Raw genomic sequence first — 102,428 nt, forward strand, 5'->3', positions numbered from 1 at the left:
GGGGGAGGGGGCGAGGGGGCGAGGGGGCGAGGGGGCGAGGGGGCGAGGGGGCGAGGGGGCGAGGGAGCGGATGAGCGAGTGAGCGGGCGGCGGGCAGTGGGCGGGGCGAGCGGGCAGCGGGCGGGCGACCCGGGGAAGTGAGACGGCCAGGGAGTGGGCGGGCGACCAGTGGAGGGGGCTGGTGACCAGGGAGTGGGCGGGCGACCAGTGGAGCGGGCAGGCGACCAGAGAGCGGCCAGACGACCAGGCGAATGGTCGGGCGGCCAGGGGGTGGGTGGCGACCAGGAGAGTGGGACGACCCGGCGAGCGGGGCAATCAGGGGAGTGGGCGGGCGCGGGCGAGCGGTAATCAGGCGAGCGGTAATCAGGCGAGCGGTAATCAGGCGGGTGAGTGAGCGGGGTGGGTAAGTGGGCGGAAAGGTGAAAAAGGTCGTGTGGTTCGCGCCCGCGCCAGGGCATTCCGCCGAACAGCCACCCCGACCTCCGGCGCGCTGCTCCTGCGGGGCCTGCCACCGTTCGTGACAACCACCGAGTCCGGCTCGTTCGCGGTTGGGGTGGGCGCCCGACCCGGGATCCGACCCGGGCATCCCCTCGTGTCGCGGCTGGTAGGCGGCCGGGACGTCCTCAGCGATCCCGTCGGGCCGCGGTGGCCTCGCCGCGGTAGGCGTGCAGGTCGTGACGCGCTCGGTGGCGGCTGCGGCGGCGGTCCGCTCGGCGGAGGTGGTACCACTCCCGGGCGCCGTTGTCGGTTCTGAGGCAGTTGAAGGTGGCGGTGGGACCCCAGTGGCAGCCGCCTGGGCGGGGCTCCGGCGGGGTGATCCGGTCGGGCAGGGTGCACAGCCCGGACCGGTGGTCGTGCACCGGCACGCAGGTCGTCATCGGTGTGTCGGCCAGCCTGACCCAGCGGGGACGGGTGCTGTCGGTCCTGCTCATACGGTCGCCTCTCGGCTCCGTGACGCCCCGGGGTGGGGCCGTCATGAGACCGGGTGCACCGTGACCACCTCCCGAGCCGGAGAGCCGAACGAACTCAGGCCGACGTTACCGGCGGGCGGCAAGAAACGCGGCGGGGCCGTTAATGCGTTGAGGCCGCCGCCGGTGATCTCTACCGTGGGAACCAACACCGCACGATGTGACCGGCCGAAGGGGGCCCGACGATGTTCCGCACGATGAACGGTAAGCGGATGACGCGCCCCGGAACGGGCCGGCGACGCGGCTGAACGCCGCGATCAGTGCGCCGCCCCCGGGGGATTCCGGAGGGCGGTTTTTTCATGCCCGGCAACACCAGTGCCGCTAGCTCAACAGGCAGAGCATCCGTCTCTTAAACGGAGGGTTCGGGGTTCGATTCCCCGGCGGCGCACCGCAGGCGGAGCGTTGGCTGCTCATCCGCCCCTCATAAGGGCGGCCGGCCCGGTTCGACACCGGGGCCTGCGACCAACGGCCGGCCCGCGTCACGTCGTGGTGCGCAGCCAGCCGCCGTCGATGTAGTACGTCGAGCCGACCGCGTAACTCGCCCGGGGTGAGCACAGGAAGACGAACAGGTCGGCGATCTCGGCCGGGTCCGCGAACCGCCCGATCGGGGCGTTGTCGTGCGCGACCTGCGTCAGGTGCTCCTGCCACGACCGGTCCGTGCCCGCGGTCAGCGCCCGCGCGGTCTTCTCCCAGTCCGGGGTCATGACCAGGCCCGGGTTCACCGCGTTGACCCGGATGTTGTCGCCGATCAGCTCGTTGGCCAGGCACTTGGAGAACATCACCAGCGCCGCCTTGGTCACGTTGTAGATCGGCTCGTAGCCCAGCGGCTGGGTCGCGCAGATCGACGCGTTGTGCAGGATCACCCCGCCGCCGCGGGCCTTCATCTGCGGGGCGAACCGGCGGGCCAGCCGGACCGCGGCCATCACGTGCAGCTCCCAGTACGCCTGCCAGCGCTCGTCGCTCGCCTCGAGGATGGTTTCCTCGCTGCCCGTGCCGGCGTTGTTGATCAGGATGTCGGCGCCGCCGAACTCGTCGATGACCGCCCGCTCCAGCCGGACCGGGCCATCGGGTCCTCCGATGTCGGCGGCCACCCCGATGACGCGTACCGGATGTTGTTCTCGGAGCTGGTCCACGACGGCCCGCAGGCGGGTCTCGTCGCGGGCGCACAACGCCAGGTGAACGCCCTCGGCCGCGAGGCCGCGGGCGATCGCCAGGCCGATGCCGACCGTGCCGCCGGTGATGACCGCAACCTTGCCGGTGAGCTGGAGGTCCATGCCCCCACGCTCTCACACCGCGGCGGGCTGCTTCTTGGTCTCGCGCAGCGGGGCGCCCACCTCGTGCAGGTAACGCAGCGCCTGCCGGTACGACTCGATCAGGCTGGTCGACTCGTAGGAGACGCCGATCTCGGCGCAGTACGCCTCGACGATCGGCTGCACCTTGCGCAGGTTGGGCGTCGGCATGGCCGGGAAGAGGTGGTGCTCGATCTGGTAGTTCAGGCCGCCCATGGCCGCGTCGGTCAGCCAGTTGCCGGTCACGTTGCGGGAGGTCAGCACCTGCTTGCGCAGGTAGTCCTCGGTGCCGTCGGGGTGCGGCATGCCCTTGTGGTTCGGGGCGAACGTCATGCCCAGGTAGACGCCGAACAGCGCCTGGTGCACGACGAGGAAGGCGATGGCCTGCAGCGGCGACAGGACGATGAACAGCGCGCTCAGGTAGCAGATCGCGTGGATGATCAGCAGCCCGGCCTCGAGGTTGCGGCTCTTCATGTCGCCGCGGATCAGCGCCTTGACGCTGGAGATCTTCAGGTCGATGCCGAGCAGGGTGAGCAGCGGGAACAGCAGCCCCGCCTGGTGCCGGGTGATGAAGCCCTTCAGCCCGCGCCGGCCCCAGGCCGCCTCGGTGGCCCAGATGATCACCTCGGGGGCGACGTCGGGGTCGAGGTCGTCGTGGTTCGGGTTGTTGTGGTGGCGGGTGTGCTTGTCCATCCACCAGCCGTAGCTCATGCCGACCCCGAGGTTGCCGGCGATCCGGCCGGTGATCTCACCGGGGCGCTTGGTGCGGAAGACCTGCCGGTGGGCGAGGTCGTGCGCCACCAGCGCCACCTGGGTGAAGGCCACGGCCAGGAACGCGGCCGTGACCAGGTTCCACCACGACGCGCCGATCAGGAAGAACGCGGCCCAGCCGCCGATGAGCATCAGGCTGACCACGGTCAGCCGTACGGCGTAGTACGCCGGCTTGCGCTCGAGCAGGCCCGCGCGAGTGACTCGGCGGTTCAGTTCGGCGAAGTCACTTCCGGCCGCGCGCGGCCGCTCCGTCGTTGTCGTCATTCCTTCAGGTTCCTCCCCGGGGGCCGAACGGTCAGGAGTGTCAGATCCCCGGCGATGGTGGTGCTAGCACCCCCGTTAAACGTGGGGGATTGTGCACATGGTGGAGCCGGGTTCCCCGATGCGGTCGGGACCGCCGAGGAGAATGAGGCCATGGAGACGGCAACCTGGGTACGCGACGGCCTGCGGGCCATCGCCGGCGGCGTCTTCGCGGCCGGCCTCGCCGTCACCAACCTGCCGCTGCTGGTCATGTCCGTGGTCGCGCTGGCGCTCACCCCCGTGCCGTTCCTGGGCCTGGCCCTGCTGCCCTGGGCCACCAACCTGGTCCGGATGCGCGCGAACCTGGAACGCCGGCTGGCCGCCCGGGCCGGGATCGCCATCGCCCGGCCGTACGAGCCGCCGCCGCCCCGGGCGCTGCCTGGCGGGTGGAAACGCTTCCGGTGGATCGCCACCGACCCGGCGACCTGGCGCGATCTGGCCTGGCTGCTCCCCGGCGCGATCGTCGGCCTGGCCCTCGGGCTGCTCGCGGTGGCCATCCCCCTCTACGGGATGGAGGGCATCTCGCTGCTGCCGCTCTGGCTGTACCTGAGCATCGACTCGTACGGCTACGGCGTCTTCTGGCCGATCGCCAACTTCAGCGAGGCGATGCTCTCGATGCCGCAGGGCGTGCTCTTCCTGGCCCTCGGGCTGGGCGCGGCGCCCTGGCTGCTGGAGGTCAACGCCCAGTTCGCCAAGCTCTTCCTCGCCCCGACCAAGGCCGCCGAGCTGCGCCTGCGCGTCGCCCAGCTGACCGTCACCCGGGCCGACACCGTCGACGCGCAGGCCGCCGAGCTGCGCCGGATCGAGCGCGACCTGCACGACGGCGCGCAGGCCCGGCTGGTGTCGCTGGGCATGACCATCGGCCTGGCCGAGGAGATGATCGAGCGCGATCCGGCCCGGGCCCGCAAGCTGCTCACCGAGGCCCGCGAGGCCAGCGGTACGGCGCTGCTGGAACTGCGCAACCTGGTCCGGGGCATCCACCCGCCGGTGCTGGCCGAGCGCGGCCTCGACGGCGCGGTACGGGCCCTCGCGCTGAGCCTGCCGCTGCGGGTGACCGTCGAGATGGACCTGCCGGGGCGGCCGGAGACGCCGGTGGAGTCCGCCGCGTACTTCGCCACCGCCGAGGCGCTGGCCAACGTGGTGCGGCACAGCCGGGCCCGCCACGTCCAGATCTACGTCCAGCACGTCGACGACCTGCTGCTGCTGACCGTCAGCGACGACGGCGTCGGCGGCGCCGACGCGGCTCGCGGCACCGGCTTGCGCGGCATCGCCCGCCGCCTGGCCGCCTTCGATGGCACCATGTCGGTGTCCTCCCCGCCGGGCGGGCCGACAGTCGTATCCATGGAGCTGCCGTGCGTGTTGTCCTCGCCGAAGACCTCGCCCTCCTCCGGGACGGGCTGACCCGCCTGCTCGAGGCGTTCGACTTCCAGGTGGTCGCGGCCGTGGACAACGGTCCGGCCCTGCTGCCGGCGCTGATCGAGCACCGGCCGGACGTGGCCGTGGTCGACGTGCGGCTGCCGCCCACCTTCACCGACGAGGGGCTGCAGGCGGCGATCGCGGCCCGCGCCGAGATCCCCGGCCTGCCGGTGCTGGTGCTCTCCCAGCACGTCGAGCCGCTGTATGCCCGGGAGCTGCTGAGCGACCGCAAGGGCGGCGTGGGCTACCTGCTCAAGGACCGGATCTCGAACGTGGCGCAGTTCGTCGACGCGGTGCGCCGGGTCGCCGACGGGGGCACCGCGATGGACCCCGAGGTGGTCTCCCAGCTGCTCGCCCGCCGGGGACCGCTGGCCGTGCTGACCGCCCGCGAGCGCGAGGTGCTGGGGGAGATGGCCGAGGGCCGGTCGAACGCGGCGATCGCGGCGAAGCTCTTCGTCACCGAGAAGGCGGTCAGCAAGCACATCAACAACATCTTCACCAAGCTCGGGATGCCGCCGTCGGACGACGACAACCGGCGGGTGCTGGCTGTGCTCACCTACCTCAACGGTTAGCTCGTCCGCGCCCAGGTCCAGCAGCCGCACGACCCGGATCGCCCGGACCGCGGCCCGTTCGAGGCCGTGCTGGCGCAACCGCTCGATGAGTGTCCACGGTGGAATGACGCCGCGCTCGTGGGCGGCGCGCAGCGCGGGAAGGTCGAGCCGGTGCGAGTCGGCGCCCACCGGGCGAGGCGGGCCAGCTCCCCGGCCGACCGTCGCTCCCGCCGGCGCCGCCGCCACGCCCGGGTCGCGGCCCAGGCCACGACCGCCGCGGCCAGCACCGCCCAGCCGGCCCCGCCGGCCGCCTCGCTCAGCGCGACCAGCGCGACCCGCAGCAGCACGATCGCGGCCACGAAACCCGCGGTCGAACCGCCGGGGTCAGTGCGGCCAGGCCAGCCGGGCCACCCGGCCCTGCTCGCCCGACGCCCAGCACCCGCCCGGCACGCAGCGCACCGCGTCGAAGCTGCCGGCGTCGAACTCCGTCCAGGTGCGGCCGCCGTCACGGCTGATGTCGCTGCCGCTCGGCCCCACCGCGAGCGCCGTGCGACCGCGCAGCCAGGCCGCGCCCGACCTGTACTCACCCGGCTCCGCCGGCGCCGGCTGCCACGTGCGGCCGCCGTCGCGGGTGGTCGCGGCCGCATCCGGGGCGGTCTCGGGCGTCGCGTAGTCGCCGCCGACCGCGATGCCGTGCCACGGGTCGCGGAAGGCCAGGCTGTAGACGCCGGCGCTCGGGCCGCTGGGCAACGTGCTGTCGGTGACCCGCCAGGACAGGCCGCCGTCGACGGTCGCGAAGACCCGGGCGCGCTCGCCGCCGCCGGTGGCGAACCAGGCCCGGCCGGCGCCGAAGTGGTCGGCCGAGACCAGGCAGGTGCCGCTCGCGGCGAACGCGAACTCGCCGGGCAGCGCGTCCGGCATGCCGGCGGTGGGCTGGACCCGCCAGGACCGGCCGCCGTCCGCGGTGGCCAGGATGCGGAACTTGCCGCCGACCGGGTCGGAGAGCGCCAGGCCGTGCCGGCGGTCCAGGAAGGTCACGCAGTCGTAGAACGCCGCCGGGTCGTCGTTGCGGAACGTCTCCCGCCAGGTGCGGCCGCCGTCGGCCGTCGCGTAGAGCCGAGACTGCTCGCCCTCGCCGATGGTCAGCGCGACCGCGTGCTCGGCGTCGAACGCCTCGATGTCGCGGAACTGCAGCTCGGCGGCGCCCGGCGGGTCGACCCGCTGCCAGGACCGCGCGCCGTCGACCGTCCGCAGGACCGTGCCCGCGGAACCGGCCACCCAGGCCACCCGGCCGCTGACCGGCGCCAGGCCCCGGAAGCGGGCGGTGACCCCGGTCTCGGACAGCCGCCAGGACGGGGCGGGGCGCCCGGAGGTGAAGCCCGAGGTGGCGGCGAGCGTGACGAGAGCGAGCACAACCATCGATGTCTTTCGCAGCGTCATGGATCCGGAACTTACTCCGGGGGTCCGACATCGGCAGCGGTAGGTTGGCCCGATGGGGAATCCGACGATCACCGCCTGGCGTGCCGCCGGCGAGAACGGCGACGCCGCGGCCGCCGCGGCCTGTCTCGCGCCCGCGGTCGAGATGATCTCACCGCTCACCGCGCAGTTCCGCTTCCACGGCCCGGACCAGGTGGCCCAGGTGCTGGCGAGCGCCTTCGAGGTGATCCGCGACATCCGCTACCACACCGAGGTGGGCGCGGACGACACGTGGGCGCTGTTCTACCACGGCATGGCCCGGCGGGAGCCGGTCGAGGAGGCGCAGCTGCTGCGGCTCGACGCGGACGGCCTGATCCGGGAGATCACCTTCTTCGGGCGCCCGCTGCCGGCGCTGACCGAGGTGATGGCCGGCATCGGGCCGCGGCTGCTGCGCCGGCAGCACCAGCCCGGCCTGGCCCGGCTGGTCGGCCTGGCGACGGCGCCGCTGAACGCGATGACCCGGCTCGGTGAGCGCACGATCCTGCCCCGGGCCGACCCCGCGCGCAGCCGCCGCCCCCGGCCGTGACCGTGTGCCGAGAGTCACGGCCCGTGCTTCATCACAGCTCGGCGGGGCCGTTCGCCGCCCAGCCGTGACACCGGGCATGAATCATCGGTGTCATGGAGACCGCAACACCGCCGCTCGCCGTGACCGTCGCGATCACCCGCCGGGCCGATCCGTCGCGCAACGCCGAGATGCTCGCGTGGGTCCGGGCCGGGGCCGCCCTGGCCGAGGACTTCCCGGGCTTCCTCGGGGTGGGCTGGGTGCGGCCGGTGCTCGGCTCGACCGAGTGGCACATGCTCTACCGCTTCGCCGACGCCGACGCGCTGCACGCCTGGGAGGAGTCCCCGCAGCGGCAGTGGTGGCTGTCCTCGGCACAGGGCATGGTCGAGCACACCCGGATGGAGCGCCGTACCGGCATCGAGGGCTGGTTCGACCCGCCGCAGGAGCAGCAGGTCGACGACCTGACCGGGCCGCCGGGGCCGCCGCCGCGGTGGAAGCAGGCGGTGATCATCTGGCTGGGCTTCTTCCCGGTCAGCCTGCTCGCGGCGGTGACCCTCGGGCGCCTGCTGGCCGGGCAGCACGTGATGGTCCGCACGCTGGTGACCACGGTGTGCCTGACGCCGCTGATGACGTACCTGGTGCTGCCGCGGGTGACCGGGGCGCTGCAGTGGTGGCTGCACGGCTCGCCGCCGCCGTGGCGTCGCTGAGGGCTTGACCCTCGAGCAGGTCGAGCCGTCAGGCTGCCGTCCGTGCGCCGATACGGAATCTGGCTGACCGCCGCGACGGTGTCCCTGCTGGGCACCCAGGTGCTGGGCTTCGCGATGGCCTGGGTCGCGGCCGGGCGCGGCGGTGCGTTCGCCGGCCTGGTGCTGACCGCGATCAACCTCCCGCGGGCCGCGCTGCTGCTCGCCGGCGGGGCGGTGGCCGACCGGCTCGGCGCCTGGCGGGTGATGGTCGTCGCCGACGCGCTGATGGCGGTTCTCATGCTCGGCCTCGCCGCCGCGGTCCTGCTCCGCGGTGAGCAGCCGTGGCTGCTGCTGGGCGCGGCCCTGGCCGTCGGCGTCGTGGACGCCTTCTACCTGCCCAGCTCCGGGGCCGTGCCCCGGTTGCTGGTGGGCGGCGCGGGCCTGGCCCGGGCGCTGTCGGCCCGGCAGCTCGCCGGGCAGCTGGTGGCGTCGGCCGGGCCGCCGCTGGGTGCGCTGGTGGTGGCCGCCGCCGGGATCGCCGCGGCGGCGCTCGGCAATGCGGCGACGTTCGCCCTGATGGCCGTGGTGCTGCTGGCTCTGCGGCGGGGTGGGACCGGCCCGCTGCCGGCCCCGGCGGTACGAGGCGAGGGCCTGTGGCGGCGGGTGGTCGACGGCGTGCGGCTGGCTGCCGGGGACGGGATCGTCCGGCCGGCGCTGGCGTTGACCGCGGCGGCGGCCGCCTTCTGGCTGCCGGTGACGGGGTTGCTGGTGCCGCTGCTGGCCCGCCAGCGGCAGTGGCCGGCGGCGGCGGGCGGCGCGATCGTGGGGGCCGTCGCGCTCGGCACGGCGGCCGTGGCGCTCACCGTGCTGGCGCGGGGTGCGTTCCGGCGGCCCGGCGCGGCCGCGCTGGCCGGCCTCGGGGTCGCCGCGGGCGCGACCGTCGCCCTCGCGGTGGCGCCCGGCGTGCCGGCGGCCGTCGCGGCCGCCCTGGTGGCCGGGGTGGGCAACGGGCTGTTCGCCGCGCACATCGCGCCGCTGGTGCTGGGCGCGGCGCCGGCCACCCACCTGGCCCGGATCCAGGCGGTGCTGGTGCTCGTGCAGAGCGTGCCGTTGCTGGTCACCAACAACGCGCTGGGCGGGCTGGCCGACGCGGGCTCGCCCGCGGTGGTGCTGATCGCCTGCGGGGTCGCGCTGGGCGCCGCGACGATCCTGACCGCCGTCCGCAGCGAGCTGCCGGCCGCCGCCGGGTAGCTGCTAGGAGGCGCTGTGCCAGCGGGCGCCGATCTCGGCGGGGGTGGGGGCCGCGGCGGGGAGCGCGCTGGCGGCGGCCGCGGTGGCGCGCAGGCCGGCGAGGTGGATGTCGAGGTAGCGGCGGCGCAGGTCGCGGACCCGGCCCGGGTCGCCGAGCCGGATCGCGGCGAGCTGCTCGTAGATCATCGGCAGGTCCGTGCCGGTGACGTCGCCGCGGACCGCACCCGCCCGCTGGGCCCGCTCCAGGATGCCGTCCGCCAGCGTGCCGGCCCGGCGGGCCAGCTCGCGGTGCTCCGGGGTGGGGGTGAACCGCCCGGCCAGGTAGACGGTGAGCGAGTGCACGTCGGCCTCGACGATCCCGCGCAGGAACGCGACGAAGGCCTCCCACGGGTCCTCGCTCTCGGCGGCCGAGCCGGCGACCGCGACGAACTGCCGCAGCCCGTCCAGGCAGAGCGTCGCCAGCAGCGCTTCCTTGCTGGGGTAGCGGCGGTACAGGGCGCTGATGCCGACGCCGGCGGCCCGGGCGACCGCGCCGACGGGGGCGTCCGGGTCAATAACGGAACGGTTCATTCCGTTCCGCACATGCCGAACCGGGAGAGATCATGACTGCGACCACCACCTGGACGATTCTGGACGGCGCCCACGCCGCGCTGCGGGCCACCGCCGCGGGGCTCACCACCGCCGACCTGGATCGCCCGACGCCGTGCACCCGGTGGACCGTCGCCCAGGTGCTCCAGCACGCGGCGGGCGACCAGCTCGCCTACGCCGCCGCGATCACCGGCCGGGGCGGTCCCGCCGAGGATCCGTTCGCCCCCTCCGGCGTCCTGGCCGGCCGCCCGGCCGAACTGGTGGAGCCCGCCCTGGCCGCCTCGGCCGCCGCCTTCGCCACGGTCGGTGCCTCCGGCACGGCGCCGACCCCGCTGCCGCAGGGCACCCTGCCGGCCGCCACGGCCGCGGGCGCTGCCGCCCTCGACGCGGCCGTCCACGCCTGGGACATCGCGGTCGCGACCGGCCGGCCGGCGCCGCTCGACGACGACCTCGCCGCCCACCTGCTGCCCTCGGCCCGGGCGATCGTGGAGCCGCTGCGGCAGTACGGCGCCTACGCGCCCGCGCTCGAGCCGGATGGGCACGACGGCGCCGCTGCGGAGCTGCTGCGCTACCTCGGCCGCGACCCGCACTGGACCGCGGCGAGCTGACCACCGGGAACTCCCCGGCCGTTTCGTTCAGCTCGGCCCCTCCGCGCCCGATCCTTTCCGGCGAGGAGGCAATCAGATGCGGTTGCGCAGCTGGATCGCCGTGGTCGTCAGCGTGCTGCTGCTGATGGCCGTCGGCATCGTGGGCGTCGTGGTGAACCGGTCGGCGCTGCGCGCCGCAGACACCGTGCACCACTCTGACTCGCGGGCGCTCGCCGTCAACAACGCCACCCTCGCCGGACAGGTCATCCAGCTCTCCATCCGGGAACTCAAGGCGTTCGCGGACAGCCACCCGTTCGCCTTCGGCGCCGGCAACGCCGGTGACCGTCGGGCTCTGGACGGCTACGTCGCGAAGTCCGCCTCGTTCCCCTACGGCGCCGCCATCACCACGCTCGACGGCACCGTGCTGAACGCCTCCAGCACCAACCCCCTGCCGCCGCCCACTGACGCCGGATACGGGCCCATGCGCGCCCTGCTGCTCGCCGGCAAGTTCGGCGCCTCCGCCGTCATGCAGGTGAAGGATGCCGACGGCACGCTCGTCTGGGTGCTGGCCTTCGCGGTGCCGATCAAGAGCAAGGGCGTCACCGCGGCGCTGCTGATCGGCTACAACAAGGTCGCCGACACGACACTGCAGGCCTACATCGCGCGGATCAAGTCCGCCGCGCACCTCACCGAGATCATCGACAGCACCGGGCGGATCGGTTTCACCAGCGAGAACCAGCGGATCGGCCTGCGGGTCCACGAGCGGGTGATCGCCGCCGCGGCGAAGCTCACCGACGGGTCCGCGTTCGTCCGGTACCGCTCCGGCGACACGCCGATGGTGGCCATCGTCGTCCGGAACGACTCGCTGCCCGGCGGCTGGACCTACGTCCGCACCCAGACACAGGCGTCGTTCGACGGCGCCGTGCACAGCCGCAGCCAGACGATCAACCTGACGCTGCTGGCGATGCTCCTGATCGGCGCGGTCGGCATCTCCGCCCTGGGCTACCGCACCCAGGTCCAGCGGCGCCGCGCCGACGAACGGTTCCAGGCGCTGTTCCTGCACGCCCCGGACATGGTGGCGGTGCTCGACGCGGACGGCCGGGTCGCGTACTCCAGCCCCAGCGCGGCGTCCGTGCTGCACTTCGCGGCCGGCTCGCTGCGGGGTTCGAGCGTCTTCGAGCTGGTGCACCCCGACGACCGCCCGCGGATGCGCGAGGCCTTCGCCACGCTGCTCAGCGAGCGCGACGCGGTGCTGCGGTTGCAGACCCGGATCCTCAACCGGGCCGGCAAGGCCACCTGGTTCGAGTTCACCGCGTCCAACCAGATGCAGAACCCGGCGCTGACCGGCATCGTCATCAACGCCCGGGACATCTCCGAGAACCGCGCGTTCCAGGAGCGGCTGCACCACGAGGCCACCCACGACGCGCTGACCGGGCTGCCGAACCGCCGCCGCATGCAGGACGCGCTGGGCACCTCGCTGCGCGACGAGCCGGTGGCCGTGCTCTTCGTCGACCTGGACGGGTTCAAGCCGGTCAACGACGCGCACGGGCACGAGGCCGGCGATGAGCTGCTGCGCCAGGTGGCCGAGCGGCTCAGCGCCTGCGTCCGCGCGGACGACGTGCTGGCCCGCGTCGGTGGCGACGAGTTCGTGGTGCTGATGCCCGGGGTCACCGCGCAGGCCGACGCCGACGCGATGAGCAACCGGGTCCGCATCGCGGTGGAGCGCCCGTTCCAGGTGCTCGGCGCCGAGATCGTCATCGGGGCGAGCGTGGGCGTGCACCTGGCCACCCCCGCGGACGACCCGGACCAGGCCCTGCGCGCCGCCGACCACGCCATGTACGCGGTCAAGCACCTGGGCGGCGGCCGGCGCGCGAACGCGGTCGGCGTGCCGGAGCAGCGCGAACCGGCCCGCGTGGGCCGCCACCGGGCCGAATAACCGGCCCCCAAGAGCATCCTCCGGAGCCCGGAGGTCGACTAGGTTGGCTGCATGGCCACCAAGGCGCCCGCGGTCGAGGTCGACGCCGGCGAGCACACCGTGCGGATCTCCAACCCCGGCCGGGTCTACTTCCCGGAGCTCGGGCTGACCAAGATCGACCTGGTCAACTACTACCTCAGCGTCGGTGACGGCATCGTCCGGGCGCTGCGCGAGCGGCCGTGCATGCTGCACCGCTTCCCGGACGGGCTGGCGGGGGAGAAGGTGCACCAGAAACGGGTGCCGAACGGCGCCCCGCCCTGGCTGCAGACCGTGCGCGTCACGTTCCCCCGCTACCACCGGCACGCCGACGAGCTGTGCGTGACCGGGCTCGGCGAGGTGATCTGGGCGGTGCAGATGTCCACCGTCGAGTTCCACCCGTGGAACTCGCGGCGCGCGGACACCGAGAAGCCCGACGAGTGGCGCATCGACCTCGACCCGATGCCCGAGTGCGGCTTCGACACCGTACGCCGGGTCGCCCACGTGGCCCACGAGGTCCTCGACGAGCTGGGCGTCACCGGCTACCCGAAGACCTCCGGCGGCCGGGGCCTGCACATCTACGTGCGGATCGCCCCGGAGCACGGCTTCGGCGACGTACGCCGGGCGGCGCTGGCCTTCGCCCGCGAGGTGGAGCGGCGCTCGCCGGAGGTGACCACCACGTGGTGGCGCAAGGACCGCGACCCGGAGAAGCTGTTCGTCGACTACAACCAGAACGCCCGCGACCACACCATCGCCAGCGCGTACTCGGTGCGCGGCAACCAGCGCGGGACGGTCTCCACGCCGATCCGCTGGGACGAGATCGACAGCGTCGAGCCCGACGACTTCACCCTGCTGACCGTGCCGGCCCGCTTCGCCGAGCTCGGTGACCTGCACGCGGGCATCGACGACACGGCGTTCGACCTGGCCCCGCTGCTGCAGTGGGCCGAACGCGACGAGCGGGCCGGCCTGGAGGGTCCCGCCGACGCCGACTGAACCAGCCGAACGGATCCCGCCCGACCGGCCCCGAGCCGGGTAGATTGCCTGCTCATGAGGTTTCGTGCCGAGTTGCGGGCAACGGGTGGGGCCACGACGGGGATCCCGGTCGACGACGAGGTGGTGGCCGCGCTCGGCGGTGGCGGCCGGCCCAAGGTGGTCGTGACGGTCAACGGCTTCGAGTGGCGCGGCTCGATCGCGAAGATGGGCGGCGCCTACTGGCTCGGCGTCAGCGCGGAGCGCCGGGCCGCCGCGGGGATCGCGGCCGGTGAGGTGCTGGACGTGGAGGTCGTGCTGGACACGGCCGCGCGTGAGGTGGAGGTGCCGGCCGACCTCGCGGCGGCGCTCGACGCCGAGCCGGCCGCGCGGGCCTGCTGGGACGGCCTGTCGTTCAGCAACCGGAGCTGGCACGTCCTGCAGGTCACCGGCGCGAAGACGGCGGAGACGCGGGCGCGGCGGATCGCCCGGTCGGTGGCCACGCTGGCCGAGGGCCGTGCGCGCTGAGGCTACTGCCCGCCGATGCGGTTCAGGGTCGTGCCGACCAGCTTCTGCCAGTCGGCCGAGAACTGCGGGTTGGCGCTCGCGTCGGACTTGCCCAGGCGGTAGATCGCGTACTGGTCGACGAGCACCACGTTGCCCCGGGCGACGGCGGCCACGGCCACGTCGGCGGTCGCGGCGTGCTCCTTGTCGTACTGCTTGTTGCGGGTGGTGACGAAGCCGATCCAGCCGCCCTCCTCGAGCGGGGCCGTACGGGCGGTCTCGGTGTACGCCGGCTCCTCCCGGTCGCCGGTCTTCGCCGGCTGGGACACGCTCGGCGGGCACGCGTCCGCGACCGTACGCAGCGCGGCGAGCGCGGTCGCCGCCGACACGGTGTCCTCGTAGACCAGGCCGATCTGGGTGAGGCTCTGCACACCCTCCGTGCCCTCGTCCGACAGCGGCGCGGAGACCAGCTGCGGATTGCCCGGCACGGCGGCGGGGGCGGTGTCCGCGCCGCAGATGCTGACGAGCCGGCCGGGGGCCGCGGACTCCGCCGGCGTCTTCCAGGTCGGGCCCACGTCGGCCGCCTTGAGCAGGGCGTTGCGCACGGTGTCGACGCTGATGGTGGTGCCGTCGGGCTCGGGGGTGTCGTCCGACGAACACCCGGCGAAAGCGGCGACGGCACACGCGGCGACGACGGCCCGGAGAACCCTACCGATCACAACCATCCGGCCATGATGGCAGACGCCCGGCGGTCACCTGGGCGGGGTGAGCCGCCGCCCGCCCGGACGGGGGCGGGCGGCGAGGACGCGTCCCCCTCGGCCGCATCCGACGAGGCAGAGCCCGGGCGCGGCCGCGCTGATACCTCCGGAGCCCGGTGTCGGGCAGCCGACGCGGGCGGCCGTACGGCTCAGTGCGCGCGCAGCGCGGTGAGGAACCAGCCGAGCACCGGGGCGAGCGGCTCGGCGGCGGACCAGCCGTTGACCACCGAGAGCAGTTGCCGGTACCGCTCATGGCGGGGGTCGCGGGCCGCCTCGAGCTGGGCCGCCAGCCGTTCGCGGACCGGAAACCGGCCCAGCACGGCGGCGACCACCCGCCCGGCCCCGGCCGAGGCCGGGTCGATCCCCGCCGCCTCGGCCGGCCCGGCCTCGTGGAGGACCAGCGCGACCGGGTCCCGGCGCAGCGCGGTGGGGTCGCGGTCGGCGGCGTGCCGCTCGGCCAGCGAGCGCATGACCGCGCGGAACGCCGGATCCCGGGTCAGCCCGGCCAGCTCGATCCAGGCCTCGGCCTGGGCCGGCGTGGGATCGTCGGGCGGCTCCGGTGTCAGCGAGCGGGCGATGCCGGCGAAGCCGTCCAGGCCGCGGAAGACCGCGCCGAGGAAGTCGTCGATCAGGTCGCGGCGTTCCCGCGCCGAGAGCCGGGCCAGGTCGCGCAGGTGCCGCACCTCCGACGGGTCCGATCCGGACCGCGCCGCCGCCGACAGCACGGCCCGGCGCAGCCGCAGGGCCCGGATCTGGACGTCCAGCGCCTCCAGGTGGGTGCCGGCAACCTCCGCGAGGGTCACCTCACGATCGGCCACCCGGCGGATCGTGGCCAGATCGAGCCCCAGCTCGCGCAGCGTGCGGACCAGCTCCAGCCGGGCCACGGCGGCGGGCTCGTAGCGGCGGTACCCGCCCGGGCCGCGGCTGGCCGGCGGCACGATCCCGCGGTCGGCGTAGAACCGCACGGTCTTGACGGTCAGGCCGGTACGGCGGGCCAGTTCCCCGATCGAGAGCAGTTCCATGGGCACCACTGTGCGGTCTCCCCCGGCGGGAGACTCAAGCGGTCGGCGGCGGGCCGGCCTCGACCCGGTTGCGGCCGCGGTGCTTGGCCTCGTAGAGGCGCTGGTCGGCCAGGGCCATCGCGGCGCCCAGGTCGCCGCCGCCGGGCACGACCGCCACGCCCAGGCTGATCGTCACGGCCAGCCCGGGGTGGAGCAGCTCCCACGGGTAGCCGGCCACCTGCGCCCGCAGCAGCTCGCAACGGGCCCGCGCGTCCGGCAGGTCCAGCCCGCCGAAGGCGATCAGGAACTCCTCCCCACCGAAGCGGGCCACCAGGTCACCCTCGGGGACGTGGTCGCGCAGCAGGGCGGCGATCTGCCGGAGCACCTCGTCGCCGGCGAAGTGCCCGAAGCGGTCGTTGACCCCCTTGAACAGGTCCACGTCGGCGATCGCCACGCACAGCGGCCCGGCCGACGCGACCAGCTCCGGCAGCCGCAGCTCCACCGAGCGGCGGTTCGGCAGGCCGGTCAGCGCGTCCTCGGACGCCTGCCGCTGCCAGCTCAGGTTGGCCGCCTCCAGCTCGGCGCTGCGTACCCGGTGCAGCTCCGCCTCCAGCCGGGCGTTGTCGGTCTCCAGCCGGGCGTTGTCCAGTTCGAAGTGATGCACCGCCATCCGGGCCCGGGCCGCGGCGACGTGGTTGTGCGCCTCGCGTTCGAGCGCGTGGTACGCGCGGTAGTGCCCCAGCGCGGCGGCGAAGTCGCCGACCTGCTCGTACGCCTCCGACAGCTCCCGCAGGATCTCCATGGCCATCGGCTTCTCGCCGGCCTCCCGGGCCCGGTCCAGCGCGTCCAGCAGGCCCTCGATCGCGGCGGCGGGCTGACCGCGCATGAGCCGCACGTGCGCCTGGTGCTGGAGCGCGGCCGACTCCAGCGACCGGTAGCCGTGGATCCCGGCGATCGCCCCGGAGTTCTCGATCATCCGGGCCGCCGCGGTGAAGTCGCCGGCGAGGGCCAGCAGCATCCCGTAGTTGTCCAGGCAGATCGACTCGCGGAACGGGTTGCCGGCCGCCCGGGCCAGCCCCAGCGCCTCGTCGACGTGGCCCAGCGCGCGGCGCAGGGTCTCCTCGGCGCCGTCCGCGTCGCCCTCGGCGCGCAGCCGGCTCACCTCGTGGACGGCGTTGTCGCCGACGTTGTTGAGGATGCAGAACCGGGCCTCGGCGTCCATGCCGTCGGCCATGGTGAGGGCCCGCATCAGGTACGTGGTGCTCAGGCCGCGGTCGCCCATGCTGCCGTGCACGACGCCGGTGCGGTTGTGCACCCAGTAGAGCAGGTCGCGGTCGCCGAGCCGCTGGGCGATGTCGCGGGCCCGGGCCAGCGCGTCGAGCGCCTCCTCGTGCATGCCGAGCTCGTTGAGCGGCAGGGCCTGCAGCGTCAGCACCTCGCACACCCCGGCGTCGTCGCCGGCCGCCTCCAGCACGGCTACGGCCTCACGGCAGGCGGTGACCGCGTCCTCCTGCTCGCCCAGGCGCAGCAACTGGTTGGCCAGCGACCGCAGTCCGCGGGCCTGGCCGGTGGCGTCGCCGGCGGCCCGGGCGAGCTCCGCGGCCTGACGGGCGACGCCGGAGCCGGCGCGGTAGTCGCCGGCCAGCCGGTACTCCTCGGCCAGCTCGAGCAGGACGCCGACCTGCACGACGGCGGGGTCGGCCGGGCGGCGCCCCGCGAGGCTGGTGCCGGTCATGCGCGCCTCCTCCCGCGTCCGGGGCCGCGCGGCCACCGTCGGGGGACCTCATCGCCGTACGCCGTCCCGGCCTGAGCGATTCCGCGGCACGTTTCCGGGATTACTGCCGATCACAGCTCTCCTACTGTCAGTGGCAGGCCCGGGTTGCGGGCGACCGAGAGGCCAGGAGGCCGAGCATGAAGATCCACCCGACCGTCCTTGTAGTGGCCGCCGCCGCCGTCATGACCGGGCTGACCGGTTGCGGCGCGATCGACGGCACGGCTGCCCCCGCCGCCAGCAGCGTCCCCGCCGGCATGGGCTCGCCCGACCAGGCCACCGACGGCGACGCGGCCCAGGGCGACGCGGCCCAGGGTGACGCGGCCGAGGGCGGCAGCGCGCCGGCCGGCACCGCCAAGAAGAAGGCGCCGAAGCACAACAGCACCCCCACGCACGAGAGCACCCCGTCGCACGCGCCGCAGCCCCAGGGCCCGCGGGTCGTCTCCTTCAAGGTGGTCCAGAAGCCGAAGTGCCCGGAGGGCACCGCGGTCTTCCGGTCCGAGAACGTTCCGCTGATCATCAAGTGGAAGATCACCGGCGCCGACTCCGCGGCGCTGTCGGTCGACGACCCGACCGGCACGCCCGGCACGTACGGCCCGGTCGAGCTGCAGGGCACGCAGGAGTTCACGTTCTCCTGCGGCGGCCCGGTCGGCTCGACCGAGACCCACCGGTACGACATCTACACCGTCGGCGGCGGCGCCCAGAAGCACAAGACCCTCAAGGTCTCGGCCAAGGTGCTGGACCAGGGCAAGGACGTCGGGTCCGCTAACGGTTGACGTACGGCTCGAAGGCCCCGCTCAGCGCCTGGCGCAGCTGGGACTTCGGCCGCGCCCCGACGATGGTGTGCACCACCACGCCGCCCCGGAAGAACAGCAGCGTCGGCATGGACAGCACCCGGTAGGTCCGCATCGTGACGGGGTTCTCGTCCGCGTTGAGCTGCATGATCGCCACGCCGGGGAACTCGCCGGCCAGCTCGGCCAGGGTGCGCGCGACCGGCCCGCACGGCGGGCACCACTCGGCCCAGAAGTCCACCACCACCGGCAGCGGGTTGCCGAGCACCAGCGCGGCGAAGGTGTCGTCGGTGACCTCGGTCAGCGGATCCGCAAGCATCGTCTCTCCCGTTCCTCGATGGCCTGGCTCAGCTGCCCGCGCAACCGGTCACGGACGCCGGCGAGCTGGTCCAGGCAGGTCTCGACCTCGGCGAGCTTGCGGCGCAGCACCGCGACGGAGTCGGGGCAGACGTGCCCGGTCGCGTTGCCGGCCCGCAGGCAGGCCACGAACGGCCGGATGTCGTCGAGGCCGAACCCCACCGCCAGCAGCGCCCGGATCTCGTGCACCACCCGCAGCTCGGCCTCGTCGTACCGGCGGTAGCCGTTGGCGTCGCGCTGCGGCTCGACCAGCCCGTGCTGCTCGTAGTAGCGCAGCGTGCGGGCGCTCGTCCCGGCCCGTTCGGCCAGCTCCCCGATCAGCATCCGGCTCACCTCGTTCGTTGGTCCGCGTCGCACGCTAGGCCTTGCCACCGGCGTCAAGGCAAGTGTTTGCGCATCCGGACCAGCGGTACAGCGACGCCGCCCGAGTTCTCCGTCACGTGCTCGACGACGGTGAAGCCGGCGGCCTCGTACAGCGGCCGGCCGGCCAGGGTGCCCGTCAGCTCCAGCGCGCGGAATCCCTCGGCGGCGGCCGCGGCCTCGCAGCGGTCGAGGATCAGCCGCCCGACGCCACGGCGGGCGAAGCCGGGACGGGTGTACATCGCGCGTACCTTGGCCGGCTCCCGGCTGGGATCCAGCAGCGCCGGGTCCCGTCCGCCGGAGTGGTCGCCGCCGTAGAGCGTGGCCCGCCGGCTCCAGCCGCCGCAGCCGGCGAGCTGCCCGTCGACCTCCACCACGAAGTACGTGCCGTCGTCGATCAGCTGGGTGTCCAGGCCCATGATCGCGTGGCTGGCGGCGATCTGCGCCGGGTCGAGGAATTCCCGCTGCAACTGCTCGATGGCGGCGTCGATCAGGGGCCGCAACCGCGGCAGATCGGCCGGCGCCGCCAGCCGGCTGCGCAAGGTCATGCGGACCGGTCGGCCGGGCGACGGGCGTGCGCCGGCTGCCCGGCGACGGCCACCCAGAACGCGTCGGCGTAGGGCTCGGGCACCGGCGCGGTCATCTCGCGCTGGGTGAGCAGCACGTTGACCCGGCCGCCGGCCAGGTCGGTGTAGAGGGCCGTGCCCAGCCCGCCGGTCCAGCCGTAGCTGCCGGCGGCCGGGCCCGGCGCCTCCCGGCCGGTGGCCACCGCGCCGCCGAAGCCCCAGCCCCAGCGGTCGAAGAAGCCGGGAAGCCAGAGCGCCCCGGCCTTCTCCGCGCCGGTGAGCTGGTCGGTGGTGAGCCGGGCGACGGACCCGGGGCCGAGCACCCCGGCGCCGCCGGCGAGCAGCATCCGACCGAAGGCGACACAGTCGTCCACGGTGGACACCAGGCCGGTGGCGCCGGAGACGCGCAACGGCGGCGACCAGCGGCCGGCCGGCTCCGCTCGTGCCGCCAGCCGGCCGGGCCCCGCCGGCCGGTACGTCTGGGCCAGCCGGGCCGGGTCGGTCACGCCGTACGAGGTGTCGGTCATGCCGAGCGGACCGAACAGCCGGGCCTGGAGCAGCGCCTCGAGATCCTTGCCGGTGGCGCGTTGCAGCAGCGCCCCCAGGATCTCGCCGCCGCCGTGATAACTCCATCCCGCACCGGGCTGGTGCAGCATCGGCAGCGTGCCGAGCCGGGCCAGCCACTCGTCGCGGGAGAACGGCTCCGGGTCCGGGCCGGGCCCCAGCGCCAGCTCGTCGATCCGCTCCTGGATCGGGTACGTGCCCGGCGGTGCCATGACCACGCCGTAGCCGTGGGTGTACGTCAGCAAGTCCCGCACGGTGATCGGCCGGGCCTGCGGCACGACGTCGTGCAGGGGCGCGCCGATCGTCCGCAGCACCGGCCGGCCGGCCAGCTCGGGCAGCCACCGGTCCACCGGCTCGTCGAGGGCGAACGTGCCGTCCTCGACCAGCGCCAGGGCCACGACCGCGACCATCGGCTTGGTCAGCGACGCGATCCGGAACAGCGTGTCGCGGCTCATCGCCACGCCCGTCGTCAGGTCACGCACCCCGACGCAGGCCACCTCGGCGTCGGCCGGGCCGGCGCTGACGGCGACCGCGCCGGCCAGGTCGCCGCTGTCCACGTACGGCCGCAGCGCCGCTTCGATCGGTTCCGGGCTCATTGCCCCTTTCTAGCCGCGGATCTCGATGCTGTCGACCCGGTCCGGGTAGAACGCGACGTGGTCCTTGATCTCCTTGACCGCGTCGTGCGGGTGCTCGTAGACCCAGATCGCGTCGGTCGAGCGGTCCCCGCCGGCGGTGACGGAGTAGTAGCTCGCCTCACCCTTGTACGGGCAGTAGGTGCTGGTGGCGGTGCGCTCCAGCAGCGACCGGTCGACGTCCTCGATCGGGACGTACTGCACGGCCGGGTAGGTGGCTTCCTGCAGGGTCAGGGCCCGGGTGGTGTCGGCGACGACCCGGCCGGCCACGGTGACGACGACCCGCGCGGGGTTCGGCGTGACCGTGATGGGGTGACTCGGACCGGGCTGCAGCACGGGCTTGGCCATGGTGGTGCCTTCTCTCTGTCGCGGGACTCGCCTTTCTTCAAGTTCCTCCCGGCCGGAATATTCCGGACGCGCCCGCGAGGTCACGGCCGGGCTCCCTTCCGGGTCGACCGTCGCGCCGATCGGCCCGATGTCCGATGCGGAGCCTGGTGGCGTGTCATCGGCGCTGCTACGACGAAGGCATGACCGGGACCGATGCTCGGCGGAGCCGCTGGGCCGAGCGCGAGAACGACCGCCGCCGCCGCACCTTCGCCGCGGAGATGAACGAGTGGCGCCTGCGTGACGAGACCCTGCGGGCCATGCGAGACGCCGCCGCGGGCTACACCGGACGTCCCGACGACGGCACGCTGCCGGTGGCGTTGCGCCGGGACGAGCGGATCTATCTGACACTTCCGGGGGTGTACTCCGTCGAGGCGCCCGGCGCGCACGGGCTGCCCCGGGTGGCGCCTGACGACGTACCCGTCACCCCGGCGGCGGGCCCGGTGCCCGCCGGGATCCGGGTCGGCGCCGGCGGGACCGCGGTCGTGACGAGTCGCCGGCTGTTGTTCCTGGGGCCGCAGCGCAACCGTGAGTGGGCCTACCAGCACCTGACGGGGATGGTCCACGACGCGGTCGTGCCGATGACGCTGCTGGAGGTCGGCAACCGCAAGTCCGTCTCCGGTCTGCTGGTCCACGTGTCGGCGGCGGCCGCCTTCCGGTTCCAGGTGCAACTCGCGCTCGCCGAGGCGGCGGGGATGCGGGATGCGCTCGTGGCGCGGCTGGATCTGCTCCTGGCCGAGTCGGGGCGGCGCCGGCCGCCCCCGCCGCCGCTCGCCGAGCCGGGTCAGGCGCCGGCGGGTGCCGCCTGGTCCCCGGTCGGCGTGGTCGCCGCCGCGGTGGCGGTGCTGGTGCTGCTCGTCTGCGGGATCGGCGCCCTGCTGCCGGACACCGCGGTCCGGGACGCCGCCGACGAGGCCGCCCCGGTGCGGGTGACGACGACCGCCGCGGCGCCGACCGCTCCCGCGCTCGCGATCAAGCCGGCCGTCCCGTCCCCGGCGGTGACCAGCCCCGCTCCCGCGCCCACCCGGTCGGCCTCGCCCGCGCCTTCGCGGTCCCCCTCGCCCGCGCCGAGGAGGACCACCGCGAAACCGAAGCCCAGGCCGAAGCCGCTCGCGTTGTGCGGTGCCCCGCGGAACACCGAGGGCTTCACCTTCTGCGGCGGCTCGCTGATCCGGCGGCCGGACTTCGCCGCCTGCCAGTACTTCGACTGCATCCCGGCCTTCCCCGACGGCCGGGGCTACATGATCCAGTGCGCGGACGGCATGCTCAGCATGTCCGGTGGCCGCCCGGGGTCCTGTTCCCATCACGGCGGCAACCGCCGTCCGGTCTACCGCCGCCGCTGAGTCCCCTCATTCCGGGTGGCTGACGTGGGCGGTCACGATCCGCCAGCCGGGCGGCAGCCGGACCCAGGTCTGCGACTGTCGGCCGGCCACCTCCGACCCGGGGTACCCGAACAGGGTGGTCACGACGGCCACGTCCGTGCCGTACGTGGCGATGGTCGTGTCCTTGAGCCACCGTCCCGGGGGCAGCGGCGGCTGCGCGCGCCGCCAGGCCGTCTGTTCCTCGACTCCCACCTGGTGGTCGGCGATGCCGAAGCGGACCGCTTCCGGGGCGAAGCAGCCCACGATGCGGTCCACGTCGCCGGCCACGAGGGCGTCCTCGTAGTCCGCGAACGCCGCGGTGACCTCGGCGACGACATCCGGGCGGTTGAGCTGCATGACACCTCCTGGTCGGGGTGCGGCGGCCCGGCGGGAGACGCCGGGCCGCCGGTCGTTCGTGGGCTCAGGAGACCGCGCTGGTCTCCGGCCGGGGTGTGGGCACGCCGCCCTCCGGCGCCTCGGTGAACTCGTTGCCGCCCTGGTGCCGGCGTTCGAGCGCCAGCTCCTCGGCATCCGGCACCCGGGGCGCCGGCTTGGTCAGGGCGAACAGCACGCAGATCACGGTCAGCAGCAGGTAGCCGAGGCTGACCTGACCGTCGGCGTTCCACTGCACCTTCTCCGCGTGGATCAGGCCGATGAAGGTCAGCACCGCGCCCGTACCGGAGAAGACCGCCGCGTGCCAGAAGCGCTTGTCGATGATGAACGCGACGATCGCGCCCAGCACCAGCCCGGCCAGGATCGCCCCGGAGCCCAGCGTCTTGAGGCCGTCGTAGACCACCCCGGCGCCGGCCAGGGCGCCGATGCCGACCTCGGTGGCGCTGGTCCCGGCCGCCGCGAGGGCGTTGTCCATCTGCCCGGTGGCCCAGCTGGCGATGTTCGGGATCAGGGCGGCGACCACGGCCGCGGCGTGTGCCCGCGGCGTGGCCTGGAAGGCCTGGGCGCCGATCAGCAGGCCGATGTAGAGCAGGATCGGCACGATCGCGGCGGTCGGGAAGATGGTGCCGAGCAGGCCGAACATCCCGAAGAAGCAGAGCAGCGCGATGACCACGCCGGTCGCCATCGAGTAGCCGGTGCGGCCGCCGGCCGCCTTCCAGCCGGGGTGTCCGACGTAGACGGCCGGGGGGAACGGCGAGCCCAGCAGGGAGCCGACGACCGCGCCGCCGCCGTCGGCGAGCAGCACGCTGCGCAGGTTGTAGCGGTCCCCGGCGGTGGCCGCGCTCTCCACGTTGGTCATCGCCTCGGTGAAGTTGTAGACGCCCAGCGGGATCGCCGTGGCCAGCAGCGGGGCCATGTCGCGCAGGCCGTCGACGAGCAGCCCGGCCTTCAGGTGCGGGAAGGCGAACGCGATGTCCTGGGCGGCGGCGGTCACGTCCGGCACCGACATGGCGCCGCCGAGCCAGCCGATGGCGCTGCCGAGCAGCAGCGCGACCAGCCCGATGGGCAGGTTGAAGGGCAGCCGGACATCGGTGAGCAGACCGATCAGCAGCAGGCCGAGGACCGGCAGGGCGATCCACGCGGCCTTCCACATCTGTCCGGCCGGGTTCATCGAGATGAAGGTGATGGAGATGCCGGCCAGGGTGCCCAGCAGGGCGGCGCGGGGCGCGTACCGGCGGATGTACGGGCCGACGAAGGCTCCGATCAGCACGATCACCCCGATGATGAACGCCCACGCGACGCCGGCCGTCCACGCCTGGACCGGGTCCTTGGTGCGCAGGTAGATCGGCAGCATGATGACGAAGATGACGATGAACATGTGCGGCACGCTGGGGCCGTACGGCATCGCGGTGACGTCGGCGCGGTTCTCCTGCACGGCGAGCCGGCGGGCCAGGTACGTGTAGTACATGTTGCCCAGCACCAGGGCGATGCCCAGCGCCGGCAGGATGACCCCGAAGACGTCACCGGGGTCCATCCCGATCACGCCGATGCACAGGCCGGTCAGCGTGAGCACGTTGACCAGGACGTTGACGCCGAAGCCGAAGAACGCGTTGGTGTCGCCGCGTACCCAGTAGGGAAGTTTCATGGCTGCTCCTTCAGGGTGACCGAGGTGGAGTCCGCGACCCAGCCGAAGATGCCGCCCTGGGCGGCGATCATCTGCAGGCCGACGCGCTGGAATTCGGGGAAGTAGGAGCCGACGCAGTCGGCCAGCACGAGGCACTCGTAGCCGCGGTCGTTGGCCTCGCGGACCGTCGTGTGCACGCACACCTCGGTCGTCACGCCCGTCACCAGCAGGCTGCGGATGCCGCCCTTCTCGAGCAGCTCCTGCAGCTCGGTGGCGTAGAAGGCGCCCTTGCCGGGCTTGTCGACGACCGCCTCGCCGGGCCGGGGCCGGAGTTCGTCGATGATGTCGTGGCCGTACTCGCCGCGGATGAGGATCCGGCCGTTGGGTCCGGGCCGGCCGATCAGGCCGCGGGCGAGTTTGGCCGGCGGGCAGTCGGACAGGTCCGGCCGGTGGCCCTCCCGGGTGTGGATGACCGGCAGGCCGGCGGCCCGCCAGGTGGCCAGGAACGCGGCCAGCGGGGCGATGGTGCGGCGCAGCTGCGAGACGTCGTTGCCGAGGCTCTCGCCGAAGCCGCCCGGCTCGAGGAAGTCCCGCTGCATGTCGATGACCAGCAGCGCCGTGCTCTCCGGGGCGAAGGTGAAGGGTGCCGGCAGCGCTTCGACGGTCGGCACGGCTCAGCCCTCCGTCGCGGCGATGAGGTCGTCCGCGGTGGCCACGCAGCCGAAGACGCCGCCCTGCATGGTGACCATGTGCAGCGCCGCCGCGTGGTTGCCGGGGTCCGTGGCGCCGGTGCAGTCGGAGAGGATCAGGCATTCGTAGCCGCGGTCGTTGGCCTCCCGCATGGTCGTGTGCACGCAGACGTCGGTGGTGATCCCGGTCAGGATCAGGTGCGAGATGCCCCGGGTCCGCAGCACCAGGTCGAGGTTGGTGGCGTAGAAGGCGCCCTTGCCGGGCTTGTCGACGACGACCTCACCGGCGACCGGGGCCACCTCGGGCACGATCTGCCAGCCCGGCTCGCCCTTGATCAGGATCCGGCCGGCCGGTCCCGGCCCGCCGATCTCCGCGCCGATCTGCGCCGACCGCCAGCGCTTGTTGGCGGGCAGGTCGGACAGGTCGGGGTCGTGGCCCTCGCGGGTGTGCACGACGAGCATGCCCAGCTCGCGGGCGTGCGCCAGCAGCCGCGCGGTGGCCGGCAGCCCGGCCCGGGTCAGCGCGATGTCGTACCCCATCGCCTCGACGTAGCCGCCGGGGCCGCAGAAGTCGGTCTGCCAGTCGATGCAGAGCAGCGCGGTGCGCTCGACCGGCACCGAGCCGTCGTAGGGCCAGAGATAGGGGGAGGCCTTGACCGGTCCGATGATCGCCGTCATGTGTCCTGCCTTTCCGATGCGCAACGGTGGGCCCGCCAGCCGCCGCCGGCGGTGATGTCCTGGGCTGCGCCGACCGCGTAGGCCTCGCAGAGGAAGCCGGTCGCCTCGGTCCCGTCGGCCAGCGCGATCCGGCCGAGCGACAGGGGAGCGGCGATGCCGGCCAGCAGGCCGCCGACCGCCGCGGCGGGCAGCTGCCAGAGTTCGACGTCGATCGGGCCGCCGGTGTCGTCCCGGACCAGGCCCGGTACGCCGGAAGGCAGGCGGTAGAGCCGGTAGCAGGGTGCGGTGGTGGCCGCGCCGAGCAGGGTCGCGCCCCGCTCGGTCAGCTCGTGGTTGCGCGGTTCGCCGCTCAGGTGCAGCCCGACCACGGCGACCGTCATCAGCTCGGGGCCGGCGGCCAGGGCGATCAGCGTCTCCTCGCTGAAGGCGGGCCCGAACAGGGTCAGGCTCGCCGGGCGGCCGTCGGCGGTGAGGCCGTTCGGGACGGTGATCGCGGCCAGGTCGAGCAGGTTCGCGAACTGGGTGTAGCGGCCCAGCTCGAGGTTCCGGCCGATCGGGTCGGCGGCGATCTCGTCCCGCGTGTAGGTGGTGCCGATGGTCGGCAGCACCAGCACGTCGACGGTGTCCCAGAGCCGGTCCGTCCAGGCCCGCAACTCCCGCAGCCGGTGCAGCCCGCGCCAGGCGTCGACCGCGCTGAACTGCCGCCCGGTCTCCAGCACCCGGCGGGTCACCGGGAGCACGGAGTCGGGATGCCCGGCCAGGAAAGCGTCGAGGTCGGCCAGCCGCTCGGCCACCCACGGCCCGCGGTAGAGCAGGTCGCCCGCTTCCAGCAGGGGAGCGATGTCGATCTCGCGCGGGCGGCCCGGGAAGCGGCCCAGCCCGGCCGCGAAGGCCTTCTCCTGCCCGGCGTCGCCGAAGAAGTCCAGGGACCGGGCGGTGGCCAGGCGCAGGCCGGCCGGGCCGGCGGCCGGCCTCGATCCGGTACGCCCCCAGGGGTCCCCGTCCGCGGGTCCCCGGGCGGCCCGCAGCACCGCGGCGGCCCGCTCGACGGTCGGGGCGAAGATCGACACGCAGTCCAGCGACCGGCAGGCCGGCACCACGCCGAGCGTGCTGAGCAGACCCCGGGTCGGCTTGAGGCCGACGATGCCGTTGAGCGCCGCGGGCACCCGGCCGGAGCCGGCGGTGTCGGTGCCGAGCGCGAAGTCGACGAGCCCGGCCGCCACCGCGACGGCCGAGCCGGAGCTCGACCCGCCGGAGATCAGGCCCCCGCCGAAGACGCTCTCGGGGGTGCCGTACGGCGACCGCGTGCCGGTCAGCCCGGTGGCGAACTGGTCCAGGTTGGTCTTGCCGACCAGCAGGGCCCCGGCGTCGAGCAGCCGCTGCACGACCGGGGCGGTGGTGGCGGGCCGGTAGGCGAAGTCGGGGCAGGCGGCCGTGGTGGGCAGCCCGGCGACGTCGATGTTGTCCTTGACCGCGAAGGTCAGGCCGGACAGGGGCAGGCCGGCCGGGACGGCGGCGGCCCGGGCCGCCAGGTCCGCCTCGGCGACGGTGCTGATCCAGACACCGTCGTCGCCGCGGGCCCGGATGCGCCGGAAGACATCCTTCATTCTGTCGATTGTCGACAGTTTCGTTTCGGCCGAATCCCTGTCCGGTAACGGGCAGATTTCTAGCTCAGGTAGGTGCGGGCGCCGTGGGCGCCCAGCGCCGCCATGATCGCCGCCGGGTCGCCCCGGCGCACGGCGGCCAGCAACCGTTCGTGCCGGTGCACGCCGTCCGAGGGCTCCGCGATCTCGGCCTCCCGGCGCAGGTTGACCGCCATGTAGAGCTGGAGGCGGACGAGCACCGACTCGTACAGGACGCCGAGCTGGCGGTTGCCCCCGAGGGTGACCACCTCGACGTGGAAGCGGCGGTGCGCGTCGGCGACGGCGAGGCGGTCCCCGGCCCCGGTCGCCTTGCGCATCGACTCGAGGGCGCTCTCCAGGCCGGAGAGGTCCGCGCCGGGCCGGATGCCAGCCACCGCGTGCCGCTCCAGGACGTCGCGGACCTCGTACAGCTCGCGGACGTCGTCGTCGGACAGGGTGGCGACCCGGACGCCGCGCCGCGGGATGTGCTCCACCAGGCCCCGCTGGGCCAGCAGCCGCAGCGCCTCCCGCAGCGGCGCCCGGCTGATGCCGAGCCGGCGGGTCAGCTGCTCCTCGACGAGGCGCTCGCCGGGATCGGTGCGGCCGCTGAGGATCTCCCGGCTGAGCCGATCGAGGGCGAGGTCGACGAGGCTGTGACTCTCCAGCTCCCCGTTGCCCACCCGTCGAGTGTGCCAGTACCGCACCGGCCCGGGCGCGCCGCCCGCCGCCGGGTCAGGGCAGCAGGTCGTCCAGCACGGGCGGCTTGGCGAAGATGCCGTCCGCCCGGCCCAGCGTGGCCAGCCGCTCCAGCGAGGCCCGGTTGATGTCGTTGGGCCAGCTGGGCAGGATCATCGCGGTCCGGACCACGTCGTTGATCTTCGTGTACGTGCCCACGGTCGCCCGGACCTCCTCCGGGTGGCCGGAGGCGTACCGCAGCGACTCGTTGATCGCCTCGGTGAAGTGCTTCACCAGCTCCGGGTCCTTCTCGATCATCGCGGTGCCGGTGAAGTACAGGGCCACGGTCAGGTCCGGCGCCGTGTCGACGAGGTTGGACGCGATGACCTGGCCGCCCTGGGTCAGCACCTCGGAGAGCTGCGGCTCGACCACCCAGGCGGCGTCGAGCTTCTGGTCCTGGAGCGCGGACGGCATCTCCGGGAACGGCATCGCCTGGAACTGGATGGTCGCCGGGTCGCCCTTGGCCAGCCGCACCGACTGCCGCACGGTGGTGTCGCCCAGGTTCTTCAGGGTGTTGACGCCGACCCGCTTGCCGGCCAGATCCTTGGCCGACCGGATCGGGCTGCCGTCGGCCACCACGATCGCCGAGAAGTCGCGCCCCGGGCGCCCGGTGGAGGCGACGCCGTTGGCCACCGCCTTGAGCGGGGCCCCGTCAGTCTTGGCCGCCATCAGCGAGGTCGCGTTGCTGAAGCCGAACTGGTACTTGCCGGCCAGCACGCCCTTGACGATCGGGGCGCCACCCTGCTCGGGCACCAGCGTCAGATCGATGCCCCGGCTGCTGAAGAAGCCCTTCTGCTTGCCCAGGTAGATCGGCGCCACGTCGACGATCGGGATCACGCCGACGCTGATCTTGGTGCCGACGCCGGCCTGGTCGTCGTTCCCATCGTCGTCCGAGCTGCAGGCCGCCGCGGCGAGCAGGGTCGCCGTGAGGGCGACAGCGGCGAGGATCCGGCGCATCTTGACTCTCCTGTGGTGTGCGGACGCGAATGGGCCCGGGAGACCGTACCTCGCCCCGCCCCCGCGCGGGTCGGCCGGAACGGTCAAAGGTCAACACCGACCCGGCCGATGGCCGGAACCGGCGGTCAGCAGAACCGGGAGAGATGGTGGGCGAACTGCGCGCGCCAGGACGGCCAGTCGTGCGGCACGTCGGGACCCCACAGGTCGAGCTCGTGCCGCAGCCCCCGCGCGCCGAGCAGCTGCGCCATCCGGCGGGTCGAGGCCAGCGCGCCGGTGGTGTCCTCCCACTGGCCCTGACCGCAGACCAGCAGGGCCGAGACCCGCGAGCGCAGCCACTCCAGGTGTTCGCCGTGCAGGTTGGCCACGTAGTCCACCGGGCTGTTGAAGTAGACGGCGTCGCCCCGCTCGCCCCAGCTGCGCCAGGCGGCCGGCTCGTAGTTGCCGGAGAAGCACAGGGCCAGCGGGAACAGGTCGGCCCGCTTCAGCGCGAAGTTCAGGGCGTGGAACGCGCCCATCGAGCACCCGGCGGTGGCGATCTCGGCGGCCTCCCCGGAGTCGGCCCGCACGTGCGGCACCACGGCGTCGACGATCCACGACTCGTACGAGGCGTGCCGGCGGGCCCGCTCCTCCAGCGGCAGGTAGTCGGCCGACCAGGTGGCCGCGTCGAACGAGTCGGCGCAGTACAGCTTCACCCGACCGGCCTCGATCAGGTCCTCGACCGCGGCGACCATCCCGTGCTCGGCGAACTCCCAGGCCTGCCCCAGCTCGGTCGGGAAGACCAGGACGGGCCGGCCGTAGTGGCCGTAGACGGCGACCGTGCCGGAGGCGTTGCTCGTCGGGGAGTCGAGTTTCACGGAGTAGTGGCGCACCGCGTCGATGTTCCCGGCCCGGGGCGTGGCCACACCCCCGGGTGCCCCGCTCGTGTCGGCTGTCACGGCCGCGGTGCTCAGCCTAGGGTGATCACCTTCGGCGCGACCGGCGCCTCGGCCGCCCGTACCCGCCGGCTCCGGACGATGATCAGCAGGGCCAGCCCGGCCAGGGCCAGGTTGCCGACGACCGTCACCGCGAACAGCGCCCACGCCGCGGTGGTGAGCTCGACGACGGGCCAGCCGGCGGCGAGCACGAGCGGCGCGAGGTAGGCCAGCGCGTCGAGGATGAAGAGCGCGGCGAGCAGGCGTACGGGCAGCCGGTAGCGGGCCGGCTCGGTCTGCAGCCCCAGCCCGCCCAGCACGGCGGCCAGCACGGCCAGCACGGTGACCGTGGCCTGGACGAACAGCGTCTCGCGGCGGTCGCTCCACCCGCCGGCGAGGGTGTCCATCACGCCCAGCAGCGGCCCGACGGTGAGCCCGCTGAGCACCCAGGTCGTCCCGCGCAGCAGCACCCCGGCCACCGCGCCGGCGTAGAGCATCGCGGCGGTACCGGGCTCGGAGCCGTCACGTTGACCACTGTCCATGCGGGCAAGCTAACAACCGCTGTCATCATCGGTCGGTCGTGCGGTAGCTGCCCGTCGCCGGGGGCCCCGCCGGTTCGTAGACGTGGATCGCGAGCCCGGCGGGCGTCGACTCGTGACGCCGCAGCCGCAGGCCGGCCGGCGTGCTGCCGGCCGGGAACATCCGGCGGCCCGCGCCCACCACCACCGGGGCGATGACCAGCCGCAGCTCGTCGACCAGGCCCGCGGCCAGCATCGACTGGGCCAGCCGGACGCTGCCGTGGATCTGCAGCTCCCGGCCGGGCCGGCGCTTGAGCTCGGCCACCGCGGCCGCCACGTCGCCGGCCAGCACGGTGGTGGGCGCCCAACCGCCGGCGCGCAGGGTGCGGGAGGCGACGTACTTGGGCCGGCCGTTGAGCTGCCGGGCCACCTCGTCGCCCGGGTCGGTCGCCTGCGGCCAGTCCCGGGCGAACGCCTCGTACGTCCGCCGGCCCAGCAGGAAGCCGTCGGCCTCATTGGTCCAGCCGGTGACCAGCCGCAGGAACGTGTCGTCCACGTACGGCGCGAACCAGCCGCCCCGGGTGAACCCGTCGCTGGTGTCCTCGTCGGGCGCCCCGGGACCCTGCGTCACGCCGTCCAGGGACATGAACTGCTGCGAGATGAGCCTCATGGTAATGTACTACCACATGGTTGTAGATGAGCTGGACGACGTGTTCCACGCCCTCGCCGACGGGACGCGGCGCGACATCGTGGTGCGGACCCTGCAGAACGAGTACTCCGTGTCGGCGCTGTCCCGGCTCTACCCGATGACCTTCGCGGCCGTGCAGAAGCACGTCGCCGTGCTGGAACGGGCCGCGCTGGTCACCAAGCGCCGCAGCGGGCGCGAGCAGCTCGTCACCGGCAACGTCGCCACCGTGCGCCGGGCCGCGCGGCTGCTCGACCAGCTCGAGCTGATCTGGCGGGCCCGGATGGACCGCTTCGGCGAGATCCTGGCCGAGGACCCGCGCCCGGGAGACCCCGCATGACCGTCACCGGCGTCCACAAGGATCCGCGGGCCCGCACGATGACCCTCACCGCGGAGTTCGCCGCCACCGCCGCGGGCGTCTGGCAGCTCTGGGCCGACCCGCGCCGGCTCGAACGCTGGTGGGGGCCGCCGACGCACCCCGCCACCGTGGTGGAGCACGACCTGCGGCCCGGCGGCGCCGTCTCCTACTTCGTGACCGGCCCGGACGGCGCCCGGTCGCCCGGCTGGTGGCGGGTGCTGGCCGTGTCCCCGCCGTACGGGCTGGAGTTCGAGCTGGGTGATCCGGGCATCCCGCCCCTGCTGGTGCGCGTGCGCATCGAGGAGCACCCGGGCCGCGCCCGCATGGTCGTGGTGACGACGTTCCCCTCCGCCGACGCGATGGACCAGCTCATCGTGATGGGTTTCGAGCAGGGGCTGACCGCCGCGGTCGGCCAGATCGACGAGGTGCTGGGCGCCGGGCCCGGCCGCTGACGGTCAGGCCTCCGGGCGGCCGCGGCGGGTGCGCAGCCACGGCCCCAGACCGAGCCCGTCCTCGGTGGCGATGAACGCGCTGCGGGCGTTGATCAGGGCCTCGTCGGTGTGGCCCAGGCAGCCCCACACGGTGTCGCCCCACGAGTCGGCCAGCTTGACCTCGGCCGGCTCATCGCACGTGCTGCCGTCGGCGTGGCCGACCTGGCAGCCGGCCGGCGCGCCGCCGCGCCGCCCGATGGCCTCGGCGGCCTCGCGCAGCAGGGAACTGCGGGCCGCCTCGCCGGAGTGCTCCCGGTGGTGCTCCGGGGTGCCGGTGCGCTGGCCGAAGACCACCACGTTGCCGTCCGGGTCCCGCGTGCGGGCCTCCCCGCCGGGCGCGTGGGCGGGGTAGCCGGCCGGCTCCACGGCGTGCCCGGCGGCCTCGAAGCGCTCCCGGACCGCGGCCAGGTCGTCGACGTACAGGTAGATGAGCAGCGGCAGCTCGGCCTGGATCAGCGGCGGCTGCACGCAGGCCAGCAGCAGGGTGTGGCCGGCGCTCTGCAGATACGACCAGAGCCCGCCGTCCTGCTCGCCGCTCTGCCGTTCGTTGTAGCCGAACATCGCGTAAAAGTCCCGCGCCTGGTCGATGTTCCGCACGTAACAGACCGGGACCGCCGCCGACACCACACCGTTCATACCGGGCAAGATACCCAGAGCGGGATCGCCCGGCGCGGCGGAGCCCGACACGATCGGCGTCGGCCCCGCGGACCGACCGCGGTTCGTCCCCCGGTGGGGGCTTCGCCCGGGTTACCGGGCATCGATCCGCGACGCCCGGCCGGGTCACGGTCCCGCTCGGCGAGGCGACCCGGGCCCACCCGGCGGGCACCACTGCCGGGCGGCGCCGTAACGATCCGCTCCGTCCGCCGCCGCGATCCGCGCTCGGTTCGCGGCGGTTGGGTATAACCGGGCCATGGACGTTGAGGAACTCGCGCGGTTGGTCGGTACGGTGCCCGGCACCGAGGTCTCGATCGAGTCCGGCTCGCTGGTCGCGCGGGTGCCGGCGATCGGGGACACGGTGCGGCTGGCGGCGGCGGACGTGCTCGGCCACGACCCGGTCGAGGCGCCCACCGGCCAACCGGCCGTGGAGCTCAGCGTCCGGCGCGGGCACGAGCAGCTGCCGCTGATCATCACCGTGGACGACGTCGTCTTCATGCCCGCGTACGCCGCCGACATGGTCGAGGACACGGAGTTCGCCGTCCCGGCGACACCCGGGCTGGTGGCGTACTCGGAGATGCACCGCGACGTACGGGCGCTCGGCCGGGCCGTCGACGACCCGGAGCTGGAGCTGGACCCGGAGCTGCTCGGCGCCACCCTGCTGGTGCACCGGTGCTTCCTCGCCGGGGCGGTCCGCGTCGGGCTGTGGCCGGTACGGGTCGCGGCCTGGTGGGAGTACACCTGGGCCCGGGTCGGCGCGGGCCTGCCGGTCGGCCCGTTCCGGGCGGACCCGCGCTGGGACCGGCTGATGGCCGACGTGACCGAGGCCCGCCGCCGGACGGCCGCGGCACAGGACGCCGGGGCCCCCGTCCGGCCCTGACCGCGGTCAGGGCAGCGGCGATCCGGCCGGTGGCGCGATGAGCTCCCAGTGGGGGTACTTCGGGTCGCGGTTGTCACCCGACGAACGCCCGCGCACCCGGCGCTGGATCCACGGCAGGACGTGCTCCCGGTAGTACCGGGCGTTCTCCACCAGCCGGCGCCGGCCCGCGGCCCCGCTCGCGGCCGGCTCGGGCGGCCCCGCGAAGCCCAGCGCGTGCAGGACCAGGCCGGCGACCCGCCGGTGGCCGGCGCTGTTGAGGTGCAGCCGGTCCGACGACCAGTACCGGTGGTCGCGGATCTCCTCGTCGCCGAAGGCGTTCACGAAGGTGATGTCGTGCCGGGCGCAGAGCTCGGCGGTCGCCGCGGTGAGGTAGTCGCCGCGGCGGCGGATGGTGCGCCCGAACGGGAGCTGCGCGGTCGGGTCGGCGCCGCTGAGCACCACCGGGCGCACGCCGGCCTCGAGGCACCGCCGGACCGCCTGCTCGATCTGCGCGACCAACTCGGCCAGGTCCACGCCCGGGCGCATCATGTCGTTGCCGCCACCGTTGAAGGTGAGCAGGTCGGCGGCCGGGCGCAGGGCGAGCGCGGCGTCGAGCTGGGTGGTGACGATGGGCCGCAGCAGCCGGCCGCGGATGGCCAGGTTCGCGTACTCCAGGGTCTCGCCGCGCGGGGCCAGGCCGGCGCTCAGGCCGGCGGCGACGAGGTCCGTCCAGCCCCGCACGGTGCCGTCGGGCAGCTCGTCGCCCATGCCCTCGCTGAAGCTGTCCCCGATCGCCACGTACCGCATGACACCCGCCCTCGCGCTCGTCCCCCGAAAAGGCTAGTCCGGCCCGGCCGCGGCGAGATCATCGGCCACCGCGGCTCCCCCGATCGGCCTATCGCAACAAATGGCGGGGCCGCGCCGGAAAAGCGGGCCGGCGGGGTGGATCATGCCGAATGGCCATTGTTGATTTGCCGCCGGCCGATCGGCCTGATATCTCGCGCTCGAGGGGCAGGTCGCCGCGAACGGTTCCGGGGCGCGCGCCCCGGCGGTTCCCCGGTTACCGGCCGGTGCTCATTCCTACGAGGTAGTCCGAGTAGGGCGATCTGCTGGATCCACGCATCGCAAGCGTGGCCCTTCATCTGATCATCCGCATATTCCGCGATTCGGTTTCCCTGGTGACGGTCTCGACCCGGACGAAACGGGCGGCGCGCCGGTCGCCCCGGTGCTCGCGCCGGCGGTTTTCCCCAGCGGAAAGGAAGTCCTCGGCATGCCCAAGAACACCCGGAGCCCGCTGTCCGGCGGCGCTCGCCGGCCGGCGTCCGGCCGCAGGATGTTCTGGCTCTCCGCGGCCACCACCGTCACGGTGCTGGGCGGCGGTTACGCCGCCGGCGCCGCGTGGGCGCCGGCGGCGGACGCCGGGAGCATGGTGCTGAACACCGTCTTCCTGCCGACCGGCCACCGGCCGGTCGCGGTCGCCGGCGACGCCGGCGTCACCGTCGCGTGGCGGGCCAGCGAGGGCGCCGAGGACCTGCCGGCCCTGACGTACGTCGTCATGCGGCACGGCGACGGCGGCGCCACCGAGGCGTGCGTGGTCACCACCACGACGTGCCCCGACCTCGGCGTTCCCGCCGGCACCTGGCGGTACACCGTGCGCCCGGATCTGGGCCGGTGGCAGGGGCGCGACGGTCCACCCGGGATCCCGGTGACCGTGCCGGCCCCCGCCGTGCAGGTCATCGGTGAGCGGCCGGGGCTCCTCGAGCGCGCACCGGCCGGGCGGTCCGCCGGTGACCCGCGGTCCGGGGATCGCGTACCCGGCGCCGGCTGACCCGCCGTCGCCGGCCGGTACGGGAGCTCGTGCACGACGACAAAGATCCGCCCGATGAGCCTGTCGTCACGAACCCCGACAGGGAACGGCTCGCGGACCGCCGTCATGGAGGCGGAGCCACGGCCGGCCGGTCCTCGGTGGCCAGAACCACCGAGGGCCGGCGCCGACCAGGCGAGCGGCGCCAGGTCGCCCAGACCACCGTCCGGCGCTTCCCTCACCGCCCCCCGGAGGGGAGCGCCGGACGGTCCGGGGTCCGTCGTCACGCGGGCGGCGGACGGGGGTTCCCGTCATCCCGCTCAGTGGCGGGAACCCCGCCGGTTTCCGCCGGCGCGATGCGCGCGACGGCTACGTCCTTCGGGCTCAGCCGAAAAGCTCACAGCGTCACCGTTTCTCCCTCGTAAGCCCGAGCGGTCATCTGAGTACAACAGTGCCTGCGGTCCGGGAATGTGGTTTTCGTAGCCGGCTGGCCCGCTGCCGGCGCCGGGCGCCCGATCCCGCGCCACCGCACCGGCCCGAGGATCCGGAGGCGCGCCCCGTGTTGGCAGGAGGACCAGACAGATGCGGACATCAGACACACAGGTCAGGGCCGTCGCCGGACCGCCGCCCGGCCGTCCGTCCCGGGCGTCGTGATGGAGACGCTGGGCTGGTCGGACTGCGTCGGCATCGCACCCGCCCGGCGGGTGGGCCGGGTACGGCGCTCGCCCCGTCTCGACCGCCGGGGCCGCCTCGTCCTGGCCGTGGCCGCCACCGTCGCGGTGCTGGTCAACTCGGGTGCCGCCTGGGCGTACTGGCGGCTCGACGCGGCAGCCGCGGCGCCCGCGCCGGGCGGCCCGGTCGAACTGACGCTGCAGGCCAGGTCGGACGACGGTGCGGCGTTGTCGCCGGGTGCCGCCGTCGGCCTGACCGTGACCGTGACCAACCGGTACGCCTTCCCGGTGCGGGTGGTCGCGGTCCGTGCCGGGTCCGGCGCGGTGACCGCCGACCCGGCGCATCACGATGCCGGTTGCCGCGGCACGGGACTGGCCGTCGCCGCGGATTCCCGGCCGGTGTCGTGGGAGGTGCCGCGGAACACCATCGGCGTCTTCATCATGCCGGGCGCCCTGCGGATGACCGGCGCCGCCGACCCCGCCTGCCGGGGCGCGGTGTTCACCGTCCCGGTGCGGGCGACCGGCGTCGGCGCGTCGTCGTGAGGCCGTCGGCGGCGGTCCGCGGCGGGTTTCGCGAGGGGCCGGCGAGACCGTTTCGTGATAGCGATCCGCGCCGGTGAAGAAACGCCGGTCCGACCGGTTCTGATTGCCACCGGAAATGGTGGAACAAATGGACTCGGGGCCGGGCCGACGGGGCCGGAGGCTGGTGTACTTATCGTGATAGAGGAAATATTATCTCACCATGACGGAAATCGGATCTCCCACTGTCCAGATCGCGCTCGCGGTGATCTTGGTGATCGTGACCGCGTACGCGGCGGGACGGGTGCACCAGTGGTACCGCCACGCCTTCGAGCGGGACGTGGCCTACCGCGAGGGCTACAACCAGGCCTCCCGGACCCTGTTTCCGCTGGCCGTGCGCGGTATGCCGGGCAAGACCGGCCCGGGCGCCGCGCCCGCTGACCTCCCCGCCGACACCGCCCCGATCCGGGCGGTCGTCCCCTTCCATCCACTCGGCCAGCACCACCCGGTCGCCGACCGGCACTAGCGTGCCGCGGCGCCGGGGCGTGCCGACCTCCAGAAAGGCAGATCTTGCATGGTCGCCCCCGGTAACGCTCTGATCCAGGTGGTCTTCGCGATCGCCTTCATCGTCGCCAGCGGTTACGCGCTGGGCCGCATCCACCAGTGGTATCGCGACGGCACGGAGCGTGACGAGGCCTACCGCTCCGGCTACGACCGGGCGTCGGACTCCATGTTCGGCATGGCGCTGCGCCGACAGGCCGAGGAGGCCGCCGCCGCGCCGCCGTTGCTGACCGGCCCGCCGCCGGCGGCCGAAGGGCCGTACGGCCGGCCGGTCGTCGGGCACGCCCGCCGCCGTATCGTCGCCACGCGGCTCAGCTGCGCCGCGCCCGGTGGCGCCGCGCACTGAGGCGCCACCCGCACCCGCACCCGGCACCCTTGATCTCGGCCGGTGTCACCGCTGTCTCACGCCTCTTTGTCCCATCGGTCGTCCTCCCCGATGCATGCGGCAGAGGCGAAGCGGCTCCCGCCGCTCCCGTGGGGCCGGCCGGTCGATCGCCGCGGCGTCCCGCCGCGCCGACGGCGGGCACCCACGATGCAGCATCGCCCCACCTCCTCACCGGCGGCGCCGGTCGTCGCTGTGCGCGGTGGCCGGGGTCATCCCGCCCGGACGTCGCGCCGCGGTCCCGACCGGCGCCCGGCGATCACCGGCGACCGCCGTTCCTGCCCGCTCGCCTCGACGAACCCGTTGGTGATCATGGATAACTGGGATCCGGCCGGCCTGACGGTCGTCCTCGCCGTACTGATCGCGGCGCTGGCCGCCTATGTCACCGGCTGCGTCCACCAGTGGTCCCGCCAGGGGCTCGAGCGCCGGGCCGCCTTCTGCCGGGGTTACGACCATGCCGCGGGCGCCCTGATCACAGTGGCCGGCCCGCGCCGGGGAGGTGATCACCAGCCGAACCGCACCGCCGCGTCCCCCCACAGCCCCATCGCGACCCACCTACCCAAAGACAGGTGACGGCACCGCCATGACCGCGCCAGCAGACCAGCTTCTCCAACTGATCTTCTCCCTGTTCCTCGTCGTGCCCAGCAGCTACGCCGTCGGGCGCGTCCACCAGTGGTACACCCACAGCCTCCGGCAGGATCTCGCGTTCCGCGCGGGGTACGACCACGCCTCGTACTCGATGTTCGACCTGGCGGTGCGGCACCGCACCGCCGCGGCTCCGCGCGCCGCCGAACGCCCGCGCGCGGTCGACCGCCCGCGTACCGCCGACCATCCGCGCACCCGCACGATCCCGCGCTCGGAACCCGCCGGCCGCCGGGGCCGCCGTCGCGATCGGCTTCCGCGATGATGGTCAGGGCCACGCGCGACGGCGCATCCGGCCGGCGGACGCCCGGGCAGCCGCCCGCCGGGCCGGCCGGAACGACGGACAGTCCGTTCACCGTGGCCATGGTCCGCTGCCGGCATCCGCAGGGCTGCCCGGCCGAGCAGCTCGTGTCCTGCGAGAGCACCGGCATCGCGGGCCGGCTCCGCGCGATCGGCTGGAGCCAGCACCGCGAACACGGCTGGGTCTGTCCGCAGCACGGTGACCGCGCGAGCGCCGACGAGAAACAGGCGCCCAGGCTGATCGTCACCCACCGGACCCGGCGGCTGATCCAGGCCATCCGGGACGGGCACGACTTCGGCATGGCGATCATGCGGGAGACCGGGCTGTCGGAGTCCACGGTGTACGCGACACTGCGACGCCTGCGCGCGGCCGGCTGGACGGTGTGCGAACTGGAGCCGGCGGATGTCGCCGTCCGCCGGCAGCGCCCGCAGCGCAAGATCTACCGCCTCACCGAGAGCCTGCTCGACGAGCTCGGCTGGCCGCACTGAGCGGTCCGGCCGGGGCCCGGCCGCCGCGGCCGTGATCATCCGTACGGTGTCCACCGATCGGCTCTGATCGGCCGGGGCCGTCCGCGGATGTCGTGTCGTCGCCCCGTCCGGCGCCGCGGACCAGCACAGTGTCTGTGGCGCCGGACGGGTCCCGACGCCGCGGGGACCGGTGTCCCGGCACGAACCGCGGCCCTCCCAGGAAGGTTCACTCATGACCGTCTTGCTCATCGCCGAGGACGACGACGACATCCGGGCGGTCCTCGAGCGCATCTTCCGGCGGACCGGGTTCTCCGTGCTGGTCGCGGCGGACGGCCGGCAGGCCCTGCGGATGGCCGTCGAGGCCCGGCCCGAGCTGATCCTGACCGATCTCGACATGCCCGGACTCACCGGCCTGGAGCTCTGCCGGGCGGTCCGGGCCGAGCCGGCGCTCAACGAGGTTCCGGTGGCGCTGATCAGCGGCTCGCTGACCCCGGGCGACCCGCGGGCCGTCGAGGCCCAGGCCTGCGCGGTGGTGCTGAAGCCGTTCACCGGCCCGCTGCTGGTCACCGAGATCGAGAGTCTGGTCCGCGCGGGGCGGCATCCGCACCCGGACATCGGGTCGCGCTGCCCGCTCGCCGCGGCCCGGGTGACGGCGGCGCCGCGGCCGGGGCCGGTCCGGCCCGCGGGGGAGGGCGACGAGCAGATCACTACGACTTTCGTCGCAGCCGCGGGCCGGTCGAACCCCGCTCAGTGGCGATGTGGCGGGGCGGCCCGGCGGGGATAGTCGGGTCATCGCGGCGCTCGGCGCCGCCGGGGCGAGGGGAGACCACGATGGCGGACAACGGTGTGGCGCGACGCGGGACCGGCGCGCGGACGACGATGCTGATCCTCAGCGATCCGGCGGTGCTGCGGATCGGCCTGTCCGCCGCCGGCATCGCCGCGCTGCTGCTGGCCGTCGCCGCCCGCCTCTGAGGCTCACCGCGACCGCACCACGCCCGACGTCGTGCTCCTGACCTTCGGGAAGACCGACCGGGTGTCGGCCAGCCCGCAGCGCTTGTGCAGGATCTCGCCGATGACCGCGCGGTAGTCGGTGGTGACGGCCAGGTCGCCGTCGACCAGGTGGCGCTCGTCGAGGCCGGGCCAGCGCCCGTGCACCCGGCCGCCCACCACGCCGCCGCCCAGCAGCAGCATCGCGTTGCCGTAGCCGTGGTCGAGGCCGTTGGAGCCGTTCTGGCGTACCCGCCGGCCGAACTCGCTGACCGTCACCAGGGTGACCCGCTTCATCGCCGTGCCGCCGAGGTCGGTCGCGAACGCGGCCAGGGCGGCGGCCAGCTGGGCCAGTTTGTCGTGCATCCGCTTGCCGGGCACGGCCGCGCCGAGGTTCTCGTGGATGTCCCAGTCGCCGGAGTCGACGCAGGCGGTCATCAGCCCGGCCCGGCCCTTGATCAGCCGGGCGACATCCTGGAGCGCGCGGCCCAGCGTGTCGTCGGGGTAGACCGCGCCGTTGGCCGGCTGGTACGCGTCGACCGCCAGGGCCTTCGCGGTGGCCAGCGAGCCCATCACCTGACCGGCCGGCCGGCTCAGCACGTCCGGCGCCCCGGCGTAGAGGCTGGCCAGGGTGGCCGCCATGGGCTGACCGGGCTGGTCGCCGTCCAGCGCGAATTCCTTGATCGACTTCATGCCGAGGGCGGGCGCCGGCCCGGCCAGCATCCGGGCCGGCATCATGCTGCCCATCGAGACGCCGTGGAACGGGCTGCCCGCGCCGAGGCCGCCGAGCATCCGGTCCAGCCAGCCCGTACGGACCGAGGTGCCGGGCGCGGCCCGTTCCAGCTCCTCCATCGCGGAGAAGTGCGAGCGGTTCGGCCGGCTCTGGCCGACGGCGTGCACCGCGCCGAACGTGCCGGCCTGCCAGAACGGCAGCAGCGGGGCCAGGGCCGGGTGCAGGCCGAAGCGGGCGTCCCCGCCGAGCAGCCGGGACCGGGGCACGGCGATGTCCGGCCGGGCCGCGTAGTACGCCGGGTCGCCGGCGGGCACGATGGCCGACATCCCGTCGAAGCCGCCGCGCAGCGACAGCAGCACCAGCGTGTCACCGGTGTACCGGCCGGCCGCGAAGGCCAGCTGGGTGGAGATCTGATCGCCGGCCAGGGCGGCGAACGCCCCGGTGGCGCCGGCCGCGAGGGCCCGGCCCAGGGCGCCGCGCCGGGTCATGGCGGTGCGCCGGTCGTCCGCGCAGCCACAGCTCTGCTCGATCATGGTCGTCACCTCACCGCGAAGTAGGGGGAGTTCAGCATCAGGGCCACGAGCTGGGGGAGCCGCCAGCCGACGGCCGAGTCGGACGGCCGCAGCGCCGTGCCGGCGGTCTTGCCGAAGTACGCCGCCAGCGCCGACCTGTGCTCGGCCGGCAGGGTACGGCCGAACAACCGCCGGGCCAGCGCGTCGATCAGTTCGCCGTAGGTCGCCGGCAGCGCGCCGACGAGCGCACCGGCCAGGTCCGCCGGCCGCTGGAACTCCTTGGGCCGGTAACCCGCGACGATGTGCAGGTGGGCGTTCCACCGGGCCAGCACGCCGCCGGGCGACGTCCAGGCCGCGGCGACGTCGGGGTAGCCGTTCGGTGGCGCCCAGGACAGCGGCGCCTGACCGAGCGAGCCGATCAGCCAGTAGAGCGATTCGATGCCCGCCGTTCCGGTGGCGTCGGGGCCGTAGCCGACCGCGCGGACCGTCGCCACGATGTCCTCGTACGGGGTGCGGATCTTCGCGCCGGCCGAGGCCCGGAACTCCGGCGAGCCGAACAGGGCCCGCAGCACCGGGACGATCGCGGACCGGTGCTCCAGGTAGACCTTGGCCAGCCGGTTCACCAGGGAGGCGGGCGGGTTGTCGGCGACGAAGCGCACGCACAGCTTGGTGGCGATGTGCCGGGCGGTCGCCGGGTGCCGGGCCAGGTGGTCGAGCAGGGCCAGCACCGCCGTCTCGCCGCCGGCCGCGGTGGCGTTGTCGTGCCGGAAACCGGCCACCTGCACCGGACCGGTGGCGTGCGTGTTCGGGCTGTACTTGTAGCCGCCGGTGTCCCAGTCGACGGTCAGCCCGGTGAGCAGCCGGGCGGCGTCCTTGACGTCGGACTCGGTGTAGCCCAGCCCGACGGTGTGCAGTTCGAGCAGCTCGCGGCCGTAGTTCTCGTTCGGCGCGTACTTGGTGGAGAAGCGGTTGTCCAGGTACGTCAGCATGGCCGGGTGCCGGGCGGAGGCCTTGAGCAGGTCGGCGAAGCGGCCCAGCGCGTGCGGCCGGATCACCGTCCGGTCGTAGTCCTGCCGGCTGTCCCAGACGTCGCCGGCGGGGTTGGTGACGTTGAGGTGGTTGGACCAGAAGTCGACCATCACCTCCAGCAGCTGCCGCTCGCTCCAGATGGCCCGGCTGGTGGCGGCGAAGCCCAGCTGGAGCATGGTGTCCCAGCCGTACCGCAGGGTGCCCGCCCGGACCCGGGAGCGGACCTCGCCGATCGACAGCTCGATCAGCGGGAAGCGGGTCAGCAGGGCGTCGCAGGCCGGGTCGGCGATGGCGGCCGGGTCGAGCTGGCGGTCCAGCCAGGCCGCCGTGCCGAGCCGGCGGATCTCGGCGACGGAGGCGGCGGTGGGCCCGTAGGTGGCGCGCCGCAGCAGGTGCAGCTCGGCGTCCGCCGCGAGGTACGACTTGGTGGTCGACGCCGCCGCGGCGGCCGGCGCCGGCCCGGCCGCGGTGAGCGCCACGGCGGCGCCGGCCGCGCCGACGACGCGGCGGCGACTGATGCGGGTCTTCCCCGGGGATGCCGTCACACAACCTTGTTCGGCCGGCCGGCCCGGCCGCCGCGCGAACCCGTTGGATGGCTACCGAGCCGCAACGGGCCGGGTTGCCGGGCGGGGGAGCGGCGGGCGGCCCGCCGGGTCGTCCTGGTCGAGCGCGGTCCACCCGGCCGGGGCCCGGTCCGCGGGCCGGGAGCCCAGCCCGCGGTACCGCCAGCCGGCCGCGGTCCAGGCCGCCGCGTCCAGGCAGTTGCGGCCGTCGATCACCAGCGGGGTGGCGGCGAGCCGGCCGAGCCGGGCCGGGTCGGCGGTGCGGAACTCCGGCCACTCGGTCAGGACGCAGACCAGCTCGGCGTCGCGGACGGCGTCGTCCAGCGACTCCGCGAAGCGCAGACCGGGCTGCGCCAGGGCGGCGTTGGCCATCCCCGCCGGGTCGTAGACGCGCACGCCGGCGCCCGCGCGGGCCAGCGCCGCCGCGATCTGCAGGGCGGGCGCGTCGCGGACGTCGTCGGAATGCGGTTTGAACGTCGCCCCGAGCACCGCGACCCGGGCGCCGGCGAACTGCGGGCCACCCGGCCCCGGCGGGCAGCCGAGCAGTTCGGCGGCGAGCTGGAGCACCTTGCCGCGGCGGCGCTGGTTGATCAGGTCGACCTCGTGCAGGAAGCGCAGGGCCTCGCCGGCCCCGAGTTCCTGGGCGCGGGCCTGGAAGGCGCGGATGTCCTTGGGCAGGCAGCCGCCGCCGAAGCCGACGCCGGCCTGCAGGAAGCGGTTGCCGATCCGGGGGTCGTAGCCGATGGCCCGGGCGAGCTGGGTGACGTCGCCGCCGGCGACCTCGCAGACCTCGGCCATCGCGTTGATGAAGCTGATCTTGGTGGCCAGGAACGCGTTCGCGGCCACCTTGACCAGCTCGGCGGTGGCGAAGTCGGTCACCACCACCGGCACCTCGCGATCCTCGGCGGCGGCCAGCTCCAGGATGCCGCGGTGGGCGGCGTCGACCAGGGCGCCGGCCCACTCCGACCGTACGCCGACCACGATGCGGCTGGGCCGCAGCACGTCCTGGACCGCCCGGCCCTCCTGGAGGAACTCCGGGGACCAGGCCACCTGCACGCCGAGCCCGGGCGCGTGCTTGGCGACGAGCCGCTCCACCCACTCGGCGGTGCCGACCGGGACGGTGGACTTGCCGACGATCAGCGCCGGGCGGGTCAGGTGCGCGGCCAGCCCGGTGACCGCCGACTCGACGTACGACAGGTCGGCGCCGGTGCCGCCGGGCCGCTGCGGCGTGCCCACGCAGACGAAGTGCACGTCGCCGAAGTCGGCCGTCTCGGCGTACGAGGTGGTGAAGCGCAGCCGGCCGGCGGCCAGGTTGCGCCGCAGCAGCTCGGTCAGGCCGGGCTCGTGGAACGGCACCGTGCCGGCCGTCAGCGCGGCGATCCGGGCCACATCGACGTCGAAGCCGAGGACCTCGTACCCCAGTTCGGCGAAGCAGACGGCGTACGTGGCGCCGAGATAGCCGGTGCCGACAAAGGTCAGCCGCGGTCGGGGCATCGTCGTCTCCTTCATCGTGGGTCCTTGCGGTCCAGCCGGAAGATCCGGATCTGCTCGAAGGACCGGTACTCGCTGAGGGTGTAGGCGGTGAGCAGGAACCCCTGGGTGGGGCCGGGCATGCCGTCCATCGGGTCGAGGTTGGCCGCCGTGGTCGAGACCAGCCAGATCCGCCGGGTGTCGCCGACGCACGGGCCCGGGTCGACGCACTCCTGCGCGCCGAAGGTGCCGTTCTGCTGCGAGGTCCGCTCGACCAGCACGTCGCGCAGCAGGCCGAGGCGCCGCACCTCGTAGTCGAAGGCCCGGCGGCCGTTACGCGTCGTGCCGGCGTAGGCGATGCCGTCGTCGGGCGCGGCCACCGCGGCCAGGGCCAGGGCGGCGGAGTGGAAGTCGGGTTCGCCGTAGACCGGGCTGTGCCGGGCCGCCTGCTGTCCGGGCCCGCTTACGGCGAGCACCGCGACCGCCACCAGCAGGCCGCTCAGCGACAGCGGGACCCGCGCGGCGGCCCGGCGGATGTACCGGGTCAGCGAGAAGCCGAGCGCGGCGGCCAGCAACGTCCACGCCGGCACGGTGAAGAGCAGGTAGCGGTGCAGGAAGAGATGCAGCACCGGGAACGTGACGTAGCACCAGAGCGGCGGGAACAGCGCCCAGCTCAGCAACAGGACGACCGGTCCCCGGTGCCGGGCCCAGAGCAGCGCCGTGGCCAGCAGCGCCGCGGCGCCGACGACCAGGGCGACCTGCCAGGAGCCGAAGATCCGGACCGGCAGGCTGGTCAGCGCCTCGCCGTCGGCCCGGATCCAGGAGATGACGCTCGACTGCTCCGAGCCCTTGGCCGCCAGCGGCAGCGCCGCGGTCACCGCGAGGGACGCGCCGGCCAGCCACCGCAGCAACCGCAGGTCGCCGCTGACCCGGAAGGCCCGCCACATGAAGACGGCGTGGGCCAGCAGCACGGTCAGGGTCACGATGTGCATCAGGCCGGCGAGGACCAGGCCGGCGCCGTACAGGATCCAGCGCCGCCAGGTGGGCCGCTCCAGCGCCCGCAGCAGCAGCAGCGTCGCCAGCGTCGCGAAGCCGATCGCGAAGGCGTACGGCCGGGCCTCCTGGCCGTAGCGGGTCGCCGCGGGCAACCCGGCGAAGATCAGTCCGGCCGTCAGGCCGACCCCGGTGTCGAAGAGCCGGCGGCCCAGCATCGCGACGAGCGCCGCCGTGGCGGCCGTGGCCAGCGCCGAGGGCACCCGCAGGCTGGTCTGGGAATCGCCGAAGAGGTCGATCCAGAAATGCAGGAACAGGTAGTACGGCGCCACCACGGCGTCCACATTGGCCAGCAGCTTGGCCAGGTCGCCGAAGCTGAGCGTGGCGGCGTACCAGCTGGCGTACTCGTCGTTCCACATGCTGCGCGCGCCGATGCCGGCGACCGACAGCCCGAGGGCGAGCAGCGCCGGGGGCAGGGCCAGCGCCACCGTGCCCGCCGCCGGCCAGCTCCGGACGGCGGCTTCCGGGACGGTTGCGTCCGGCGGGTGCGCGCCGCCGGCCGGCGCGACGGGCGGGGACAACACGTGCACGTTGGTCATCGGATCCTCATTCGCCGAGTGCCTCGTTCAGGACGCCCGCCAGCTGTCTGGCGTAGGCGGACGTCAGGTGGTTGTCGTCGCGGTAGACGACGGTGCCGCCGATGACGGCGGGGCAGATCAGGGGCGTGCAGAACCACGCGGTGGAGTCGACGACCCGCGCGCCGTGGGCCTGCACGACCGCCCGGACGATGCGCTGCCGGGGCAGCATCAGGGACCGGAACACGTCCAGGTGGCAGCGGTTGACGGCGGCCGGGTACGCGGCCAGGCACCCCGGCACGTCCCGGTGCGCGACCGGCGTGTCGGCGATGACCACCGGCCGGGCGCCGGCCTGCTTGACCCGGCTGACCGTTTTGGCCCAGGCGGCGGCCCAGTCCTGGTCCCGCCCCGCGGTCACCGCGACGTCCAGCGGGCCGGTCTCGCGGTTGCGGGTCGACATGACGACCATGACCGGCCGCAGCTGCCGGATCCGGTCCAGCGCCCGCAGCCGCCACTGGTCGCACGCCACGTACGGCTCGGTGCCGCCGTCCCGGCCGACCGTGCCGAGGGCCGGGCCGCAGTCCGCCTTCGTGAAGACGACGAGCCGCCAGCCGCGCTCGCGGGCGACCACGTCGAGGGCGTCGAACCACTGCTGGGCGTGCGAGTCACCGAACAGGACCACGACCCGGTGGCCGGCCACCGCGCCGTGCTGCTCGCAGCCCCGGCGGATGTTGTCGGAGACGAACCGGCTGGCCGGCGGCGCCAGGCATCCGCCGTCGCGCGGCGTGCTCGTCCGGACCCGGGCGAGGGCGGGCGTCAGGTCGCGGGGCAGCGCGGTCGCGGTGCTGCTCTCCCGGATGATCTCCTGCAGGCGGGCGACGGTGAAGCGGCCGGAGGCCAGCACGTCGGCCGGCGTCCGAACGGTCGCCGCCCCCGGGCCCGGGGCCGCGGGAGCCGGCAGGTTCGCGGCGACCAGGGCCAGCACCGCCGTCACCGCGACCAGCGAGCCGCCGAGGGCGAGGGCCCGCCCCGGTCGGCGGCGCAGGCCCCGGTGCAGGTGGATGCGGTTCTCCACGGCGGCCACCGACATGGCCGCCGGCACCAGCGCGGCGGCGGCCAGGAGCACCCGGGCCGGGGTGGTCGGCGGATGACCCAGGACGTACGGGGCGAGGGCGAGGATCGGCCAGTGCCACAGGTACCAGCTGAACGAGACCCGGCCGAGCTCCTGCAGCGGGGTCAGCCGCAGCAGCCGGCGGGCGCCCCGGGGCGGGCGGGCGCAGCCACCGGCGATCACCAGCCCGGCCCCGGCGGCGGCCGGCAGGACCTGCCCGGTGGCCGCGCCGGCGAGCACCGTGCCCAGGCCCAGCCAGGTCAGGCTCGCGGCGAGCGGGGCCGGCAGGCCGGCGAGCCGTCGCGCCCCCAGGGCGATCAGCGCACCGACCCCGAACTCCCAGGCCCGGGCCGCCGCGCCGGTGGCGGCCCAGGGGTACGCCGCCGGCTGGAGCCAGACCGCGAGCGAGGCCGCGGTCACCACGGTCAGCACGGCGGCGGCGGCCGGCCCGCTCGGCCGCCCGCGCCGCGCCCAGGCCAGCGAGGCGACGGTCAGCAGCACCGGCAGCACCAGGCCGACCTGCACGATGACGGTCAGCGACCAGAAGTGCTGCAGCGGCGAGAGGCTGCCCGGCTCCACCGGCGGCCCGGTCATGGTGGCCGTCGCGGCGGCGAGGGCGTCCCGGGACACCGCCGCACGGTCGGCCGGCGGCATCCAGTGCCAGGCCGCCAGGAGCGTGCCGAGGACCACCACCATCGACGCCGGCACGAGCCGCGTCGCGCGCCGGGCGTAGAACCGGAGCAGCGAGACCCGCCCGTCCCGGCGCAGTTCGAGGAACACGCTGCCGGTGAGCACGAAACCGGAGATCACGAAGAAGACGTCCATCCCGGTCCCGCCGCCGGCCAGGCCGCCGACGCCGGTGGCCGAGCCGACCAGCAGCAGGACGGCCACAGCGCGCAGCCCCTGCACGTCGCGCCGGAAGACGGGCGTCGCCGCCGGCGCCGGCGCCGTCCGGGGCTGGGCCCGTTCGAGCAGGTGGGTGCCGCCGGTCATGACGCGGTGGCCGAGGCGTAGGCGGCCGCCGGACGTGCGCCGGGGAGCACCGGATCGGTGTCCCGGGCGCTCGCCGCGACGGGGTGCCGCTGCGGTGTGGCCCGGCCGCCGAGCAGCAGCGGCCAGACGAAGTACAGCATCGGACCGGCGAACAACACCGTCGCCCAGAGCTGGTCCAGGCCGTACCGGGCGATCCCCAGCCCGATGCCCGACCAGGTGAGCAGCTGGGCGGTGATCAGCCAGACCCGCAGCAGGCGCAGGACGCGCCGCGCGGTGGACGTGCGCTTGGCGGCGCCGGTGGGCACCCAGGCGGCGGTCCGGCCGCGCAGGAAGTCGTACAGGGCCAGGGCGTGGCAGAACCCGATGAGCATCTGCACCCGGACGACGGCCGGCGACCACCGGTAGTTGGTCACCCGTGGCATCAGGGTGGACCACACGAAGATGGTGCCGATCAGCGGCAGGTAGTTGAGCGGCCGGATCTGGTCGGGGAAGAACCACAGCATCAGGAAGCCGGGGAGCTGGCTCGTGAAGGCCGCGACGGCGGTGGTGATGTAGTACAGGAAGCCGGTCCAGAAGCAGAGCTTCTGCTTGACGGTCAGCGCGGAACGGTGGAAGCCCGGGTCGGCCAGCAGGCTCATGCTGCCGGTGCACCACCGGTACTGCTGGTTGGCGAAGCCGTCGAAGTTGTCCGGGCAGACGCCCTTGGCCAGGTTCACCGGCACGTAGCGGGTCCGGAAGCCGGCCTTGGCCATGTTGACGCCGGTGTGCACGTCCTCGCTGTGCCCGATCTGGGCGAAGCCGCCCGACCGGCGCAGCGCGGCGCGCCGGTAGACGGCGTTGGTGCCGACACAGATGGCCGCGTCCACGGCGTCGCGGGCGGGCTGGATCCAGCGGTAGAACATCTCCTGGGTCGCGCCGGCCGACCGCTGCAGCCAATTGAAGTGATCCTGCTGGACGTCGAAGAATTGCGGCGACTGCACGATCCCGACGGTCTCGTCGGCGAAGTAGGGCGCCAGTTCCCGGATCATGTCGGCGCGCGGCGCGAAATCGGCGTCGAAGACATGAATGAGGTCGCCGGTGGAGTTCTCGTATCCGTACCGCAGGTTTCCGGCCTTCTTCAGCTCGCCGCGGTTGGGCCGGGAAAGGTACCGGAAACCGTGGTCGGCGGCGAGCGCGGCGACCGCCTCGCGGGCCGAGTCGTCGAGCACGTGCACGGTGAGCGGGCCGGGCCAGTCCAGCCGCGCGACGTGGCGGTAGGTGTTCTCCAGGATGGCCAGGGACTCGCCGGCCGACGGCAGGAACACGTCCACCGAGGGGTACGCGGCGGGCCGGTACGCCGCGACCAGCGCCTCGTGCTCGGCGCGGGAGCTGCGCCGCTTGCGGGTGCTCGACAGCAGGCTGATGAGCACGGCCACGACCTGCAACGCGATCAGCTCGTAGAGCAGGCTGGTCCACATCGAGTTGGCCGCCAGCCGGGACATGCCGAACATGACGCCCGCGAAGGCCAGCAGGAACACGCAGAAGATCCAGCGACCCTGGGCGCCGTAGTAGAGGTACTTCTCGTCGTCGGCGGGCGGCAGCGGCACGTATTCCGCCACTGTCGGTCTCGAGGCGCCGGCCCGGGGATCCCGCTGTTGCTGAAGCTGTGCGACTGCCACCGAATAAGGCCTTCCGTTGGTGATGACGGAGCCGGCTCGGGGCACAGCCATCACGCGACGGACGACCACGGTTGAGCCGGCGGATGTCAGTCGATCACCCGAAAAGAGCGCACGAATGCATTTTCGCCGACGTTCACCGGCCCGTACGGGTTAGGCCGATCGGGCGAGGGAAAAGCGACGTTCGGCGGCCCGGCGGCCGCTGTGCAGGGAGCTGACCTGCGAGAACTTCACCCACCCGCGGCGTACCGGGAAAGGAGCGGCCAAATGGTGGTGATGTAGATCACAGGGTGAACTGTCGGATGTGTTCTGCATTTGTTTTTCAGGACAGCCGGTCGAGAAACTCGCCGGACCGGCGCAGGGCCAGCTCGGTCGCCGCCGCGTCGTGGGCCGGCAGCGAGCTGTCGGTGAACAGGTGGTGGTCGCCGGGATAGAGGAACAGCTCGGCCACCCCCGGCCCGGCCGCCGCGACCAGTTCCCGGGCGGCGTCGAGGTCGCCCTCCAGGGCGAAGAACGGATCCCGGTCCATGCCGTGGATCTGCACCGGCAGTCCGGCCGGCCACGGGCCGAGCGCCCACTCGCCGGTGATCGGCAGGCAGGACTCGTACAGCAGGGCGCCGCGGGCGCCGGGGCGGGTCTGGGCGTACCGCTGGGCGGTGGCGGCGCCCCAGGACAGGCCCGCGTAGACCAGGGCCTCCGGCAGTGCGGCCACCGCCCGCTCGGCCCGCGCGGCGAGCTGCTCGTCGCCGAGGCTCCCGACGTGCGCCAGGCCCTCCTCGACGGTCGCCGGCCGGACGCCCTCGAACAGGTCGGGCGTGTGCACGGTGTGCCGGCCGCCGCCCAGCCGCTCGGCGAACGCCCGCACCCCGTCGGTCAACCCCTGCACGTGGTGGAACAGCACGACCTCGGCCATCTCTACACTTCCCCTCGTCGGACGACACCGCTCGAATGATCCAGAATATTAGAACGGTCGAACTTTGTCGGTCAATGAGCAGATCCCGGACTACGACCTCGACGACCTGATCGTGGTCACCGCGCCCGCGCAGCTGCGGGCGATCGCCGACCCGTTGCGCGGCACCCTGCTGGAACTGGTGCTGGAACGGGCCGCGACGGTCTCCGAGCTGGCCCGGGCGGTCGGCCGCCCCAAGGGCACGGTCGCCTACCACGTGAACCTGCTGGTCGACGCCGGCCTGTTCCGCGTCGTGCGCACCCGGCGGGTCCGCGCGATCGAGGAGCGCTACTACGGCCGGGTCGCGCGGACCATCTCCATCGGCGCCCTGCACCGCCCCGAGGACCGGCAGGTCGCCGCCGCCGTCAACGGCATCGCCGAGGCAGCCGCCGAGTCCGCGGCGGCCCACGCGGCGGACGAGCTGCGCTGCCTGCTGGTGCACGCCCGCATCCCGATCGAGGACGTGCGCGCCTTCTGGGCCGAGGTGCAGGAGGTCGCCCGCCGCTTCGCCCAGATCCCGCGCTCCGGCGACCAGGCGTACGGCTTTGTCGCCGGCCTCTATCCCACCGACGCCCCGACGCTGCCCGACGCGGCGCCCGGCGAGCCGGGCGGCCGCTGAGCGCCGGCGTTCCCCACGGAGATCACCGGCTATCATCCTTCTCGCTTGCCGCGCCGCGGTCCCGTGCCGCGTGCGCCGGGCCCGGCCGGCCGCACACCACAGGTCCGGACCCGGGAAGGCGGCAACGCACGGTGGCTCAGCTGCACTACCGGCACGCGGCGATGAACAGCGGCAAGAGCACCATGGTGTTGCAGTACCGGCACACCTACGCCGCCTGCGGGCGCCGGGGCCTGCTGATGACCCGCCTCGACCGGGCCGGCACCGGCATCGTCTCCTCCCGGATCGGTCTCGCGGCCGACGCGCTGGAGATCGGCGCGACGACCGACCTGACCGAGCTGGTGCTGTCCCGGCCCGGGCCGCGGGTGGACCACGTCATCGTGGACGAGGCCCAGTTCCTGGCGCCCGAGCAGGTCGACCAGCTCGCCGCCCTGGTGGACGACCACGACATCGACGTCTTCACGTTCGGGCTGCTGTCGGACTTCCGCGGCCTGCAGTTCCCCGGCTCGGCCCGCCTGGTCGTGCTGGCCGACATCGTCGAGGCGCTCCAGGTGTACCCGATGTGCTGGTGCGGGCAGCCGGCCCGGATGAACGCCCGGGTGGTCAGCGGGCTGATGGTCCGGGACGGCGACACCGTCGTGCTGGGCGACACCGGGGCCGACGTCGGCTACGTGGTGCTGTGCCGGCGTCACCACCGGGCCGGTCAGCCGTACGCCTCCCGGCCGGAGCCGGTCACGCCAGCAGCGACTGCCGCATCTCTCTGCCGGGGTTGAAGCCACCGACGACCCGGTGCCCGCCGGGCTCGCGCACGTCGACGGTGTGGTTGCGCCGCATCAGCTCCCGGACCGGCGGTGGCAACGGGGGCGGCTCCGGCATGGCCGCGCGCAGCTCACGGGCCGTCGCGATGAGCCGCCCGGCCAGCGCCGCCGCGTCGGCGTCGACCGGGACCCGGCCGTACTCCCACCCGGCCACGGTGAGATCGAGGATCTCGAACAGGTGGGCCAGCGGCGGCTGCGGATCGGCCACCCGGACGTACCGGCGGGCCTGGTCGCCGAGGACCGTGGCCGCCGCGGCCACCTGGACGTACGGGTGCAGGCGGCCGGGCAGCGCGAACAGCGGCCACCGCAACTCCGGCCCGGCCGCCTGCCACAGCGGCCGGTAGTTGCGGCGGTCGACGGCGACCCCGTGGCCGGTACGCCGGTACAGCTCGCCGGCCTGCGCCAGCAGCTCCGCGTGCGCCTCGTCGGCGAACTCCCGCAGCACCGTGGCGGCCACCGCGAGACCGTCGTCGCCGTCGAGCGCCGGCACGACCGCGGCGGCCTGCTCCGGGAACGGGACGCGGACGTGCGCGCCGTACCGCCGCCGGATGTCCTCGAGCAGGGCCTGCTGCCGGGCCGGGTCGGGGTCGGCGCGCCGCCGGCCGGGACCGAGCGGGAACCACCGCATGTCGCCTCGTCTCCGCCGCCGTTGTGCCGGACGCGGCCATGCTAATCGAGGCGATCAGAGGCAGGAGGCGCAGACGCCCGGCGGATAGTCGGGGTCCGGCAGCGGAACGTTGCTGACCAGCGGCTTGCGGACGCGTGCTTCGTCGGTGCGGATCGGCGCCAGCCGGTACCGGTCCGGCTGGTCCCGCACGATCCGCCAGCACCGGTCGTGCACGCCGTACAGCCGGCCGCCGCGCTGCCGGATGCCGGAGGTCAGGCAGAGCGCGCCGGTGTTCTCGTTCACCTGCGCGCCCTTGGCCAGCGGGACCTGGGCGAGGTCCCAGGCGGGCATGACGATGCCCCGGTCGCTCCAGTAGCGGACCGCGTGGATGGTCGGCTCCGTCCCGTTCGGATCGCACGAGTCGACCGCGCCGGCCATCCAGATGTCGAAGCCGTTGACGTTGTCGTCGGACGGCCCGGCGAACGAGTCCGTGATGGACACGGTGTGACAGGTGGGCTCCTCCGGCAGCAGCGGGATGGTGGGCCCGCTGATCGGGGTGTCCCACGTGGTGCCGGGCGGCCCGGGCGGCCCGGTGGTCCAGGTCGACGCCAGACAGTCGACGGCACACACCGGGCCGGTGGGCGTGGCGTCCTCCGGCGGGTACTCGCTCAGGTCCGCCGTCACCAGCGGATCGGTCAGCGGCACGGCCGCGAACCGGGTCACCAGGTGGTCGGCGCCCGAGCGGACCGGCCGCACGCACGCCGCGTTCACGGCGACCCGCCCGGCTCCGTGCGGGGCCTGCCCGGTGCTGACGCACAGCGCCGCGACGTCGGGCGCTATCCGGCCGGTACGCGAGAAAGCCGTGCCCCCCGGACCCGCGGCCCGCCAGGGCGTGCTCATCAGGCCGGTCGGGACCCCGCCGCGGACGTGGTACTGGGTGATCGCGAGAGTGGCGTCGCCGCCGCTGCCGCACGGCGTGGACCGGCCCTTGACGGTGGCGTCGAACCACGGTTCCCAGAACTGGGAGTCGGGGCGGTACACCCCGCGCAGCCCGTCGATCGTGACGGTCACGCAGGCCGGCGCCGCGGCGACCGGCGCCGCGACGGGTGCGGCCGTGGCGGGGGCCGCCGGTGCGGCAGCCGCCAGCAGCACGACGGCCGCGGCGGTGAGAAGACGTTCGATCATGAGGTCCGATCCTGGTCGTGGAGGAGGGCGAGAGCGGGCGGGCGGGCCGCCCCCAGGGCGCCGAGGGCGAGGCCGAGCTGGAACCGGTTGTCCACGCCCAGCCGGTCCATGAGCCGGCGCAGGGTGTTGGTGACCGAGCGGGCGCTGATCCGCAGATGCGCGGCGGCCGTCACGTCGGTGTGGCCGAGCGCCAGCAGGTCGACGAGGGTGCGCTCCCGGGCCGAGAGCACGATCGGGTTCACCGCGCCGACCTGCGGGTCGGTGGCGGCGTCCCAGTGCCGTTCGAAGAGCTCGGTGAGCGCGCGCACCAGGCCGGGGTGGCCGATCTCGACGTAGCCGCGCTCCAGGCGTTCCGGGTCCGCCGGCAGCAGGGCCACCGCCCGGTCCAGGACGATCAACTTGAGCGGCACCCGCAGCGACTCGCGGACCTGGTACGCCGGGTGGTGCGCCTCCTGGGGATCCAGGGCGTCCCGGTCGGCCGGCGGCACCCCGAGCACCCGCATCCGCGTGCCCTGCGCGATGAGCCGCCGGTCGAGCTCCGCGCCGGTGCGGGCCGACTCGGCGTCGAACTCCTGCTCCGGGTTGATGGTGAGGGTCTCCCGGCGGCCGGGCAGCAGCTCGGCGTAGCGGGCCCGGGTGAGTTGGCGGGTGGGCAGATACCGCACCCGGGCGCCCAGCGAGCCGCCCAGCCCCGGCTCGGACAGCGGCAGGTCCAGCGCGCCGAGCCGGGCGCGCAGGTCGCGGACGACGCGCCGGTGCGACTCGGCCAGCGCCTGCCCGTCGGCCAGGGACAGCCGCCGCGTGCGCAGGGCGGCGACCACCACCCCCGGCGGCGCGGCGGCCCAGGTGCGGCTCGGCGCGGCGGCCCGCCGGTCACCGGAGACGGTGACCGCGCCGCAGGCCCGCAGCTCGGCGAGCGCGTCGTCGATGCGGCGGACCGGCATCGCCAGCTCCAGCCCGAGGCGGCGCCGGTTCTCCGGCCCGAACGTCACCAGCGTGCGGTAGACCAGGTCGGCGTCGGCCGACGCGCCCCAGCGCACGAGCGAGGGCAGGGCCGCTCCGATGGTGAGCGCCGCGGGCGCGGTGACGCTCATGGCCGGCTCTCCGGCGACGCGGTGGTGCCCTCCCGGCCCGGGACGGGCCGGCCGGCCGCGGCGCCGGGCGCGTGCGCCTTGCGCAGGAACCCGAGCGCCAGGCCGAGCTGGAAGCGGTTGTCCACGCCGAGCCGGTCCATGAGGCTGCGCAGGATGTTCGTCACGGAGCGGGGGCTGATGCCCAGCTGCTCGGCCGCGGCCACGTCGGTGTGGCCCTGCGAGAGCAGCGCGATCAGCTCCCGCTCGCGCTCGGACAAAGTGATCTTTCGCAACCCGGTCCCCATCGACGGCGTCCTCGCCGGAGCGCGCCGACCCACCCGTCGCCGCCCCCGTCGCCGCACTCAACCACACCACCCGGGCCGGGACCAGACCTGCCGGGTTTGTCGGCCGGGGCGGTGCGGGATCCCGCACGTCCGCCGGTGCGGTATCCAGCAAATGCGGCCGCGCCGGCCCCGATCCGTTGACCGTCCACATTCGGGCGTCGCACCCTGACCCGGGGCGGGAGCAGCCCGCGCCGGCACCCCGGTCCGGGCGGGCCCGGCCCGCGCCGGCACGGCGGCCCGGCCGGGTCCGACATCACGACGGGGGATGTCGGCACCGGACCATCCCGGGCCGCCGGCCCGGGTGCGCGGTCAGCCGGCGGCGCGCGGGATCCGGACCGTGACGATCGTCCCCGTGGGCTGGCCCGGGGCGAGGGTGATGGTGCCGTGGTGCCGTTCCACGACCGCCCGGCTCAGGGTGAGGCCCAGGCCGCTGCCGGGAATGCCGGCGTGGTGGGCGTTGCGCCCCCGGTACAGGCCGCGGAACAACTGGGCCCGCTCGTCGGCCGGGACACCGGAGCCGGTGTCGGCGATGGTGAGCAGCGCGGTGGCGCCGTCGGTGGTCAGCGTGACGCCGACCGTGGCGTCGTCCGGGCTGAACTTCACGGCGTTGCTCAGCAGGCTGTCGACGACCTGGCGCAGGCGGGCCGGGTCGCCGGGGACGGTCAGCCGGTCGGGCCGGCTGACGGCGACGGTGATCCGGTGGTCCTGCGCCGTACCGGCCGTGGCCGCCACCGCCGCGGCGACCACGGCGGACAGGTCGACGGCTTCGGTGGCCAGGCGGGCGTGGCCGGACTCCAGGGCGGCCAGGTCGAGCAGCTTCTCGATCAGGGAGTGCAGCCGGCCGTTGTTGCGGGCGATGACCTCGAGCAGGTTGCGGACCTCGCCGATGGTGGTGTCGTCGCTCGACTCGGCGATCAGGTCGGTGTAGGCGCTGATCGAGGTCAGCGGGGTCCGCAGCTCGTGACCGACCAGGGCGATGTACTCGTCGGTGGTGGCGGCCAGGTGCACGGCCAGTTCCTCGGCGCGCCGCCGGTCGAGGTAGGCCCCGATGGTGCCGGCGATGCCGTTGAGCAGGACGACCAGGGCCGGCTCGGGCTCCTGGGCGCTGCCGGAGAAGACGGTCAGGACGCCGGTGATCCGCTCGCCGCTGTGTACCGGCACCGCGCCGGCGGCCCGGCAGGTCGTGGCGGCGATGACCTCCGGCAGCAGCGGGGAGCCGGGGGCGTGCACGTCGGGCACCCACACCAGGTCGCCGCGCTGCCAGCACGTCCCGCCGAGCCCCACCCCGCGGGCCATGCTGTCCGGCAGGGGCAGCGGCGGCACGGACTCGGCCTCGAACGATGCGGCCGGGCGCAACACCTCGTCGGCCTCGTCGACCAGCCACAGGCGCACGTACGGCCAGCCCAGCGTCGTGCCGACCGCCCGCAGGATCTCGTCGCCCAGCGTGGCGGCGTCCGGGCTGCGCGCCAGTACCTTCAGCACCTCGGTCGAGCACTCCTGGAAGCGCCGCGCGCGGTGTTCGGCGGTGATGTCCTGCACGGCGGCGACCGCGCCGGTGACCACGCCCGCGGCGTCGCGGATCGGCCGGGCGTTGACCGAGAGCCAGTGGTCGTGACCGTGGTCGTCGTCCATGAGCAGGCCGGCCCGGCGGACGTCCTCGCCGGCCAGGGCGCGCAGCAGCGGGATGTCGGCCGGGGCCAGGGGAGTGCCGTCGTGGTGACGCATGGTGGCCCGCTGTGTCCACTGTGCTGCCGGCACCGGGTCGCCGGGGGCGTCCGGGACGCCGAACAGCCGCCGCAGGGCGGGATTGAGGACCATGAGCCGCCCGTCGGTGTCGCAGGCCACCACCCCGGCGTCGAGGCCGTCCAGCAGCGCGCCGACGAAGGCCGCGCAGCTCTCGACGTCCCCGGTCATGCCGTGGGGCCGGGAGGGCTCCGCCGGGCCGGCGGCGGCGTGCACCGGGCCCTCGCCCAGGTGCCGGCGCAGCGCCGCGATCAGCTCGTGCACGCCGAACGGCTTCGTCATCACCGTGGTGGCGCCGACGGCGGCGAGCCGCGGGTCGCTGGGCGGCAGGTAGCCGGTGAGGACCATGATCGGGATGTCGGCGAGCTCGGGGTCGGCGCGTACCGCCCGGCAGAACTGCACGCCGTCCAGGTGCGGCATGTCCACGTCGGTCACGATGAGGTCCGGCCGGTGGGCCGCGACCGCGGCCAGCGCGGCCCGGCCGTCACCGACGATGGTGACGTCGTGGCCGAGCCGGCGCAGCACCTCGGCGACGATCCGCTGATGATCGACGTCGTCTTCCGCCAGCAGCACCGAGGCCATGCCCCATGGTATTCGGGCAAAAGGGTAGCTAGCTCCCTTTTCGCGGACTACGCCTCCAGGGCGTCCCGGCGGCGGGCCGGCGGGCGCGGCGACGGCGGCGCCGCCCGCACCTCGAGCGGCGGGATCGACCGGGTCACCGGCGCGCCGGCCACGGTGACCGCCTCGCCGTGGTGGGTGATCTCCACCGGCGGCCCGCTCACCTCGTACGTCGCCTCGGCCGGGGTGACCGTGACCCGCAGGCTGCTCTCCCGCCAGCGCAGCCGGAAGCACAGCCGGGGCAGGTGCTCCGGGAGCCGGGGAGCGAAGCTCAGCCGCCCGCCGTTGTCGCGCAGCCCGCCGAAGCCCATCACCAGCGCGATCCACGAGCCCGCGCAGGCCGCGATGTGCAGCCCGTCGCCGCTGGACTCGCCGCCGGCCCGCAGATCGAGCAGCGCCGCCTCGGCCAGGTAGTCGTGGGCCAGCTCCAGATGCCCGGTCTCGGCGGCCAGCACCGCCTGCGCGGGCGCCGACAGCGAGGAGTCGCGGACCGTCCGGGCCTCGTAGTAGGCGAAGTTGCGGGCCTTCTCGGCGGCGGTGAACGCGTCCGACCGCAGCGCCATGGCGAGCACCAGGTCGGCCTGCTTGCTGACCTGCTTGCGGTACAGGTCCAGGTACGGGAAGCGCATCATCAGCGGGTAGTCGTCGTCCTTGGTCTCGGCGAAGTCCCACTCCTGCAGCCGGGTGAAGCCGGCCGCCTGCTCGTGCACCTCCCGGGCCGGCGACCAGGGCAGGTGCAGCTCGTCGGCCACCTCCCGCCAGGCGGCGAGCTCGCCGGCGCCGACGTCCAGGTCGTGCGCCCGGTCCGGGAACCGCTCGCAGGCCGCCGCCGCGCCGCGCAGGTTGTGCCGGGCCATCAGGTTGGTGAAGGCGTTGTCGTCCATCAGCGCGGTGTACTCGTCCGGGCCGGTGACGCCGGAGATGTGCCACCGGCCGTCGTCCGCCCGGTGGGCCACCTTGCACCACAGCCGGGCCGTCTCGACCAGGATCTCCAGCCCGGCCTCGCGCAGGAAGCCGTCGTCGCCCGACGCCGCGGCGTACCGCAGCACGGCGTCGGCAATGTCCGCGTTGACGTGCAGGGCCGCCGTGCCGGCCGGCCAGTAGCCGGAGCACTCCGACCCGCTGATCGTCCGCCACGGGTACGCCGCACCGGCCAGCCGCAGCTCCCGGGCCCGCTCCCGGGCGGCCGGCAGGGTGGCGTGCCGCCAGCGCAGCGCCAGCCCGGCACAGGCCGGGTGGGTGTACGTCAGCACCGGCAGCACGAACGTCTCGGTGTCCCACAGCGTGTGCCCGTCGTACCCGTTGCCGGTCAGGCCCTTGGCCGCGATCGGGTGCGGCCCGGCCTGCGCGCCCGCCTGCAGCACGTGGAACAGCCCGAACCGGACCGCCTGCTGCACCTCGGGGTCGCCGTCGAGCTCGACGTCGGCCGCCGCCCAGAAGTCGTCCAGGTACGCCCGCTGCTCGGCGGCCAGCGCGTCGAAGCCCAGCGCCACCGCCGCGTCGCGGTCCTGCCGGGCCCGCCGGGCCGACGCCTGCTCGCCCCACGCGTACGCGAGGAACTTGTCCACCCGCAGCGCGCCCTCGCCGGTGATGGTGCAGCGGATCCGGTCCGGTCCGCTGGTGACGGCTTGCGTGCCGGCGGTGCGGTGGGCGACGGCCGCGGCGACGGCCAGGCCGCTGCGCCGGGTGCGGTGCTCCAGCACGTCGTCGCTGTGCCCGACCGGGCGCAGCGGGCGGTGCAGGGTCGTCGCGGCCCGCGGGTCGTCGCGCTGCGCGGCCTGCTCCTCGTTGGCCAGCAGGTCCGAGTCGAGGCGTAGCCGGACGCCCGGGTCGCGGACGGTGACCTCGTAGCGGATCGCGGCCACCGACGGGTGCGGGAACGACACGAGGCGGGTGCTGACGATCCGGACGGCCGCGCCGGCGGGCGAGACCCACTCCACCTCCCGGCGCAGGGTGCCGGCCCGCAGGTCCAGCACGCGTTCGTGGGCGACCAGCGCGCCGGTCCGCACGTCGAACGGCTCGCCGTTCACCGACAGCGCGATGAGCTTGCCGTTCGGGGCGTCGACGATGGTCTCGGACTGCTCGGGGTAGCCGTACCCGGCCTCCGCGTAGCGCAGGTCGCGCACCTCGAAGAGGGAGTTCAGGTAGGTGCCCGGCATGCCCTGGGGGTCGTTCTCGTCCAGGTTGCCGCGCAGGCCGATGTGCCCGTTGGCCAGCGCGAACAGCGACTCGGCCTGGCGCAGCGCGGCCGTTTCGAGCGCCTCGGCGGACAGGCCGGTCTGGCGGACGCACCAGGGCTCCGCGGCGGCGAGGTCAGCCACGGGCGGCCGGGCCGGTGAGGTCGGGGCGCCCGCCGGCGTGGGAAACGGTGGCGCCCGAGGCGGCCGTCGCCCGCCGGGCGGCCTCCGGGTACGGATCACCGCGCAGCAGCGACGCGGTCGGCGCGGCCACGAACGCGTCCCCGCCGCCGGTGGTGTCGACCACCTTCGCGCCGGTCAGCGGCAGGTGCAGGTGCCCGCCGGCCCAGCCGAACAGGTTGCCGTCGCCGGCGGAGGAGCCGGGCTCCGGGAGCTCGTCCACGGACAGCGCGAGGTCCGGGGTGAGCTGGCCGACCACGGCCGCGGTGGGTGTCGTCACGGCCGGTGTCATACCCGCCGGGCGGCACGATCCACTCGGTGGCGGCTGAGAGGCAGCTGACAGTTCGGCCGGTGGCGGCCGCCCGGGACCGGTCGTCCCGGGCGGCGCGCCCGGGACCGTCAGTCCTCGACGCGGAACCCGATCTTCATCCGGACCTGGAAGTAGGCGATGTCGCCGTCGACCACCTGACCCCGGATCTCCTGCGTCTCGAACCAGTCGATGTTGCGGACGGTCTGCGCGGCCTTGCGGATGGCGGTACGGATGGCGTCGTCGACGCTCGTCGGGCTGCTCCCGACGACCTCGCTGAGCCGATACACATGGTTGGACATCACAGCCTCCTCGGGCTTGAACCGGTGGCCTCCACCCTGCCGTACCGGAGCGGCGCCGCGACCGGCTCGTCGTGATCGGATGCCCGGCGTGGCGGACCGGCGGCCGCGGCCGGGGTCCGCGGGATCAGCGGTCGCGACGGCGGTCAGGGCCAGCACGGCCACCAGGAACGCGGTTGCGACGCCCCGGGGGCTGGGCAGCGGCAGGGCCAGCTGGCGTACGCCGCCGTCCAGGTCCTGCCGGCACGAGGAGTAGGTGGAGGTCGCGCGCCAGGCGGAGGCGCCGGCCACGTCGCTCACCGCCAGCGGGCCGGTGTCGCGGTTGCACGGCACGGTGGCGATCTCGTCCGGCGCGGCGCCGGCCCGGTACGGGGTGACCGCGGCGGCCCGATCGAGCGACCGGCTCAGACCCGGCGCAGCACCGAGACCACCTTGCCCAGCACCACCGCCCGGTCGCCGTCGATGTCGGCGTACGCCGGGTTGCGCGGCTCGAGCACGACGTGGCCGGCGCGGCGGCGGAAGACCTTGACCGTCGCCTCGTCGTCGATCAGCGCGCACACGATGTCGCCGTTCCACGCCTCGGGCTGCCGGCGGATCACCACGACGTCGCCGTCGCAGATGGCCGCGCCGGTCATCGAGTCGCCCCGGACCCGCAGGCCGAACAGCTCGCCCCGGCCGACCAGCTCGCGCGGCAGGGTCAGCGTCTCGTCGAGCGTCTCCTCGGCCAGGATCGGGCTGCCGGCGGCGACCGCGCCGAGCAGGGGCACGCCCACAGTGGCCGGGTCGCCCTCGGCGCGGGACGCGGGCTCCAGGAACATCCGGACGTCGACCGGCCGGGTCGTGGCGCCGCCGCGGCGCAGGAAGTCGCGCTCCTCCAGGACGCGCAGGTGCCGGCTGACCGAGGAGGTCGAGGCCAGCCCGACCGCGTCGGCGATCTCGCGGGTGGACGGCGAGTAGCCGTACCGCACCGCCCAGTCCCGGATGACCGCCAGGATCGCCCGTTGCCGGGAGGTCAGGGTGGACGTGTCGAGGTGTTCGGTGGCCGGCATTCGTCGATCTTGGCCCATCGGCGGCCCGGGGGCGGCGCGGCACGCCCACACCGCCCCGGGCGCGGCGGGCTCAGCAGACCCGGACCGCCGCCTCGGCCGGCGCCGCCAGCAGGTGGTCGATCTCCTCGTCCAGCCGCACCAGGGTCAGCGAGGCGCCGGCCATGTCGAGCGACGTGCAGTACTCGCCGACGTAGCTGCGCCCCACCGTGATGCCGCGGTCGGCCAGTTGCCGGTGCGCGTGCCGGTACAGGATGTAGAGCTCGCTGATCGGCGTGCCGCCCAGCCCGTTGATCATCAACGCCACCCGGTCGCCCGACCGGTACGGCAGATCGCCGGTCACCGCCTCCAGCAGGTCGTCGACGATCGCGTCGGCCGCCTTGATCCGCCGCCGCTCGCGGCCCGGCTCGCCGTGGATGCCGACCCCGAACTCGATCTCGTCGCCGCCCAGCTCGAACAGCGGCGACCCCTTGGCCGGGGGCGTGCAGGCGGTCAGCGCCACCCCCATCGTGCGCGTGACGTCGTTGACCTTGCGGCCGATCCGCAGCACCTCGTCCAGGTCGGCGCCCTGCTCGGCGGCGGCGCCCACGGCCTTGATGACGAAGAAGTTGCCGGCCACGCCGCGGCGTCCCACGGTGTACGTGGAGTCCTGCACGGCCACGTCGTCGTTGACGGTCAGGATCTCCGCGCGGATCCCGTCGGCCTCGGCCATCTCCTTGCCCATGTCGAAGGCCATCCGGTCGCCGGTGTAGTTGTTGACCAGCAGCAGCACGCCCTTGGGGGAGGCGAGCAGCTTCGCGGTCTCGTACACGTAGTCCATCGGCGGGGCGGCGAACACGTCGCCCGGGCAGGCCGCGTCGAGCAGGCCGCGGCCGACCACCATGACGTGCGCCGGCTCGTGGCCGGAGCCGGAGCCCTGCACGATGGACACCTTGTCCGCGCGGGGCGCGTCGGCCCGCATGATGAGGTTGTACGCGGGGACGTACCGCAGGCTGTCCGGGTTGGCCAGCGCGACCCCCTCCAGCATCTCGGCCACGTAGTTCTTGGGGTCGTTGACGAACTTCTTCACGCCGTCCCTCCTCGCTTCTGCCAGCTCTCACTGATCCGCTCGGCGATGACCGCCACCGCGACCGCGCCCGCGTCGACCGAGCCCCGGCTGCGCTCGCCGGTGTACGAGGCGCGCCCGCGCCTGGCGACCATCCCGGCGGTGGCCTCGGCTGCGTCCCGGGCGGCGCCGGCGGCGGCCGGCAGCGCCTCCATTGCTCCGGCGCCGCGGGCGAACTCCTGCTCCAGCCGGTCGGTCAGCGGGACCAGCGCGTCCAGCAGCGTCTTGTCGCCGACGTCCGACTGGCCGCGGGCCTTGATCCCCTCGGCGGCCGCGCGCAGCATCGCCACCACCTGCTCGCCGGTCAGGTCCTCGGTGGAGCCGGCGGCGGCGCCCGCGCGCAGGAAGGCGGTGCCCCAGAGCGGTCCGGAGGTGCCGCCGACCCGCGACGCGAGGACCATCCCGCTGCGCTTGAGGAACGTGCCGGCGTCGCTGCGGTCGAGGCTGTCCCAGCCCTCCAGCAGCTTCTCGAAGCCACGGGCCAGCGAGTAGCCGAAGTCGCCGTCGCCGACCACGGCGTCGAGGTCGCCGAAGTACTTCTCGTTCTCCACGGCCGTCTCGGCGATCGTCCGGACCACCAGCTCGGCCCCGGCCAGCGCGTTGCCACTCATCGGCGTTCCTCCAGGCAGGCGCGCAGGTCGTCGAGGGTCAGGTGGTCGCCCGGGCGCGCCCTGCTCCGGTTGGCCAGCACCTGGATCGGCGGGCGGCCCGGGTCGCCCAGTTCGGACACGACCAGCGCGGCCTCGCGGAAGTCCTCGTCGCGGGTGTAGCCGTTGACCGTGACCAGGCAGGCCAGTCCGGCGCCGCGCGCGGCCAGCAGCCCGTTGCGGGAGTCCTCGATCACCAGCGTGTCCGCGGGATCCAGGCCGAGCCGGTCGGCGGTGAGCTGGTAGATCGCCGGATCGGGCTTCTTGGCCGGCACGACGTCGCCGGCGAACACCGGGATCCTCGCGGCCGTGCCCGGACCGACCGCGGTCGCCAGCACCGCGCGCACCGACTCCTCCGCCGACGTGGATGCCACCGCGACGGCCCAGCCCGCCGCCAGCGCCGCGTGGATGATCCGGTGGACGCCGGGCCGGGGCGGGATGCGGCCCTCGGCCACCAGCGCCCGGAACCGTTCGGTCTTGGCCCGGTGCCAGGTGCGCAGCAGGTCGGTCCGGTCGGCGTCGCCCACGGCCGCGGCGAAGGCGGGCTCGGCGAACAGCGACGCCATCCGCTCCTTGCCGCCGCCGATGCGCAGCTTGGCCGCGTACTCCTGCTCGCTCCACCGGGCGGGCAGGCCGAACTGCGCGAAGGTGGCGTTGAACGCGGGCAGGTGGCCGTACCGCTCGGTGTCGGCGAGCACGCCGTCGCAGTCGAACACCAGCGCGGTCACCACGCGCGGCCCGACCCGCCGAACAACCGGATGTGGCGGCGGGCCATGTCCACGACCGCGGCCCGCTGGTGCCGGAACAGCGCCGGCGGATCCCACTGGTCGCGCTCGGCCGCCCCGCGCAGGAACTCCAGGCTGGACTTCAGGTACGTCTCCTTGAGCGCCGTCGAGATGTTGACCTTCGCGCAGCCGCGGCCGATCAGGTCGGTGAACTGCTCGTCGGACAGCCCGGTGCCGCCGTGCAGGGCCATCGGGACGCCGGTGGCCGCGACCAGGTCGCTGACCCGCTGGGCGTCGAGCACCGGCGCCCGCTTGTACTGCCCGTGCGCGTTGCCGATGGCCGGGGCGAAGCAGTCCACCCCGGTGCGCTTGATGAAGTCGACCGCGACCTCCAGGCTCTGCACCGCCGACGGGTCGTCGGAGCCGAGGTCGTCCTCGACGCCCTGGATGCCCTCGATCTCGCCCTCGACGTGCGCGCCGGCCCGGCGGGCCTCGGCCACCACCGCGGTGGTCTGCCGCAGGTTCTCGGCCACGTCCAGCTCGTGGGCGTCGAACAGCACCGAGTTCCAGCCGCCCCGCAAGCAGTCGGAGATGACCGACCGGTCCGGACAGTGGTCCAGGTGCAGCGCCACCGGCACGGGCACGTCGCGGACCAGGGCGGCGACGATGTCGTGGAGCCGGCGCCGGCCGTACATGCGGACCGTCTTCACCGACGTCTGCAGGATGACCGGGGCCCGTTCCGCCTCCGCGGCGGCGAGCACCGCCTCGATGGTCAGGTCGTTGACGATGTTGAAGGCGGCCACCCCGTACCGCTCGGCGAGCGCGCGGTCGAGGATGTCCTTCAGGGCGGTGACGCTCACAGCGCCAGTCAAGACCCCCGGGGGCGGGTGGCGGTATGGGGGAGATTCCCCATCCAGCCGTGGTCCAGGGCGGTGACCACGGCCGCCGTCCGGTTGGAGGTCCCGGTCTTGCGCATGATCGCGGCGACGTGCTTCTCCACGGTCTTCGCGGACAGCCCCAGCCCGCTCGCCATCTCGCGGTAGGTCAGCCCCCGCCGGAGCAGCCCGAGCACCTCGGCCTCGCGCGGGGTGAACGGCGCCGGCCCGGACGGGCCCGGCCGGTACGGCCCGCCGGCGCCCCCGAACAGCGGGTCGCCCCGTCCCGATTCGACAATCGCCGCCGCCGCGGTCTGGGTCAGCGCCTCCAGCTGGTCGACGCCCCGCGTCGAGAGGGTGCCGGCCGTGGGCCCGAAGGCGACACTGACCGCGATCACCTCGCCGCGCCACCAGATCGGCACGGCCGCCGCCGGGCCCCGCCGGGCGGGGTGGGCCACGGCCAGGTGCCCCGCCCGCAGCAGGCCGTAGTCCGGGATCACCACCGGGCACCGGCGGCCGAACGCGCGGCCGGTCGCGCCCTCGTCCAGCGGGAACGAGCGGCCGAGCTGGCAGGAGGCGCCGTACTCGGCGGCCTTGACGTAGCGCCCGCGGTCGGCGTCGATCAGCGACACGCTGCCGGCCACCGAGCCGGTCAGTCGGCCGGTGTGGTGCAACAGCCGCCGCAGCACCCGGGCCAGCCGGAGATCGCCGTAGACGTCGGCGACCGCCTCGTCGAGGCGGAAGGCATCCCCGGCTGAGCCGGCCGCGGCGCGGCCGCCCGCGTGCGGCGACATACCCCGAACCTAGGGTCCGCCGAACGGGGAAGCAACGGCCGGTCCACGCGTACGGTGAGCAGATGGAGATCGCTGTGCGCCGCCGGGCCGCCGACGCCCTGCGGGAGCTCCTGCCCGAGCTGACCGCCGACGCGACCCGTCGCCTCGGGCCCGGCGACGCGGTGGCGTTCCTGGCCCGGTTGGAGACCTCGCTGCTGGACATCTTCGAGCCGCTGGACACGGTCTACGGCGAGCCGTTGCTGGCCGGGATGGTCGAGGTCGCCCTGGCCGCGGCGGCCGCGCGCCCGGCCGCCCTGCGCGAGCTGGACCGCCGCCGCGAGGTGGACCGCGGCTGGTACCAGCGGGCCCGGATGATCGGCTACGTCTGCTACGCCGACCGGTTCGCCGGCACGCTCGCCGGCCTGCCCGGCAAGCTGGACTACCTGGACGAGCTCGGGGTGACCTACCTGCATCTCATGCCGCTGCTCAAGCCGCGGCCGGGCGAGAACGACGGCGGGTACGCGGTGATGGACTACCGCGAGGTCGACCCGCGGCTGGGCAGCATGGCGGAGCTGGCTGCGGTGGCCACGGCGCTGCGGGAACGGGGCATGAGCCTCTGCGTCGACCTGGTGCTCAACCACACCGCCCGGGAGCACCCGTGGGCCCGCGGCTGGGTGGCCGGCGACCCGGCGTACGAGAACTTCTACCTCTCGTTCCCCGACCGGGAGCTGCCCGACGCCTACGAGCGGACCATCGTCCCGGTCTTCCCGGACCGCGCGCCCGGGTCCTTCACCTGGGACGACGAGCGCGGCGCGTGGGTCTGGACCACCTTCTGGAACTACCAGTGGGACCTGGACTACCGCAATCCGGCGGTGTTCCGGGCCATGCTGGAGACCATCCTGTGGCTGGCCAACCAGGGCATCGACATCTTCCGGCTGGACGCGGTCCCGTTCATCTGGAAGCGGCTCGGCACCACCTGCATGAACCAGCCCGAGGTGCACCTGATCGTGCAGGCCCTGCACGCGCTGACCCGGCTGGCCGCGCCCGGCGTCGTCTTCAAGGCCGAGGCGATCGTGGCCCCGGACGACCTGGTGCCGTACCTCGGCGGGCACGACCGCTACCGGCCGGAGTGCGAGCTGGCCTACCACAACCAGCTCATGGTGCTGCTGTGGAGCAGCCTGGCCACCAAGGACGCGCGCCTGATGGCCCAGTCCCTGCGGCGGATGCGGGAGATCCCGGCCGAGGCGTCGTGGGTGACCTACGTGCGTGGCCACGACGACATCGGCTGGGCGATCAGCGCCGAGGACGCGGCGGCGGTCGGCTGGGACTGGTGGAACCACCGCAACTTCCTCAACGCGTTCTACTCGGGCTCCTTCTGGCAGTCGTACGCCCGCGGCGCGCTGTTCCAGGAGAACCCCGAGACCGGCGACGCGCGGATCTCCGGCTCGGCGGCGGCGCTGTGCGGCATCGAGGCGGCCGGCACCCCGGAGGAGCTGGACCGGGCGATCCGCCGGCTGGTGCTGCTGCACGCGGTCACCTTCGCGTACGGGGGCATCCCGCTGATCTACATGGGCGACGAGCTGGCGCTGGGCAACGACGCCTCGTACCGCGACGATCCGGCCCTGGCCGACGACAACCGCTGGATGCACCGGCCGCCGATGGACTGGGCCCGGGCCGAGCGCCGGCACGATCCGGCCACCGTGCCGGGCCGCGTCTTCTCCTGGATGCGGCGCCTGGCCGGGGCCCGCAAGGATCTGCTCGCCCTGCGCACCGGCGGCCTGATCGAGGTGCTGGGGGTCGACAACGGCGCCGTCTTCGCGTGGCGCCGGCGGCATCCGCGCAGCGGAAATTTCGTCGGCCTGGCGAATTTTTCGGCCGAGCCGCAGTCGGTCGGCGCCGCCGCGTTCGGCCACCTGGGCTGGCTGGAGACCGCGCTGAGCAGCGACGGCCCGCTGGAGGTCCGGGAGGGCCGGGCGCAGCTACCGGCGCTGGGCTTCGTCTGGCTGATCGAGCGCTGACCGCAACTCGACGTGTGGGCTATATCCACGGAGGGTGATCCGCGGCTAGTCTGACAATTCTCGCTCGATTCCCGGTGCACCAGGAGTATCCATGCCCGGAGAGCTCCGTCCGCCCTACCTCATCGGCCGTGCCCCCGCCGGCGGCGACGGCCGGGTCTCGGTCACCGCCGACGTGGCGGCCGGAGCCATCGAGGTGGCGGTCCACGGCCGCTGGAGCCCGTCACTGCGCCTGCAGGCGTGGACGGCGGTGTCCAAATGCTTCGTCGAGCACCCCCCGGCGGTCCTCGTCGACCTGCACGGCCTGGAGGATCCGCTGGCGGCCAGCGCCCCGGCGTGGTGGACCATGGGCATGACCGGGGTGCGGATGGCGCCACCGGTGACGGTGGTCGTCTGTCTCCCCCCGGCGGCGCGGCTGGCCGGCCGGCTCAACCAGCTGGGCGCCCGGCGCTACCTGCCGGTGTACGCGACCATGCCGCGGGCCCGCGACGCCGTGGCGGCCCGGCTGCCGCTGACCGAACGGGTGCAGGCGCGGCTGGCGCCCGAGCGGGAGGCGGCCGGCCGGGCATGCGCCCTCGTCGCGGACGCCTGCGTGGCCTGGCGGCTCACCCCGCTGCGGGCCGCGGCCGAGCTGATCGTCACGGAGCTGGTGCACAACGCCGTCCGGCACGCCGGCACCGGGATCGTCGTCACCCTGTCCCGGCGGGGCGCCGGGGTGCACCTGGCGGTCAACGACGACGACCCGCGGCTGCCCGTGCCGGACCCGGCGTTGCGCGAGCCGGGCGACGGCGTCCACGGGCTGGCCGCCGTGCACGCGGCCGCGACCGCCTGGGGCGCCATGCCGACGAGCACGGGCAAGGTCGTCTGGGCGGTGGTGCGGGCCGGCCGCTCCTGAGCCGGCGGCTCACCAGCTGTGCACGGTGCCGTCCTCCAGGCGGTTCACCGGCAGGGCGGCCGGCCGGTACGGGTACCGCGCCGCCAGCTCCTCGTCGATGTCCACGCCCAGCCCGGGTTCCTCGGACGGGTGCAGGTAGCCGTCGGCGTACGAGTAGGTGTGCGGGAACACGGCGTCGGTCTCCGCGGTGTGCGGCATGTACTCCTGGAGACCGAAGTTGGGGATGCTCAGGTCCACGTGCAGCGCCGCGGCCAGGCAGACCGGGGACAGGTCGGTGGCGCCGTGCGAGCCGCTGCGCACGTGGTACAGCGCGGCCAGGTCGAAGATGCGGCGCAGGTGGGTGATGCCGCCGGCGTGCACCACGCTGGTGCGGACGTAGTCGATGAGCTGCTCGGTGATCAGCTGCCGGCAGTCCCAGATGCTGTTGAACACCTCCCCGACGGCGAGCGGCGTGGTGGTGTGCCGCCGGATCAGCCGGAAGCCCTCCGGCAGCTCCGCCGGCACCGGATCCTCCAGCCAGGTCAGCCCGTACGGCTCCAGCGCGCGGCCCAGCCCGGCGGCCTCGATCGGGGTGAGCCGGTGGTGCACGTCGTGCAGCAGGCGCAGCTCCGGGCCGAACTCGGCGCGCACCTTCGCCAGGACCGACGGCACGTGCGTCAGGTACCGCGGGGTCGACCAGGTCGTCTCCGGCACCGAGCCGGCCGGCTCGTAGGTGCGCGCGTCGGCGCTCACGCCGTAGGTGTTGCTGAGGCCCGGCACCGCCGTCTGCACCCGGACCGCCCGGTAGCCCGCGTCCACCAGCCGGGCCACGTCGGTCAGCGCCTCGTCGACGGTCTCGCCGGCGGCGTGGCCGTAGACCGTCACGCCGTCCCGGCTGCGCCCGCCGAGCAGCTGGTACACCGGCAGCCCGGCGACCTTGCCCTTCAGGTCCCACAGCGCGGTGTCCACGGCGGCGATCGCGCTCATCGTCACCGGCCCCCGCCGCCAGTACGCCCCCTGGTAGAGCAGCTGCCAGGTGTCCTCGATCCGGGCCGGGTCCCGGCCCCGCAGCACCGGCGCGACGTGCTCGCCCAGGTACGCGGCGACCGCCAGCTCGCGCCCGTTCAGCGTGGCGTCGCCGACCCCGGTCAGGCCGGCGTCCGTGACCAGCTTGAGCGTCACGAAGTTGCGGCCGGGGCAGGTCACGATCACCCGGGCGTCCACGATCCGCATCTCAGTCCCCCTCGTCGCGGACCCGGGCCACCAGCTGGGTCGGGTTGACGAAGCGCAGCGCCAGCACGAGCAGCACCAGCATCATCGCCGTGTAGATCACCGCCATCGCGTCGATGGACTGCTGGGCCCGGATCCCGGCCGCCGACATCGAGTAGTACAGCGCGACGACCAGGGTCTGCGAGTCCGGCCCGGCGGTCAGGAAGGTCAGCTCGAACATGCCCACGGTGCGTACCAGCACCAGGATGGAGGCGGCCAGGATGCCGGGCACCAGCAGCGGCGCCAGGATGCGCAGGAACACCTGCCGGGTGCCGGCGCCGCACATCCGCGCGGCCCGCTCGACCGCCGGGTCGATCTGCTCGATGAACGGCGTCATGGTCAGGATCACGAACGGCACCGAGGGCACCAGGTTGGCCAGCACCACGCCGGAGAGGTTGCCGGCGAAGCCGTACTTGTAGAGCACCGTGGCCAGCGGGATGCCGTAGGTGATCGGCGGCATCAGGATCGGCAGCAGGAACAGCAGGTAGAGCAGCCGGCGTCCGGGGAACGCGCGGCGGGCCAGCACGTACGCGGCCGGCACGCCGATCAGCACGGAGATGCCGACCACCAGCGCCGACACCTCCAGGGTGACGATCAGCACCGGCAGCAGGGTGAACTCGTCCCAGGCCTGGGCGTACCAGGAGGTGGTCCAGCCCAGCGGCAGCCAGGTGTCGAACCACCGGGTGCCGAACGAGCTCACCACGACCGAGGAGATCACCCCGGCCAGGAAGACGAAGAACGCCACCACCGCGCCCCAGACCAGCCAGGCCGCCGGGGTCGCCACGATGCTGCGCCGGGCGGCCATCAGCCTTTGCCTCCCGCCGTCGTTCCGGTGTAGAGCAGGGCCCGCCAGCCCAGCACCGCGGCGATGACCAGCAACTCCACCAGCCCCATCAGCACGGCGACGGCCGAGGCGAGCGGATAGTCGTAGCGGACGTACGCGGCGTCGTAGGCGGCGATCGACATCACCCGGGTGGTCCCGGACGGGTCACCGACCAGCACCGCCGACGGGAACACGCTGAACGCCAGCACGAAGGTCAGGCAGAACGTGGTGGCCAGCCCGGGCGCGAGCAGCGGCAGCGTGATCCGCCGGAAGCGCTGCCACCGGCCGGCGCCGAGGGTCGCCGCGGCCCGTTCCAGGCTGGGGTCGATGCCCGACAGGTACGACAGCACCAGCAGGAAGGCGAACGGGAACCCGGTGATGACCAGGGAGAAGAAGACCCCCCAGAAGTTGTTGGTCAGGCGCACGGGCGCGTCCACGAGCCCCGCGCTCAGCAGCGTGCGGTTGAACCAGCCGGTCGGGCCGAGAAAGTTCAGCAGGCCCTGCGCGGTCAGCACGGTGCCCAGGGTGATCGGCACGACCAGCAGGGTGGTCACCAACCGCTTGCCGCGGAACCGGCCGCGCATCCGGTACGCGATCGGCACCGAGGCGAGCACGTTGAGCAGCGCGGCCGGCAGCGACAGCCGCAGCGTGGTGAGGATCGTGTCGCGCAGGTACGCGTCGGTGAAGAACTCCCGGTACGCCCCCAGCATCCCGCCCCGGGTGGGCTGGAAGGACAGGCCCACGCCGTACAGGAAGGGGTAGATGAAGAGGGTGACCACGAACAGCGCCGCGGGCAGCAGCAGCAGCAACTGCCGGTCGACGCCGCGCTCGGCCAGGCGGTGCCGCAGCGCGGGTCGCGCGCTCATGAGGGGAACACCAGGAGCCGCCGGGGCTCGACCGTCACGGCGATCCGGTCGCCGACCGCGGGCCGGTCGGCCGAGAGCAGACTGAGCGCGATGCCGCCGGCGGTGCGGGCCTCGACGGCGACCTCCCGTCCCTGGTACTCGACGACCTCGACGGTGGCCGGCAGGCCGGGGCCGATGATCAGATCCTCCGGGCGGACGGCGGCCATCACGGCGCTGCCCGGCGCCGGGTCGCCCACCGGCGTGCCGACCAGCTCATGGCCCTCGATCTCCACGACGATGCCGGCGCCCCGCCGCGGCCCGGCGGTCAGCGGCAGCAGGTTGCGGTATCCCATGAAATCGGCGACGTGCCAGTTGGCCGGCTCGGCGTGCAGCTGCTCGGGCGGGCCGATCTGCTGCACCCGGCCGGCCCGCAGCACGACCAGGCGGTCGGCCAGCGACAGCGCCTCCTCCTGGTCGTGGGTGACGTAGACGGTGGTCAGCCCGAGCGACTGGTGCAGCCGGCGGATCTCGGTGCGCATCTCCAGCCGCAGCTTGGCGTCCAGGTTGGACAGTGGCTCGTCCATCAGCACCAGGGACGGCTCGAGCACGACCGCGCGGGCGATCGCGACCCGCTGCTGCTGGCCGCCGGAGAGCTGGCCGGGCAGCTTGCCGGCCTGCTCCTGCAGGTGCACCAGGCGCAGCGCCTCGTCCACCCGGCGGCGCAGCTCGGCGCGCGGCACCTTGCGCATCTGCAGCCCGAACGCGATGTTCCGGCGGACCGACAGGTGCGGGAAGAGCGCGTAGTTCTGGAACACCATGCCGAATCCGCGCCGCTCCGGCGGGAGCACGTCGAGGCGGGCCTCGTCCTGCCAGATGCTGCCCCGGGTCAGCGGCAGCAGCCCGGCGAGGCAGTTGAGCGCGGTGGACTTGCCGCAGCCGGACGGGCCGAGCAGGGCGATGAACTCGCCCCGCCGGATGGTGAGGTCCAGGTCGGCGAGCGCTTCGTGACCGCCGAAGCTGCGGCTGACCCCGTCCAGGCGCAGCGTCTCGAAGCGCCCGGGCCGGCCGGCCGGCGTGCCCGGACGCCGGGTCGCCGCCGCCGTCACGCCGGCACCGCGCTCACTTGGCCACCTTCGCCCCGCCGATCTCGCGGTCCCACCGGTCGAACGCGGCGACCAGCTGCTTGGCCCCCAGCGGCACCTCGAGCGGGTGGCCGGCGATCAGCCCGGCGTACTCGGGGCGGCCGAACTCGCCGATGGCGGCCCGGCTCTCCGGCGGCGCCATCGCCAGGTCCACGTCCTTGATCGCGGGGCCCGGGTAGAAGTAGCCCTTGTCGTACGCCTTGGCCTGCTGCTCCTTGGTGAGCATGTGGGCGAGCAGCAGCAGGATGGCCGACTGCTTGTCGGTCGACACGCCCTTGGGCACGACGGCGTAGTGCGCGTCCGTCACCCAGTGGAAGCCCTCCAGGGTGCCGACCGCGGCCTCCTTCGGCACGGTGCCGAGCACCCGCGGGTTGATGTCCCAGCCGGTCGTCGTGGCGATGATCCTGGCCGAGCCGTTGGCCAGGTTCTTCATGGTCTCCCCGGTGCTGGACGGGTAGAGCGTCACGTACTTGTTCAGCTCGCCCAGGTAGGCCCAGGTCTTGTCCCAGCCGCCGGTCGGGTCGGTGGGGTCCTGGTCGCCGAGCAGGTAGGGCAGGCCCATCAGGAAGGTGCGGCCCGGCCCGGAGTTCGACGGCCGGGCGTACTGCACCGCGCCCGGGTTGGCCTTGGCGTAGGCGAGCAGCTCCTGGGCGGTCCGCGGCGGGTTCGGCACCTTGGCCGGCAGGTATTCGATCAGCGGGCCGGACGGGTAGTAGGTCACGGTCACCCCGGAGTCGCCGGCCAGCTTCTGCATGGCCGCGGCGCCGGGCAGGTAGTCCCGTACGGCGGGGAGCCGGTCCGCGTACTTCGCCAGCAGCGGGTTCCACAGGCCCTGCTCGATGCCGGCCGAGAGCCCGTCCACCCCGGTCAGCACCAGGTCGATGTCGACCCGGTTGGCGTTCTGCTGGGCCTTGACCTTGCCGACCAGCTCCGGCGCGGGCGACTTCGAGTAGGTCACCCGGCTGATCACGCCGGAGTTGTGGCTGACGAAGTCGTCGATCATGCCCTGGGTGAGCTGCAGGTTGCCGGCGACGTCGAGGATGTTCAGGGTGACCGCCCGGCCGGGCTTGGCGGGCACCTCGCCGTCCGTGTCCTGGCCGGGCCCCGAGGCGTCGGGTGCGCTGCAGGCGGTCAACAGCAGGAGAGCGGCGGTCGCGGCGGTGGCGGCACGTCTCATCGGGAGCCTTCCTTCTCAGTCGGTGGGCGGCGGGCCGGTGGAGGCCCGGACCATCAGGTGGGTGCCCAGCTCCCGGCGGGTGGCGCCGGCGCCCTCCGGGTCCCGCAGCAGGGCCAGCAGCAGGTCGACACCGGCCCGACCGGAGCTCTCCATGGGCAGCCCGACGGTGGTCAGGGACGGATGCACCATCGCGGCCAGGGCGATGTCGTCGAAACCGAGCACGCTGATCTCGGCCGGCACCGCGATCCCGCGCGCGTTGAAGCGGCTGAGCAGGCCCAGCGCGATGACGTCGTTGTAGGCGATGACGGCGGTGACCCCGGCCGCGAGCACCGGGTCGGCCGCGGCCACCCCGCCGTCGAACTGCGGCTGGACGGGACCGATCTCGGCCAGGTGGGCCCCGGCCGCCGCGACGGCCGCGCGCAGCCCGCGCACCCGTTCGCGGTTGGACCAGGACGTGCGCGGGCCGGCGACGTAGGCGATCCGGCGGTGACCCAGCGCGGTGAGGTGGGTGACGGCCTGCCGCATGCCGCCGGGATTGTCGACGGTGACCGCCGGGATGCGGCCGACCCGGCGGTTGAGCAGGACCAGCGGGGTCTGCGTCGCGAAGCCGCGCAGCTCGGTCCCGCTCATCCGGGGCGAGCACAGCACGAGGCCGTCGACCTGTTTGGCCAGGGTCCGGACCAACCGCACCTCGGCCGCCGGGTCCTCGTCGGTGTCGGCGAGGAAGACGGCGTGGTCGGCCTCGCGGGCGCGGGCCTGGATGCCCTTCACCACGCCCGGGAAGAACGGGTTGCCCAGGTCGGGCACGACCAGGCCGAGGTTGCCGGTGCGCCCGGTGATGAGGCCGCGGGCGGCGCGGTTGGGGGAGTAGTCGAGCTCGGCGGCCGAGCGCCGGACGCGTTCCCGGGTCTCGGCCCGGACCAGCTCCGGCGCCGACAGGGCCCGGCAGACCGTGGACGGCGACACCCCGGCCGCCCGGGCCACGTCCTTGATCGTCACCACCATCGGTGCCTCCGCCTCGCCGGTGTGCCGCCACGGGGAGTGCTGCGCTGAGTGTGAAATCCTTTGCGGACTCTTGTCAATAGATGGTTGTCGATCAAGGCCCCGGCGTGCGGAAGCGGGCTGAAATCGTTTGTGGCACTCCGGTCCACCGGCGGCGACCGGCCCGGCCCATTGCCCCGTAATACGGACAACATCTTGCCGTAACAATCGACACGTCTCTATCCTCCTGGCAGGTAAGCGCTTACCTGGAGCGCTCCCACGGACCCCGACGTGCCACGGACGAAGGGCTCCTCCACCGCAACCGTGGGCGAAGGTGAGTACGAGCATGAGACGACCAGCCGCACTGCGGCTCCTGGCGGCCGTGTCCACAGTGGCCGCCGGCGGAGCGATCGCCGTGGCCCTGCCGATGTCCCAGGCCTCGGCCGCGGCCGGCGCCGCCACCGGCTACGCCACCCAGAACGGCGGCACCACCGGCGGCGCGGGCGGCCCGACCGTCCGCGCCACCACGGGCACCGCGATCCACGCGGCCCTGTGCGGCCGGGCCAGCAGCAGCTCCCCGATCATCATCGAGGTGCAGGGCACCATCAACCACGGCAACACCGCCAAGGTGTCGGGTGACAGCTGCAACACCGCCGCCGGCGTGATCGAGCTCAAGCAGATCAGCAACGTCACGATCGTCGGCGTGGGCAGCGGGGCCGTCTTCGACCAGCTGGGCATCCACATCCGTGACTCCAGCAACATCATCATACAGAACGTCACCGTCCGGAACGTCAAGAAGTCGGGCTCGCCCACCTCCAACGGCGGCGACGCCATCGGCATGGAGAGCACGGTCCGCAACGTCTGGGTCGACCACGTCAGCCTGGAGGCGTCCGGCGGGGAGTCGGAGGGCTTCGACGGCCTGATCGACATGAAGGACAACGTCCAGTACGTCACGCTGTCCTACAGCACCCTGCGCAACTCCGGCCGCGGCGGGCTGATCGGCTCCAGCGAGAGCGACCGGTCGAACGGCTTCATCACGTTCCACCACAACCTGTACGAGAACCTCGACTCCCGTACGCCCCTGCTGCGCGGCGGCATCGCGCACATCTACAACAACTCGTACGTGAGCCTCAACGAGTCGGGCATCAACTCCCGCGCCGGGGCCCGCGCCCGGGTGGAGAACAACTACTTCCGCAACTCCAAGGACGTGCTGGGCACCTTCTACACCTCCGAGGCCGGCTTCTGGCAGGTCAGCGGCAACATCTTCGACAACGTGACCTGGTCGGCGCCGGGCAGCGAGAACAACCCGGCCGGCCCGAACCCGGTGTCCAACACCAGCGTGAGCATCCCGTACTCGTACAGCATGGACGGGGCGGCCTGCGTACCGGAGATCGTCCGGCAGACGGCCGGCGCCAACACCGGCCTGAAGGTGTCCAACGGCAGCTGCTCGCCGCAGCAGCCGAGCCCGACCACCCCGACGCCGAGCCCGACCACCCCGACGCCGAGCCCGACCACGCCGACGCCGACGCCGACCACCCCGACGCCCACGCCGACCCAGCCGAGCGGGACGAACCTCAGCATCGGCGCCGGCTCGGACGGCTCCAGCAAGGCCGACGGCACGGGCTACGGCAACGTGCGCGACGGCAACCTGGGCACCTACTGGTCGCCGGCCGGCTCGACCGGTTCCATCTCCATCAAGTGGGGCTCCGCGACCACGGTGTCGCGGGTCGTCATCCGGGAGGCGGCGGGCTCCGCCGGCGCGATCCGGTCGTGGCAGGTCGTCAACCACGACACCGGGGCGGTGCTGGCCTCGGGGAGCGGGGCCGGCGTGATCACCTTCCCGGCGACCGCGCTGAAGAAGATCACCTTCACCATCGTCAGCGCGAGCGGCACGCCCAGGGTCGCCGAGTTCGAGACCTACGCCGGCTGACCGGGCGCCCGGCCCGGGGGCGTGGACCGTCGCACCTGACGGCCGCGCCCCCGGGCCCGGCGGGGCGGGTCAAGGCATCGATGATGTGCGATGATGGGAGCGCTCCCAAACCGAGTGCCGCCGTCGAGGAGGACCGCCTTGAAGCCCATCGCCCTGCTGGCCGCCGTGTCCGCGCTGACCCTGAGCCTGCTCACCGGCGCCCAGCCCGCCGCCGGCACGGGTTCCCGCGGCTGCGCGCGACCCGGCGTGCTGTTCTGCGAGAACTTCGACCGGCTGGCCCCGGGCGGCGCCAGCAGCCTCGACTGGGGCATCGACACCCGCAACGGCACCCTCACCGTGGAGCGGGCGCGCGGCGGCCGGGGTGGCAAGGTGCTGCACGTCCGTACGCTCGACAACGGGCGGGCCTTCCTGCGCGCCGACGATCTCGCCGTGCCCCCGGGCGGTCTCTACGGCCGGATGCGGCTGCGCGTCGCCGCGTTCCCCACCGCGCCCGACTGGGCGCACTTCACCCTGGTCGAGGCCACCGGCAGCGGCAGCGCGGAGGTCGTCCGGCCGGTCGGCGGCCAGTACGTCCCCACGGTGGGCCGGTCCCTGTGGGGCATCGGCGCCGACGGCGGCCCCACCGGCGACTGGACCGCCTGGACCGAGGCCGCCCCGGCCGCCGCCGGCGCCTGGCAGTGCGTGGAATGGCGGCTCGACCCGGTGACGAACACCGTCACCACCTGGTTCGGCGGCCGGGTCACGCTGACCGCCGGCGAGCAGGCGCACGGCGGCAACCCGGTGCCGTTCGTCCTGCCCACGGTCGACACGGTCAAGATCGGCTGGCAGCTCTACCAGGGCGGCACCACGCCCGCCGCCTTCGACCTCTGGATCGACGACATCGCGCTCGCGACCGGGCGGGTCGGCTGCTGAGCCCGGGCGCGGATCCGCGCGGCGCCCGGTAGGGTTGGGGCAGGTGCGCCGGGAAGTCTGGTCGGCAATTGGCTGATCCGACCCCGAAAGACGGAGCCCTCGTGACCCAGGAACCACGCCGGACCGCGCACGTCCTCAGCCGCGGCTCATGGGCCGAGGCCCGCCGCATCGCCGACATCCTGCGCAAGGAGACCATCGGCGGCGCCCTGCTGCTGGCCGGTGCCCTCGTGGCGCTCATCTGGGCCAACTCGCCCTGGAGCGACAGCTACACGGCGATGCTGGAGTACAAGTTCGGCCCGGCCGCGCTGCACCTGGACCTGACCGTGGCGACCTGGGCGGCCGACGGGCTGCTGGCGATCTTCTTCTTCGTCGCCGGGCTGGAGCTCAAGCGCGAGTTCGTGGCGGGTGACCTGCGCGATCCCCGCCGGGCCGCGGTGCCCGTGGCGGCCGCGTTCGGCGGGGTCGTCGTCCCCGCGCTGGTCTACGTGGCGGTCAACGCCGGCGGCGCCACCCAGGGGTGGGCGATCCCGACCGCCACCGACATCGCGTTCGCGCTGGCCGTCCTGGCGGTGATCGGCCGGCACCTGCCGACCGCGCTGCGCACGTTCCTGCTGACCCTCGCGGTCGTCGACGACCTGCTGGCCATCGTCATCATCGCGGTCTTCTACACCGCGAACCTCTCGGTGCTGCCGCTGCTCGTGGCGTTGGTGCCCCTGGGCCTGTTCACCCTGCTGGTGCAGCGGCGGGTGCGGTCGTGGTGGCTGCTGCTGCCGCTGGCCTTCGCCGCGTGGACGCTCGTGCACGCGTCCGGCGTGCACGCCACGGTCGCGGGGGTCCTGCTCGGTTTCGCGGTGCCGGTGCTGCGCAGCCGCAAGGCCGGCGGCCCCGAGGCGGGGCCGGGCCTGGCCGAGCACTTCGAGCACCGGTTCCGGCCCATCTCCGCCGGCTTCGCGGTGCCGGTCTTCGCGCTCATGTCGGCCGGCGTCGCGGTCGGCGGGTGGGGCGGGCTGACCGAGGCGCTGTCCGACCCGGTCGCCCTCGGCATCATGCTGGGCCTGGTGGTCGGCAAGCCGATCGGGATCACGGCGGCGACCTGGCTGGTGGCCCGCTTCACCCGGGCCCGGATCGACGCCGGCCTGGCCTGGATCGACGTCGTCGGCCTGTCGGTGCTGGCCGGGATCGGGTTCACCGTGTCGCTGCTGATCGGCGAGCTGGCCTTCGGGGCCGGCAGCGAGCTCGACGACCGGGTCAAGGTCGCGGTGCTCACCGGCTCGCTGGTCGCGGCGTTGCTGGCCGCGGTCGTCCTGCGGCTGCGCAACCGCACCTACCGGCGCATCCACGAGGAGGAGACCGCCGATCACGACCGCGACGACATCCCCGACGTGTACCAGCGCTGACCGCGCACCCGTGTCGCGAGAGAGAGCCTCATGCTGCTGTTGACCTTCGCTGCCGTGCTGCTGGCCGCGGTGCTGGTGTCCGCGCTGGCCAAGCGGACGATCCTGTCCACCGCCGTGTTGTTCCTGGTGGCCGGCTTCGTCCTCGGCCCGGACACGACCGGCGTGCTCGACGTCCGGGCCGACTCGCCCATCGTGGGGACCCTGGCCGAGCTCGCGCTGTTCGCGGTGCTGTTCACCGACGGCATGCGGGTCGGCTGGGCCGACCTGCGGTCGGCCTGGCAGCTGCCCGGCCGGGCGCTGGGCTGGGGCCTGCCGCTGACCCTGCTCGTGACCGCGGTGGCGGCCCACTACGTGGCCGGGCTGGGCTGGCCGGAAGCGCTGCTGATCGGGGCGATCCTGGCCCCGACCGACCCCGTGTTCGCGGCGGCCCTGGTCGGCAACGACAAGGTCCCGGCCCGGCTGCGGCACCTGCTCAACGTCGAGTCCGGCGTCAACGACGGGCTGGCGCTCCCGTTCGTCATCGTGTTCCTCGCCGTCGCCGCCGGCTCCGACGACCTGCACCTGGGTGAGCTCGGCCTCGAGGTGGCCCTCGGCCTGGTGGTCGGCGTGGTCATCCCGGTCGGGGCGATCCTGCTGGAACGCAGCCGGTTCTTCTCGGCGTCGACCGCCTACGAGCCGCTCAACGGCGTCGCCATCGGGCTGCTGGTGCTCGGGGTGGCGCAGGCGACGCACGCCAACCTGTTCCTCGCCGCCTTTGCGGCCGGGATCACCGTGGCGACGTTCGGGCCCCGGCAACGGGCGGCGTTCGAGCACTTCGGGGAGAACATCGCCGAGCTGTTCAAGCTGGCCGCGCTGCTCGTCTTCGGGGCCCTGATCTCGCTGGAGTTCCTGGCCGAGATCTCCTGGACGGGGTGGATCTTCGCGGTCCTGGCCATCTTCGTGGCCCGTCCGGTGGCGCTGTGGCTGTCCTTCCTGCGCTCGGGGCTGGACCTGCGGGAGCAGGCGGCGGCGATGTGGTTCGGCCCCAAGGGATTCGCGTCGGTGGTCTACGGGCTGCTCGTCCTGGAGTCGGGGATCCTCGCCGCGAACGAGATCTTCCACCTCGTGGCCCTGACCATCGTCATGTCGATCCTGCTGCATTCCTCGACGGACGTGGTGGTGGCGCGGGCGTTCGACGAGGAGGCCGAGACGCCGGCCTGGCACGGGGTGCTGCGGCGCCGGGTCCGGGCCGTCGTACGCCGGTGAGCGCAAACGCGGTCAGCGGGAGCATGCTGTGCGCCGTACCGTGGAGTGGTTTGGTCGGACGGTGAGGGGGCCGGGATGCACGCAGCTGATGTGGCGATCCAGATGAGCGTGGTGGGTGAGGACACCCCGGCCCGCGAGGCGGCCCGGGTGCTCGCCGCCCAGGACCTGCCCGGGCTGATCGTGGTCGACCGCAAGGGCCGTCCGCTGACCGTGCTGGCGGGCACCCAGGTGCTGCGGATGGCGCTGCCGTCGTACTGCCAGGACGACCCGGCCCTGGCCCGGGTGATCGACGAGGCGGCCGCCGACGTCATCCTCGACGGCATCGGCGACCGCAGCGTGGCCGATCTGCTGCCGCGCAACCGGCCGGAGCTGCCGGCGGTGAGCGGGAACGCCACGCTGCTCGAGGTGGCGGCGGTGATGGCCCGCTCGAACGTGCCGCTGGTCGCCGTGGTCGACGCCGACCGGGTGATGACCGGCGCGATCACCCTGGACGGGCTGCTGGACCGGATGCTCGGCACCTAGAACGCGAAGAACCGCACCCACAGGTACGGCACCGCGAGCGCCACCGAGATCACGGTCACGATCAGCCCGTACTTGGTGAAGCCCCAGAACGAGATGCGGTGCCCGGCGCGCTCGGCAATGCCCAGCACCACCACGTTGGCCGAGGCCCCGACCGCGGTGGCGTTACCGCCGAGGTCGGCGCCCAGCGCCAGGGCCCACCAGAGCACCTCGGCCTTGTCGTTGCCGCCGGCCGCCTCGACCAGCTCCGCGACGATCGGGCTCATCGTCGCCACGTACGGGATGTTGTCGACGATCGCCGACAGCGCGGCCGAGGCCCAGAGCAGCAGCAACGTGGCCGGCCAGAGCTTGCCCTCGACCGCCTCGGTGGCCGACCGGGCCAGGGTGTCGATCACGCCGGTGGTGACCAGGCCGCCGACCATGACGAACAGGCCGGCGAAGAAGATCAGCGTGGGCCACTCGACGTCCTTGGCCACCTCGGTCGCGTCCAGCCGCGACGCGGCGAGCAGCAGCAGGCCCCCCAGCAGGGCCACCACCGACGGCTCCAACCCCAGCAGGGTGTGCAGGACGAAGGCCACCAGGACCGCGCCCAGCACGGCCAGGCTCAGGATGACCAGCCGCCGGTCGCGGATCGCGTCGCGTTCCTTCAGCGCCATCACCCGGGCGACGCGTTCGGCGTCGTAGCGGAAGGCCCGGCGGAACATGATCCGGCACAGCAGCACCAGCACCACGAGCACGACCAGCACGAACGGGGCCAGCACGCTGAGGAAGTCATTGAAGGCCAGGCCGGAGCGGCTGGCGATGATGATGTTGGGCGGGTCGCCGACCAGGGTGCCGGCGCCGCCGATGTTGGAGGCCAGGACCTCCGCGATGAGGAACGGCACCGGGGGCACGCCCAGCCGGTCGCACACCAGCAGCGTCACCGGCGCCACCAGCAGCACTGTCGTGACGTTGTCGAGCGCGGCCGACACCAGCCCGGTCACCAGGATGAAGATGACCATGATGGGGAACGGCCGGCCGCGGGCCTTCTTCGCCGACCAGATGGCGACGTACTCGAACAGGCCGGTGCGTTTGAGCACGCCGACGATCAGCATCATCCCAAGCAGCAGGAAGATGACGTTCCAGTCGATGCCCGAGTCCTCGGAGAAGAACGCGTGCTCGGCGTTCGTCGCCCCGAGGGCCAGCATGACCGCCGCGCCGCCGACGGCGACCGCCACCCTGTTGATCTTCTCGGTGGCGATGAGCGCGTACGCCGTGACGAACACGGCAACCGTGATCCAGGCCAGGGCGCTCACCGGGGGAACCGCTGGGTCACGAACACTCCCGGAGATGGTCAGCCGTCATCGGACGCCGACCAGACTTCCCGGCACACCTTCGATCAACCTAGCAGCCCACCGGGCCGGCGACCGGTCAGCCGGGAGCCGGCGGGTCACCACAGCCGGGTCGCCCGGACCGACAGGGTGTAACGCGCGGCGGCGCCGGAGCGCTCTTGAGACTGCTATGGGACATCTCAGGAAGGCACTCATGGACGACATCTGGACTTACCGCGTCAGCCGGCGTGGCGACACGTCGGTGGTCGCCCTGTCCGGAGAAGTGGACATGAACGTCGAGGAGGAGCTGGCCGGCGTGCTGCTGGCGGAGATCGAGCGGCCGGGCGCCACGGCCGTGCTGATCGACCTGGCCGGGGTCACGTTCCTGGACTCGTCCACGATCAACGTGCTGGTCCGGGTCTACAACGCGGCCCGCGGGTCCGGCCGGCTGCTGCGCCTCGCGGGGGCCCGGCCGACCCAGCTGAAGGTGCTGGAGATGACCGGTCTCATGCCGCTCCTCGCCCTCGGTGGCGGCGCCGAGGGCGAGGAGGGCGGCGGCCCGGCGGCCTAACCGATGCGGACGGTCCGGGCGATGCTCGGGACCCCCTTGGCGTCCAGCGCGAACAGCATCCAGTAGCCGGGTAGCGCCACGCCCCTGTCCGCCGGGATGGTGAGGCGGTAGCCGCCGGTCACCGTCGTCGGGGTCAGGGCGATGCGGCGCTGGTCGGTGTCGACGCTGTGGGTGGCCGTACCCATGCGCACGATCGAGAACGACGAGACCGGGCGGTCCGTCGCGACCGTGACGGCGGCGCCGTTGGCCGCGGTCGCCGGGGCGCTGGTGATCGCCGGGCGGGGCGCCGGGTTGCCGTCGTCGTCGAGCAGGTTGGGCGGCGTGAAGATCTCACCGTCGAAGTGGTTGGTGCCGCAGGTGCCGCACAGGCCGCCGCCACCGGTGAAGACCCGCGCGTCGGGCATGAGCAGTGCCACGCTGTGGTACGTCCGCGGCACCGCCGCCGGGGCCAGGGCGCTGAACGTCTCGGTCGCCGGATCCCACAGCTCGGCGCCGAGCACCGCGGTGTTGTCGGAGAACGGCACCGGGAAGTTCTGCCCGCCGAACACCACCACCTTGCCGTCCGGCAGCACCACGCTGTTGTGGAAGGCCCGCGGGTTCGCCATCGGGCTGACCTTCCGGGCGGTGACCGTGGTCCCGGAGATGCTCAGCGCGTACGCGCTCGCCCGGGCGTCGACGTTCTCGTACGAGGTGGCGCCGCCGACCGTGAGGATCCTGCCGGCGTCGTACATGACCGCGGTGCCGTTCATCGCGTCCTGGTCGTCGCCGCGGTCGCCGGCCGGCGTCACCCCGCCGGTGCCCGCCGTCGAGTACCAGTTCATCGCCCGGCTCGGCCCGGCCTGCAGCACCGTCCCGCCGGTCCAGGCGAACAGCCAGGCGTGGTTGTCCTTGCGGTAGTCGCCGTTGGGGTTGGCGTCCGCGGTGAGCATCGGCTCGACCCGGGCGTCGGGCAGCGCGGTCCAGCCGGTCGCCGGCGCGAAGACCTCGCCGGCCTTGTGCGGGGTCGTGCCGGCGCCGCCGACCGGGCCGCTCCACGACCCGCCGATGGTGAACACCCGGCCGTCGGACAGCGTCGCGCTGGCCTGGTAGCCGCGCGCGGTGCGCATCGCCGGGCCGGTGGTCCACGCGTCCGTCGCCGGGTCGTAGAGGCTGGTCCGGGCGCTGTCGTTGCCGCCGGTCACGACGATGCGGCCGTCCGGCAGCACCGAGATGCCCGGGCAGAACATGTCGTGGCCGGTCTCGGTGACCGTGCGCTGGGTGACCACGCCGGTCGCCGGGTCGTAGGTGGCGGTCACGGTGCGGCCGCCGCCGCCGCTGAACGCGTCCGGCGCGTACGCCGACCAGGTGAGGATCTTCCCGTTGGGCAGTTGCGCCGCCGCCACCGGCACCAGCGGGAAGCCCACCGGCGCGCTCCACGTGCCGCGCCGGGGGGCCACCGAACCGCTCGGCCCGAGCAGGCTGATCTCGGCGGCGCTGCTCCACGGGCCGCGGTTGCCGGCCTCGGACAGGGCGGTCAGCCGGACGTACCGGGCGTTGGCCGGCGGGAAGACCACGGTCTGCAGGGCCGGGGTGTCCGCGAACGCGCCGGCGGAGATCCGGGAGGTCCAGGTCGTACCGTCCGGGCTGCTCTCGATCCGGTAGCGGCCGATCCGCCCGTTGGCGGAGGCGGCCGGCCGGGGCAGATAGGTCAGCCCGCCCACCGCTACCGCCGACTTGAGGTCCAGCGTCAGGGAGTGCGGCAGCGGGGCGGGCGGGGTGGTGCTCCACGCCGAGTGCCAGATGGTGGTGGCCGAGCCGTCGAGCACGTTGGCGGCGGCGCCGTTCTCGCGGGCCGTCTCCTGGTCCGAGGCGGTGACCGTCCAGCCGGCGCGGCCCAGCGTCGGGTCGGCCCGGCCCAGCAGGTTGAGCTCGGCGGCGCTGGACCACGGGCCACGGTTGCCGGCCTCGCTCAGGGCGGTCAGCCGGACGAACCGGGCGATCCGCGGGTCGAAGGTGACCGTCTGCGCGGTGCTGACGTCGGCGAACGCCCCGGTCGCGGCGGCCGGCCCCCAGGTCGCGCCGTCCATGCTGGTCTCCACCCGGTACTGCCCGATGGCGCCGTTGCGGCCGGACTGCCGCGGCAGGTAGCTCAGGCCGGAGACCAGGTTGGTCGCCACCATGTCGACGGTGAGCTGATGCGGCAGCGGCGCGGCCGGGGGAACCCCGTACGCCGTGTGCCAGATGGTGGCGGTGTCGCCGTCCAGCACGTTGCCCGCCGCCCCGTTCTCCTGCACCGTCTCCTGACTGTCCGCGACGACGGTCCAGCCGGTCCGCGGCAACGCGGGGTCGGTGCCGCCCAGCAGGTTCACCTCGGCGGCGGCCGACCACGGGCCCCGGTCACCGGCCTCGCCGAGCGCGGTGAGCCGGACGAACCGGGCCAGCACCGTCGCGAACGTGACCGTCTTGAGCACCTCGTCGTCGGCGAAGGTGCCGGTGGCGACCTGGGTGTACGCGGCGCCGTCGGTGCTGACGCCGATCCCGTACTGCCCGATGCGCCCGTCCGGCCCGTCGGCCGGCGGCAGATAGGTCAGGCCGCCGACCGCGAGCAGGTTGCCGGTGTCGATGGTGAGGGTGTGCGGCAGGGCGGTGGCCGCCGTGCGCCAGGTGGTGGCCGGATCGTTGTCGAGGGCGTTGCCGGCGGGCGTCGTGGCCGCCGAGCTGTCGGCGGTCACGCTCCAGCCGGTCCGGGGCAGCGGCGCCGGCGTGGTGACGGCGACCGGCACGGCGCGCGGCAGCACGTGGGCCGCATGCGGGTCCCGCGCCGGATCGCCGCCGTCGGCGTGGAGCACCACGGCGGCGCCGACGCCGAGGCACAGGATCAGGGTGGCCCCACCCCGCGACCACAGTTCTTCTCTCATTGCCGATCCCCCGGTGAAGCGAGCGACAGATGGTTGTCACTCAAACACCGGTGCGGCCGCCGCCGGCTCGGGGAATCGATTACACGACATTGACCGGTGTCGTACTGACGCCGCGTCGCAGTGCGCCTACGCTGGGTCAGTTCAGTGGCAGTCGCCGGTGCCCGAGTCGGTGAAGTCGCCGCCGGCCACGGAGAGGAAATCCCACCGGTACGACCGCCGGCCCAGCGTCAGGCGCAGGACCCCGAAGGTGTCGTCGTCGCGGACCTGGCTGTTCGGCGCCGGCCGGCCGAACGGGTACAGCGCCGCGCCGCCGGTGCCCACGACGATCGCCCGGATGCCGCGCGCCGGGTCGCGCCGCCCGGTGGGTGTCTGCGGGGCGAACCTCTCGTACACGTGGTTGTGCCCGGCCAGCATCAACTCCACGCCGGCGTCGTACAGGGTCCGCACCAGCGGCCGTACCTCCGTGGCCGGGGGATGGGTCGCGGCCGAGGTGAACAGCGGGCTGTGCATCATCGCCACCGTGCAGACGGCCGGGTGCGCGGCCAGGTCGGCGCGCAGCCACCGCTGCTGGGCCGAGCCGGGGCCGCAGCCGCCGGGCACCGCGGTGCAGTTGCTGTTCAGCACGACCACGTGCCAGGCCCCCGCCTCGTACGAGTAGTAGCCCCGGCCCCGGGGACCGGCCGCGGCGCCGAAGTAGTCGAAGTACGGCGCCGCGCCGCGGGTGCGGTAGTCGTGGTTGCCGGCGACCGGGCGGGTCCGCGCCTTGACCTGGCCCCAGGTGGGCCCGTAGCAGCGGCGGAAGTCGCGGCGGCTGCCGTCGGGGTACGCGTTGTCGCCCAGGGTGAAGACGGTGCCGGGGGAGCGCCGCAGCAGCGCGAGGGTACGGCTGTCCCCGTCGCTGTCACAGCTCGCGATGTCCCCGGCGCCGATCAGCACCGCCGGGGCGGGCGCGGCCGGGGTGGCGGCGGAAACCGTGGGCGCCGGCGACGCCACCGCCGGGGCGGGTGCGGCGGTCGGTGCCGGGGCCGATGGCGAGGTGCACGCGGCCAGCGCGGCAACCAGCAGCACCGGCAGCACGCGGCGGGGGCCGGCCGGGCGGGGCCGGTGGTCGTGGCGCACACCCCGGCGTACCCCGTCCCGGCAGCGATCACGCGCGGCCGGAGGGGTGAAGCGGGTGCAGTCGGGGAGCAGTCCGGTGCGGACCTCGGAAGTGGGCCCCGGCCGGCCGATCCAGCGGGCATGAATCGCCGGATGCTCGCCCTCTATCTCGTGGCGACCGTGGCCGCCGCCCTGGCGGCGGGCGCCGGCTCCGGTCACGCCTCCGGCGACCTGGTCTACTTCGGCGCCTACCTGAGCATCTGTGCGTTCGCGGCGCGATCGGCGCTCAGCCGCCGGCGCAGCGAGGACCGCTTCCCCTGGCTGTACGTCGCGGTCGGCCAGGTGGCCTGGCTGGCCGGCGACGCCGTGTACCCGGTCAGCACGCTGCTGCACCGCACCTACGACGGGGTGCCGTCGGCCGTGCTGTGGACCTTCGGCTATGCCGCCTTCGGCGCGGCGCTGATCGGGATGGCCCGGCGCCGGGCGGGACGGTGGCTGCGGCCCGCCGTCCTCGACATGCTCACCCTGGCGGTGGCGGCCGCGATCGGCATCTGGGTGGTGTTCATCTCGCCCTACCTGGCCGACGCGGCCGCCGACCCGCTGGGCGCCTACCTGTACGTCATGGGCCCGCTCGGCGACGTCGTGATCCTGGCCGGGGTGCTGCTGCTGGTGTTGTCGCCGGGGCGGCGTACCGGCGCCACCCGGCTGTTGCTGCTCTCGGCCGGCCTGCGGATCGCCGCCGACCTGGGTTCGAGCTTCATCCCGTCGCTGAGCCTGGCCATGGCGGTCGGCACCGGGGTGATCCTGCTCAGCAACGCGCTGCTGGTGGCGGCCGCCCTGCACCCGAACAGCGGTGAGCTCACCACGGCGGCCCGGCAGGCGCCGACGTTGCATCCCGCCCGTGTCTGGTTCCTCGGCGTGGGCCTGCTGACCGCGCCCACCATCTTCTTCGCGCGCCGCGAGTACGCCGAGAACGAACGGATCATGCTGTTCACGGCCACGGTGCTCACCGCCGGTCTCATCCTGGCCCGGTTCGCGAGCGCGCTGCGGGCCCTGGAACGGGCCGAACGCGAGCTCAGCTTCCGCAGCCGGCACGATCCGCTGACCGGGCTGGTGAACCGCGCCGCGCTCGCCGACGCCCTGGCGGCGTGCCCGGCCGGCTCCAGCGTGCTGTACCTCGACCTGGACGGCTTCAAGGCTGTCAACGACGGCGCGGGGCACGGCGCCGGCGACGTCATCCTGCAGGTGGTGGCGCAGCGGCTGCGCGCCGCCAGCCGCGACTGCGACACGATCGCCCGGCTCGGCGGCGACGAGTTCGCCGTCGTGCTGACCGGCCTGAGCAGCGCCGAGGCGGTCCCGGTGGCCGACCGGATCCTGCGGGACGTGGCCCAGCCGATCGAGCACGACGGCTGCTGGCACACCGTGGGCGCCAGCATCGGCATCGCCGGCGCCGACGCCGACGCGGGCGACGCGTGGTCGCCGACGGCGCTGCTGCGCGCCGCCGACGCCGCGATGTACCGGGCCAAGCGGCTCGGCCGGGGCCGCTGGGTCCTCGCCGACCTGGCCGCCTGAAACGTCAGGACACTGAGAAGGCGAAGGTGTACGGCCGCTGGATCGGTACGCCGCCGGGGCCGGTGCTGCTGACCCCGGCCACGGTGGCCGTGTAGGTCCCGGCGGCCAGGGCGGCGGCCGGCGCCCAGACGAGCGTGCCGGGCGTGGTCTCGGTGACGGTGCCCGCGGCTGTGCCGCCCGGACCGGTGACGACCACGGCGCCGGCGTAGTCGGTCCCGGTCGCCGGCTGGACGTCGCGCTGGAACGTCACCGTGACCGCCGCCGGGGCCGGGCCGGTGCTGCCCGCGGCCGGGGTGGTCGAGACGACCAGCGGGTCGCGCCAGTACCGGATGGCCAGGTGGTCGTCGGACCCGCCGGGCCGGTCCCAGGCGGTCGAGGTGTCGTCGACCAGCATGGTCCGGGTGATCCCGCCGTCCACGGTGACGCCGCGATTGACCGTGCCGGTGATGGATCCCCAGTCCTCCACCGTCTCCCAGCTGCCGCGGGTGTACTTGTACTGGATGTCGGTGCCGTCCAGGACGGTGACGGTGACCTCCCAGACACCGTTGCCGCGGTCGGTCATCGCCACCTTGCCGGGGTCCCACGGGCCCAGCTCGGCGATGTTGCCGGGCAGGTGGAGCGTCGCGTCCGGCGGCGTGCCCGGCGGCGCGAGCACCCGGAACGTCACCGCGACCGGGCGGACCGGCACGGTGAGGGCGGCGGGCAGGCCGGCCGCGCTGCCGTCCGGATTGCGGTACGCCAGGTGCGCCACCACGTTCGCCGTCCGGGGCGACGGGCCGGCCGGGGTGACGTCGTAGGTGACGGTGAAGGTGGCGCCCGGCGCGAGCGACGCCGCGGTGGCGGGCGTCCGCGGGGTGATGGTCCACCCGTCGGGCGCCGTGACGGTCGCCGCCAGGTTCGTGATGGTGCCCGGCCCGGCGTTGCGCGCGGTCGTCACCAGCGTGCTCGTCGCGCCGGACTGGAGCCCGTCCGGGGCGGTGAAGGTCAGCTCGACGGCGGGCTGCTGAGCCACCGTGAGCGGCCTGCCGTCGTGGGCCACGATCACCCGGCGGTCGCCCGCGGTGGCCGGCAGTTCGACGGTGAGCAGGTGTTTCGCGGCGTCGTAGGTCCAGGGCGCGGCGCGGCCGGAGACGGTGACCACGTGCGGGCGGCCGACGCCGGCGAACGCGACCGTGTAGCGGCGGGTGGCGGGAGCGCCGGGGTAGGCGCCGGCGGCCGGGCCCACGGTCAGCGCGGACAGCCGGCGGCCCTCGTCGTAGCGGACCGGGATGCGGCTGAACTGCCCGGCGCGGTAGCCGAGCCCCTCGCCGGCGTCCGCGTACACCGACGTGCGGCCCGAGGCGTGCGGGAACACCGTCAGCGTGAGCCGGTCGGCGGGCTGGGCCGCGACGCCGGCCGCGGGCGGGGTCTGGGCGACGATGCCGCCGGCGCGCACGAAGACCGGCATGCGGTCGGGCGTCGCCGCGACGGTACGGGTGGCCGGGCCGCGGAAGGTGGCCCCGGTGAAGAAGTCGGTCCACGTGCCCGGCGGGAACCACACCGGCGTCGTGGTGCTCAGCCCCGGCGTGACGACCGGCGCCACCAGCATCGAGTCGCCGAGCAGGTACTCGGTGGCGTGCCGGTACGCCTCGGGCTGCTCGGGCCAGTCGAGGTAGAGCGCCCGGGCCATCGGCACGCCGGTGTCGTACGTCTGCCGCGCGGCGGTGTAGAGGTACGGCACCAGCGACTCGCGCAACCGCAGGTAGTCGGCGGCCGCCCCGCTCACCGTCGTCGAGTACTCCCACGGCAGCCGGTCGCCGTGGTCGGAGTGCAGGCGCAGGATCGGCTGGAACGCGCCCAGCTGCACCCAGCGCAGGTAGAGGTCCTCGGGCAGGTGCTTGCCGGCGAAGCTGCCGATGTCGTGGCTGACGTAGGACTGCCCGATGCTCGCCTCGGCGGGCGTCATCGCGGCGGCGAAGGCCAGCGTCTCCCAGTCCGGCCGGGTGTCGCCGGTGAAGTGCACGGTGCTGCGGTGCTCGGCCCACGGCCCGGACGGCCCGGGCGTCGCGTACGCGGGGAACGACGCCCCGATCCGGGACAGCGCGAAGCCGCGCAGCCCGCGGGCGTCACCGTCGCGCCGGTACAGCTCGTTGATCCAGCTGTCCGCGGTCACGCCGGGCGTGCCGACCGTGCTGTCGTCGCAGCAGTAGTCCAGCCACCACTGGCGTACCCCCTGCTCCTCGAACGGGTCGTGGAGCTGCGACCAGGCGGCGGCCTGGTCGGGGTCGGTCCAGTCGAAGCGGTACGGGTCGGGCGCGAAGCTGCTGCCGGCGGGGGCGAGCTTGCCCCGGGCGGTGGCCTGGGCCGCGGCGAAGCGCGGGTCGGCGCCGGAGATCGCCGCGTGCACGTTCAGCGTGGCGTTGACGCCCTGCCGGCGGAGCCGGTCGAGGAAGCCGCCCGGGTCGGGGAACAGGGTGGGGTTCCAGTTCCAGCCGGCCCACGCGTTCGGCGCCTTCCAGTCGGTGTCGATCACCAGCGAGTCGAGCGGGACGTCGTGGTCGCGGAACGCCGGCAGCAACTGCTTCTCGTAGTCGTCGGCGCTGTAGGCCTGGTACTTGGAGAACCAGGTGCCGAAGGCCCACTTCGGCGGCAGCAGGGACGGTCCGGTCAGCGTCCGCAGGTCGGCCAGGCCGCGGCGGTAGTCGTGGCCGTACCCGAAGAGGTAGCCGTCCTGGTAGGCGCCGGCGTGCGGGGGCCGGGCGGCGACCCAGCCGCCGGCGGTGCGCACCGCGGTGGCGGTGTCGTCGAGCAGGTACCAGCCGCCGCGGTTGAGCATGCCGGGGTGCAGGTCGATCTGGTCGGGCGGGCCGGCCTGCCCGGCGTAGTAGTCGAGCCCCCGGTACCAGCCGCCGAGCGCGTCGTCCCGCGCCGGCGACCCGAAGGCCGGGTGCACGCTGGTCAGCGAGTTGCCGACGCGCAGCTCCAGAGTGGTGTTGGCGGCGCTGACCGGCCCGCTGTCCACCCTGTACCGCAGGGTCAGGGCGCCGGTGCTGATCCGCAGCTCGCCGCCGCGGGTGCGGGCGGTGAACCGGGTGCGGCCGGGGTCGCGGTCGACGGCGTTGAAGGTCGGCCGGTCCTCGAAGGTGTCGTCGGCGGCATACTCCAGGCGCAGCAGCGTGGGGCTGAGGACCTGGACCCGCAGGTGGCCGGCCCGCACGGCCTGGCCGTCGACCTGCGGTGGCCGCGCCGCGGCCAGCGCGGCGCCGGGCGTCGCGGTCAGGAGCAGCAGGAAAGCGAGGAGACCCGCGAGGCGGGCGCCACCGACATGCCGGGACATGACGACCCCCTGAAACGTAACTGGTACGTCACACAGTGCAGCGAACTCTTCGCCGCGGGGACCGCCGTGTCAATAGGCGCGGGTCTGTTCCGGAGGTTCCGGAACGCGGAGTCCGGCCAGGAGCAGGCCGACCAGGCGGCGGGCGTCGTACCGGGGGTCCTGGTCGGCGCCGATGCACAGGTTGCCGACGCCGTGCATCAGCGTCAGGGCCGGGATGTCGGCCCGGATCTCGCCGGCCGCGGCGGCGGCGGCGAGCAGCCGGTCGCACACGGGGACGAGGCGGTCCAGGAAGTAGGCGTGCAGGCTCCGGAAGGCGTCGTCGTCGGACCGCAGCGCCCCGGCGAGGCCGTGCTTGGTGATCAGGAAGTCGGCGAAGAGGTCGATCCACCTCCGCAGGGCGGCGTGCGCGGAGTCGCTGCCGGCCAGCAGGGCCGGGCCCGCCTCGGCGCACGCCTCGACCTGGTGCCGGTAGACGGCCACGATCAGGTCGGCCCGGGTGGGGAAGTGCCGGTAGATGGTGCCCACGCCGACGCCGGCCCGGGTGGCGATGTCGCGCACCGGGGCGTCGACGCCGGCCGCGCGGAAGGCCGCGGCGGCCGCCTCCAGCAGGTTCTGCTCGTTGCGGCGCGCGTCGGCCCGCTTGCGCGGGCCGGATGTGCCCTCGGCCACGGCTTCTCCTCCTTCACAAACGGAACACTGTTCCGTATCGTCTTAACGGAACGCGGCTCCGCTTAGAGGATGCCAGAACCCGGAGGAGAACGAGCATGCAGTACCGCACCTTGGGCCGCACCGGCGTACAGGTCAGCACCCTCGCGCTCGGCGCGATGAACTTCGGCAGCCTGGGCCGGACCAGCCAGGCCGACGCCGACGCGCTGGTCGGCGCCGCGCTGGACGCCGGCATCAACCTCATCGACACCGCCGACATGTACGGCCAGGGCGAGTCGGAGGAGATGGTGGGCAAGGCCATCGCCGGCCGCCGCGACGACATCGTGCTGGCCACGAAGGCGACCATGCCGATGGGCGACGAACGCAACCACCAGGGCAGCTCCCGCCGCTGGCTGGTCACCGAGCTCGACGACAGCCTGCGCCGGCTGGGCGTCGACCACGTCGACCTCTACCAGATGCACCGGTGGGACCCGCGCACCAGCGACGAGGAGACCCTGTCGGCGCTGACCGACCTGCGCCGGGCCGGCAAGATCCGCTACTTCGGCTCGTCGACGTTCCCCGCGTACCGCATCGTGCAGGCCCAGTGGGCCGCCCGGGAGCACCACCTGGGCCGGTACGTCACCGAGCAGCCCGGCTACTCGATGCTGCAGCGCGCGGCCGAGACCCACGTCCTGCCCGTCACCGAGGAGTACGGCCTCGGCGTGCTGGTGTGGAGCCCGCTGGCCTCGGGCTGGCTGTCGGGCGCCGTCCGCGCGGGCCGCGAGATCAGCACCAGCCGCTCGGCGCTCATGCCGCACCGCTTCGACACCACGGTCCCGGCCAACCGGGCCCGGCTCGACGCCGTCGAGCGGCTGGCCGCGGTCGCCGCCGGGGCCGGCCTGACCCTGATCCAGCTGGCGCTCGGCTTCGTCACCGCGCACCCGGCGGTGACCAGCGCCATCATCGGTCCACGGACGACGGAGCACCTGCACTCGCAGCTCGCCGCCGCGGACACCGTGCTCACCGCCGACGTGCTGGACGCCGTCGACGCGATCGTCGCCCCCGGCCTGGACCTCGCCCCGGAGGAGAAGTTCGATACGCCGCCCGCGCTGCTCGACCCGGCCCGGCGTCGCCGGTGACCCCCGCGGGCAGGACTGCCCGCGTTCCGGCGCGCGACTACGATGGTCCGAACGGATCTCGCGACCAGGCGGTCGCGGGGTCCGCCGCCACATTTGTCACGGACGACAGGAGATCGTGGTGAACGCCGACGAGTTCTGGGCGAACGGCCCGGCCCGGATCGACACGACCCGGCCGCACCCCGCCCGGCGGTACGACTACTGGCTCGGCGGCAAGGACAACTTCCAGGCCGACCGGGACGCCGCCGAGGCGATCGCCAAGGTGTTCCCGCACATCCGCACCGCCGCCCGCGAGAACCGGGCCTTCATGCGGCGGGCGGTGAGCCACCTCGCCGCCGAGGCCGGCATCCGCCAGTTCCTCGACATCGGCACCGGGCTGCCGACCGCGAACAACGTGCACGACGTGGCCCAGGGCATCGCGCCCGAGTCGCGGATCGTCTACGTGGACAACGACCCGCTGGTGCTCACCCACGCCCGGGCGCTGCTGACCAGCTCGGCGCAGGGCGCCACCGCCTACATCGACGCCGACGTGCGGACCCCGGGCAAGATCCTCCAGGACCCGGCGGTCCGGGACACCTTGGACTGGAACCGCCCGGTGGCGCTGCTGCTGGTGGCGGTCCTGCACTTCGTCGAGGACGCCGAGGACCCGTACGGCATCGTGCGTGAGCTGGTCGGCACCCTGCCGCCGGGCAGCTTCCTGGTGCTGTCGCACGCGACGTTCGACCCGCTCGACCAGAAGACGATCACGGCCATGAACGCGGTGAACGAGGGCATCAAGCCGACCTTCTCGCCGCGCACGATGGCCGAGGTCTCCCGGTTCTTCGCCGGGCTCGACCTGCTGGAGCCCGGCATCGTGTCGGTGTCCGACTGGCGGCCGGAGCCCGGGCCGCGGCCCACCCCGGCCGAGGCGACCGGGTACGGCGCGGTGGCCGCCCTTCCCTAGCGTGGGGTGATCACCGGCAGGTCAGCGGTTCAGCGGGTGCGGGGCACGCGGCCGGTCAGCCGTTGCCACAGCCAGCCCGCGGGGACGGTCCGGCCGGTCAGGACGTACTCGCTGACGGCGTGGTGGGTGACGGTGTCGACCAGGTGCCGGCGCGCCGAGGGGCGCCCGGCCAGCAGGAGCTGGTCGCCGGCGGCCAGGACGACGTCGTCGCCCGGGCCCAGGATGGTCTCGGAGTCGCGCTGCAGCAGCAGCGGCACCGCGGCGACCGGGCGGCTGCGGTCGTGCGGGCTCCGCAGCAGGGCGCCGAGCCGGGCCTCGCCGGCGCGCAGCCACGGGTCCAGCGCCGGCGCCTCCCGGGCGGTCAGGGTGAGCTTCCACAGGCTGCCCAGGCGCCGGCCGCACTGCTGCCGGAGGCGCTCGATGAGCTCGGCCGCCCAGTCGTCGCCGCGCGCCGGCATGTCCTGCAGGAACCGCCACAGCAGCGGGGTGCTGAGCTGGGCGTAGATCTCCCGCGCGACCAGCTCGCTGGGCACCAGCAGCCGGTCGACCCCCAGGGCGGCGAACAGCGGCGCGTTGGCCGGGTGGTTCTGCCGGGAGGCGATGAACAGGGCGGGGTTGATCCGGCGGGCGGCGGCGATCAGGGACAGGTTGGTGGTGTCGTTGTCGGTGCCCGCGACGAAACCCACCGCCTGCCCCAGATCGGCGCGGGCCAGCACGGCCGGTTCGGACGCGTCCCCGACGACCACCGGTGACTGCGCGTCCGCGTTCGGCCGCAGGTCCATGATGGCCACGTCCAGGCCCTCGGCCCGCAGGTCCTCGGCCAGCTTGCGGCCGAAGCGGCCGTAGCCGCACAGCACCCAGCGCCCGGCGGTCGGCGGCCGCCCCGCCGGGGGCAGCTCGGCGCCCGGGCCGCCCTCCAACCACGACATCAGCCGGTGCGACGCGGGCGAGCGCAGGGCGAGCCGGAGGTGGTCGCCGAAGCGGTCGAACGGGTTGACCACCGCCGGGGAGCCGAACGCCCGCATCCGGTGCTCGATCCCCGGCGAGACGGTCCGGGCGATCACCGGCAGGTCCGGGCGCACCAGGGCGGCGGCCATCGCGACGACCAGGTTGACCTCGTCGTCGTCGGTGAGGGCGAGCACGCCCTCGCAGCGGGGATGCTCGAGACCGGCGACGCTCAGGGTCTGCGGGTTCGCGGCGTCGGCGGCCAGGCCGGGCACGTCGGCGTGGTACTGGTCGACGTCGAGCCCGTCGACGCGCTCGGAGGAGACGTCGAGCACCACGAAACGCCGGCCGATGGCGTCCAGCTCCCGGCCGAGCAGCCGGCCGGTCTGGCCGTACCCGACGATCAGCAGGAAGGGCTCCCGCAGCCGGCTCACCGTGCGGGTGAACCGCTGCAACCCGAGGGCCTGCCGGAACGCGCGGTCCTGCAGCAGCGTCAGCAGCGAGCCGATCGCGTACGCCCAGCCGACGACGGTCAGGTAGATGGTGGCCATCACCCAGAGCCGCTGGGCGCCGGTGAACGGCTGGGGGATCTCGCCGTACCCGATGGTCGTCGCCGTGTAGCTCATGAAGTAGAAGGCGTCGAAGAAGCCCATCCGCGCCGGCTGCCCCGCCGCGTCCCGGCCGGGAATCAGCGTCAGGCCGAGCACGCTGACCGCGAAGATCGTGATCAGCACGATGAGCGGCGCGCGCATCCGGCGCAGGATCAGGAAGATGGTGGACGAGGTCTCTCCCGTCCGGGTGAGCGACGGGCGCCGCCGGGCCCGGCGCGGCCGGTCATCGCCCCGGACGAGCCGGCGCCAGGCCTGTCCTGCGGAACCCGCCACGACGCCTCCCGCTCACCGGCGCTGGAACGACACGGTCTCGACGACCAGCAGCACGACCGAGACCAGGTTGGCCAGCAGGGCGCCGCCGGACAGCGACACGACGGCGGCCATTGCCGACCCGTCCAGCCCGGCCGAGGAGATCTGCGTGGCGTACCCCCAGGCCAGTGCCGCGGCGATCAGCTGCAGGTCGGCGACCAGGCTGGTGGCCAGGTGCACGGCGCCGATCTGGGTCCGGTCGCCGAACTTCAGCACGGTCGCGATGAGGCTGACCACGACGGCGGCGAACAGCTCGTACTCGTTGTGCAGCGTCGGATCGGCCAGGTCGCCGATGAAGAAGCCGAAGTTGAGCGTCGCGGCCAGCAGCACGAAGAAACCGAAGATCACCTTTTCAAGGCTCATGCACAGCTCCCGGGGTCGGTGACTCACGCTAGCCCGCCATCCGGCCCGGCGCTGACCAACCTGGATCCGGGGTGTCACACGGGCCGCCCGGGCGGTGTCTGGTGGGCGTACCGCCTCGAACGAAGGAGACACCATGGCCGGCAACACCGATGTGGTCGTGATCGGCGGCGGGTACGCGGGCGTCATGGCGGCCAACCGCCTGACCCGGCGCGCCGACGTGACCGTGACCCTGATCAACCCGCGCCCGCGCTTCGTCGACCGGATCCGCCTGCACCAGCTGGTGGCCGGCTCCGGCGCCGCGGTCGCCGACTACCGGGACGTCCTGGCCGGGCGCGTCCGGCTGGTGGTGGACACCGCCGCGCGGATCGACCCGGCCGGGCGCACGGTGACGCTCGCGTCCGGCGGCACGCTCGGTTACGACTATCTGGTGTACGCGGTCGGCAGCGGCGCCGCCGGCCCGCGGGTGCCCGGAGCGGCCGAGCACGCCCATCCGATCGCCACCCTGGAGGAGGCGCAGCGGTTGCGGTCCGTCCTGCGGTCCGCCCCGGAAGCGGCCGCGGTGACCGTGGTCGGCGCCGGCCCGACCGGCATCGAGACCGCCGCGGAGCTGGCCGGGCCGGGTCGCGCCGTCACCCTGGTCTGCGGCGGGGTGCTCGGCCCGTACCTGCATCCCCGGGGCCGGCGGGCGGTCGCCGAGCGGCTGGCCGGGCTGGGCGTGACCGTGCTGGAGGGCGCCGGCGCGACGGTGACCTCGGTGACCCGCGACGCCGTGCGGCTCGGCGACGGCCGTGAGCTGCCGAGCGCGGTGACCGTCTGGACCGCCGGGTTCGGGGTGCCGGACCTGGCGGCGCGCAGCGGGCTGAGCACCGACGACCAGGGCCGGCTGTGCACGGACGAGACGTTGACGAGCGTGGACGACGGGCGCATCGTGGCGGCCGGGGATTCGGCGGCGCCGTCGGGTCGGCCGTACCGGATGAGCTGCCAGGCCGCCATGCAGCTGGGCCCGCAGGCCGCCGAGACGGTGCTGCGCCGCCTGGCCGGGCGCGAGCCCGCCCCCGTCGAGGTGGGGTTCTTCGGCCAGTGCGTCAGCCTGGGCCGCCGGGCCGGGATCTTCCAGTTCGCCGGCCGGGACGACGTGGCCAACCGGGGATTTCTCGGCGGCCGCGCGGGCGGGATGCTCAAGGAGGCCATCTGCCGGGGCATCCTCCGGCAGCTGCGCTTCGAGGCGCGCCATCCCGGTGCGCTGAAGTGGCGGGTGAGCAACGACCGGCGCCGGGAGGCGCTCCGGGCCGGGAACCACCCGGCGCCGGCCACCGAGGGGGGCGGGAGATGAGCGACGACGCCACCGAGGTCTTCGTCGCCCACCGCAACCTGCTCTTCACCGTCGCGTACGAGATGCTCGGCTCGGCCGCCGACGCCGAGGACGTCCTGCAGGAGACCTGGCTGCGCTGGGTCGAGGTCGACCCGGAACGGGTCCGCGACCAGCGCGCCTACCTGGTCCGGATCACCACCCGGCAGGCGCTCAACCGGCTGCGGACGCTGCGCCGCCGCAAGGAGGCCTACGTCGGCCCGTGGCTGCCCGAGCCGCTGCTCACCACGCCGGACGTGGCCGAGGACGTGGAGCTGGCCGACAGCGTGTCGATGGCGCTGATGCTCGTCCTGGAGACGCTGTCGCCCACCGAGCGCGCGGTGTTCGTGCTCCGCGAGGCGTTCGAGGTGGGCTACGACGAGATCGCCGCCGCCGTCGGCAAGAGTCCCGCGGCCGTCCGGCAGATCGCGCACCGCGCCCGCCGGCACGTCGACGCCCGCCGCCCGCGCCACCCGGTCTCGCCAGGCGAGAGCCGGGCGGCGCTGGACGCGTTCCACCGCGCGCTCGAGGCCCGGGACCTGCAGGGCCTGCTCGACGTGCTGGCGCCCGAGGTGGTCCTGGTGAGCGACGGCGGCGGCATCAAGCAGGCGGCGCTGCGGCCGATCGTCGGCGCCGGCAAGGTGCTCCGCTTCGCCTTCGGCGGGATCGGCCGGACCGAGGGGACGCTCACCGCCGAGCGCACGGTGGTCAACGGCAACCCGGCGCTCGTGCTGCGCCTGGACGGCGAGCTCGACGGCGTCATGGCCATCCGGGTGGAGGACGCGCGCATCACCGGCCTCTACTACGTCCGCAACCCGGAGAAGCTGACCCGCTTCGGCTCGGAGACCGCGCTGACCCTGCGCTGAGCACCCCCGTACGCCTCGGCAACCTGTCTGCTCCGGCACCGGGCCGGGGATGCACCTGTGGGCCACGAGAGTCATCTGGACACCCGCCCTGACCGATCGAGGCCGAGGAGCGCCCGAAAGATGACGACACGACAGGGAACACGACCCGGTCAGCAGAACCGTGCCCGAGCCCGGTGGCCGCGCGCCGCCGCGATCGTCGCCGTGCTCGCCGCGGCCCTGACGGTCGCCGGCAACCCCGCCCCGGCGTCGGCCGCGGTCCCGCGGGTCGCGCAGAGCTGGGCGTCGCTGATGTTCCACAGCCTCACCCCCAGCGCCAAGTACGTCCAGCTCCGCAAGGCGCTCGCCGTCCAGCGGGCCACCCTGGCGACCCGGGTCTCCCAGGTCACCGAGGGCCGGACCGCGCACGCCGCCGCGCAGACCCGGGTGACGACCGCCGTCACCGCCGACGCCGCCGCCCGTACCGGATACGCGATCGCGCGGGAGGCCCTGACCACCGCGCGGAACACGCTGACCGTGGTGTCGCAGCGGCGGCCGGTCGCCGGCGCCGCCGTGACCGAGGCGAAGACCGCCATCACCACCGCCGCGAAGACCGTGACCACCCGCCGGGCCCAGGTGAGCCAGGCCGCCACTGAGCTGAAGGCCGCGCAGGCCGCCGCCCGGGCCGCCACCGCCGGCCTGGACAAGGCGATCACCGCGTGGCAGTCCGCCGCGGCGACCGTCCGGACCAACCGGCAGCGGCTCATCGCCCTCGACCACTCCGCCGAGCTCGCCGGCCGGGCCGCCGCCCTCAGCCGGGACGTCGTCACCGAGGTCCGCACCAAGTTCACCGTCGCCGACACCGTCGCGGTCAACGGCGTCACCGTGCACCGCAGCGTGTCGTTCGCGTTCCGGCGGATGCTCGCGGACGCGCGCACCGACGGCGTCGTCCTCTCCGGCGGCGGCTTCCGGACCAGGCAGCGGCAGATCGAGCTGCGGACGATCAACGGCTGCCCCGACGTCTGGACCGCGCCCCCGTCGTCCTGCCGGGTGCCGACCGCGATCCCCGGCCGGTCGCTGCACGAGCTCGGCCTGGCCGTCGACATCACCGCCGGCGGCCGGACGCTGACCGCCGACAGCGCCGGGTTCCGCTGGCTGGCCACGCACGCCGGCAAGTACGGCTTCGTCAACCTGCCGTCCGAGCCGTGGCACTGGTCGATCACGGGCGGCTGATCCCGGCGCCGGCCGGCCGCCGGTCAGCGCCGTTGGCGGGCCATCCACTGCCAGATGTGGGTGCCCCCGATGCTCGGATCGTTGCGGGCGACGTAGATCCACGACCAGTGGCCCGGGAACTGGTAGCCGTTCCAGACGACGTGGTCGTACAGCGTCAGCAGGGAACCGGGGATGAGGTCGTGGGCGTGCAGGGTGTTCGGCCCGGGCGGCACCGTGGTGTCGTCCCGGGACGTGACGAGCCAGGTCGGGGTGGAGATGCGCCGCAGCTCGGCGTCGGTGATCAGCCGCGGACCGCCCGGCTCCAGGGACTGCACGACGCCGCAGATCGGCACCGACGCGGCGAACAGGTCCGGGTAGACGGTGGTCATCTCCATGCTCATGTAGCCGCCGTTGCTGCACCCGGCGACGTAGATCCGGTCGCGGTCGACGGGATACCGGTGGGCCAGCTCCCGGACGATCTCGCGGATGAGCGGGGCGAAGCGGGGGCCGTCCTCGATCCAGTACGACGTGCTCTGCGGCGCCACGACGTAGGCGCCGGAGAAGATCCGCTGGGCCTGCGGGGTGGCGAAGCCCAGCGCGCCGCGGTTGGCGCGCAACGTGGTCTCGTTGTCGTAGTAGTTGTCGGGCAGCGAGGCGCCCTCGCCCCCGCCGTGCAGCCAGACGATGAGTGGGCGCCGGCCCCGCCCGCCGTGGGCGGGGGAGTAGAGCCGGTACTTCATCCCCGAGCGCGAGACGTGGTAGCTGAACGCGTCCACCTCGGGATCGGACAGCCGGCCCTGCACGAAGCGCGAGATGGTGATCGAGCGGTGGTCGCGCAGGACGATCGGGGCCAGCTGGGTGATGGTGTAGACCAGATCGAGCCGTACGTTGCGTCCGCGGCCGGCGATGTAGCCCAAGGTGCCCCCGCCCAGCTGGCCCTCGCCGTGGCTGAGCTCCAGCACGATGTCGCCGTGGCGGTCGAGCCGGACGGCGGTCACGGTGCGGTCGAGGTCGTACTCGCTGTAGATGGCGTCGCCGGGGGCGATGGGAATCGGGCTGGTGGCCTTGGCGTGCACGCCGAAGGTGCCGGTGCTCAGCCCGGCCGGGTCGATCGGCCCGAGCCGCGAGGTGTCGAGGGTGATCGAGGTGACCTGCTCGCCGCCGTCGAGCACCCGGGCGTTGAGCCGGAACCGCACGGTGACCGGCGGGTGGCCACCGGCCCGGGCGGCGACCCCGGGCAGGGACAGGCCGGCGGCGGCGCCCGCGCCGGCGGCGAGAATGGTGCGACGGCTCAGGGGAGTGTCCATGCGGACTCCTTGGTCGATCTCCATTCGTACCACTGCATCGAGGTCGGTCTATCACAAATGGGTGACGGGCGCTAATGGGGTCGCCGGGGCCCGCCCACCGTCTGGATCACCACCGAGTAGGCGCGCGGGTGGACGCGAGCATGTCGATCAGCCGGCCCGGGCCGCGCCGCCGACCGCCGCCTGCGCAGCCCGCTCGATCATCGCCCGGTGTGTCGCGCGGGCCGCCGTGTCGATCTCTTCCTCGTGTTCAGCCCGCAGCCCGGTCCGGCCGTCAAGCTGCTCACGCAGGATGTCAGCGTGGCCGGCATGCCGGGTGGTCTCCTGAAGAACATGGATCATGACGCCGAACAGCGTGACGTCGGGCCGCGACCACCACGGCACGTGGCCAGGCGCGTCGACGGGAAGCTCCCCGATCGTCGCGTCCGCATGCCTGCAGGCGCGCTGGTAGAAGTCGATGATCTGTTCGCGGGTCTCCTCGGGAGTTGCCCACAGGTCGCTGCCGTCCGCGTCCTGCCATCGCCCCAGCGGCTCCGGGGACGGACGGCCGAAGACCTCACCGAGATACCAGGCCTCACCTGTCGCCATGTGCTTCACCAGGCCCAGGAGATTGGTTCCCGTCGCCGTCAGGGGACGCCGGATGTCGTATTCGGACAGACCGTCGAGCTTCCAGACCAGCGCCTCCCGGACCGCCTTGAGCCGGCCGTGCAGGAAGTCCTTCGCGACGTCATCGATCATGGCGACGACCTTGCCACCCGGCCACCACAGCCGCCGACCCCGGTTCGCGGAGGGTTCGGAGGCTGCCGCCGTTCCCGGCCGGCGGTCACCCGGGCGGGAGCTCCCGCGCCGGCAGCGCCGCCTCCGTGGCGGGGACTGCCGTGGGTTTGGGCCCACCGGGCTCGGGCAAACCGGGCGGGTAGATGGTGCTCCTGACGCGGCTCCACCACGCGGCCGGGGCCGAGACGCAGGGAATTCGCAATCGACAAGGGGATCTCATGAAGTTGATGACGTTTGCGGCGGGTCTGGCCACCGGTTACGTGCTCGGCGCCCGCGCGGGCCGGGAGCAGTACGAGAAGATCGTCGCGGCGGTCGGCCAGGCGCGTACCCAGCCCGCGGTCGCCGGGGCGGGGGCCGACGACGCCTCCACGTCCGGGCCGGCCGGGCCGGACGCCGCCGCCGCCACCGACGCGCCGGCTGCGGCCGAGCCCACGCCGGCGGCTGTCAAGCCCGCGTCAGCCGCCGTCAAACCGGCTACGCCCGCGTCGGTTGCTGCCAAGCCGGCGACGCCCGCGTC

General features: G+C 74.0%; 102 protein-coding genes and 1 tRNA gene. 41 read left to right on the plus strand and 62 right to left on the minus strand.

Features of this window, described 5'->3' with window-relative positions:
- Window positions 1-623 precede the first annotated feature (623 nt).
- Window positions 624-932, minus strand: a complete 309-nt coding sequence (locus Ani05nite_RS05835) for a hypothetical protein (protein ID WP_203765810.1) — start codon at window positions 930-932, stop codon at window positions 624-626.
- A 351-nt stretch (window positions 933-1,283) separates the two neighbouring features.
- On the opposite strand from Ani05nite_RS05835, the gene Ani05nite_RS05840 reads away from it, so the two are divergent.
- Window positions 1,284-1,356 (plus strand) — tRNA-Lys (locus Ani05nite_RS05840).
- Window positions 1,357-1,447: 91 nt separating this feature from the next.
- Here Ani05nite_RS05840 and Ani05nite_RS05845 read toward each other — a convergent pair.
- Both Ani05nite_RS05845 and Ani05nite_RS05850 read right to left on the minus strand, forming a co-directional pair.
- Entirely contained in the window at window positions 1,448-2,242 is a 795-nt protein-coding gene (locus Ani05nite_RS05845) for an SDR family NAD(P)-dependent oxidoreductase (protein WP_203765811.1), read from the minus strand.
- Window positions 2,243-2,254: 12 nt separating this feature from the next.
- On the minus strand, window positions 2,255-3,292 hold the full coding sequence (locus Ani05nite_RS05850; RefSeq protein WP_203765812.1) for a fatty acid desaturase family protein: 1,038 nt from the start codon (window positions 3,290-3,292) through the stop codon (window positions 2,255-2,257).
- A gap of 150 nt (window positions 3,293-3,442) precedes the next feature.
- On the opposite strand from Ani05nite_RS05850, the gene Ani05nite_RS05855 reads away from it, so the two are divergent.
- Both Ani05nite_RS05855 and Ani05nite_RS05860 read left to right on the plus strand, forming a co-directional pair.
- Window positions 3,443-4,729: a sensor histidine kinase gene (locus Ani05nite_RS05855; protein ID WP_203765813.1), complete on the plus strand. Its 1,287-nt coding sequence runs from the start codon at window positions 3,443-3,445 to the stop codon at window positions 4,727-4,729.
- Window positions 4,681-5,316 (plus strand): response regulator transcription factor, encoded by a 636-nt coding sequence (locus Ani05nite_RS05860; RefSeq protein ID WP_203765815.1) that lies wholly within the window; start codon window positions 4,681-4,683, stop codon window positions 5,314-5,316. The genes Ani05nite_RS05855 and Ani05nite_RS05860 overlap by 49 nt, the downstream gene beginning before the upstream one ends.
- Here the strand turns inward: Ani05nite_RS05860 and Ani05nite_RS05865 are convergent.
- Together Ani05nite_RS05865 and Ani05nite_RS05870 are read right to left on the minus strand one after the other, a co-directional pair.
- Window positions 5,313-5,654, minus strand: coding sequence for a hypothetical protein (locus Ani05nite_RS05865; RefSeq protein ID WP_203765817.1), 342 nt, complete (start codon window positions 5,652-5,654; stop codon window positions 5,313-5,315). The genes Ani05nite_RS05860 and Ani05nite_RS05865 overlap by 4 nt on opposite strands.
- Before the next feature lie 25 nt (window positions 5,655-5,679).
- A complete protein-coding gene (locus Ani05nite_RS05870) occupies window positions 5,680-6,714 on the minus strand; it encodes a WD40/YVTN/BNR-like repeat-containing protein (RefSeq protein WP_203765818.1) in 1,035 nt (344 codons plus the stop codon).
- A 73-nt stretch (window positions 6,715-6,787) separates the two neighbouring features.
- Between Ani05nite_RS05870 and Ani05nite_RS05875 the strand changes: the two genes are divergently transcribed.
- The 3 genes from Ani05nite_RS05875 to Ani05nite_RS05885 all read left to right on the plus strand — a co-directional run bounded on the left by Ani05nite_RS05875 (window position 6,788) and on the right by Ani05nite_RS05885 (window position 9,210).
- Complete coding sequence (locus Ani05nite_RS05875; RefSeq protein ID WP_203765819.1) at window positions 6,788-7,297, plus strand: nuclear transport factor 2 family protein; 510 nt, start codon at window positions 6,788-6,790, stop codon at window positions 7,295-7,297.
- 92 nt (window positions 7,298-7,389) lie between these two features.
- Complete coding sequence (locus tag Ani05nite_RS05880; RefSeq protein WP_203765820.1) at window positions 7,390-7,980, plus strand: antibiotic biosynthesis monooxygenase; 591 nt, start codon at window positions 7,390-7,392, stop codon at window positions 7,978-7,980.
- Window positions 7,981-8,022: 42 nt separating this feature from the next.
- Entirely contained in the window at window positions 8,023-9,210 is a 1,188-nt protein-coding gene (locus Ani05nite_RS05885) for an MFS transporter (protein WP_239129366.1), read from the plus strand.
- A gap of 3 nt (window positions 9,211-9,213) precedes the next feature.
- Here Ani05nite_RS05885 and Ani05nite_RS05890 read toward each other — a convergent pair whose 3' ends face one another.
- Window positions 9,214-9,780, minus strand: a complete 567-nt coding sequence (locus Ani05nite_RS05890; protein WP_203765821.1) for a TetR/AcrR family transcriptional regulator — start codon at window positions 9,778-9,780, stop codon at window positions 9,214-9,216.
- A gap of 32 nt (window positions 9,781-9,812) precedes the next feature.
- On the opposite strand from Ani05nite_RS05890, the gene Ani05nite_RS05895 reads away from it, so the two are divergent.
- The 4 genes from Ani05nite_RS05895 (at window position 9,813) to Ani05nite_RS05910 (ending at window position 13,833) form a co-directional block, all read left to right on the plus strand.
- Complete coding sequence (locus Ani05nite_RS05895; protein ID WP_203765822.1) at window positions 9,813-10,406, plus strand: TIGR03086 family metal-binding protein; 594 nt, start codon at window positions 9,813-9,815, stop codon at window positions 10,404-10,406.
- A gap of 76 nt (window positions 10,407-10,482) precedes the next feature.
- Entirely contained in the window at window positions 10,483-12,321 is a 1,839-nt protein-coding gene (locus Ani05nite_RS05900; RefSeq protein ID WP_203765824.1) for a sensor domain-containing diguanylate cyclase, read from the plus strand.
- 51 nt (window positions 12,322-12,372) lie between these two features.
- On the plus strand, window positions 12,373-13,329 hold the full coding sequence (ligD, locus tag Ani05nite_RS05905; RefSeq protein ID WP_203765825.1) for a non-homologous end-joining DNA ligase: 957 nt from the start codon (window positions 12,373-12,375) through the stop codon (window positions 13,327-13,329).
- Between the two features lie 54 nt (window positions 13,330-13,383).
- Entirely contained in the window at window positions 13,384-13,833 is a 450-nt protein-coding gene (locus Ani05nite_RS05910) for a YdeI/OmpD-associated family protein (RefSeq protein WP_203765826.1), read from the plus strand.
- Between the two features lie 2 nt (window positions 13,834-13,835).
- Here Ani05nite_RS05910 and Ani05nite_RS05915 read toward each other — a convergent pair whose 3' ends face one another.
- The 3 genes from Ani05nite_RS05915 to Ani05nite_RS05925 form a co-directional block, all read right to left on the minus strand.
- A complete protein-coding gene (locus Ani05nite_RS05915; protein WP_203765827.1) occupies window positions 13,836-14,534 on the minus strand; it encodes a hypothetical protein in 699 nt (232 codons plus the stop codon).
- 182 nt (window positions 14,535-14,716) lie between these two features.
- Window positions 14,717-15,589, minus strand: coding sequence for a MerR family transcriptional regulator (locus Ani05nite_RS05920; RefSeq protein ID WP_203765829.1), 873 nt, complete (start codon window positions 15,587-15,589; stop codon window positions 14,717-14,719).
- Window positions 15,590-15,623: 34 nt separating this feature from the next.
- A complete protein-coding gene (locus Ani05nite_RS05925; RefSeq protein WP_203765830.1) occupies window positions 15,624-17,303 on the minus strand; it encodes a GGDEF domain-containing protein in 1,680 nt (559 codons plus the stop codon).
- Window positions 17,304-17,479: 176 nt separating this feature from the next.
- Here Ani05nite_RS05925 and Ani05nite_RS05930 point away from each other — a divergent pair, with 176 nt between their 5' ends.
- Window positions 17,480-18,115 (plus strand): hypothetical protein, encoded by a 636-nt coding sequence (locus Ani05nite_RS05930; protein ID WP_203765832.1) that lies wholly within the window; start codon window positions 17,480-17,482, stop codon window positions 18,113-18,115.
- Here Ani05nite_RS05930 and Ani05nite_RS05935 read toward each other — a convergent pair.
- Genes Ani05nite_RS05935 through Ani05nite_RS05955 form a run of 5 tightly spaced genes read right to left on the minus strand, consistent with a single transcriptional unit; the run spans window position 18,105 to window position 20,957 of the window.
- Window positions 18,105-18,449, minus strand: coding sequence for a thioredoxin family protein (locus tag Ani05nite_RS05935; RefSeq protein WP_275410504.1), 345 nt, complete (start codon window positions 18,447-18,449; stop codon window positions 18,105-18,107). The genes Ani05nite_RS05930 and Ani05nite_RS05935 overlap by 11 nt on opposite strands.
- Entirely contained in the window at window positions 18,431-18,811 is a 381-nt protein-coding gene (locus tag Ani05nite_RS05940; RefSeq protein WP_203765833.1) for a MerR family transcriptional regulator, read from the minus strand. Before Ani05nite_RS05940 ends, Ani05nite_RS05935 begins: the two co-directional genes overlap by 19 nt.
- A 53-nt stretch (window positions 18,812-18,864) precedes the next feature.
- Window positions 18,865-19,395 carry a GNAT family N-acetyltransferase gene (locus Ani05nite_RS05945; protein WP_203765834.1) on the minus strand — a complete coding sequence of 177 codons (531 nt, stop codon included), beginning with the start codon at window positions 19,393-19,395 and terminating at the stop codon, window positions 18,865-18,867.
- Entirely contained in the window at window positions 19,392-20,573 is a 1,182-nt protein-coding gene (locus Ani05nite_RS05950) for a serine hydrolase domain-containing protein (protein WP_203765835.1), read from the minus strand. Before Ani05nite_RS05950 ends, Ani05nite_RS05945 begins: the two co-directional genes overlap by 4 nt.
- A 9-nt stretch (window positions 20,574-20,582) precedes the next feature.
- Window positions 20,583-20,957 carry a DUF427 domain-containing protein gene (locus Ani05nite_RS05955; protein WP_203765836.1) on the minus strand — a complete coding sequence of 125 codons (375 nt, stop codon included), beginning with the start codon at window positions 20,955-20,957 and terminating at the stop codon, window positions 20,583-20,585.
- 179 nt (window positions 20,958-21,136) lie between these two features.
- On the opposite strand from Ani05nite_RS05955, the gene Ani05nite_RS05960 reads away from it, so the two are divergent.
- Complete coding sequence (locus tag Ani05nite_RS05960) at window positions 21,137-22,336, plus strand: DUF3761 domain-containing protein (protein ID WP_203765837.1); 1,200 nt, start codon at window positions 21,137-21,139, stop codon at window positions 22,334-22,336.
- A 6-nt stretch (window positions 22,337-22,342) separates the two neighbouring features.
- On the opposite strand, the gene Ani05nite_RS05965 is transcribed toward Ani05nite_RS05960, so the two are convergent.
- The 10 genes from Ani05nite_RS05965 to Ani05nite_RS06010 all read right to left on the minus strand — a co-directional run bounded on the left by Ani05nite_RS05965 (window position 22,343) and on the right by Ani05nite_RS06010 (window position 31,151).
- Window positions 22,343-22,711 carry an AtzH-like domain-containing protein gene (locus tag Ani05nite_RS05965; protein WP_203765838.1) on the minus strand — a complete coding sequence of 123 codons (369 nt, stop codon included), beginning with the start codon at window positions 22,709-22,711 and terminating at the stop codon, window positions 22,343-22,345.
- A gap of 64 nt (window positions 22,712-22,775) precedes the next feature.
- On the minus strand, window positions 22,776-24,392 hold the full coding sequence (locus Ani05nite_RS05970; RefSeq protein WP_203765840.1) for a regulator: 1,617 nt from the start codon (window positions 24,390-24,392) through the stop codon (window positions 22,776-22,778).
- Complete coding sequence (locus tag Ani05nite_RS05975) at window positions 24,389-25,042, minus strand: cysteine hydrolase family protein (RefSeq protein ID WP_203765842.1); 654 nt, start codon at window positions 25,040-25,042, stop codon at window positions 24,389-24,391. Before Ani05nite_RS05975 ends, Ani05nite_RS05970 begins: the two co-directional genes overlap by 4 nt.
- A gap of 3 nt (window positions 25,043-25,045) precedes the next feature.
- Window positions 25,046-25,738: a biuret amidohydrolase gene (biuH, locus tag Ani05nite_RS05980; RefSeq protein WP_203765844.1), complete on the minus strand. Its 693-nt coding sequence runs from the start codon at window positions 25,736-25,738 to the stop codon at window positions 25,046-25,048.
- Entirely contained in the window at window positions 25,735-27,402 is a 1,668-nt protein-coding gene (locus Ani05nite_RS05985; protein ID WP_307836692.1) for an allophanate hydrolase, read from the minus strand. The genes biuH and Ani05nite_RS05985 overlap by 4 nt, the downstream gene beginning before the upstream one ends.
- 2 nt (window positions 27,403-27,404) lie before the next feature.
- Window positions 27,405-28,040, minus strand: a complete 636-nt coding sequence (locus tag Ani05nite_RS05990; RefSeq protein WP_203765848.1) for a GntR family transcriptional regulator — start codon at window positions 28,038-28,040, stop codon at window positions 27,405-27,407.
- Between the two features lie 52 nt (window positions 28,041-28,092).
- Complete coding sequence (locus Ani05nite_RS05995) at window positions 28,093-29,052, minus strand: ABC transporter substrate-binding protein (protein WP_203765850.1); 960 nt, start codon at window positions 29,050-29,052, stop codon at window positions 28,093-28,095.
- Between the two features lie 125 nt (window positions 29,053-29,177).
- On the minus strand, window positions 29,178-29,987 hold the full coding sequence (locus Ani05nite_RS06000) for an esterase family protein (RefSeq protein ID WP_239129369.1): 810 nt from the start codon (window positions 29,985-29,987) through the stop codon (window positions 29,178-29,180).
- Between the two features lie 11 nt (window positions 29,988-29,998).
- Window positions 29,999-30,505, minus strand: coding sequence for a hypothetical protein (locus Ani05nite_RS06005; RefSeq protein ID WP_203765852.1), 507 nt, complete (start codon window positions 30,503-30,505; stop codon window positions 29,999-30,001).
- Window positions 30,506-30,530: 25 nt separating this feature from the next.
- Entirely contained in the window at window positions 30,531-31,151 is a 621-nt protein-coding gene (locus tag Ani05nite_RS06010; RefSeq protein ID WP_203765853.1) for a dihydrofolate reductase family protein, read from the minus strand.
- Between the two features lie 16 nt (window positions 31,152-31,167).
- Here Ani05nite_RS06010 and Ani05nite_RS06015 point away from each other — a divergent pair, with 16 nt between their 5' ends.
- Both Ani05nite_RS06015 and Ani05nite_RS06020 read left to right on the plus strand, forming a co-directional pair.
- Window positions 31,168-31,506 (plus strand): ArsR/SmtB family transcription factor, encoded by a 339-nt coding sequence (locus tag Ani05nite_RS06015; protein ID WP_203765854.1) that lies wholly within the window; start codon window positions 31,168-31,170, stop codon window positions 31,504-31,506.
- Window positions 31,503-31,976: an SRPBCC family protein gene (locus Ani05nite_RS06020; RefSeq protein WP_203765855.1), complete on the plus strand. Its 474-nt coding sequence runs from the start codon at window positions 31,503-31,505 to the stop codon at window positions 31,974-31,976. The genes Ani05nite_RS06015 and Ani05nite_RS06020 overlap by 4 nt, the downstream gene beginning before the upstream one ends.
- A 3-nt stretch (window positions 31,977-31,979) precedes the next feature.
- Here Ani05nite_RS06020 and Ani05nite_RS06025 read toward each other — a convergent pair whose 3' ends face one another.
- Window positions 31,980-32,651, minus strand: coding sequence for a VOC family protein (locus Ani05nite_RS06025; protein WP_203765856.1), 672 nt, complete (start codon window positions 32,649-32,651; stop codon window positions 31,980-31,982).
- Window positions 32,652-32,925: 274 nt separating this feature from the next.
- On the opposite strand from Ani05nite_RS06025, the gene Ani05nite_RS06030 reads away from it, so the two are divergent.
- Window positions 32,926-33,549, plus strand: coding sequence for a hypothetical protein (locus Ani05nite_RS06030; RefSeq protein ID WP_203765857.1), 624 nt, complete (start codon window positions 32,926-32,928; stop codon window positions 33,547-33,549).
- Between the two features lie 6 nt (window positions 33,550-33,555).
- Here the strand turns inward: Ani05nite_RS06030 and Ani05nite_RS06035 are convergent, their stop codons facing one another.
- Window positions 33,556-34,335, minus strand: coding sequence for an SGNH/GDSL hydrolase family protein (locus tag Ani05nite_RS06035; RefSeq protein ID WP_203765858.1), 780 nt, complete (start codon window positions 34,333-34,335; stop codon window positions 33,556-33,558).
- 463 nt (window positions 34,336-34,798) lie between these two features.
- Here Ani05nite_RS06035 and Ani05nite_RS06040 point away from each other — a divergent pair, with 463 nt between their 5' ends.
- The 9 genes from Ani05nite_RS06040 to Ani05nite_RS06080 all read left to right on the plus strand — a co-directional run bounded on the left by Ani05nite_RS06040 (window position 34,799) and on the right by Ani05nite_RS06080 (window position 39,847).
- Window positions 34,799-35,356 (plus strand): hypothetical protein, encoded by a 558-nt coding sequence (locus tag Ani05nite_RS06040; protein ID WP_203765860.1) that lies wholly within the window; start codon window positions 34,799-34,801, stop codon window positions 35,354-35,356.
- A 629-nt stretch (window positions 35,357-35,985) separates the two neighbouring features.
- The gene (locus Ani05nite_RS06045; RefSeq protein ID WP_239129371.1) at window positions 35,986-36,546 is read left to right on the plus strand and encodes a hypothetical protein; all 561 of its coding nucleotides are present in this window, start codon (window positions 35,986-35,988) and stop codon (window positions 36,544-36,546) included.
- Between the two features lie 199 nt (window positions 36,547-36,745).
- Window positions 36,746-37,048, plus strand: a complete 303-nt coding sequence (locus tag Ani05nite_RS06050) for a hypothetical protein (RefSeq protein WP_203765862.1) — start codon at window positions 36,746-36,748, stop codon at window positions 37,046-37,048.
- 48 nt (window positions 37,049-37,096) lie between these two features.
- The gene (locus Ani05nite_RS06055; RefSeq protein ID WP_203765864.1) at window positions 37,097-37,429 is read left to right on the plus strand and encodes a hypothetical protein; all 333 of its coding nucleotides are present in this window, start codon (window positions 37,097-37,099) and stop codon (window positions 37,427-37,429) included.
- A gap of 186 nt (window positions 37,430-37,615) precedes the next feature.
- Window positions 37,616-38,038, plus strand: coding sequence for a hypothetical protein (locus Ani05nite_RS06060; protein WP_203765867.1), 423 nt, complete (start codon window positions 37,616-37,618; stop codon window positions 38,036-38,038).
- 10 nt (window positions 38,039-38,048) lie between these two features.
- On the plus strand, window positions 38,049-38,372 hold the full coding sequence (locus Ani05nite_RS06065; protein ID WP_203765869.1) for a hypothetical protein: 324 nt from the start codon (window positions 38,049-38,051) through the stop codon (window positions 38,370-38,372).
- The gene (locus tag Ani05nite_RS06070) at window positions 38,369-38,896 is read left to right on the plus strand and encodes a PadR family transcriptional regulator (protein ID WP_203765871.1); all 528 of its coding nucleotides are present in this window, start codon (window positions 38,369-38,371) and stop codon (window positions 38,894-38,896) included. Before Ani05nite_RS06065 ends, Ani05nite_RS06070 begins: the two co-directional genes overlap by 4 nt.
- Window positions 38,897-39,107: 211 nt before the next feature.
- Complete coding sequence (locus Ani05nite_RS06075) at window positions 39,108-39,659, plus strand: response regulator (RefSeq protein ID WP_203765873.1); 552 nt, start codon at window positions 39,108-39,110, stop codon at window positions 39,657-39,659.
- A 47-nt stretch (window positions 39,660-39,706) separates the two neighbouring features.
- Window positions 39,707-39,847 carry a hypothetical protein gene (locus Ani05nite_RS06080; protein ID WP_203765875.1) on the plus strand — a complete coding sequence of 47 codons (141 nt, stop codon included), beginning with the start codon at window positions 39,707-39,709 and terminating at the stop codon, window positions 39,845-39,847.
- A 3-nt stretch (window positions 39,848-39,850) separates the two neighbouring features.
- Here Ani05nite_RS06080 and Ani05nite_RS06085 read toward each other — a convergent pair whose 3' ends face one another.
- From Ani05nite_RS06085 to Ani05nite_RS06115, 7 genes are all read right to left on the minus strand, one after another.
- Window positions 39,851-41,128, minus strand: coding sequence for a DUF1501 domain-containing protein (locus tag Ani05nite_RS06085; protein ID WP_239129374.1), 1,278 nt, complete (start codon window positions 41,126-41,128; stop codon window positions 39,851-39,853).
- Window positions 41,129-41,133: 5 nt separating this feature from the next.
- Window positions 41,134-42,681: a DUF1800 domain-containing protein gene (locus Ani05nite_RS06090; RefSeq protein ID WP_239129377.1), complete on the minus strand. Its 1,548-nt coding sequence runs from the start codon at window positions 42,679-42,681 to the stop codon at window positions 41,134-41,136.
- 51 nt (window positions 42,682-42,732) lie between these two features.
- Window positions 42,733-44,178, minus strand: a complete 1,446-nt coding sequence (locus tag Ani05nite_RS06095; RefSeq protein WP_239129386.1) for a UDP-glucose dehydrogenase family protein — start codon at window positions 44,176-44,178, stop codon at window positions 42,733-42,735.
- A gap of 26 nt (window positions 44,179-44,204) precedes the next feature.
- The gene (locus Ani05nite_RS06100; RefSeq protein WP_203765879.1) at window positions 44,205-45,761 is read right to left on the minus strand and encodes a glycosyltransferase family 39 protein; all 1,557 of its coding nucleotides are present in this window, start codon (window positions 45,759-45,761) and stop codon (window positions 44,205-44,207) included.
- 7 nt (window positions 45,762-45,768) lie between these two features.
- Window positions 45,769-47,841, minus strand: a complete 2,073-nt coding sequence (locus Ani05nite_RS06105; RefSeq protein ID WP_203765880.1) for an acyltransferase family protein — start codon at window positions 47,839-47,841, stop codon at window positions 45,769-45,771.
- The gene (locus tag Ani05nite_RS06110) at window positions 47,838-49,427 is read right to left on the minus strand and encodes a glycosyltransferase family 2 protein (RefSeq protein ID WP_203765881.1); all 1,590 of its coding nucleotides are present in this window, start codon (window positions 49,425-49,427) and stop codon (window positions 47,838-47,840) included. The genes Ani05nite_RS06105 and Ani05nite_RS06110 overlap by 4 nt, the downstream gene beginning before the upstream one ends.
- A 391-nt stretch (window positions 49,428-49,818) precedes the next feature.
- A complete protein-coding gene (locus tag Ani05nite_RS06115) occupies window positions 49,819-50,409 on the minus strand; it encodes a dienelactone hydrolase family protein (RefSeq protein WP_203765882.1) in 591 nt (196 codons plus the stop codon).
- Window positions 50,410-50,473: 64 nt separating this feature from the next.
- On the opposite strand from Ani05nite_RS06115, the gene Ani05nite_RS06120 reads away from it, so the two are divergent.
- Window positions 50,474-51,064 carry an ArsR/SmtB family transcription factor gene (locus Ani05nite_RS06120; protein ID WP_203765883.1) on the plus strand — a complete coding sequence of 197 codons (591 nt, stop codon included), beginning with the start codon at window positions 50,474-50,476 and terminating at the stop codon, window positions 51,062-51,064.
- A 131-nt stretch (window positions 51,065-51,195) separates the two neighbouring features.
- Window positions 51,196-51,834 carry a thymidine kinase gene (locus tag Ani05nite_RS06125; protein ID WP_203765884.1) on the plus strand — a complete coding sequence of 213 codons (639 nt, stop codon included), beginning with the start codon at window positions 51,196-51,198 and terminating at the stop codon, window positions 51,832-51,834.
- Here the strand turns inward: Ani05nite_RS06125 and Ani05nite_RS06130 are convergent.
- The 14 genes from Ani05nite_RS06130 to Ani05nite_RS06195 form a co-directional block, all read right to left on the minus strand.
- Entirely contained in the window at window positions 51,794-52,507 is a 714-nt protein-coding gene (locus tag Ani05nite_RS06130; RefSeq protein ID WP_203765886.1) for a hypothetical protein, read from the minus strand. The two genes, Ani05nite_RS06125 and Ani05nite_RS06130, sit on opposite strands and share 41 nt — an antisense overlap.
- A gap of 54 nt (window positions 52,508-52,561) precedes the next feature.
- Window positions 52,562-53,671 (minus strand): hypothetical protein, encoded by a 1,110-nt coding sequence (locus Ani05nite_RS06135; RefSeq protein ID WP_203765888.1) that lies wholly within the window; start codon window positions 53,669-53,671, stop codon window positions 52,562-52,564.
- Window positions 53,668-54,765, minus strand: a complete 1,098-nt coding sequence (locus Ani05nite_RS40840) for a LuxR C-terminal-related transcriptional regulator (RefSeq protein ID WP_239129379.1) — start codon at window positions 54,763-54,765, stop codon at window positions 53,668-53,670. The genes Ani05nite_RS06135 and Ani05nite_RS40840 overlap by 4 nt, the downstream gene beginning before the upstream one ends.
- Window positions 54,762-55,037 carry a helix-turn-helix domain-containing protein gene (locus Ani05nite_RS06145; RefSeq protein ID WP_203765890.1) on the minus strand — a complete coding sequence of 92 codons (276 nt, stop codon included), beginning with the start codon at window positions 55,035-55,037 and terminating at the stop codon, window positions 54,762-54,764. The genes Ani05nite_RS40840 and Ani05nite_RS06145 overlap by 4 nt, the downstream gene beginning before the upstream one ends.
- A gap of 360 nt (window positions 55,038-55,397) precedes the next feature.
- A complete protein-coding gene (locus Ani05nite_RS06150) occupies window positions 55,398-57,413 on the minus strand; it encodes an ATP-binding protein (protein ID WP_203765892.1) in 2,016 nt (671 codons plus the stop codon).
- 47 nt (window positions 57,414-57,460) lie between these two features.
- On the minus strand, window positions 57,461-59,770 hold the full coding sequence (locus tag Ani05nite_RS06155) for a glycoside hydrolase family 65 protein (protein ID WP_203765894.1): 2,310 nt from the start codon (window positions 59,768-59,770) through the stop codon (window positions 57,461-57,463).
- Complete coding sequence (locus Ani05nite_RS06160) at window positions 59,763-60,086, minus strand: PfkB family carbohydrate kinase (RefSeq protein WP_239129381.1); 324 nt, start codon at window positions 60,084-60,086, stop codon at window positions 59,763-59,765. The genes Ani05nite_RS06155 and Ani05nite_RS06160 overlap by 8 nt, the downstream gene beginning before the upstream one ends.
- A gap of 119 nt (window positions 60,087-60,205) precedes the next feature.
- On the minus strand, window positions 60,206-60,745 hold the full coding sequence (locus Ani05nite_RS40845) for a dodecin (RefSeq protein ID WP_239129382.1): 540 nt from the start codon (window positions 60,743-60,745) through the stop codon (window positions 60,206-60,208).
- 71 nt (window positions 60,746-60,816) lie between these two features.
- Window positions 60,817-61,461 carry a transcriptional repressor LexA gene (gene lexA, locus Ani05nite_RS06170; RefSeq protein ID WP_203765897.1) on the minus strand — a complete coding sequence of 215 codons (645 nt, stop codon included), beginning with the start codon at window positions 61,459-61,461 and terminating at the stop codon, window positions 60,817-60,819.
- A 70-nt stretch (window positions 61,462-61,531) separates the two neighbouring features.
- Entirely contained in the window at window positions 61,532-62,527 is a 996-nt protein-coding gene (gene dhaK / locus Ani05nite_RS06175; RefSeq protein WP_203765898.1) for a dihydroxyacetone kinase subunit DhaK, read from the minus strand.
- A complete protein-coding gene (gene dhaL, locus Ani05nite_RS06180) occupies window positions 62,524-63,174 on the minus strand; it encodes a dihydroxyacetone kinase subunit DhaL (RefSeq protein ID WP_203765899.1) in 651 nt (216 codons plus the stop codon). Before dhaL ends, dhaK begins: the two co-directional genes overlap by 4 nt.
- Window positions 63,171-63,941 (minus strand): HAD-IA family hydrolase, encoded by a 771-nt coding sequence (locus tag Ani05nite_RS06185; protein WP_203765900.1) that lies wholly within the window; start codon window positions 63,939-63,941, stop codon window positions 63,171-63,173. The genes dhaL and Ani05nite_RS06185 overlap by 4 nt, the downstream gene beginning before the upstream one ends.
- Entirely contained in the window at window positions 63,935-64,795 is an 861-nt protein-coding gene (locus Ani05nite_RS06190) for a class II fructose-bisphosphate aldolase (RefSeq protein ID WP_203765901.1), read from the minus strand. Before Ani05nite_RS06190 ends, Ani05nite_RS06185 begins: the two co-directional genes overlap by 7 nt.
- Window positions 64,796-64,803: 8 nt before the next feature.
- Window positions 64,804-65,604 (minus strand): helix-turn-helix transcriptional regulator, encoded by an 801-nt coding sequence (locus Ani05nite_RS06195; RefSeq protein ID WP_203765902.1) that lies wholly within the window; start codon window positions 65,602-65,604, stop codon window positions 64,804-64,806.
- A 62-nt stretch (window positions 65,605-65,666) separates the two neighbouring features.
- On the opposite strand from Ani05nite_RS06195, the gene Ani05nite_RS06200 reads away from it, so the two are divergent.
- Both Ani05nite_RS06200 and Ani05nite_RS06205 read left to right on the plus strand, forming a co-directional pair.
- The gene (locus tag Ani05nite_RS06200) at window positions 65,667-67,601 is read left to right on the plus strand and encodes an alpha-amylase family protein (RefSeq protein ID WP_203765903.1); all 1,935 of its coding nucleotides are present in this window, start codon (window positions 65,667-65,669) and stop codon (window positions 67,599-67,601) included.
- Window positions 67,602-67,692: 91 nt separating this feature from the next.
- The gene (locus Ani05nite_RS06205; protein WP_203765905.1) at window positions 67,693-68,493 is read left to right on the plus strand and encodes an ATP-binding protein; all 801 of its coding nucleotides are present in this window, start codon (window positions 67,693-67,695) and stop codon (window positions 68,491-68,493) included.
- A 9-nt stretch (window positions 68,494-68,502) separates the two neighbouring features.
- On the opposite strand, the gene manD is transcribed toward Ani05nite_RS06205, so the two are convergent.
- From manD to Ani05nite_RS06235, 6 genes are read right to left on the minus strand one after another with little or no spacing between them, the layout of a single operon-like run.
- Entirely contained in the window at window positions 68,503-69,705 is a 1,203-nt protein-coding gene (manD, locus tag Ani05nite_RS06210) for a D-mannonate dehydratase ManD (RefSeq protein WP_203765907.1), read from the minus strand.
- A gap of 1 nt (window position 69,706) precedes the next feature.
- A complete protein-coding gene (locus tag Ani05nite_RS06215; protein WP_203765909.1) occupies window positions 69,707-70,546 on the minus strand; it encodes an ABC transporter permease in 840 nt (279 codons plus the stop codon).
- Entirely contained in the window at window positions 70,546-71,430 is an 885-nt protein-coding gene (locus Ani05nite_RS06220) for an ABC transporter permease (protein ID WP_203765911.1), read from the minus strand. The genes Ani05nite_RS06215 and Ani05nite_RS06220 overlap by 1 nt, the downstream gene beginning before the upstream one ends.
- Window positions 71,427-72,515, minus strand: coding sequence for an ABC transporter ATP-binding protein (locus Ani05nite_RS06225; RefSeq protein WP_203765913.1), 1,089 nt, complete (start codon window positions 72,513-72,515; stop codon window positions 71,427-71,429). Before Ani05nite_RS06225 ends, Ani05nite_RS06220 begins: the two co-directional genes overlap by 4 nt.
- 13 nt (window positions 72,516-72,528) lie before the next feature.
- Window positions 72,529-73,728 (minus strand): extracellular solute-binding protein, encoded by a 1,200-nt coding sequence (locus Ani05nite_RS06230; RefSeq protein ID WP_203765915.1) that lies wholly within the window; start codon window positions 73,726-73,728, stop codon window positions 72,529-72,531.
- Between the two features lie 15 nt (window positions 73,729-73,743).
- Complete coding sequence (locus tag Ani05nite_RS06235) at window positions 73,744-74,733, minus strand: LacI family DNA-binding transcriptional regulator (protein WP_203765916.1); 990 nt, start codon at window positions 74,731-74,733, stop codon at window positions 73,744-73,746.
- Window positions 74,734-75,055: 322 nt separating this feature from the next.
- Between Ani05nite_RS06235 and Ani05nite_RS06240 the strand changes: the two genes are divergently transcribed.
- The 5 genes from Ani05nite_RS06240 (at window position 75,056) to Ani05nite_RS06260 (ending at window position 80,715) form a co-directional block, all read left to right on the plus strand.
- Window positions 75,056-76,639 carry a pectate lyase family protein gene (locus tag Ani05nite_RS06240; protein ID WP_203765917.1) on the plus strand — a complete coding sequence of 528 codons (1,584 nt, stop codon included), beginning with the start codon at window positions 75,056-75,058 and terminating at the stop codon, window positions 76,637-76,639.
- Between the two features lie 138 nt (window positions 76,640-76,777).
- Complete coding sequence (locus tag Ani05nite_RS06245) at window positions 76,778-77,551, plus strand: hypothetical protein (protein ID WP_239129383.1); 774 nt, start codon at window positions 76,778-76,780, stop codon at window positions 77,549-77,551.
- 101 nt (window positions 77,552-77,652) lie between these two features.
- Window positions 77,653-78,948 (plus strand): Na+/H+ antiporter NhaA, encoded by a 1,296-nt coding sequence (gene nhaA, locus Ani05nite_RS06250; RefSeq protein WP_203765918.1) that lies wholly within the window; start codon window positions 77,653-77,655, stop codon window positions 78,946-78,948.
- Window positions 78,949-78,978: 30 nt separating this feature from the next.
- Window positions 78,979-80,193, plus strand: coding sequence for a cation:proton antiporter (locus tag Ani05nite_RS06255; protein WP_203765919.1), 1,215 nt, complete (start codon window positions 78,979-78,981; stop codon window positions 80,191-80,193).
- Window positions 80,194-80,268: 75 nt separating this feature from the next.
- Entirely contained in the window at window positions 80,269-80,715 is a 447-nt protein-coding gene (locus tag Ani05nite_RS06260) for a CBS domain-containing protein (protein WP_203765920.1), read from the plus strand.
- Here the strand turns inward: Ani05nite_RS06260 and Ani05nite_RS06265 are convergent.
- Window positions 80,712-82,007 carry an ArsB/NhaD family transporter gene (locus Ani05nite_RS06265; RefSeq protein WP_203765921.1) on the minus strand — a complete coding sequence of 432 codons (1,296 nt, stop codon included), beginning with the start codon at window positions 82,005-82,007 and terminating at the stop codon, window positions 80,712-80,714. The two genes, Ani05nite_RS06260 and Ani05nite_RS06265, sit on opposite strands and share 4 nt — an antisense overlap.
- 229 nt (window positions 82,008-82,236) lie before the next feature.
- Between Ani05nite_RS06265 and Ani05nite_RS06270 the strand changes: the two genes are divergently transcribed.
- The gene (locus Ani05nite_RS06270) at window positions 82,237-82,593 is read left to right on the plus strand and encodes an STAS domain-containing protein (RefSeq protein ID WP_203765922.1); all 357 of its coding nucleotides are present in this window, start codon (window positions 82,237-82,239) and stop codon (window positions 82,591-82,593) included.
- Here the strand turns inward: Ani05nite_RS06270 and Ani05nite_RS06275 are convergent.
- Both Ani05nite_RS06275 and Ani05nite_RS06280 read right to left on the minus strand, forming a co-directional pair.
- Window positions 82,590-85,490, minus strand: a complete 2,901-nt coding sequence (locus tag Ani05nite_RS06275; RefSeq protein ID WP_203765923.1) for a galactose oxidase family protein — start codon at window positions 85,488-85,490, stop codon at window positions 82,590-82,592. The two genes, Ani05nite_RS06270 and Ani05nite_RS06275, sit on opposite strands and share 4 nt — an antisense overlap.
- A 141-nt stretch (window positions 85,491-85,631) precedes the next feature.
- Window positions 85,632-86,609, minus strand: coding sequence for a metallophosphoesterase family protein (locus Ani05nite_RS06280; RefSeq protein WP_203765925.1), 978 nt, complete (start codon window positions 86,607-86,609; stop codon window positions 85,632-85,634).
- A 120-nt stretch (window positions 86,610-86,729) separates the two neighbouring features.
- On the opposite strand from Ani05nite_RS06280, the gene Ani05nite_RS06285 reads away from it, so the two are divergent.
- A complete protein-coding gene (locus tag Ani05nite_RS06285) occupies window positions 86,730-88,160 on the plus strand; it encodes a GGDEF domain-containing protein (RefSeq protein ID WP_203765927.1) in 1,431 nt (476 codons plus the stop codon).
- A 4-nt stretch (window positions 88,161-88,164) separates the two neighbouring features.
- Here Ani05nite_RS06285 and Ani05nite_RS06290 read toward each other — a convergent pair whose 3' ends face one another.
- Together Ani05nite_RS06290 and Ani05nite_RS06295 are read right to left on the minus strand one after the other, a co-directional pair.
- Window positions 88,165-91,476 (minus strand): TIM-barrel domain-containing protein, encoded by a 3,312-nt coding sequence (locus Ani05nite_RS06290; RefSeq protein ID WP_203765928.1) that lies wholly within the window; start codon window positions 91,474-91,476, stop codon window positions 88,165-88,167.
- A gap of 69 nt (window positions 91,477-91,545) precedes the next feature.
- A complete protein-coding gene (locus Ani05nite_RS06295; RefSeq protein ID WP_203765929.1) occupies window positions 91,546-92,145 on the minus strand; it encodes a TetR/AcrR family transcriptional regulator in 600 nt (199 codons plus the stop codon).
- 95 nt (window positions 92,146-92,240) lie between these two features.
- On the opposite strand from Ani05nite_RS06295, the gene Ani05nite_RS06300 reads away from it, so the two are divergent.
- Window positions 92,241-93,260 carry an aldo/keto reductase gene (locus Ani05nite_RS06300; protein ID WP_203765930.1) on the plus strand — a complete coding sequence of 340 codons (1,020 nt, stop codon included), beginning with the start codon at window positions 92,241-92,243 and terminating at the stop codon, window positions 93,258-93,260.
- A gap of 118 nt (window positions 93,261-93,378) precedes the next feature.
- A complete protein-coding gene (locus tag Ani05nite_RS06305; protein WP_239129384.1) occupies window positions 93,379-94,200 on the plus strand; it encodes an SAM-dependent methyltransferase in 822 nt (273 codons plus the stop codon).
- Window positions 94,201-94,229: 29 nt separating this feature from the next.
- Here Ani05nite_RS06305 and Ani05nite_RS06310 read toward each other — a convergent pair whose 3' ends face one another.
- Both Ani05nite_RS06310 and Ani05nite_RS06315 read right to left on the minus strand, forming a co-directional pair.
- The gene (locus Ani05nite_RS06310) at window positions 94,230-96,029 is read right to left on the minus strand and encodes a potassium channel family protein (RefSeq protein WP_203765931.1); all 1,800 of its coding nucleotides are present in this window, start codon (window positions 96,027-96,029) and stop codon (window positions 94,230-94,232) included.
- A gap of 12 nt (window positions 96,030-96,041) precedes the next feature.
- The gene (locus tag Ani05nite_RS06315; RefSeq protein ID WP_203765932.1) at window positions 96,042-96,428 is read right to left on the minus strand and encodes a DUF6394 family protein; all 387 of its coding nucleotides are present in this window, start codon (window positions 96,426-96,428) and stop codon (window positions 96,042-96,044) included.
- A 133-nt stretch (window positions 96,429-96,561) separates the two neighbouring features.
- Between Ani05nite_RS06315 and Ani05nite_RS06320 the strand changes: the two genes are divergently transcribed.
- The 3 genes from Ani05nite_RS06320 (at window position 96,562) to Ani05nite_RS06330 (ending at window position 99,851) form a co-directional block, all read left to right on the plus strand.
- Window positions 96,562-97,761, plus strand: coding sequence for an NAD(P)/FAD-dependent oxidoreductase (locus Ani05nite_RS06320; protein ID WP_203765933.1), 1,200 nt, complete (start codon window positions 96,562-96,564; stop codon window positions 97,759-97,761).
- Window positions 97,758-98,642 (plus strand): RNA polymerase sigma-70 factor, encoded by an 885-nt coding sequence (locus Ani05nite_RS06325; RefSeq protein ID WP_203765935.1) that lies wholly within the window; start codon window positions 97,758-97,760, stop codon window positions 98,640-98,642. Before Ani05nite_RS06320 ends, Ani05nite_RS06325 begins: the two co-directional genes overlap by 4 nt.
- A 120-nt stretch (window positions 98,643-98,762) precedes the next feature.
- A complete protein-coding gene (locus tag Ani05nite_RS06330) occupies window positions 98,763-99,851 on the plus strand; it encodes a M15 family metallopeptidase (RefSeq protein WP_203765937.1) in 1,089 nt (362 codons plus the stop codon).
- Between the two features lie 23 nt (window positions 99,852-99,874).
- On the opposite strand, the gene Ani05nite_RS06335 is transcribed toward Ani05nite_RS06330, so the two are convergent.
- Together Ani05nite_RS06335 and Ani05nite_RS06340 are read right to left on the minus strand one after the other, a co-directional pair.
- Entirely contained in the window at window positions 99,875-101,137 is a 1,263-nt protein-coding gene (locus Ani05nite_RS06335; RefSeq protein WP_203765939.1) for a prolyl oligopeptidase family serine peptidase, read from the minus strand.
- 147 nt (window positions 101,138-101,284) lie between these two features.
- Entirely contained in the window at window positions 101,285-101,872 is a 588-nt protein-coding gene (locus Ani05nite_RS06340) for a DinB family protein (RefSeq protein ID WP_203765941.1), read from the minus strand.
- A gap of 266 nt (window positions 101,873-102,138) precedes the next feature.
- Here Ani05nite_RS06340 and Ani05nite_RS06345 point away from each other — a divergent pair.
- On the plus strand, window positions 102,139-102,428 hold a 290-nt coding region (locus Ani05nite_RS06345; protein ID WP_239129385.1), incomplete at its 3' end, for a hypothetical protein.

Origin of the sequence: Actinoplanes nipponensis, from assembly GCF_016862275.1 — a bacterium.
GTDB classification, from domain to species: Bacteria; Actinomycetota; Actinomycetes; order Mycobacteriales; family Micromonosporaceae; genus Actinoplanes; species Actinoplanes nipponensis.

Bases quoted from the DNA above. Each gene is read 5' to 3' on its own strand.
- Ani05nite_RS05835 (WP_203765810.1), bottom strand. From the start codon at position 932: ATGAGCAGGACCGACAGCACCCGTCCCCGCTGGGTCAGGCTGGCCGAC.
- Ani05nite_RS05845 (WP_203765811.1), bottom strand. From the start codon at position 2,242: ATGGACCTCCAGCTCACCGGCAAGGTTGCGGTCATCACCGGCGGCACG.
- Ani05nite_RS05850 (WP_203765812.1), bottom strand. From the start codon at position 3,292: ATGACGACAACGACGGAGCGGCCGCGCGCGGCCGGAAGTGACTTCGCC.
- Ani05nite_RS05855 (WP_203765813.1), top strand. From the start codon at position 3,443: ATGGAGACGGCAACCTGGGTACGCGACGGCCTGCGGGCCATCGCCGGC.
- Ani05nite_RS05870 (WP_203765818.1), bottom strand. From the start codon at position 6,714: ATGGTTGTGCTCGCTCTCGTCACGCTCGCCGCCACCTCGGGCTTCACC.
- Ani05nite_RS05875 (WP_203765819.1), top strand. From the start codon at position 6,788: ATGGGGAATCCGACGATCACCGCCTGGCGTGCCGCCGGCGAGAACGGC.
- Ani05nite_RS05880 (WP_203765820.1), top strand. From the start codon at position 7,390: ATGGAGACCGCAACACCGCCGCTCGCCGTGACCGTCGCGATCACCCGC.
- Ani05nite_RS05890 (WP_203765821.1), bottom strand. From the start codon at position 9,780: ATGAACCGTTCCGTTATTGACCCGGACGCCCCCGTCGGCGCGGTCGCC.
- Ani05nite_RS05895 (WP_203765822.1), top strand. From the start codon at position 9,813: ATGACTGCGACCACCACCTGGACGATTCTGGACGGCGCCCACGCCGCG.
- Ani05nite_RS05900 (WP_203765824.1), top strand. From the start codon at position 10,483: ATGCGGTTGCGCAGCTGGATCGCCGTGGTCGTCAGCGTGCTGCTGCTG.
- ligD (WP_203765825.1), top strand. From the start codon at position 12,373: ATGGCCACCAAGGCGCCCGCGGTCGAGGTCGACGCCGGCGAGCACACC.
- Ani05nite_RS05910 (WP_203765826.1), top strand. From the start codon at position 13,384: ATGAGGTTTCGTGCCGAGTTGCGGGCAACGGGTGGGGCCACGACGGGG.
- Ani05nite_RS05915 (WP_203765827.1), bottom strand. From the start codon at position 14,534: ATGGTTGTGATCGGTAGGGTTCTCCGGGCCGTCGTCGCCGCGTGTGCC.
- Ani05nite_RS05920 (WP_203765829.1), bottom strand. From the start codon at position 15,589: ATGGAACTGCTCTCGATCGGGGAACTGGCCCGCCGTACCGGCCTGACC.
- Ani05nite_RS05925 (WP_203765830.1), bottom strand. From the start codon at position 17,303: ATGACCGGCACCAGCCTCGCGGGGCGCCGCCCGGCCGACCCCGCCGTC.
- Ani05nite_RS05930 (WP_203765832.1), top strand. From the start codon at position 17,480: ATGAAGATCCACCCGACCGTCCTTGTAGTGGCCGCCGCCGCCGTCATG.
- Ani05nite_RS05935 (WP_275410504.1), bottom strand. From the start codon at position 18,449: ATGCTTGCGGATCCGCTGACCGAGGTCACCGACGACACCTTCGCCGCG.
- Ani05nite_RS05940 (WP_203765833.1), bottom strand. From the start codon at position 18,811: ATGCTGATCGGGGAGCTGGCCGAACGGGCCGGGACGAGCGCCCGCACG.
- Ani05nite_RS05945 (WP_203765834.1), bottom strand. From the start codon at position 19,395: ATGACCTTGCGCAGCCGGCTGGCGGCGCCGGCCGATCTGCCGCGGTTG.
- Ani05nite_RS05950 (WP_203765835.1), bottom strand. From the start codon at position 20,573: ATGAGCCCGGAACCGATCGAAGCGGCGCTGCGGCCGTACGTGGACAGC.
- Ani05nite_RS05955 (WP_203765836.1), bottom strand. From the start codon at position 20,957: ATGGCCAAGCCCGTGCTGCAGCCCGGTCCGAGTCACCCCATCACGGTC.
- Ani05nite_RS05960 (WP_203765837.1), top strand. From the start codon at position 21,137: ATGACCGGGACCGATGCTCGGCGGAGCCGCTGGGCCGAGCGCGAGAAC.
- Ani05nite_RS05965 (WP_203765838.1), bottom strand. From the start codon at position 22,711: ATGCAGCTCAACCGCCCGGATGTCGTCGCCGAGGTCACCGCGGCGTTC.
- Ani05nite_RS05970 (WP_203765840.1), bottom strand. From the start codon at position 24,392: ATGAAACTTCCCTACTGGGTACGCGGCGACACCAACGCGTTCTTCGGC.
- biuH (WP_203765844.1), bottom strand. From the start codon at position 25,738: ATGACGGCGATCATCGGACCGGTCAAGGCCTCCCCCTATCTCTGGCCC.
- Ani05nite_RS05995 (WP_203765850.1), bottom strand. From the start codon at position 29,052: ATGCGCCGGATCCTCGCCGCTGTCGCCCTCACGGCGACCCTGCTCGCC.
- Ani05nite_RS06005 (WP_203765852.1), bottom strand. From the start codon at position 30,505: ATGGACAGTGGTCAACGTGACGGCTCCGAGCCCGGTACCGCCGCGATG.
- Ani05nite_RS06010 (WP_203765853.1), bottom strand. From the start codon at position 31,151: ATGAGGCTCATCTCGCAGCAGTTCATGTCCCTGGACGGCGTGACGCAG.
- Ani05nite_RS06015 (WP_203765854.1), top strand. From the start codon at position 31,168: ATGGTTGTAGATGAGCTGGACGACGTGTTCCACGCCCTCGCCGACGGG.
- Ani05nite_RS06020 (WP_203765855.1), top strand. From the start codon at position 31,503: ATGACCGTCACCGGCGTCCACAAGGATCCGCGGGCCCGCACGATGACC.
- Ani05nite_RS06025 (WP_203765856.1), bottom strand. From the start codon at position 32,651: ATGAACGGTGTGGTGTCGGCGGCGGTCCCGGTCTGTTACGTGCGGAAC.
- Ani05nite_RS06030 (WP_203765857.1), top strand. From the start codon at position 32,926: ATGGACGTTGAGGAACTCGCGCGGTTGGTCGGTACGGTGCCCGGCACC.
- Ani05nite_RS06035 (WP_203765858.1), bottom strand. From the start codon at position 34,335: ATGCGGTACGTGGCGATCGGGGACAGCTTCAGCGAGGGCATGGGCGAC.
- Ani05nite_RS06040 (WP_203765860.1), top strand. From the start codon at position 34,799: ATGCCCAAGAACACCCGGAGCCCGCTGTCCGGCGGCGCTCGCCGGCCG.
- Ani05nite_RS06045 (WP_239129371.1), top strand. From the start codon at position 35,986: ATGGAGACGCTGGGCTGGTCGGACTGCGTCGGCATCGCACCCGCCCGG.
- Ani05nite_RS06050 (WP_203765862.1), top strand. From the start codon at position 36,746: ATGACGGAAATCGGATCTCCCACTGTCCAGATCGCGCTCGCGGTGATC.
- Ani05nite_RS06055 (WP_203765864.1), top strand. From the start codon at position 37,097: ATGGTCGCCCCCGGTAACGCTCTGATCCAGGTGGTCTTCGCGATCGCC.
- Ani05nite_RS06060 (WP_203765867.1), top strand. From the start codon at position 37,616: ATGCAGCATCGCCCCACCTCCTCACCGGCGGCGCCGGTCGTCGCTGTG.
- Ani05nite_RS06065 (WP_203765869.1), top strand. From the start codon at position 38,049: ATGACCGCGCCAGCAGACCAGCTTCTCCAACTGATCTTCTCCCTGTTC.
- Ani05nite_RS06070 (WP_203765871.1), top strand. From the start codon at position 38,369: ATGATGGTCAGGGCCACGCGCGACGGCGCATCCGGCCGGCGGACGCCC.
- Ani05nite_RS06075 (WP_203765873.1), top strand. From the start codon at position 39,108: ATGACCGTCTTGCTCATCGCCGAGGACGACGACGACATCCGGGCGGTC.
- Ani05nite_RS06080 (WP_203765875.1), top strand. From the start codon at position 39,707: ATGGCGGACAACGGTGTGGCGCGACGCGGGACCGGCGCGCGGACGACG.
- Ani05nite_RS06085 (WP_239129374.1), bottom strand. From the start codon at position 41,128: ATGATCGAGCAGAGCTGTGGCTGCGCGGACGACCGGCGCACCGCCATG.
- Ani05nite_RS06100 (WP_203765879.1), bottom strand. From the start codon at position 45,761: ATGACCAACGTGCACGTGTTGTCCCCGCCCGTCGCGCCGGCCGGCGGC.
- Ani05nite_RS06105 (WP_203765880.1), bottom strand. From the start codon at position 47,841: ATGACCGGCGGCACCCACCTGCTCGAACGGGCCCAGCCCCGGACGGCG.
- Ani05nite_RS06115 (WP_203765882.1), bottom strand. From the start codon at position 50,409: ATGGCCGAGGTCGTGCTGTTCCACCACGTGCAGGGGTTGACCGACGGG.
- Ani05nite_RS06130 (WP_203765886.1), bottom strand. From the start codon at position 52,507: ATGCGGTGGTTCCCGCTCGGTCCCGGCCGGCGGCGCGCCGACCCCGAC.
- Ani05nite_RS06135 (WP_203765888.1), bottom strand. From the start codon at position 53,671: ATGATCGAACGTCTTCTCACCGCCGCGGCCGTCGTGCTGCTGGCGGCT.
- Ani05nite_RS40840 (WP_239129379.1), bottom strand. From the start codon at position 54,765: ATGAGCGTCACCGCGCCCGCGGCGCTCACCATCGGAGCGGCCCTGCCC.
- Ani05nite_RS06150 (WP_203765892.1), bottom strand. From the start codon at position 57,413: ATGGCCTCGGTGCTGCTGGCGGAAGACGACGTCGATCATCAGCGGATC.
- lexA (WP_203765897.1), bottom strand. From the start codon at position 61,461: ATGCCGGCCACCGAACACCTCGACACGTCCACCCTGACCTCCCGGCAA.
- dhaL (WP_203765899.1), bottom strand. From the start codon at position 63,174: ATGAGTGGCAACGCGCTGGCCGGGGCCGAGCTGGTGGTCCGGACGATC.
- Ani05nite_RS06195 (WP_203765902.1), bottom strand. From the start codon at position 65,604: ATGTCGCCGCACGCGGGCGGCCGCGCCGCGGCCGGCTCAGCCGGGGAT.
- Ani05nite_RS06200 (WP_203765903.1), top strand. From the start codon at position 65,667: ATGGAGATCGCTGTGCGCCGCCGGGCCGCCGACGCCCTGCGGGAGCTC.
- Ani05nite_RS06205 (WP_203765905.1), top strand. From the start codon at position 67,693: ATGCCCGGAGAGCTCCGTCCGCCCTACCTCATCGGCCGTGCCCCCGCC.
- manD (WP_203765907.1), bottom strand. From the start codon at position 69,705: ATGCGGATCGTGGACGCCCGGGTGATCGTGACCTGCCCCGGCCGCAAC.
- Ani05nite_RS06215 (WP_203765909.1), bottom strand. From the start codon at position 70,546: ATGGCCGCCCGGCGCAGCATCGTGGCGACCCCGGCGGCCTGGCTGGTC.
- Ani05nite_RS06220 (WP_203765911.1), bottom strand. From the start codon at position 71,430: ATGAGCGCGCGACCCGCGCTGCGGCACCGCCTGGCCGAGCGCGGCGTC.
- Ani05nite_RS06230 (WP_203765915.1), bottom strand. From the start codon at position 73,728: ATGAGACGTGCCGCCACCGCCGCGACCGCCGCTCTCCTGCTGTTGACC.
- Ani05nite_RS06235 (WP_203765916.1), bottom strand. From the start codon at position 74,733: ATGGTGGTGACGATCAAGGACGTGGCCCGGGCGGCCGGGGTGTCGCCG.
- Ani05nite_RS06240 (WP_203765917.1), top strand. From the start codon at position 75,056: ATGAGACGACCAGCCGCACTGCGGCTCCTGGCGGCCGTGTCCACAGTG.
- Ani05nite_RS06255 (WP_203765919.1), top strand. From the start codon at position 78,979: ATGCTGCTGTTGACCTTCGCTGCCGTGCTGCTGGCCGCGGTGCTGGTG.
- Ani05nite_RS06260 (WP_203765920.1), top strand. From the start codon at position 80,269: ATGCACGCAGCTGATGTGGCGATCCAGATGAGCGTGGTGGGTGAGGAC.
- Ani05nite_RS06270 (WP_203765922.1), top strand. From the start codon at position 82,237: ATGGACGACATCTGGACTTACCGCGTCAGCCGGCGTGGCGACACGTCG.
- Ani05nite_RS06275 (WP_203765923.1), bottom strand. From the start codon at position 85,490: ATGAGAGAAGAACTGTGGTCGCGGGGTGGGGCCACCCTGATCCTGTGC.
- Ani05nite_RS06285 (WP_203765927.1), top strand. From the start codon at position 86,730: ATGAATCGCCGGATGCTCGCCCTCTATCTCGTGGCGACCGTGGCCGCC.
- Ani05nite_RS06290 (WP_203765928.1), bottom strand. From the start codon at position 91,476: ATGTCCCGGCATGTCGGTGGCGCCCGCCTCGCGGGTCTCCTCGCTTTC.
- Ani05nite_RS06300 (WP_203765930.1), top strand. From the start codon at position 92,241: ATGCAGTACCGCACCTTGGGCCGCACCGGCGTACAGGTCAGCACCCTC.
- Ani05nite_RS06315 (WP_203765932.1), bottom strand. From the start codon at position 96,428: ATGAGCCTTGAAAAGGTGATCTTCGGTTTCTTCGTGCTGCTGGCCGCG.
- Ani05nite_RS06320 (WP_203765933.1), top strand. From the start codon at position 96,562: ATGGCCGGCAACACCGATGTGGTCGTGATCGGCGGCGGGTACGCGGGC.
- Ani05nite_RS06325 (WP_203765935.1), top strand. From the start codon at position 97,758: ATGAGCGACGACGCCACCGAGGTCTTCGTCGCCCACCGCAACCTGCTC.
- Ani05nite_RS06330 (WP_203765937.1), top strand. From the start codon at position 98,763: ATGACGACACGACAGGGAACACGACCCGGTCAGCAGAACCGTGCCCGA.
- Ani05nite_RS06335 (WP_203765939.1), bottom strand. From the start codon at position 101,137: ATGGACACTCCCCTGAGCCGTCGCACCATTCTCGCCGCCGGCGCGGGC.
- Ani05nite_RS06340 (WP_203765941.1), bottom strand. From the start codon at position 101,872: ATGATCGATGACGTCGCGAAGGACTTCCTGCACGGCCGGCTCAAGGCG.